This is a genomic window from Cyanobacterium stanieri LEGE 03274 (assembly GCF_015207825.1).
Lineage (GTDB): Bacteria > Cyanobacteriota > Cyanobacteriia > Cyanobacteriales > Cyanobacteriaceae > Cyanobacterium > Cyanobacterium stanieri_B.
On record NZ_JADEWC010000012.1, the window covers coordinates 1 to 91,918 of the forward strand.

Consider the following 91,918-nt stretch of genomic DNA (forward strand, 5'->3'; position numbering starts at 1 on the left):
CCGCAACCCCTTAACCATCAGTAAACAAATAAAACAAAGTTTTGAACTTCATCCCCAAGTAGAAATTGAAAACCTAGACGACATCGACAACATACCCGATGAAGAATCCCTTGAAGAAAGAACAACCATCATCATAATACCCACCCTAGAACAACTTTTCTTGCGCGACATAGAAGGTTGGGATAGTGTCATACTTTTGAGAGAATTAATCATCCATAACCCCAACTGCTTTTGGATTATCGGCTGTAACCATCTAGCATGGAATTTTTTAGACTATGTCTGTCAAATCAAAGCCTACTTTAATAGTATCCATTCCCTACCGCCCCTAGACGGAGAAATGTTAAAAAATTGGTTAAATCCCGTGATTCAAACCGTAGTTAGTAATAAATTTAAACAAAATCAACACCTAAGCCCTCTCCATAATCCCGAAGAAGATAAAGAAAACCATGACGAAAATTATTGGACATATCTTGCCGAAGAATCATCAGGTATTCCCAGCATCGCCCTTAATCTTTGGATTAACAGCTTAAGATTTGAAAAAGACAACGTTAACGAAGATGAATTGTCTGAAATTACCTTCGAGAAAATAATCGATTCAGACTCTAATTATACTCTAAAACAAATTACCCCATATCTACCCGATTTACCTTCTCTCACCATTGAAAATCGTTATCTATTACACTCAGTATTAATTCATGGACGCATTAGCCGATCGCACTTAGCCATCAGTCTAGGGGAGTCGGAAAGTCAAATAGAAGCCCAAATTCAACAACTTTTAAGACAATATATCCTAAAACGGGAAAACGGTGCTTTATCTATTAACCCCACCTATTATAAAAAACTTAAAAATGAATTGATTAATAATAATTTTTATGTGGGCGAAGAAATAGAATAAAGGTGTTAACAATTAATAATGGACAATTAACAATTAATAAACTATTACCTACCACCGAATATCAACTCCCCTTGATCATTTACAAATTAGCAATAGAGTTGTTGTGAATTAAATATCTGCGTATCTGAAACCCTTATCAAATAAATAGTAAATTGGTCAAAAAATCTATTTCGCAACAAGTTTAGTATCAATATCTTAGTTCAATTTATTGAACGAACTATCGTTAGCTGTGTAATTTATTACACGGTGAGGGGGCGAAGATACTCATCACCCCTACTCCCCATCTCCCATACTTACAAATCCCGAACGGAGGTTAACTATTAATAGTTTCCACACAACGAGCAAACATTTCCACCCCCAAACTAAGGGCAGTTTCATCAAAATCAAAACGGGGATGATGATGGGGAAAATTAAGCCCTTTTTCGGCATTAGCTGAACCTAAAAAGAAATAACAACCCGGAACTTTTTGTAAGAAAAAAGACATATCCTCCCCCCCCATGGTTTGACATTCAGGCACAACCCCCAAAGGAGTTTCCACCACATCAAGGGCAACACTTCTCACTAAATCAGTAATACGAGCATTATTAATTACAGGGGGATACAGTTGCCAGTAGTCAAGGTCATATTTTGCTCCATGGCTTTGGCAAATTCCTTTGATAATAGCTTCTATTCTGTCGCCAATATACTGTTCGTATTTGGGATTAAAATAGCGCACCGTACCACTCATTTTAACGCTATCAGCGATGACATTTAAAGCTGTCCCCCCTTGAAATGTGCCTACGGTGACAACCGCTGAATCCGTGGGTTTTATGTTACGACTGACGATGGTTTGTAAGCTATTAACTATTTGTGAGCCTACCATAATTGAGTCAATGGTTTGATCGGGCATCGCCCCGTGGCCTCCTTTACCAAAAATTTGGCACTTAAAACATTCTACCGCCGCCATCAAAGCCCCTTCTCTCACACCCACAGTGCCTAGGGGTAAATTGTTCCACAGGTGTAAACCTACGATCGCATCTACATCAGGATTCTGTAAAACCCCTTCTTCTATCATCGGTTTAGCGCCTCCTGGGCCTTCTTCTGCTGGTTGAAAGATGATTTTGACTGTACCTCTAAATTTATCCTTGTTATGGGCTAAATAATGGGCAATTCCAAGGGCGATCGCACTATGTCCATCATGACCACAGGCGTGCATAATTCCCTCATGGCGAGACTTATAAGATACTTCATTTAACTCTAGTACGGGCAAAGCATCCATATCCGCTCGAATTGCTAAAACTTTTCCGTCAAAGTCACTTTTAATGGTGGCAACAATACCTGTTTTGGCAACTCCTTTTTGATGTTCAATGCCCCATTCTTTTAGTTTATGGCTAATGAAATCAGCAGTTAAATTTTCCCTAAAACCTAATTCGGGATATTGGTGCATTCTACGGCGCCATTCTACTAATTGGGGTTGTAAATCAAAAATTTGATCACGAATTTGAGTTTTTTTAATGATAGTATCCATTAATTTAATTTTTATAACGCATCTTTATTCTTTTTTCAGTTTACTCTTATTTTTAGTTTTAATATATGATTTTATCCTTAATCTCATTGGTAAATTTTATTGTTATCTAATCTTGTGACCAGTGTTTTAACTCTAATGAAGTAAACTTATTTTTATCTTTCTAATAGTTTTTATTATAAATATTTTATAGTATTTTTATATCTTTTGTTTTATTTTTTTTGCAATCACATAATAATGATTAATCATGAAGCAAACCTGTAACTATATAATAACATATTATATATGTTTTAAAACAAGATATTTTCATAAAAATCTGACCATAAAAATTAAGTTATTATGGGTTAATAGTAGGTTTATTAAATCCATTACTTAATAAAAATAACTAACATAAATTTAATATTATTGAGTGTTATTCATCAGTTATATAGCTAATGAAAAATTAATTAAATTGGGAAAATTTTATTTTTTGATAACCTATGACTCTCCTCCTAAAATTAATGATAAACTCATGGATAAAAACTAGCCTTATTAGCAATGACAGATAACATAGATAAAATAAAAATTATGATTGATACTGCCCTAATTGATAAGCGACTCAATCGCAAAGATAGTAACTTAATCAGAAATGCGATCTATAATGATGGACAAGTAACAAAAGAAAAAATAAGATTATGGCGTGAATTACAAGCCAAAGTAACTAATGGAGAAATACTCCTAGAAAATTGACAATTGCTCTTAGACCACTGACAATAGATAATTAAACTCTCCTAATTTTTTATCTCTTTTTATCTATGAAGTCTGAATCATTACGTACTCCTTTATATTCCTTGTCGGTGGAGTCTAAAGCCAAATTTACTGATTTTGCAGGGTGGGAAATGGCTTTGCAATATGAAGGCTTAAAAAAAGAGCATCAGGCAGTTAGAGACGAAGCGGGAATGTTTGATATTTCCCACATGGGTAAATTTTATTTACGGGGAAAAAATTTACGCTCTAGTTTAGGTTATCTTGTGCCAACAGATTTATCAACTATGACAAGGGGTAAGGCTCTATATTCGGTATTATTGAACCAGCAAGGAGGCATTATTGACGATATTATTTTTTATTATCAGGGTAGCGGTGATGATGGGGTAGAATCGGGAATATTAATTGTTAATGCTTCTACTTGTGAGAAGGATTGGGCTTGGTTAAATAAACACCTCACACCTAAGGGCGTTGAGTTATTGGATAAGACTCAGGATTTAGCTTTAATTGCTATCCAAGGATGTAAGGCTGAGAGTTATCTACAGTCTTTTTTGAATGTTGATTTAAGTCATTTACAGGCTTTTGAGCATTTAACCACCAGTTTTGAGGGGCAAAAAGTTTTTGTGGCTCGGACGGGTTACACTGGGGAAGATGGTTTTGAGGTGATGACTACTGCTACTGTAGCACAGGATATGTGGCGATCGCACTTAGAACAAGGGGTAATTCCCTGCGGTTTAGGGGCAAGGGATACCCTTCGATTGGAAGCGGGGATGAGTTTGTATGGGCAAGAAATAGACGAAACCACTACCCCCCTTGAAGCTGGATTGGGATGGTTAGTCAATCTTAACCGTGAGGATGACTTTATGGGGCGTGAAATCCTCGTTAAACAAAAGCAAGAGGGCTTGACTAAAAAATTGGTGGGCTTACAAATGGAGGGAAGATATATCGCCCGTCATGGTTATCCCATCAAACATAATAATAGTACCATCGGTGAAGTTACTAGCGGTACTCTTTCTCCTACCCTCAACAGTGCGATCGCCCTTGGTTATTTACCCATACAATTAAGTAAAATAGGGCAAACTGTGGATATAGAAATCAGAGGCAAACTCTACCCCGCCAAAGTTGTCAAAAAACCTTTCTATCGCCGTAAATAAGAGTCATTACCATCATAATATGGCATTGCTTAATAATGGTGGGAAATATAATTGAATGATGATAAAAATTGAGACATCAAAATATTATCACTATTCCCTATTCCCCTCCTAAAAGAGAAATTCATATCTAAAATAAGCAACGCCCATAGTATTATTAACACTATTCCCCATTGCCCATTCCCTATTCCCCGAAATGATGTTGTTATAATTGTTTAAAGAAATATGAATAAATATTAAGCAATTTTAACAAAATTCCCCATGGTACAAATAGAAAATAAACCAGTAGAAAATAAATCCTATAGCTTAGAAGACTGGCGTAAAGGTTACGAATCTCAACCCCACGAAAAAGAATATTGGATAGAAGATATAGAAGGAGAAATCCCCCCTGACTTACGGGGTACATTATATCGTAATGGGCCTGGATTATTAGAAGTATATGGCACACCCTTAAATCATCCCTTTGATGGAGATGGCATGATTTGCTCATTTAAATTTACAGATGAGGGTTGTTATTTTCGTAATAGTTATGTAAAAACAAAAGAATATTTAGAAGAAAAAGAAGCTCAAAAAATGCTCTATCGAGGGGTATTTGGTAGCCAAAAACCAGGGGGAATTTTAGGTAATATCTTTGATATAAAAGTAAAAAATATTGCCAATACTAATGTTATCAAGCTAGGAAAAAAATTATTAGCATTATGGGAGGCCGCATTACCTTATTATTTAGATCCAGAAACCTTAGAAACAAAAAAATTAGATAATTTAGATGGTATTTTAAAAGACGGTGATGTTTTTTCAGCGCACCCTAGAATCGATCCTCATTCACCATTTAATAACGGTAAACCTTCCTTAATTAATTTTGGTATAAAGCCTGGTTTATCTAGCACCATCAATATTTACGAATTTGATTTAGAAGGAAATATCTTACAACAATATAGCCATATTACCCCCGGATTTTGCTTTATTCATGATTTTTTAATTACTCCCAACTATATTATTTTCTTCCAAAATCCTACCAGTTATAATCCTTTACCCTTTGTATTTGGGATTAAGGGCGCTGGGGAATGTTTAGATTTTAAAGAGAATGAAACCACTAAAATTATTTTAATTCCTCGCCATACACCCCATAAAGATGTCATTACCTTAGAAACAAATGCAGGGTTTATTTTTCACCATGCCAATGCTTTTGAAAAAGATGAAAAAACTTTAATTATTGACTCAGTATGCTATGCCAAATTGAGTCAAATTAACCCCGATAAAAGTTATAAAGAGGTAGATTTTGATGAACTTGCACCCGGGCAATTATTCCGTTTTAAACTAGATTTAAATACTCAAAAAGTAGAAAAGGAATTACTTAATCAACGGTGTGTAGAATTTCCTTTTATCAATCCTGAAAATGTCGGGAGAGATTATCGTTATTTGTTCATCGGTGCTACCCATAACGCCACTAAAAATGCTCCTCTACAGGCTTTGTTAAAATTTGATTTATATACTAAAGAAGAACAATTATATTCCTTTGCCCCTAAAGGTTTTGCCGGTGAGCCTATTTTTGTACCAAAAAACAATACTACAGGGGAAGATGATGCTTGGATATTAGATTTAATTTATGACTCCGAAAATCATCGCTCGGATTTGGTGATATTTGATGGTAAAGATATTTCGCAACCTGTAGCTACTTTACATCTTAAGCAACATATCCCTTATGGGTTGCATGGTAGTTGGGCTTCCACAATTGACAACTAACAATTGACAATGGACAATTATTGAGAGGTTGATGGTGGGCATTGCCCACCCTACTTTGTGAGGAATCAAATAATGCAGATAAGAAATTATAGTTTTGACTGGAATCAGCGCACCTACATCATGGGAATACTCAATGTTACTCCCGATAGTTTTAGTGATGGGGGAGAATATAATGAATTACAAAAAGCTGTAAATCAAGCCCTTACCATGGTACAAGATGGGGCGAATATAATTGATATTGGGGGGCAATCCACACGCCCTGGGGCGCTGGAGGTGACTTTGGAGGAGGAGTTAAATCGAGTTATTCCCGTTATCGAGGCTATTCGTGAAAAAACAGATATTCCTATTTCCGTTGATACCACAAGGGCTGAAGTGGCAAAAAGGGCGATCGCCTCTGGGGTTGATATAATTAATGATATATCAGGGGCAACATTCGATCCTAATATGTTAGATACTGTTGCCCGTTTACAAGTGCCGATTATTTTAATGCACATTCGGGGTAATCCTCAAACTATGCAAACCATGACGGATTATCAAGATTTAATCGCAGAAATTGAAGAATTTTTCCTTGATAGAATTGCCCAATGTCTCCAAAAAGGCATCCTTCAATCTAATATTATCATTGATCCTGGCATTGGTTTTGCTAAAAATTATCAGCAAAATATCGCAATTCTAAATAATATTAAAAAATTAAAAAATCTTGGTTTTCCAATGCTTATTGGCACTTCTCGAAAAAGTTTTATCGGTAAAATATTAAATGAAAATGACCCAGCAAAAAGGGTATGGGGGACAGCTGCTACTTGTTATCATGCCATTGCTCAAGGTGCTGATATTTTGAGGGTTCATGATGTTGCACCAATGTACGATATTACTAGGGTTGCTGATGCTATTACTCGGTCAAAACAAGGTTAGTAATAAAATTTGTAACGAAAATTCTTTTTTTTCTTGACTTTGTACTTATTTTAAGGGATTATAGAATTGTTTGTTAGATAATGGAAATATTATTGTTTATCTCTGAAAATGCATAGATTACCATTATATTATAAGCATATCATAAAAAGGGGCATGACACAATAAAAAAGTCCTTAATTTTCTCTATGCTCAATAATAGAGTTTTTAAGAACAAATATGATATTTTACGAGACTTGTTGGGCTTCGTTACCTCCACCCAAACTATGATAAATCAATTATAAATATGCTTCGTAAGCCATCAACATTAGCTTAACCAAAGATACACCGAGTAAAGCTAAACCGCTGAGGGTACTAATGGCGAATCCGGGGGCTCTTTTTTTAGCTTCCTTGGCATAACCCCAAGCATAAAGAATTCTACCCACAACCCAAGTACCACCCAATATCATACCCCACATTTCACTAACAAAGTAAGAAAAAATCCAGAGGAGGGGTAAGAAGAAGATAAGTTGTTCGAGGGTATTTTCTTGTACTCTTAAGACTCTTTCAAAGTTTTCGTCTCCGCTAGTGGCAGGGGGCATGACGTTATATTTAAATCTGGCTCTACCTACGTTTATAATGGTGACAAAATAAACTAAAAGAGCAAATACTGTAATAATGCTAGGTCCTAATAACATGGTTTTTTATGGTTGATATAACTAGATTAGTATAACGTCTATGGTGTACTTGTGTTGTCATTTAAGAAGAAAAATAATAACAATGTGCCACAAAGAATTTTTACTTTTTTGAGTTATTTCATTATTTTATTTATTTACTAATAGAAAACTTTCTTTGTCATAAATGTCTTAGATATAAATCATTAAAGCAAACAAATTATTTTTATTTCCAGTTATTTTTTGCTTGATTTAGAATATAGTTAGAAAGATCATTTATTTGTTGCTTTGAAAGGCGATCGCCATAAGCCGACATATTATTTTTGCCATTAGTGATTATAGTTGCTATGGACTCAGGGGTATCGTAACTATTTTTTTGAAGGGCTTTTAATTTTAAGTTTTTGCCCCTGCGAATGATATTACCTCCATTAAGATGACACCCTGCACAGTTAATCTCAAAAAGTTTACTAGGTTCATGAATATTTTGATTAATTTGAGTTAAGTTTATCTGGGCGATCGCCCTTGGAATATAAAATAAATTAAAGGCAATAATAGTAATTAGTGTAACTGTAAAAATAGATAATTTTCGCATAATTTACAAAGATAATAAAAACAAAATTGAAAGTGAATAAATTATTAATTAATAAATTAACAATGATCTTATCTTAATGCTAAATCATTTCGTAAGTTGAAAGCAAGATATAGCAATTTTCGTGATGGTGAGGTACAAAACTTATCGGTATCTCGGAATAGGGAATGGAAAATGCTATAAATACTGCACCTCATAGTTTAAATAAAGGCTATAAGGGGAAAATGAAAAGAAATAAAATTTGTTGACAACCCCAGATATTTCATTGATAATTCAGAATTTATGATTATGCCCAAAAAGGGATCAGCTATACTGAAAGGGAAGTTTCAAGGAATAATTTCATGACCATACAGCTAATTGAAAGGCAAAAACAATTAGAAAAACTGAAAAATGAAGAATTTGACTGCTTGATTATCGGAGGAGGTGCAACAGGCACAGGCTCTGCATTAGAGGCTAATAAGAGAGGTTTAAAAGTAGCCCTGGTTGAAAGATTTGACTTTGCGTCGGGTACGAGTAGCCGTAGTACAAAATTATTGCATGGTGGGGTAAGATATTTAGAACAGGCTTTTAAACGTTTGGACGTTGAGCAATTTAATTTGGTAAGGGATGCCCTATCAGAAAGAAAAAATGTCATTCACATTGCCCCCCACTTAGCCAAGCCTTTACCCTTGATAATTCCTTTATATCAGTTTTGGCAAATTCCCTATTTTTTCACAGGGTTGTTAATGTATGATTTACTATCAGGAAAACAAAGTTTAGGGCGCAGTCGTTTACTTAGTATTAAAGATACTTTAGAGTTATTTCCCTCCCTCAATACCGAAGGTATGATTGCCAGTGTCATGTATTATGATGGGCAGTTTGATGATGCTAGGCTTAATGTGGAAGTAGCCATGAAAGCCATTGAGCAAGGATGTGCGATCGCAAATTACCTCGAAGTCATTGAAATTATCAAGGAAAATGATAAATGTAGGGGGGCAGTGGTAAAAGATAGCCTTAGTGGTGAAACCTTCCCTATCAAAGCCGAAGTTGTAGTTAATGCCACAGGGCCTTATAGTGATAGTATAAGACATTTAGACCAAGCCGAAGCCGAAAAGATACTCAAAGTAAGCTCAGGGGTACACATTGTTGTCGATAAAGCCTACGCCCCTGGAGATGGTGCTTTATTGATTCCTAAAACCGATGATGGTAGGGTTATTTTCATTGTACCTTGGCGTCAATTTACCCTCATTGGTACAACGGACGAAGAAGCGCAAGTTAATGATAATCCTCAGCCGACGGAAGAAGAAATCGAATATTTAATGGCATACGCTAACCGCTATCTAACCGAAACCATTAATCGTCAAGATGTCTTATCGGCATGGAGTGGATTACGCCCCCTTGTTTCTCCTAACCATAGTGCTAATTCTACCGCTAAAATTTCCCGAGATCATACTATTCTTAAGTCTAAAAGTGGTTTAATCACCATTACAGGGGGAAAATGGACGACTTTCCGCAAAATGGCGGCCGATACCATCAACCAAGTTATTAAACAATTATCCTCCCCTAGTGGTTTTTCTGGTCATTCTTCTGAGTTAATTCCCGTGGCAGGGGGCGAAAACTATGATTTTGATCAATTAGATCAAAAATTAGCTTTAACCATTGAAGATGAGGCTATTAGACATCACCTAATTAATTATTATGGTTCAAGGGCGATCGCCATTAATACCATCATAGAAGAATATGGCATCGAAAGATTAGCTCCCCAATATCCCTTCATCACCGCCGAGGTTGCCTACGTTTGTCGCTATGAAATGGCACAAAAATCAGAGGATATTTTATCCCGTAGATTTAGGTTAACATTCCTAGACTCCGCCGTCAGTAAGCAAGTAACAGAAAAAGTAAATACCATCATTGAAAAGGAAAAAGCAACCATAAATCAAGAAAAAATAACCGTTAACTCTTAATAATATAATGAACGATTACACTTGATTTAACTAGAAAAAAAATAGCATAAATTCTCTTTTTTCTTATTATCCTAGGTATCATAAATATAATATTTTGAACTAGCCCTTTCCCCTCTTTTTGAGGGGCTTTTTGTAGGCAAAACATTGCTATTTTTCCAATATTAAAAATACTTTCATTCCCTGTCCATTCCCAAACTTCACCCCATCGTTTACCATTAACAAAAAGCCGTCTAAGAATGACGGGGTTTTAAACCTATTTTTGGATAAAAAGATATGCTAATTAAGAGAATATTATCCTGTTTGATTATCTTTTCTCTAAGTATAATGATCAGCAGTTGTAATGACACCATTGACAGTGTACAAGCCTTTAACACCAATAATGCACCCATTCCCAAAGTTGATAACATCGCCGAGGTAGCCCCCCCAAAATTAATTCAAGAATTAAATAAAACCTTCTTATCAAAACAACCCCAAGTAAGTATTATTAGCCCCGCTGATAATGAAATTCTTTCTACCACCACAGCCCAAGTCAAATTAGAAATAAAAGGATTAGATATATTTAAAAATGAAGAATTACAGATGGGGCCCCATTTACACTTCTTCCTAGATGATCAACCCTATCAAGCCGTATATAATACCAATGAGCCTTTAACTTTATCCGATTTAGCCCCCGGCACCCATACCATTCGGGTTTTTGCCTCCCGCCCATGGCATGAAAGTTTTAAAAATCCTGATGCCTATGCCCAAACCACCTTCCATGTTTTCACTCCCACGGAGGATAACAATCCTTCAGGAAGCCAACCCCTTCTTACTTACAGTCGCCCCCAAGGAAATTATGGGGCTGAGCCCATTATGCTCGATTTTTACCTCACCAATGCGCCATTACATCTTGTTGCCCAAGAAAACCAAGAAGACGGTATTCGGGATTGGCGTATTCGAGTAACAGTTAACGGAGAAACTTTTTTATTGGATACTTGGCAACCGATTTATTTGACTGGTTTTAATAAGGGCGAAAATTGGGTAAAATTAGAGTTTATTGATGATCGTGGAGATGTGATTAAAAACTCTTTTAATAGCACTGTGAGGGTAATTAATTATGATCCCAAAATTAAGGATACTTTGTCAAAATTAGTGACGGGTAAAATTAGTTTAAATAAGGCAAAGGCTATTACCATTCCTACTTATATAGAGTCTCCTGAAACTACGGTAGAAGAAGTTATCGAAAATGAAGTTGATGAGGTGATGATGCCTCAAGAAGAAACCATAGTTGAAGATAATATAAATCAAGAGTCTGATGTTAGTGACACTGAGAATAAGGATTTAAAAAAAGACTCTGAGACGATAACAGAGGAGGAAAATCAAGAAGCTACCACGGAAGATATTCAGGCAACAACCAAGGAGGAGGATGTTATTAATGAAATCTTAGATACTGTGTTAGAGGAGGAAAATCAGAAAAATTCCCCAGAAGATAATATGGTTAATAATGATGAAGAAAATAAGTCTTTAGAAGAAATTATTACGGAGGAGATTATCGATGTGCCACCCTCTAATGATGGGGAAAAGGATATATCAGCCGATGATAATGATGAAGTAGTAACCATTAATTGATAAAATTTATTATAGTGTATTAATAATAATCACTGCTTAATTTGTTATGGATAATTGTTAAACTATTGTATTTTTTACTTATTAATATTGTTATTTACAATAAATCAATATTTTATTAAAATAAAATTATATTATTAAAAGTATTGTTTTGTTGAAAATATATTATTAATGTAGTAATTTTTATTATAAATAGTCAATTATCCATTTTTATCTTTGATTAAAGTAATAGTTTAAATAATTATGGCAGGGCATAGTAAGTGGGCGAATATCAAAAGACAAAAAGCGAGGGTTGATGCTAAAAAAGGTAAAACTTTTACCCAACTTTCTCGGGCAATTATTGTAGCAGCCCGTAATGGTATTGCTGATATTGATGGTAATTTTCAGTTACGTACGGCGGTAGAAAAGGCTAAGGCCGCGGGGATACCTAATGATAACATTGAAAGGGCGATCGCAAAGGGCGCTGGTACTTATAGTGACGGGGAAGCCAACTTAGAAGAAATTCGTTACGAAGGTTATGGCATTGGAGGAGTTGCGGTATTGATTGAAGCCCTAACAGATAATCGCAATCGCACCGCCGCCGACATCAGGGAAGCCTTTAGTAAAAATGGCGGCAATTTGGGGGAAACGGGTTGTGTTAGTTGGATGTTTGATCATAAGGGGGTGGTAATATTAGAAGGGGAAATAGACGAAGATAAGTTGTTAGAAGTATCTTTGGAGGCGGATGCCCAAAGTTATGAAATTATTGAGGAGGAAGATTATCAGGGGGTAGAAATTTTTAGTGAGGTGACAAATTTAGAAAACCTTAACCAACATTTGCAAAATCATTTTTCGGTGAAGGAGGCAGAATTACGTTGGATTCCTAATAATTTTGTAGAAATTAATGATCCTGAACAAACTAAATATTTATTAAGATTAATGGATGCTTTAGAGTCTTTGGATGATGTTCAAAATGTCACCGCTAATTTTGAATTAATTGATGATTAATAATTATCACTTCAGTATGCAATTTGTCTTTTAAGTGATGGGGAGTGTGGGTGATGGGGAGTGTGGGTGATAATAGTTTAATTATTTATTGTCAATTGTCCATTGTTAATTGTCAATTTTTAAAACCCTTAATGGCAAACAAATATGAGGTTGCACATCAAGGGTATATATGATGATTAAAATTGATTGAGGAAACGTAAATCGCTATTGTACAAACGACGAATATCATCAATTTTGTGGAGAATCATGGCGAATCTTTCTACCCCTAAACCCGCAGCAAAACCACTATATTCTTCTGGATCATAACCTACGGCTTTTAGTACATTAGGATCAACCATACCACAACCCATGACTTCTAACCACTTACCTTGCCATTGTACATCAACTTCGGCGGAAGGTTCGGTAAAGGGGAAATAACTAGCACGGAAAACCGTGGGTAAGTCATCACCAAACATTTGTCTTAAAAATTCTTTGATAGTGCCTTTTAAATCGGTGAAAGTTAGGTTTTTGCCAATGGCTAAGACTTCGATTTGATGGAATACTGCTGAATGGGTAGCATCTACGGTGTCACGGCGATAAACTCTCCCAGGGGCGATAATACGGATGGGGGGTTCGTTATTTTCCATGTATCTAATTTGTACCGAAGAAGTATGGGTACGCAATAGGCTACCATCTCCAAAGTAGAAGGTATCTTGCATATCTCTGGCGGGATGCTCGGGGGGGGTATTAAGGGCTTCAAAGTTGTAGTAATCGCTCTCGATTTGAGGCCCTTGGGCGACTGTATAGCCTAAACCAACGAATATATCAATCACTCTGTCGATGGTGCTTTGGAGGGGATGGGATTTGCCGAGGGGTTTACTGACTCCTGGCATGGTGACATCGATAGTTTCTGAGGCGATTTGGGCTTGTATTTGTTGTTGTTGTAATTTTTCTTGTTGTTGGCTGAGGCTATTTTGAATTTTATCTTTGATTTGATTGGCAACGGCACCGACAACGGGGCGCATTTCGGGGGAAAGTTTGCCCATTCCTTTTAAGATTAGTGATAGTTCGCCTTTTTTTCCTAGGTAGGCTACTCTTAATTCTTCTAATTTTTTTAGATTATCGCTATGGGCGATCGCACTTTGGGCTTCTTTTTCAAGGGTTTGTAGTTGAATTTCGATTTCTGTTGCCATCTTTTTTTAATCATTCTCAGGTGTCGTTAATTCATTATTACTTAAAACACACCCTAGGACAATTGAATTGATAATTGTTTGACTCAATACCCGAAACCTAAATCCTATTAATCAAATTTATCATCACCCACCGTGTAATGAATCACAGTGCCAAATCTGATTAGTAGAATTTACCATAACTCACCATGTAATAAATTATACAGCTGATATTAAGTTCGGATACTTTGTTATAAATAGATTGTATTTTCGCAGTTGCCCCACCGTGTAATGAATTACACGGCTAATTGTTTATCGTTCAATGAATTGAACTAAAATTAATTACTTTAATATTTTTGGCATTGCTGATTTTGAGTATGAAGCATTATTTAATTACAGTAAATGTATAGTATTAAAACTATTATTAATATTGCCCATTCCCTATTGCCAAACTAAACTAAAAATCTTACCTTAATTCACCAACGCCATATTTTTCATACCTAATATTTTCTTTCCTTGGGTTCAAACATATTGATAACTACGGGCATATAATCGATTTTTACCCCATCAGGGTGATGATAGGCGAGGGTATGTTGCAAAAATTGTTGATCATCACGTTGGGGGAAGTCTTCCCGTGAATGGGCGCCTCGGCTTTCCTGCCGTTGCATGGCGGAGGTGAGAATCATTTCTCCTACTACCATGATATTTTTTAATTCGAGAGCTTCGATTAATTCTGTATTCCAGTAGGTTGATTTATCGTCAAGGAAAATTTGATTGTAAAGGGATTTAAGTTCTTGAATTTTATCTAATCCTTGCTGCATTATATCTTGAGAGCGAAACACCCCACAATGTTCTGTCATGGTATCCTGAAACCTTTGCCTTAATTCATTAATTCTCAAATTTCCCCGCTGATTGAGTAAACAATCGATTCTGGCTTGGGCGGTTTCTAAATATGGTATTTCGTTGATGGTAGGAAACTCTCTATTTTGCACATAAAGTGCGATCGCCCTTCCCGTTTTTCTGCCATATACCACGCATTCCAACAAGGAATTACTACCCAAACGGTTGGCGCCATGTACCGATACACAGGCACACTCCCCCGCCGCAAAAAAGCCTTCTACAAGGGTATCTTTATCCTGACGTATCCTCCCATCGGTATTCACAGGGATTCCCCCCATACAATAATGGGCAGTGGGGCGCACGGGCATGGGCTCATGCACCGCATCAATACCCACCAACCGATGGGCTTCCTCCCAACAAAAAGGTACACGACTCATAATTTTTTCCTTACCCATGTGAGTCAAATCCAGATGTATATAAGGCCCTCCTGCCCTGCCATCGCTGTGGATACCCCTCCCCGCCCGAATCTCTTTCACAATCGCCCTAGAGGTGATGTCACGGGGGGCGAGTTCCATTTGATTGGGGGCATAGTTTGCCATAAATCTTTCCCCCTCGCTGTTGCGCAAATAAGCCCCTTCTCCCCTCACCGCTTCCGAGATTAATACCCCCACAGGATATAAACCCGTAGGATGAAATTGGACAAATTCCATGTCTTCTAAGGGCAACTGGGCGATCGCACACATTCCCAAACCATCCCCCGTAGAAGCATAATCATTAGAAGTAGTATTAAAAACCCGTCCATAACCCCCCGTGGCAAACATCACTGCCTTAGCCCTAGCCACTTGCACATTACCATCATCAATGTTAAACATTACTACTCCTTTGGCTTCCTGTTGCCCCGAAGGCTTCTCCTCCAAAATCAAATCCATCACATACCATTCATCATATATCTGCACCCCGAAACGTCGTAAATTGTTCACCAATTCATGTAAAATAGCATGACCAGTTTTATCGGCTGCATAACAGGTGCGCTTGTGAGAATGCCCCCCAAAAGCCCTTTGGGCAATTTTTCCATCTTCCAAACGGGAAAATAACACCCCCAAATGTTCCAACTCAATAATTACTTCGGGGGCTTCCTTGGTTAAATATGCCACCGCATCTTGATCGGCTAGATAGTCCGAACCCTTGACCGTATCAAAGGCGTGGGCTTTCCAATCATCCTCAGGGTCAACATTTTTTAATGTTGCCGCAATGCCTCCTTGTGCCGCCACAGAATGGGAGCGAATGGGATGGGTTTTTGCCACCAAAGCCACATCTATATCTTGATTTTGCTTTTTGATTTCCAAGGCCGCCCGACAACCTGCTAAACCACCGCCAACGATAATGACATCATGCTGTAACATAACCAAACCTGAGTAAACATCACTATTTCTATGGTGTGACAGTTCTGGGAAAATGTACTATTTTGATTACAATTCTTTGTATTTTAATCTAAGGTGCGATCGCATCTGCTTGATATTAAGTTGAAATAACTTGTTACAGTAAAAGCAAAAGAGTATTTCTTATTTAAATTAACTAAAAATAATCTTCTTCTTCTAAGGATTGATGGTCATATAATTCTTCTAATTTTTGATGACTAAGACGACGGGATACCCGACGATATTTTTTTGTGTTTAATTTTGGTTCTGTATAGACTTTACCAGAATTTTTGACCATTTTTTTTAAGCTCGATTCTGTATCACGGGTTTGGGCTATTTTCTCTTCTTGGGCAAGGATTTCGTCTAAAAATTTGAGGTAATATTCATATCTTTCCCATGTTCCTTTGACGATACATTCTGGCTCTTCTTGATGTAAACAGTCGTTAAATTTACATTGCCCTTGACTTAGTTTTTGTCTGGCTTCGGGAAAGTAGTTAATCAAATTTTGGGAATCACAATCGAAGTCTGGTTGGTTAAATCCGGGGCTGTCGGCTATGTAACCTCCTTGGGGAATTTCAAATAATTCTACGTGGCGGGTGGTGTGTCTGCCTTTTTGTAGTTTTCCTGATACTTCACCGATGCGGATGTTTAATTGGGGAATGAGGAGGGAGGTTAAACTAGATTTTCCCACTCCGCTAGGCCCTGCAAAGATGGTAATTTTATTTTTTAAGGCTGTTTTAATTTCTTCGATTCCTTGATTATTTTCTACACTAAAAAAGTATGGTTCATAGCCCCATAATTTTAATTTTTGTTTCCATTCTTTTTGTTTTTCTTGGGATATTAAATCAGCTTTATTTAGTCCTAATAATAGTTTTAAATTAGTGGATTCTGCTTTGACTAAAAAACGGCTAAGTTGGACGGGATCTAAGGTTGGTTCTTCGAGGGCAAAAACTAACAATATTTGATCTGCGTTGGCCATGGGGGGGCGTTGTAATTCTGTTTTACGGGGGGTTACAGAGGCGATCGCCCCTCGTTCAAATTCTGTAGATTTTACATAGATGCGATCGCCCACAAGCACACTTTGACCAATTTTTTTAAGACGAGTGGGACGAGTACAAAGGAGCGTTTGCCCCTCATCTAGTCTTACCTGATAAAAGTTAGCCTGTACGGCCATTACAGTACCAATTTTGTGGTCAGATTTAGTCATAACACTCAAGACTTGACCAACAAAGCAAAATAATCATCCAATGGAGTAATAGACTCTATCTTATACCCCTCCATTTTAAGACTATTTGGTACTTGTTCTATGGGTTCTCCTCCATCAAGCCAAATTTCTAATAACTCACCTGAGGACATTTTTTCTAATTGTAATTTACTACGAATAAAATTTAGGGGGCAAGGTGTTCCTCTTAAATCTAATTTATTATCATTCATATTTTGCTATATTTTTAAAACTAATTTTTTGTAATAAAAACATTAATTGAACTATTATTTTTAGCTATTTAATTATTAAATAATACTTGTTCTTATTTTTGCAAATAAAGATCTTTTCAATTTTTAATACTTATCAATAAGTCATACCAAGTGTGTTTCATTATTTGTTGAATAAATGACCAATAAATCCTAGTTGAATTCATTAAAAAATAAAGTATTACTCATAAAATTAGTCACCCATTAAAGAAATTAGAAACAGATTATATTGATATTAATTATTTTAACTGACTTTAAGCAGGAGTATCTTTCCAATCATCCTCACTCCAATCAATTTCCTCAGGATTACAAGATATTTCACCGCCATCCTGACTTTCTATCCACTCATTCCAATCATCAATATTATCATCCTCAGGACTTGGGGTAACTACCTCCGCTGCCGAATTACTTTGACTATCTTCCAATAAATCTCCCCAATCAGCCTCATCCCCCTGACTATCATCGACAGAATCCATTTCCCCTAAATCCTCAAACAGTGCTTCAGAATCTTCCTCATCCGTTGAGACATAATCATTGCCAATAACTTCCCCATTAACGATGTCATTATTTTCTGAATCTTGAATTACAACATCATCAATCCAATTTTCTTCCGTGGAATCCTCCTCAAAGCCATCATCAAAATCATCATAACTAGCCTCTGACACGTCATCGGGGGATATAATTTGGGTAAATTCGTCTTCCTCTATGTCATCATCTTCAGAGGTATCAAAAGCCGATTCCATAATTAATGATTTATCTTCCTCCTCATCGTTAATAAAACTATCAAATTCAGATTCTGCAATGGATAAATTTTCATTTTCATTATCTGTAGAAAAATCGTCAAATTCATCATCAGAAATAACTTGATTATTTTCTTCATCATCTATGGAAAAATCATCTAAATTATCGCTAATATCTGTACTAGATTGTTGAGGGGAATTATCTTTACAATGAGAATTATTCTGACCTATTAATAATGGCTCAAGATTAATATTACCCTCTGCGATGATTTCAAAAGCCTTGAGGAGAGTTTCTCTATTTTTTTCCCATGTTTGATAAATTTGACTACTTTTTTCTTGGTGAAAATTAACTATATATTCGTTATTTTTAGTCAAAAGTTCTGAATCAATGTGAGTTTTTGAGCCATTAACTAAGTCAATACTTTTAGTAATAGAATAGCTATTTTCGTTAGTTTTTAAAGATGTTTTTAAAGTTATTTTTAAGCTATTACTAAGAGCTATTAATAGAGCTTTTTTATATTCTTTTTGATTTAGAGCTTCATTAATTTGTTGAGAGCTATCCATATTTTACAACTATTAAATCCTATGAGTTTTCTTGGAGTAAGGCGAACATATTTTGTAAACTTTGAATATTTTGTAATATTCTTTGATGGGCGTTATCTACCTCTTGAAAATGTATTTTTTGAACTTTTTCACCATTACCTTGATCTTCAAAAGAGTTCCCTAATTCGTTTTCAATTTCGTTTTCAAGAAGATTAATAATACTGCGAAAATGTATATCTTGAGTAGTTGTTTGTTGAGGGGATGAACTGGTAACAATTTCGATTTTGAGAGCTTCAGACATGGCGATCGCCATTGCTTGATCAATGTTACCGTCTCTAATTTGTGCTTTAATTTCTTGTATTTTACTCATATCAAAAAGAGACTCTCTTTTAAAATTTCTTCAAATAGCTTAACCCATAACTTAACCAAATTTTACCAAAAATCTGTCACCCGATAATTTAATTCAGATAACATCTGCCGTAACAAAGGTAAACTCAAACCAATCACATTACTATGACAACCAATAATTTTATCAATTAAAAAACCTCCCCTACCCTCAAGGGCAAAACTTCCAGCGCACTTTAAAGGTTCACCCGTAGCCACATAGGCGACAATGGTATCATCATCCACATCAGCAAAATAAACCTCCGTAATGCCACATTTAACCACTTTCTGATTATGATTTAGATCTAGTAAAGCGTGACCAGTGTAAAGTTTACCCACATTACCACGCATTTTACGCCAACGGTTAATGGCTTCTTTTTCATTTTCTGGTTTACCATAAATTTCACCATTGACGGCTAACACAGAATCACAACCTAAAATTAATCCATCACGGTGATTTTGAGCGACTGTAGAAGCCTTATTTTCTGCGAGGCTATTTACTAAATTATGGGGATTGAGTAAATCCACTAAAGATTCATCATAATTACTAACTTCTACCTGAGGATTAATACCAATCATCTTCAATAGTTTTAGACGGGCAGGGGAAGCGGAGGCGAGAATAAATTTAGTCATAAATTACCTTGAAACAATACATATATTAGGATTTGAGCTAAAGTTGTGACCATAGGGATAATTAAGGCAAAAAATGAAAGAAAATAGTTGTTATGCTCTTAATTAATTTGCCCACCGTGTAATGAATTACACGGCTATTAAATAACATTTATTCCTTTTCAAGTAAGATGATTGATAATTAATTCGTTGGTGTTAAAACGAACTTAATATGATCTTGATTAGACATCATCTTAGATTATTATTAATTATCCACTATCAAAGGTTTACTATGCCTAATAAGAAGCAAGGGAAAAAGAATTAGCCACAACCCTAAATAAATCAGAGACATTATCCCAACGAGATTCCTTAGTAGAAATATTAAAAGTGAATAACTTACCGTTATTTGTTACCACACTAGCCAGATTATGACGATATTGATCTTCATCTAACTTGACTCGGTATTCTAAGATGTAATAATCTTTACCATCTACCTCTCTTTTTTCAGCGGAAATTAATTCAGCATTTCTGCCAGACTCAGGATCTTGATTTACCATTTTCATAAAACGATAACCCACATCGGTGGGAGTGCCTAAATCTGATAACTCCTTGCTATCTCCTACCTTACTGATAATGACGCTGAGGTTTTCGGTGCGCTCGATAAAATCTCGATAAACCACGTCAACACCTTCAGTAGCGTTTTGAACTTCCACGGGCATCCAACCATTAGGATAGAGAAATTGATAACCATCAATGGCATCAGTATAACGTTGTAACCCAGACAAAGAAGCCGAACAAGAAACCAAGGAAAAGGTTAGAAAAATCAATAAACAAGAAACTAAGCGCTTTATCATAACTTTTATCTTAAAAATATTTTGTTTTATTTTCCCATGAAAACCCATGATTATGTATTGTAAAATCATAAAACCATGGATAGTTTGTGGCTTAATCCATAAAAATAGAGTTTTATTAAGGGTAATTGCTTCAATCTTGATAGGCTCAGTACAATTGAGATAATTATCAACCAAGGGTGAAAGATGACTAATTCAGCTGATAGACCAAAAAAACCATTACCCTTACCCCCTCTAGTACCTCCGGGGGCTAATGGGGGCAACAAAAAGATTGAAGATGAGGATGATCAAACCAGAGTTAGCTTGGGAAAAATGCCTCCCCTTTCATCCCGTCCCCCTGCTAGTAGTAATGTGCAGAAGGATATGATCAATATTGGTAACAAAAAACCTCCTTCCCTAGACGATGATTTAGATGATATGGATGATGATGGTGTTACCCAAATTAATCCCACCACAAAAGTTCCTTCTTTGGATGCCGGTAGATTAGGTAATAAACCTCCGAGTAGTCCCCCTCCTCTCAATAAAGGGGGTTTACCGGGTAGAACTTCCCCTAGTGGTGGGGCTACCACCCGTAGAATGCCTCCAGAACCCACGGGGGTGAAAAGGGGATCTCCCATTGCCCGATCGCCCTTACATCCCCCTGCTACCCCTCAAAAAGAATATGTGCCACTGACTCCCCCCGCCCAACGTTCCCCCGGGCAACCGAGTTTAGAAGAATTAATTAAAATTGCTTATGATGAAGGTTATTCCGATGTCCATCTTGGGGTTGGAGAATTGGTGCGTATGCGCGATCGGGGAGAAATTTTAACCCTAGATCAATACCCTGAAATTGACAGTAACACCTTCATGAGTTGGTTACAAGAAATTTTGCGCCCCGAAGACATCCAAAAATTTAAGAAAGAATTAGAATTTGACGGAGCAACCCAATATGAATTTGCACGGGTAAGGATCAATGTATTTGATACCCTCCGTGGCCATGCCCTCGTATTACGACTGATTCCCCTCAAAATTTTGACCATGGAACAGTTGAAATTACCCCCTATCTTTAAAGACGTTTGCGAAGCCCATAAGGGATTAATCTTAATCACAGGGCCCACGGGTTCAGGTAAATCCACCACCCTAGCGGCCATGATCGATTATATTAACGCCGAACAAAATAAGCATATCATCACCATTGAAGATCCCGTGGAATTCGTCCATAAAAGCCAAAAATCCCTCATTAAACAAAGGGAAGTGGGGGTTCATACCCTCAAGTTTGATAATGCCCTCAAGGCTTCTTTAAGGGAAGATCCTGACATTATCTTGGTGGGGGAAATGCGGGATAAGGAAACCGTAAACACTGCGCTCAAGGCCGCTCAAACAGGTCACTTGGTCATGGGTACATTACACACCAACAGCGCCGTTAAAACCCTTGAACGTATTTTCACTTTATACACCGCTGAAGAACAAACTGCTATCCGTAGTGCCTTAGCTGAATCTTTGGTAAGTATTATCGCCCAAGGTTTATGTCGTACCACTGATGGTAGAAGGGCGGCTTATCATGATATTCTCATTAACACGGAAACTGTTAAGGATTATATTTTAAGTAATAAATACGATGAAATTACTACCTTGATGGATGAAGGGGAATTTGACGGTATGATTACCATGAATAAGTCTTTATTCAATCTCTATCAAGAAGGTCGTATCACCGAAGAAACGGCGCTCGAAAAATCCCCTGTACGTAATGAAATGGCGATGATGTTAAGGGGTAGAGTTTAATTTTACTCACCTTGATTGGTTGTAAGGCAAGGGTTTTAAACCCCTTGTCATAGGTTTTATATAAAAAAAATATGATATGAAAATATTACATTTGAGTGATATTCACCTGGGAAGTAGTTTTAATCATGGAAAAATAAACAATGAAACGGGTTTAAATACTCGCTACCATGATTTTATCCATAGTTTATCCATTTGCATGGATAGGGCGATTAGTGAATCGGTAGATTTAGTCTTGTTTGGGGGAGATGCCTTCCCTGATAGTACCCCCGCCCCTTATCTTCAGTCTGCCTTTGCTTCTGAGTTTCGCCGTTTGGGGGATGCTGGTATTCCGACGGTTTTATTGGTGGGAAATCATGATCAACATGGTCATAATAATAAGGGGGTTGCGAATGCTAGTTTATCTATCTATCACAGTTTGGGTGTCCCTGATATTATTGTGGGGGAAAAGCTAGAAACCCATCATATCAAGACGAAATCGGGCATGGTTCAAGTTATCACTCTCCCTTGGTTAACCCGTTCGGTGTTGTTGACGAAAAAGGACACCGTTGGCTTATCTATGGAGCAGATTAATCGGTTGTTAATCCAGAGGGTGGAAACGGCTTTGGAGGGCGAAGTTAGGGCTTTAGATAATTCCCTACCGACTATTTTATTGGGGCATTTGATGGCGGAGAGATCTCAAATTGGGGCGGAGCGTCATTTGTCTGTGGGTAAGGGTTTTCAGATTCCTTTGTCGATGTTGATTCGTCCTGAGTTTGATTTTGTGGCTTTGGGCCATGTCCATCGTCATCAAAATTTGAATTTACGTAATAATCCTCCTGTAGTTTATCCTGGTAGCATTGAGCGGGTGGATTTTTCGGAGGAGAAGGAGGAGAAGGGTTATGTTTTAATTGATATTGATGGGGAAAGGGGGGTTAGTTGGGAATTTTGTGGGCTTCCTGCTCGTCGTTTTTGTACCATTGAGGTTGATTGTAGTCAGGGTGATGATCCTTTGACCAAAATTTTAGGGGCGATCGCCTCTAATCCCATCGAAGATGCTGTGGTACGGTTAATTTATAAGGTGCGATCGGAACAAGTAGAGGAGATTAAGAATAAGCTCTTGGTGGAGGCCCTAAGCTCTGCCCATACCTATACTATCCGAGCAGAATTGGTGAGTGTGGAAAGTCGTAGCCGTTTACCAGAATTGGGGGTAGGTAATAATTTAGATCCCTACGGGGCTTTATCTACTTATCTGGAGAATCGGGAAGATATTCAAGATATTGCTGATGATATGTTGGCAGCAGCACAAAATCTATTGGCTCAAATCCCATAGTTAGGGTCATCAAATGATTGGATGATGTTCAAAAATAAGGTTAATGGATAACTTTTAATCAATTCAACTAATACCATAAGCATTAAAATTGTTAAGGAGTAATCTATATAGAAATTTTTAGTATGAATAACCTAGTTTTTTTTGCCGTCGCTGGAGATTTTCCCATCTATTTTGTGGCGGTTTATGTGGTGGGTTTAGTGGCCGCCGTTTCCATTGGTTTAATTGCTTGGTACAATTCTAAGCGTCCTGTGGGTTGGGAGGATGCCCAAAAACCTGATTTTATTCCCGATCTCAACAGCAATTCTCGATCCTCGGAAGAAGATCAAGATTAACTCTTATTTTGGGTGATTAGGACATAGGAATATTGATAATTACGATTTAACTTTCAGGTTAAAATATTTTTCAATTGTTAACTATTCCCCATTCCCTATCTAAACCAAGACGCTTTTTGAGCAAACCCTACTTAGGTTAGTGATATATTGACAAAGGAATATATACGCACAATATTATGGATTCAACAACGATTAAAGAAAAAGTAAAGGCGATCGCCTCTAAGCGTGAAATGTTAGTTAAACTGTCGGAAAAACCAGATCTTGGTAATCTAAAACTAGATGTAACCCAAGCCCTCGATGAACTAGACGAACTCATCGAAGAATTACATCTGACTTTTCCCGAAACCGCTAAAAATTAGCAACAAAAAATAACTAAACACATTTTATGGGAAAATAGGAAGGGAACATTAAAAAACCAGTCAATGAGTAAAATCGAAATTGGTGGCATAGAACATTTTTATCAACTAACTTCCCCACCGAACCCAGATTCATCCCTTCCTACCCTCGTGTTTATCCATGGATGGCTTCTCAGTAATAAATATTGGCAACCGCTCATGGATAAATTAGGGGGAAAATACTCTTGCTTGGCCTATGATTTAAAAGGTTTTGGTCATTCCCAATCAAACCTAGATTATTATGATGGTTCTGCTTTTAGTCTCAAAAGTTATGCCCAGGATTTAAAAGAATTATTAACGGCTCTCAATATTCAAAAAGCCTGGTTAATTGGTCATTCCCTTGGTGGTAGTGTGGCGATTTGGGGCGCTGATGTGTGTGCCTCAGTGGTAGAAGGGGTTATCTGTGTCAACGCCGGGGGTGGTATCTATCTTAAAGAAGAATTTGAACAATTTCGAGGCGCTGGGGAAAAAATGGTTAAATTTCGTGCTCCATGGTTGGGTTATGTTCCCCTCTTAGATTTGGTTTTTGCTCGAATGATGGTCAAAAAACCCCTACCTAGAAAATGGGGAAAAGAAAGATTAAATGATTTTTTACAGGCCAAAGAACAAGCTGCGATCGCCTCTTTACTCGAATCCACCACCGAAGAACAAGTCCACTACCTACCGCAAATCGTGGCTCGTCTGGCTCAACCCTTACACTTTATCGCAGGAAAACAAGACAAAATCATGGAAACTAAATATGTCAAACACTTAGCCAGTTTTCATGAACTCTTTAAAAATCATCATGATAACGTTTGTGAAATTGATAATTGTGGACATTTTGCCATGTTAGAGCAAACCGATCTAGTCTATGAGCAAATTTTAACAATTGTTCAAAAATACGAACATAATTAAAATAAAGTGCTACCATAATGGCAGTCTTAATAATAATTAGATCTTAAGCCAGACTAAATAAATTTAGAATGATACAAGTAACGTTCTCTCCACTGCTAGGGCTTAAACCACTAAGCCTCATCAATGATTTTAAGTCCCAAGCTGTATTGAAACTTTGGTTATTTTTCTCTGACATAAAACATATATTTAACAGAAAGTTAATTTATTAATATGTGGGAATAAAAGCCATGGGCTTCACTCCTACATACAGGGAAATTAGTTATAATATAATGTTTAACTAATACTTTGTTTCCCCACATTTCCCCTCGGAAATTAACATTTACTTTTATCGTAAAAAACAAATTTGATCTTTAGGAATATTAAGGGAAAGTCTATGCTAGACCGCAAGATTTATCAAATGTACAAAGAAGGTTGTGATGTCTCTGTGTTCTTGCGGGATCAACAACGATGGATTGAAGATGCACAAATCATCGGTATTGAAGGAGATGTCGTAACTATTCGCTATGAAATGGATGAAGACTACGAAAATAGCTCTTGGGAGGAGTTTGTTCGTTTAGAAAGTATCGGTGCTGTGAGTCGTAAACTAGCTTGTGTACCCCGTGGCAATACGGAAATCAATGTTTCTGAAGATTGTCCCGAAGCTGAACAAATTTATCCTCGTCGTCAAGATCAAGATAAATAATTGACAATTAATGATTAACCATTGAAAATTGAGGGGGTTGATTTTTCAGCCCCTTTTATCGTTATTGGAATTTAGATTTAATGTCATTAGAGAATTTTTTAGTCTGTGAAGGGGATTTACCCTTTGATGTTTTTGAACAATATAATCAAAGCGATGTATTGGCTATCGACACCGAAACCATGGGTTTAATTCCTCAGCGCGATCGCCTTTGTTTGGTGCAATTGTGCGATCGCAAAGGTTTTGTAACCGCCATCCGCATCAAAAGAAATCAAACCGAAGCCCCCCATTTGGTAAAACTTTTAGAAGCCCCCCACATTACCAAAATATTTCACTTTGCCCGTTTTGACGTTGCCCAATTTTTATACACCTTTGGAGCAAAAACAGAACCCATATTCTGTACCAAAGTAGCCAGTAAAATGGCTCGTACTTATTCAGGTAGCCACGGCTTAAAAACCATTGTTCAAGAATTAGAAGGAGTAGAGTTAGACAAAAAAGCCCAAAGTTCGGATTGGGGTAACGTTGAAAGCCTTTCCCCTGAGCAGTTGAGCTATGCGGCCAATGATGTGCGTTATCTTATTCCCATGCGCGAAAAGTTAATCGCTATGTTACAACGGGAGGAGCGCTGGGAGTTAGCAAGAAGATGTATTGAAACGATTTCTTTGTTTGTGGAGTTAGATTTAAACTATTACAAAGATATTTTTGAGCATTAAAAAAAATCCCCTCATTAATAGGGGGAATTATCTACAGTCATCATGCCATAATTAAGTAATGCCAATTAATTGAACGATAAACTGTTGGCCTTGTAATATCAACTCCCCTTGATCACTTACAAATTAGTAATATCAGTATCTTAGTTCAATTAATTGAACGAACCATCGTTAGCCGTGTAATTTATTACACGGTGGGGTACGAAGATACAATCTATTGATAACGAATCATCCGAACTTGATACAATTTATTGCAAGACGAGTAATGATATATTGTCTAAATCGGATAATGCCTAATTTTTGACGGGGCAGGTGTTGTTATAGCACCATCGCAAGAGATTACCCACTAATAGATATTTAATGGCTTCTAATACCCAATATCCTTCATGCCAAGAAATCATTTCATGGGGCATTTCTGTGGAGGCACTAAACTGATTAATAGATAAGCCCCAAGCACTCATATGGGGAATGAAAATGTAGGTATAGGCCAAAGCAATGAGCAGTAAAAGATTAGCAAATACTAAAAAGATGGTCTGTTTTTGTTCAGGAAATTGATGATTAAAATAAAATACTAATGACACGGTTAAAATTAGGGCTGCGCAGATTACTTCGATGCGATTAAAAACACCAAAAATTACAAACCCCACACTGGCAAAACCGCCGTCATTCATCATACCACTGACTGACATACTAGGAATTAAAATGAAGTCTAAAAAGAGACTACTACAAAACCAAAATCCTAGGGTGCAGAGAATAATGGCATTCCAATTCAAATCTTTATGGGCGATCCTAGAAACTATATTCATAATAATAATACCTATTTTTCTCTATATTTCTAGGATAACTTAACCCTTAAGCTATTTATATTAAGTATTTTAACTTTTTTTCTTAAGTTTAATTAAGCGATTACCTAGTTATTTTTACTTATTAATTTTTGAGAAATAAGAGCAAATAAATTTATGGTCAATGCCATAGATAAATTTTATGATCGTCCACTTTTATTTTTCATTAATGATTGTTTCTAATTTATCACTGAGGAAAATCCAATCATTAACACTTAAATTTTCTGCCCTTACAAGGGGATTTAAATTCAACTCTATCAATACTTTTTCCAAAATATTATTATCAATAATAGATTTTAAATTATTTTTTAACATCTTTCTTCTACTAGAAAATCCTAATTTTATAATGGTTTCTAAAAATTTAGGATTATTAGCTTCTTTTTCTAATTTTCTTGGGGTTATTTTGACAACTACAGAATCAACTTTAGGGCGAGGACGAAAATCTTTTGCGGGTACTTCACAAGCAATTTCACAGTTTGCTAAATATTGGACTTTTACGGATAATGCTCCATAAATTTTATTGTTTGGTGGGGCTACGAGGCGATCGCCCACTTCTTTTTGAATGAGCAAAACAATGGATTCTAGGGGATTGGGATTAGGATTGGCAATAGTGCCTAGGAGTTTTTCAATGATTGGTCCTGTGATGTTATAGGGTATGTTAGCTACGACTTTATTATAATTTCTAAAGTCAGGAAAATTAGTTAATATAGAGGAAATATCTAAGTTTAAAAAGTCTCCTTCTAATAATAAAAAATTATCTTTTTCTCCATATTCTTTAACTAAAAGTTTGCATAAATCTCGATCAATTTCAATGGCCAATAATTTATCTACATAAGGCAACATTCTTTTGGTTAAGACCCCTGTACCTGGCCCTATTTCTAAGATGCGATCGCCCTTATTTAATTGAGCTGTACGAATTATATTATTTAAAGCGGTTTCACTTTTTAACCAATGCTGTCCAAACTGTTTTTTTGCTCTAATAGCCATATAATAAAAAATATTTTTTTTTTACGAAGAATTAGGGTACACTTAAATCTATTTTAGGTTGTTATTTATTACTTTTTTATTAATCACTACCTACTTAAAATAAATTTTTCACCTAATACATAATATCTATCAATGTCTATTCACCTTGTAATTCTTTTTACGGCGGATGATAATAGACTTTATCCGTTGAATTGAATATGGTTTTAACCCCATAGAGAAATTATAAAGCCTAAGGGGAAAAGAAGGAAAATGAAGCATCAAAATTGATCGATTAATTGTTGACTATTTAGCTGATGTATTTTTGTTATTCCATCGGGGGTGAAGACAGGTTACAATTTAAACGGAAAATTAAATTTAGTCTATCTGTTATATTTAATGAGAAGTTTAATAATTGATAATTTCGATTCTTTTACCCATAATATATATCAATTATTAGCCCAAGTTAATCAGGAATCTCCTACCGTCATTACTAATAATCAATGGTCATGGGAACAAATTCAGGCAGAAAACTTTGATAATATTATTATTTCTCCAGGTCCTGGCAATCCTTCTAAAAAAAGTGATTTTGGTGTATGTGGAGAAGTTTTAGTTAAGGCAAATATTCCTATCCTCGGAATTTGTTTAGGGCATCAAGGATTGGGTTATTTTTATGGTTCAAAAATAGTTAATGCTCCTATTCCTATGCACGGGAGAATTAGCAAAATTTATCACAATAATGATCTTCTTTTTCAGAATATTCCTTCTGGTTTTGAAGTGGTTCGTTATCATTCTTTAATGATAGATGATTTAGGAGAAGATATAGAGGCGATCGCCCATACTGATGATAATATAATTATGGCAATTAGACACAAAATCAGACCTTTTTGGGGGGTTCAATTTCATCCCGAATCCATCTGTTCTCAACATGGATTTGAGTTATTAAATAATTTTAAAAAGATAACTAAATTTAATTATAATTATTCAACAAAAAAAAAATTTAAACAGTTAGTTAATTATTATAAAAAAGTAAAAGTAAACAATAATAAATACCAAGTTTACTCTTGTTTAATAAAAGGTTGGAGAGAGCCAGAATTAATTTTTAAACAATTTTATAACAAATCTACTAACAGTTTTTGGTTAGATAGTAGTATGGTGGCTGAGGGTTTATCTCGCTTTTCTTTTATGGGAGATACTAATAATGATGATAGTTTTACCATCCAATATACCGTCGATGATAATAAGGTATATACACAAAATAATCAAGGAGAAATAACAACATTAAATAATATAGATTTTTATGGATATTTAAATGATATAATAGCAAAATATGCTTGTGAGGATGATCGTTTACCTTTTAATCTTTGTGGTGGTTTAATAGGTTATTTTGGTTATGAACTAAAACAACTATCAGGATATAATAATAAACATAAATCACCATTACCCGATTGTTATTTAATTAAAGGCGATCGCCTCTTAGCATTTGACCATAAAGAAAAAAAAATTTATTTAATATATATAGGCACAAAAGAAGCCGAAAAAAAAGCTCAAGAATGGTTTAAAAATATAGAAAACAAAATTAGTCAAATATCCGTAAAAAATCAAGCAAAATCGCAAAATAATAAAATAACAAAAGAAAAATTAAACCTTACCAGAAATCAACAACAATACCTCCATAACATAGACACTTGTTTTCAAAAAATTAAACAAGGAGAAAGCTACGAAATCTGTTTAACCAATCAAATAAACTTACCCCCCATCGAAAACCCCCTAGAATACTACTGTCAACTAAGAAAACAAAACCCAACCCCCTATAGCGCCTTCATCAAATTCCATGACATAACCATAATTTGCTCATCTCCCGAACGTTTTTTACACCTTGATAAACAAGGGTGGCTAGAATCAAAACCCATCAAAGGCACAGTTAGAAGAGGAATAAACCCCCAAGAAGACACCCAACTACTGCAACAATTAAGCCTTAGCGAAAAAGAAAAAGCCGAAAACCTAATGATTGTTGACTTATTACGTAATGATTTAGGTAAAATTTGTCAAATAGGTAGTATTCATGTACCAAAATTAATGGCGATCGAAAGTTATAGCACCGTCCATCAAATGGTATCTACCGTCAGAGGTAAACTAAAACAAGACATTACCCCCCTAGACTGTCTTAAGTATATATTCCCTGGAGGTTCAATGACAGGGGCTCCAAAAAAACGTACCCTTGAAATTATCGATGAATTAGAAACCGAAGCCAGAGGAATCTATTCAGGTAGTATTGGTTTCTTGAGCTTTAATGGTACTCTTGATCTTAATATTGTCATTCGTACGGCCATTGTTACCAAAAATAAAACCACCATCGGTGTAGGAGGTGCAATTACGGCGCTTTCTGATAAAAATCAAGAATTTGAAGAAATCATCCTCAAAGCCCAAGCCCTTTTAACCGCCCTCCAATAAAAAACTTAGATTTTGAGATACTTCGCCAAATGAGACTTTTTCGATGTGGCAATATCTTCGGGAGTGCCAATGGCCACCAATTCTCCCCCCTTGTTTCCCCCTTCCAAACCTAAATCGATAATCCAATCAGCACACCTTATCACATCCAAATTATGCTCAATGACAATGATAGAGTTGCCTTTATCTGCCAATTTTTGTAATACATTTAAGAGATGATGCACATCATAAAAAGATAATCCCGTGGTAGGTTCATCAATTAAATATACTGTTTTTCCTGTGGCACGGCGAGATAATTCCGTAGCAAGTTTTACCCGTTGGGCTTCCCCCCCCGACAAGGTGGGCGCCGATTGCCCTAGTTTGACATAGGTTAAACCCACATCCACAAGGGTTTGTAAACGATTGACAGCACGAGGGATATTTTCAAACACCTTCAAGGCTTCTTCTACCGTCATATCCAATACATCGGCGATGGAATAATCCTTATATTTCACCTGTAAAGTTTCTCGGTTATACCTTGCCCCCTTACATATATCACATTGTACATATACATCGGGTAAGAAGTTCATGGAAATGACATTTACCCCTTGCCCTCCACAGGCTTCGCACCTTCCCCCCTTGACATTAAAGGAAAATCTACCTGGTTTATAACCCCTTGCTTTGGCTTCAGTGGTTTGGGCAAACATATCTCTAATGACGTCAAATACCCCTGTATAGGTGGCAGGATTAGAACGGGGAGTGCGTCCGATGGGAGATTGATCGATTACAATGACTTTATCTACCGCTTCTATGCCTTCTAGGCTATCTAATTCTTTGGGAAAAGGTACATTGCGATTAAGGTGGTGTTTGAGGGAGGGATATAGTAATTCGTTGATGAGGGTGGATTTTCCTGAGCCTGAAACCCCTGTGATACAGACAAATTTTCCGAGGGGGATTTCTACATCAATGTTTTTGAGGTTGTTACGGTGACAGTTTTTGAGGGTTAAAAAGTTGCCGTTTCCTTCCCTTCTGGTGTCGGGGGTGACAATTTTTTTTCTGCCTGATAAATAGGCACTGGTAAGGGATGCTTTGGATTTGAGGAAGTTTTTATAATCTCCTTGATAAACGATTTCCCCTCCATGGACTCCTGCTTTTGGCCCAATGTCAACAATATAATCGGCGCTCTTGATTGTGTCTTCGTCATGTTCTACAATAATCAAAGTATTGTCGAGATCTCGTAATTTTTTGAGGGTTTCTAAGAGGCGATCGTTATCCCGTTGATGTAAACCGATGCTAGGTTCGTCTAATACATATAATACCCCTGTAAGTCCCGAACCGATTTGGGTAGCGAGGCGAATCCGTTGGGCTTCTCCCCCTGAGAGGGTCATGGCGGTACGATCTAGGGTAAGATAGTCTAAGCCGACGTCGAGTAAAAATTTTAGTCGGGCTTTGATTTCTTTGAGGGCTAATTCTCCGATTTGGGCTTGTTTGGGGGTAAGTTGAATATCATTGACTCTGGTTAAGCATTCACCGATGGAAACGCTGGTTAAGTCGTTGATGGTGTATTGTCCTAGTTTGACGGCGAGCGCCTCGGGTTTTAATCTTTTACCGTGACAGACTTCGCAGGTTTGATGTTCGATGTATTGTTCTAGTTTTTGTTTAATTACTTCGGAGTTACTTTCTTGGTAGGTTTTTTCGAGCATGGGGATTACTCCTCGATAGTAACCGTATTGGATTTGTTGAATTTCTTTGTCTCCGTAGAAAATTATCTGTTGTTGTTTTTCAGTGAGAGTATGCCATTTGTCGCTTAGTTTGAAGCCGTATTCTTCGGCAACATATTCGAGGAGGGAGACATAATAGGGGTTTTCCTTGTCTGCCCAAGGGGCGATCGCCTTTAGAACTATGGCATCGGGATCTGGTACAATCAAATGGGGTGAAAAGGTTTTGAGAGTACCCAAACCATGACAATGGCCACAAGCACCATAGGGGGAGTTGAAAGAAAATAAACGGGGGGACAATTCTTCCATCACCGCGCCATGGGTTGGACAAGCGAAATTTTCCGAGAAAATGATGGTTTCTTCCTCTTTACCCACCATCTCCACCATGGCAACACCATCGGCAATTTTTAAACAAGTACCTAAAGAATCGGCTAATCTTTCTTGAATGTTTGCCTTGACTACGAGGCGATCGACTAATACACTTATATCATGTTTTTTCTGGGGTTTTAGCTCGATATTATCCCCTAACTCCCGAATTTCCCCATTAATTTTTACCCTTACAAATCCCTGAGAGCTTAAACTAGAAAGTAATTGATGATGATTTCCTTTTTTTCCTCTGACTACTGGGGCAAGTAAATGTAGTTTAGTTTTTTCAGGTAAAGCCATCACCCTGTCACACATTTCGTCAATGGTTTGGGGGGCGATAGATTGACCACATATTGGACAATGGGGTTCCCCTGCCCTACCATAGAGTAACCTAAGATAATCATAGATTTCCGTAACCGTGCCTACCGTTGAGCGAGGATTATGGGATGTGGATTTTTGATCGATAGAAATGGCGGGGGATAACCCTTCGATGCTATCTACATCAGGTTTATCCAGTTGCCCTAAAAACTGTCTGGCATAGGCACTCAATGACTCTACATAACGCCGTTGCCCTTCTGCGAAAATAGTATCAAAAGCAAGGGAAGATTTTCCGCTACCCGATACCCCTGTAAAGACTATTAATTGATTGCGGGGTAATTCTAAATCAATATTTTTGAGGTTGTGTTGCCTAGCGCCACGAATACGAATCATTTAGTTAATAAGAAATGGGAAATGTGTAATATAGGGAACAGGCAGTAAAATAATTGTCAACTGTCAATTGTTAATTATCTATTATTTAGGGACTTAGAAAACCCAAGCCCCTAGCGGTTGATTGTTGATTTAAATCTATGATACCGTATAACGCAAAACACCAGAATAATTAATTATCTACCAAACCTTCATCAAGATATACTATCTTAACTCGAGAAAACTTTATCCCCATAAAATAACTTTAAACCCTATTTTTTTTACCCATCCCTAACTAAATGAGTTTGCCTGATATTGGATTTAGATTACTAGCTATTTTTTCTCTGATTGCCATTAACGCTTTTTTTGTTACGGGAGAATTTGCTATAGTTTCTGTGAGGCGATCGCGCATTAATCATCTAGTATTAGAAGGAGATATACCCTCCCAAACTGTCCAATCTTTACAAAAAAGTTTAGATAGACTTCTTTCTACCACCCAACTAGGTATCACCCTTTCTAGTCTTGCCCTGGGTTGGATAGGGGAAAGCACCATGGCACAAATCCTACAATCATGGATTATTGCCCTCTCTCTCCCCGCCAACATTAATCAAATTTTGATTCATTCTGTTTCCATTCCCCTTTCTTTTATTCTTCTGGTTTACCTACAAATCGTATTGGGGGAATTATGCCCAAAATCTTTCTCCCTATTGTATGCTGAAAATTTAGCTCGATTCCTCGCCCCTCCCATTCGAGTCATTGGCATTATTTTTAAACCTTTTATCGATATTCTCAACCAATCTACTAAATTTATACTCCGTTTATTTGGGGCTGAATACACTGGGCAAGGGTGGTATAAACAAGTTACCCCCGAAGAATTACAACTTATCATTCGTACGGAAAAAGAGTCATCTGGTTTAGAAGCCGAAGAAAGGGAATTATTAAGTAATGTCTTTGAGTTTGGGGATGTGGAAGCCATGGAAATCATGACACCCCGAGTAAATATTGATTATTTATCCCTTGATTCTACCTATCAAGATTTAATTGAAGAAGTGGCGAAAACAGGCCATTCCCGTTATCCTGTCATTGGTGAATCTCTCGATGACATTCGAGGTATTATTAATCTTAAAGATAGTGTTTCTTTTTTAGGCAAACATGAAGACTTAGAAAATAATCAAAATCCTCCTTTATCGGAAAATAAATTATCACAATCGATTAAGGATTTAATTCGCCCTGTTAAATTTTTATCGGAATTTACCCCCCTCAGTGAGTTACTTAATGTGATGCAACAATCACGGCTAAAAATGGTAATTATTGTGGATGAGTATGGAGGCACTGCGGGATTAGTTTCTATGCAAAATCTGATTAATGAAATTTTAGGTCATGAGGAAAAAAGTATCACTAATCAGGAGTCGGAAGTTACGGTAATTGATGAACAAAATTTCTTGGTTTGGGCTCAAATTAATCTTGAGGAGTTAAACGATTTACTCGATTTTAATTTACCTCTGACGGAGGAATATACTACCCTTGGGGGATTTTTAATTTATCAGTGGCAAAAAATTCCTTCTAGGGGGGAAAAATATGTTTTTGATAATCTTGTTTTCACCATTGCTGATATGGATGGCCCTCGCATTCATAAGATTAAGGTTACTATTCAAGATTCTACGGGGGAAATGGTTGATAATCAAGGTTAATTAACAACATCTGAACGTTATTTTATTATGGAATGAAATATAGCTGAAGTATTAAAATAACCTCAGTTCGGAATTTGTCAATATGGTAAGTAAGTACGTCCGCACATGTTGCTTTTTATCGTACCCTCGGTATAACAAAAATTGAGATAAAATATGTTAAATAAAATTTCTAAAATTATTACTCTATTAATCATAATATGTAGTTTATTTTTTATAGATATTAACCCAGTTTTTGCCCAAGAAAGACTATTTTTAGATTTATCTTTAGAATATTTAGACACCTATGAATTAAAAATTCAAGATTATGAAAATACAAAAGTTGGTGGATTTTCTGGTATTACTTATAATCAACAGAAAGATTATTTTTATGTGATTTCAGATGATCGCTCTCGTCTTGCTCCTGCTCGTTTTTATACGGTAAAAATTAACATAGAAAATGATAAAATAGATGATGTTATCCTTGAAAATGTTACTTTTTTAAAAGATAATAACGGGGAATTATATGCTAATGATACCATAGACCCTGAGGCGATCGCCCTTAGCCCCAGAAATAGTATTTTCATCTCTAGCGAAGGCATTAGTCATCTAAGAGTTGCCCCTTTTATTAATGAATATGACTTAGATGGAAATTTACTTTCTGAAGTACCGATTCCCAAAAGATATATTTACAATAAGGAAGAAAAAAAAGGCATCCAAGATAACTACGGCTTTGAATCTTTAACCATTAAAGCTAATGCTACCATGGCTCAAGATCCTTTTAGACTATTTACAGGCAGTGAATTAGCACTCACCCAAGATTTTAATGATAAAATTCCCGAAACCTTATTACGTAGTCGAATGATGCACTATGTAGTTAATCCTTTTGGGCAACCTGTGTTAATTTCTGAAAATTTATACCCTGTTAATCAAGCAGATTTTGGGGTAATTTATAATGGTTTAAATGAATTATACGCCCTCCCAGAAGAAGGTTATTTATTATCTTTAGAAAGAACTTTTGGTTTAAGGGGTTTTGGAGCAAAAATATTTCAAATAGTGATGGCAAATGCTACAGATATTTATGCAGAAAAAAGTTTGGCAGGAAATATTGATAATATTAATTTGATTAAGAAAAAATTGCTCTTAAACTTGAAAGATTTAAATATAGATTTTGATAACTTAGAGGGCTTAACTTTTGGGCCTAGATTGCCTGATGGTAGTCAAAGTTTAATTTTAGTTAGCGACAACAACTTTAAATACTCCACCGAAAAAACTCAATTTTTATTATTTAAAATTGTAAAAAATACTCAAGGTAACAATTAATTTAACCTGAGTTCGGAATTTGTTAATATTGTTGGGTTTCAGGTGACAGATATTAAGGAGATAGGGGGATGAGGGGTGTAGGAGATAAGGAGTAGAGGAGTATGGGTGATAATAGTTTATACTAAACCCGTAAATCAAAATATACCTTAGTTCAATTTATTGAACGATAAACCGTTAGCCTTGTAATTTTGCAAGACGAGGGATGATATATTTTCTAAATGAGATTTGGTATTAGGTACTAGGTAATAGTTTATTAATTGTCAATTATCCATTATCAATTCTCAATTATTTATTAAATCCATGAGTGCAGAAATTATTTGTATTGGTACAGAAATTTTACTGGGAGATATTCTTAACAGTAATGCTCAATATTTAGCCCAAGAATTAGCAAAACTGGGTATTCCCCATTATTATCAAACCGTAGTGGGTGATAATTTAAACCGTATTCATCATGTTATTAAAACAGCCCTAGAAAGGTCATCGATTTTAATTTTTACAGGGGGTTTAGGCCCTACCCCAGATGATTTGACAACCGAGGCGATCGCCTCTTATTTTCAGACTAAAATGATCGAAGATGGGGAAATTATCGAAGATATAAAAATAAAATTTGCCCACAGGGGCAGAGAAATGACACCCAACAATCGTAAACAAGCCCTTATTCCCCAAGGGGCGTTAGTGTTACCCAACAAAACAGGCACAGCACCAGGAATGATGTGGGAAAAAGAAGATAAAATTATTTTAACCTTCCCGGGTGTACCCTCAGAAATGAAACAGATGTGGCAAGATACCGCCGTGCCTTTTCTCAAAACCAAAGGTTGGGGGCAGGAAATTATCTATAGTCAAATGATGCGTTTTCGGGGCATTGGAGAATCTTCCCTAGCCCAAAAAGTCAACCACTTGTTTGATTTAACTAACCCCACCGTTGCCCCCTACGCTTCCCATGGGGAGGTAAAATTAAGGGTATCCACCAAAGCAAAAAACCCTGAGGAAGCAAGAAAAATAATTCAACCTATCACCGAGGAAATCAAAGCCATTGCAGGGCAAGATTATTTTGGCAGTGATAGCGATACCTTAGCTTCTGTGGTGGGTAATATCTTAAAACAAAAAGGAGAAACCATTTCCGTTGCCGAGTCTTGCACAGGGGGCGGTTTAGGGGCTATGTTAACCGACATTGAGGGCAGTTCGGAATATTTCATGGGGGGGATCATTGCCTACAGTAACGAGGTAAAAATGAAGCTCCTAGGGGTGTCTGAGGACGATTTAAATAAGGAAGGGGCAGTAAGTGCCATGGTGGCAGAGCAAATGGCGATCGGAGTTCGGGAAAAGTTAGGCACGGATTGGGGTATTGGTATTACAGGCATTGCAGGGCCTGGGGGTGGCACGGAGTCTAAGCCCGTGGGTTTGGTTTATATCGGTATTGCTTCGGCTAAAGGAGAAGTATTTAGTTATGGTGATACTTATGGTAGTAATCGGGGCAGATATTTAGTACGTTATTTATCGGCTTGTAATGCCCTTGATAAGTTAAGGAGAATGCTTTAATGGGCTATACCCACAGAGTCAAGATACATATCAATGGCGGTGGTGGTATCTCCATCAAAGGCAACAGTACCGTTTTTTAGCCATATGGTGCGATCGCATCTTATTTTGAGATTAAACAGAAATTATTGAAGATACAATAAAAAAAAGGTTGAAAGGAGTGGTTAATATGTTTCTCCAAGAAAAAGTCAGTGATGATTTGAAACCAGAAGAAAAGTTAATAAGTTTAGAAGAGTTTCTTAACTGGTATCCTGATGGTTTTTATGGTCGATTTGAGTTACGTAATGGAGTTATTGTTAAAATGCAACCCACCGGCACCCATGAGCAAGTAGCTGGTTTTATAGCCTCAAAATTATCCGTCTATATCGAACGTTTTAGTTTGCCCTTGTTTATTCCCCGACAAGGATTAATTAAAGCCATAGATACCGATAAATCTGCTTATATTCCAGACGTGATGGTATTAGACAACGATTGTGTCAAAAATGATGAACCCATGTGGAAAAAACGCTCGACCATTACTCAGGGAAAAACTGTTAAATTAGCCATAGAAGTTGTTAGCACCAATTGGCAAGATGATTATTTAACGAAGTTAGGGGAGTATGAAAAATTAGGAATTGAGGAATATTGGATTATTGATTATTTGGGTTTGGGGGGAAGGCGTTACATTGGCAATCCAAAGCAACCAACTATTTCTATTTGTCACTTGGTAGAAGATGAATACACTATGGAGTCATTTAAAAATCAAGATGTTATCAAATCTCAGTTGTTTCCTGAACTTAATTTAACCGCTGAAAAATTTTCGAGGTAGGGCAATAATATCTTTTATGGTTTTAAGACATTAAGTATTACAAATTAGGTGTTAGGTAACATTAATGGGCTATACCCACAGAGTCAAGATACATATCAATGGCGGTGGTGGTGTCTCCATCAAAGGCAACAGTACCGTTTTTTAACCATATGGTGCGATCGCACAGATCCTTTACAGACTCCAAACTGTGGGATACAAATAAAATGGTACTACTTTTTTCCCACAGAGATTCAATTCTTTGATGGGATTTTTGAGAAAATCTAGCATCTCCCACCGATAACACCTCATCCAAAATTAATATATCAGGTTGCACATCCGTTGCGATCGCAAAACCCAACCTCGCCATCATCCCCGATGACAAACCCTTAACAGGAATATGAGCATAATCCATTAATTCTGCAAAATCAAGAATTTCAGGGGTTCGAACCTTCATTTCCTGACGAGAATAACCCAACAACACCCCATAAAGAATAATATTATCCTGCACCGTCATATCAGGATTAAAACCCGCCCCTAACTCAATCAAAGGAGCAATATTCCCCCTAACCCTCACCGTGCCTTGGGTGGGCGGTAAAATTCCACAAATAACCTTCAATAAAGTTGACTTTCCCGCACCATTAGAGCCAATAATGCCTATTTTCTGCCCCGACTTGATAGTTAAATCAATATTGTTTAAAACCCTTTTCTTGCTTGGTTTCGTATATTTACCCTGTAAAAAAGAAAAAATAGTCTTCTTTAAATCATAATTAAATTCCTCTTGGGTTCTTCTCCACAACTCTACATTATCTAATCTAATAATTTCCATTGATGAGCAAAAATAAAAACATCTAATTTTTGTTTAAAGTAAATCAATAAAAGCTGATTTACACCGTTGAAAAAAGAACCAACCAAAAGCAAGAATAATTATACCACCCAAAAAACTTCTCGCAAAAGATTCCATAGTAGGAATAGTTGATTGTAAACTAATTTCCCTCAAACTTTCAATGATCGGCACTAAAGGATTAAGGTGTAAAAAAGGTTGTATATTTTCCGGTACAATTTCCGCAGGATAAAACACAGGGCTAGTAATCCAGAGAATAAAAGTAGCAATTTCGTAAAAATAGCCCAAATCCCGAAAAAATACATATAGGGCAGCCATGAACAACCCAACCCCCGTACATACCAAAACTAAAGCAAGAAATGGTATTAACAACAAAGGTATATAAAAAATATTCTGGGAATTAACCAAAGTTACAATGGCAAGGAGAGGAAAAGAGCCAACTAAAAATTGAAATACATTAACCCCAATCATCGTCAGGGGAAATACAGGCAAAGGTAAACGAATCTTGTTAAGTAAACTTCCATTGGCTACAATACTTCCTAAGGCTTGGCTAGTAGAACCACTAAAAAAATTAGTAATTAATAACCCTGTAAAAGCAGCCAAGGTATAGTTAATAATCGAATCTCCATAATAGGAAGCAAAGGTAGCCCCGAAAATAGCTGTATATAATCCCGTCATGGTTAAAGGGTTTAATAATGACCAATATACCCCTAAAAAAGAACCTCTGTAGCGGGTATGGAGATTTTGAGGTATCAAAACAGCTAACAATTCTTGGTATCGTTTGGCCGTTGACCAAAAAGATGTTTTTTGTAATACTAGCCAATGCTTTTTGAGAGCTACAACCATGAAGTAATTTAGTACAAAAGGATTAACGGTGAAAATGTCTGAAAATCATTGTATCTTACATTAGGTTAATCTGAGTTCGGGATAAAATTTATAGTCTTCAAATTCAAAATATATTTTTATGGATGAAATAATAATTTCTGGGAAAGATTTATTTTCTTGGTATCAAGAAACAGTTTTCAATGCTAAAAAATACAATATATCCATAGAAGAATTACATTATCTTTTAGCTGAACTCACCGAATTAGATGCCTTGAGTATTAAATTAAAAAATTATCAATATAGGCAACAAATTTTCAGCCAGAAAAGTTTATCAGATTTAGCAAAAATATGGCAATTAAGAACCGAAAAAAGATACCCCATTCAATATCTAGTCGGTAAATGTTATTGGCGAGATTTAGAATTAAAAGTAACCCCCGATGTCTTAATTCCTCGCCCTGAAACTGAATTAATTATTGATATTGCTTTAGAGATTACCAAAGAATATCCTCAACTAAAAACAGGACATTGGGCTGATTTAGGTACAGGAAGCGGTGCGATCGCCCTTAGCCTAGCCAAAACCTTTCCCCAAGCCACAATCCACGCCATCGATCAAAGCTCCAACGCCCTCTCAATCGCCACAGAAAACGCCCACAACCTCGGTCTAAAAGAAAAAATCACTTTTCACCACGGAAGTTGGTTTGAACCCATCTCCCATCTTAAATACACCCTTTCTGGCATACTTTCTAACCCCCCTTACATCCCCTCCCATATAGTCCCAACCCTACAACCAGAAGTTGCCAACCATGAACCAACCAGCGCCCTAGATGGAGGAAAAGACGGCCTAGAAGACATTAAAATAATTATCAATCAAGCCCCAGAATATTTACAAAAAAACGGACTACTAATCATCGAAATAATGGCAGGACAAGCCCCCCAAGTATGTAAAATATTAGAATCAAACCATCAATATCACTCCATAAAAACCCATGCCGACTTAGCCAAAATTCCCAGGTTTATCATCGCCCAAAAACATTGAATTTCATCAAAGTGTTAAATTTCCCAACTTAACTTGAATTCAGGATATAGTTTATGGTCTTAGGTATCAACTATCAGATATTAGGTGAAAGAATTTACCTAGAAATGTATTTATACAGACTCACTGAATCAAAATATACTTTAGTTCAATTTATTGAACAAAGTACCATTAGCCTTGTAATTCATTACAAGGTGGGGCAACTGACATATTAACAAATATATAATATCCCCATGAACTCAACAGATCACCTCAAATCTTGATTAAGAATAGGTTAAAGAAAATAATCGGAAAAACATTAAACAATGGTAAAATGAAACAGAGAATAACTATCACCCGAGCCGAGTAAGTAGGAAGAGAAAAGTTAAACATGAACTCTAACCATCAACTAGAATACCGTCCAGATAAACCAGAAGAAGCCTGTGGTGTATTTGGTATTTATGCCCCCGAAGAAAACGTCGCCAAATTAACCTATTTTGGACTTTATGCCCTACAACACCGAGGACAAGAATCCGCAGGAATCGCCACCTTTGACGGGGAAAACTGCTATTGTTACAAAGACATGGGCTTAGTCTCCCAAGTATTTAACGAATCCATTCTCTCCAACCTTGCCGGACAAATAGCCGTAGGCCATACCCGTTATTCCACCACAGGATCAAGTTTACAAGCCAACGCTCAACCAGCAGTAATTGACACAAGGCTGGGTAAATTAGCCCTTGCCCATAACGGTAACCTCGTTAACGCCGTTGATTTGCGCACCGAATTAATTAAAAGAGATTGTCAGTTTATCACCACCACCGATTCAGAAATGATCGCTATCATGATTGGTAGTGAAGTAGATAAAGGCAAAGACTGGTTAGACGCTTCCATTAGTGCCTTTTCTTGGTGTAAAGGAGCTTATAGCCTTGTCATCGGTACACCCCAAGGGATTATCGGTGCAAGGGATGCTAACGGTATTCGTCCCCTAGTCATTGGTGCATTACAAGAAGAAAATACCACCCGTTACGTTTTAGCATCGGAAACCTGTGCGCTCGACATCATTGGAGCAGAATATGTTAGAGATGTTGAACCAGGAGAATTAGTTTGGATTACCGATGAGGGTTTATCCTCCTATCATTGGGCAACCCCTGAACACAAATTATGTGTCTTTGAAATGATTTATTTTGCCCGTCCCGATAGTATCATGGGTAATGAAAGTTTATATGCCTATCGTCTCAGATTAGGGGAACAACTGGCCAAAGAATCCCTCGTAGATGTAGATTTAGTCATGGGTGTACCCGATTCAGGAATCCCCGCTGCGATCGGCTATTCTCGTCAAAGTGGCATTACCTACCAGGAAGGATTAATAAAAAATCGTTACGTAGGCAGAACATTTATTCAACCAACCCAACATATGAGGGAACATGGTATCAGAATGAAACTTAATCCCCTCAAGGATGTCTTGGAAGATAAAAGAATTTTGATTATTGATGATTCCATCGTTAGGGGTACAACTAGCCGTAAAATTGTCAGGGCTTTGAGGGATGCAGGGGCAAAAGAAGTACATATGAAAATTTCTTCTCCTCCCGTTACCCATCCTTGTTTTTATGGTATCGATACCGATAGTCAAGATCACCTCATCGCGGCTAAAATGTCGGTGAAAGAAATTGAAAAACAAATTGAAGTCGATTCCCTAACTTATCTTTCTGAAGAGGGTATGTTGAAGGTAACAAAGGAAAATCCTTTACATTTTTGTACTGCTTGTTTTAATGGTAATTATCCCATTACTATTCCTGATGAAATTAAACGTTCTAAATTAGTTTTAGAAAAAGCCTAGTACCATTTATTAATGATAGATAATTGATAATACCAAAGGCCATATATCAAGTCCCTTTGATTACTTATAAATTAGCAATATCAATATCTTAGTTCAATAAATTGAACGAACTATCGTTAGCCGTGTAATTCATTACACGGTAGGGCTGCTCGAAGTTGATAGAATATACCCACAGCAAAAAACATTAAGGATGTTATATCATCGTGAAAATTTATCAATCCTTATCACAAAACCATCTCAACCTCTTTGAAACTTGCCCTCCATTATTTCAAAAAAAATATTTAGAACAAATTAGTTTTCTCCCCAGTGTTATCCAAGAAGAAAGAAGCGAATGGGGAAAAAAGTTTCATCTTTTAATGCAACAATATAATCTTGGCTTACCCCTAGATAATTTTGATTATGATGACGTTACCTTTCAACAATCTTTACAAGCATTAATTGCCGAGACTCAGAATATTTGGACATCTTCTGAGGTGTTATCACGGGAAGCAGAATATAAATTGCAATTAAAGTTTAATAATTATATTTTTACCGTTATTTATGACCTCTTAATTTTATACAAAGACCGAGGGATTATTTATGATTGGAAAACATTTTTACAACCTGAAAATGAAAAGAAGCTAATTAATAATTGGCAAACAAAATTATATCTATACGTATTAACAGAGAAGATGAATTATAAACCTTCTCAATTAAGTATAACTTATTGGTTTGTTAAGTTACCCCATAAAACTCAGAGTCTGACGATTAAATATAATGAAGTGATGCACAAAAAAAATCGTCAAGAGATAGAAAATATAGTTAATCAAATAGATAAGTCTTTGAGTCATTATCTTAAGAATAATGTTGATTTTGACCATGTTGCAAATTGTCAAAAAAAATGTCCTTATTATCAATCATTAATAGAAAATAATTTAATTAATAATTCAACTGACAAACTTGATCATTTACCCGATGACTTAGAGGAAATAAAAGAAATAAATCCTTTCTAATTTTACATAGCTATACGAAAGGTGAAGTCATGGAAAAAGTTGATTATGGACAATAATTAGGTTTTACTATCTTGATGTTGTATCTATTTATAATCTCAATTCGGTAATAATTATGAGTATCCTTTAGTATCACGCTTGACGGTGAAAAGTTTACGCCAGTTTTCAAATTGCTCAATAACACCAAGAAATGGTGAAAAATATTCTTCTCACTATTGCCCATTGCCGATTCCCTATTCCCTGCCTTAACTAAAAAATGTTATCCCGAACTCATGTTATTTATAACTATATTTTTGCCAAAATATGATTATTTGTGTGTATTTTTTGACAAATTTACTCCTTTAAAAATCTTATTTGTCAGATGATTCATCACAGCGCACCTTAATTATTAAGAATAATGAATAGAATTTTAAAATATTCTTTAAAGTACGACAAAATTAGAACTAATCCTATACCATTAAGATAAATACACCTGTCAAAGATTATAAAAAGATCGAAGCAAAATATCAAACTATTGTCCCTTTTATTCCCCTCGACAATTAGGAGGAATGATTTAAAATAAACCTGAAATAACATTTCCATAGGTGAAAGCCTTAGCAACTTGTTATTTAAAAATAAATAAATCAAAAATAGGGTTTTTTTACTATTCCAAATTTTCAGCCATAATTAAGAAAATTAACACCTTTTGATCTTGACTTTGACACCAATATTAAGAACAACATAAACCAAAAGAAACAAATATGGGTAAACCAACAGGATTTTTAGAATTTGCCAGAGAATTACCAGTCGATAAACCCCCCCTCGAAAGAATTAAAAATTGGGATGAATTTCATTTACATCTACCCGAAGAAAACTTAAAAAATCAGGGCGCAAGATGTATGGATTGCGGAACGCCCTTTTGTCATACAGGGGAATTAATTAGTGGCATGGCCAGCGGTTGCCCTGTGAATAACTTAATTCCCGAATGGAATGATTTAATCTATCGTGGGTTATGGGAAGAAGCATTAGAAAGACTTCATAAAACCAATAATTTCCCAGAATTTACGGGAAGGGTATGCCCTGCACCCTGTGAGGGCTCTTGTGTTTTAGGTATCAATAACCCCCCTGTCACCATCAAAAACATTGAATGTAGTATCATTGACCATGGTTGGGAGCAAGGTTGGGTAACTGCTAATCCCCCTGAAAAAAGGACGGGCAAAAAAGTTGCGGTGGTTGGCTCTGGCCCTGCGGGATTGAGTGCGGCGGCTCAGTTAAATAAGGCAGGCCATTGGGTGACGGTATATGAGAAGGGCGATCGCCCCGGGGGCCTTTTGATGTATGGTATTCCTAACATGAAACTAGATAAAGAAAAGGTAGTCATGCGCCGCATTAAAGTCTTAGAAGAAGAAGGCATTAAATTTATTTGTAATACCGAAATCGGTAAAGATATAAGCGCCGAAGCATTAGTTAAAGAAAACGACGCTGTTATCCTGTGCATTGGGGCAGGAAAACCAAGGGATTTACCCATAGAAGGTCGCAATCTCAACGGAATTCACTTCGCCATGGACTTCCTCACCGCCAACACCAAAGCACTGTTAGACGCCAATCCAGAAGGGTTAATTTCGGCCCAAGGAAAAGACGTGGTTATCATCGGTGGTGGTGATACGGGTACAGATTGCGTTGGTACATCTGTTCGCCATGGTTGTACCGCAGTAACTCAACTAGAGATTATGCCCAAACCCCCAGAAATGAGGGCAAAAAATAATCCTTGGCCTGAGTATCCAAAAATTTATCGTCTCGATTATGGGCAAGAAGAAGCCGCCGCCAAGTTTGGAGATGACCCCCGTTTTTACACCACCACCGCCACCAAATTTGAAGGAGATGACCATGGTAACGTTAAGGCAGTTCATACCGTGCAGGTGGAGTGGCAACGCAACCAAGATGGTCGTTTTATTCCTAACCCCATAGAAGGAACAGAAAAAGTTATCCCTGCACAGTTAGTGTTACTCGCCATGGGTTTCTTAGGGCCTGAACAATTTTTATTGGATCAAATGGGCTTAGAGAAGGATCACCGTAGTAATATTAAAGCCGATTATGATGATTATACTACGAGCATTGCCAATGTTTTCGCCGCTGGGGATTGTCGTCGGGGTCAAAGTCTTGTGGTTTGGGCTTTTAACGAAGGTCGTGGGGTGGCTCAAAAGTGCGATCGCTTCTTAATGGGTTACAGCGATTTACCAAATTAAATTATAATATCAAGTCCGCTTAATCACTTACAAATTAGCAATATCAATATTTGGCGTTGGTGAATTAAGGTATGATTTTTGATTGAGGGAGGAAACGGGGAACAGGCAATAGTGATACTATTTTAATGTCTTAATTTCTAGTGTTATTCAATTATATTTCACACCATGATTAAGCAATGCCCAATATTTTAGTTCAATAAATTGAACGAACTACCATTAGCCGTGTAATTCATTACACGGTGTGGCAAGTGCGAAGATACAATCTATTTATAACGAATTACCCAATTAAATATAGGGTGGGCATTGCCCACCATTCCAAAAGTCAGATAGCCTCTAATTCATTCCCACTAACTTAGCACTCAAATCCCATAACTTAAGCGCCTTACTTTTATCACTCGCCTCATCAGAAACCTCCTGAGCAAAAGATTCACGTCCTTCTTTTTGACGATTACCCCAACTCCAATAAACTCCCGATACACCAAAATCTTCTTCTCCTACTACCATGGCAAGTCTTTCCCCTGCCAACTCCTCAGAAACATAACCCCCCGTCACGTTTTTTTGGAAAACAGGGAATATCTTCTTAAACAAAGAATAATGATTACGGAATAAAGCAGTTTCAGCCACACAACCAGGATAAAAAGAATTAAAAATAATTCCCGTAGAATCATGATAACGACGGTGTAATTCTTTCATAGTGAGAATATTACACAACTTACTATCCTTATACGCCTTGCCAGACTTAAATTTTTTACCATTGATCATGGAAATAGGTGCTTTAAATCCTTCTTCCATTCCTTTCAAATCCCCTAAATCTGGGGGTGCAGGAATAGGAATTTTACCCCCCAACTCCTTCGGATTAGCGGTAACAGTGCCCAAAATTACTAACCGTGGATGAGGATTACCAGACTTTTTAAGATCTTCTAGCATTAGGTTACAAAGAAGAAAATGGCCTAAATGATTGGTTGCCACACTGATTTCGTAACCATCCTCACTATACATAGGCTCTTTTAGTAAAGGATAATACACCGCCGCATTACACACCAAAGCATCAAGACTTCTGCCCGTAGCCCGAAAATCCTCCACAAACTTACGCACACTATTGAGAGATGCCAAATCAAGGTGAATAATTTGATAACTATCCTCAGGGATACCCACTTCCTTCGCTACTTTCTGGGTTTTTTCAAGGTTACGACAAGCCATGATAACGTGCCATTTACCCGTTTTTGCGAGGGCTTTTGCACCCTGTAAACCTACCCCGGATGATGCCCCAGTGATGATAACCGTTGATTTTTGAGCTTCTACCATATTTATTCGCTTTATTTTATCGCCGATAAGTTTATAAATTTTTAATCGTTAATTATTTTAATGATCCCACAGAACTATATTTTCTTTCTCTAAGTTTCTTTAAGCTAGGAGTGATGTTTTTTAATATTTCTTCATCTGTACTAACGGCTTTAGCCCTCATTTAAGGGATTATGGCTCTAGTCGAGGCTCAAATTCAAATTTACCGTTTTCACAAGTTAAGGTTTGGATGAAAAAATCTTCCACTTGATTATCTTCCCCTGCTATTAATACCCTTGCCTGATGTCCTTTTTGCAGAATATAATCCCTATGGCACTGCTCATAAGCATAAATAATTAAAATATCTCCTTTCTCACATAACAAGGCCGCTCCCCCATTGGGGCATATTTCCCGACTCCCCCTAGTACCCGGAATGGCATAGGTTGTCCACCGTTGAGCATTATTCAAGTTCGCAATTTCCACTTCTTCTAGGGGTAAGATACCCACCATTTCCATTAATTCTGGATCGATGGTAATACTACCCACATAATTAACATTTGCCTCCGTCACCCTCACTCGATGCAACTTGCCGTGCATTAACTTGATAGTTTTCATAAAAAATAGTGTAGATTTGATGTTGCCAACCAAAAATTATCCATAACTATGCTACATTGTCTCGACTATCTTCCCAAATGCAATATCATTTTTTTCCATGGTTAAGGATTCTTTCTAGGTTTTAGTTACAATAACTGAAGAATATTTTTTAAGATAAACTTTACCAAAATTTTATATACTTACGTATATTGATGATTGTGAAGATGATAAAAATTTATATTTTTTGATACTAGAAAAACTAAGCTAATAATTGACTTAAAAATATTATATATTAATGGCTTTTTTTTCACAGCTATAAAAAATGTAACCTCAGTTACAAGTTTTCCTGCTTTTTCGTTTTATCTAAGATATGGATTGTATGCTGATTTTAACGAGAGCCTAAGATAAAGAGACGCTCTAATAATTACTTTAAGGCGGTTTTAGGACTTTTAAAATTGAGGATGAATAATAATAGCTGTATTTAGTAGAATATAACCTACACTACATATGTAGTAAGCCCTAAGCATTATTTCAATAGTCTTAAGTTTTTATATCAATAATTATTCATTCTGTATGGCTATTAAAATTCATTTTTGTGACTCGATAGATCCGATGGTCTTGATTAAAATATGATGTGAATTATACTATTTTTAAGTTTATCAAAGTTTCATATAAAATGTGTTGACAAAACCTTGCTACTTAGCTACGATAAATGGGTAAATGATAAGATTTATAATCTCAGAAAGTATATTATGAAAAAATCTACTCTATCAACCCTTTTAGTCGGTGGTTTGATTGCTCCCACTGCCATGATTGGGTTAACGGCTAGGGGCGCTGATGCCGCAGCCTTCTTCCAAATTGATGATTTTAATACAGCTAGAGGTGGAGCACAGATTGGAACAAATCAAGGCGACTTTTCAACCATTGGAACTAACGGCGGAACACAAGTTTTTGAAGTAACTGCTGGAAATGGTACTCCCATTATTAATAACCTCGGAAATTACAGAAAACTATCTTTAACTTCAGTTTCTGGTTTTGATAACGGCATATCTAGCTTTACAGTAGGTCCTGCTAGTCCCACTAGTTTATCTTGGAGTAATCCAGCCAACGTACAAACTTCAGCAAGTGTTTTGTGGGATGCTAACGGTGCAGGATTAAACTTTAACGCGGCTCCCTTTGCAGGTATTGGTATAGATATTCTTAGTGTTGATTTGAATACTAGTGTGCAGTTTGTTTTAAGTGATGGTACAAACACTACATCTCTAGCTTTATCTGGTTTAAATGCTGGAAATGCTTTTTTTGCATTTGATAACTTTACCAATTCATCTAGCTTCAATTTTGGTAACATTACCAGTATCACGATGAATCTAACAGGACCAGCAGACGTGGATGCAAGTTTTGATGCCTTGGGCTTTGTCGCCGTGCCTGAACCCGGTACCGTTGGTGGCTTGTTAGTGCTTGGTTTACTAGGGGCAGCAGGTGCTAAAAAGAGTTCCCGCAAAGCTGAACAAAACTAGATACGATCAATTATTAAGCAGTGATTATAGAACCTAAAAACGTTGTCTGATTAGTCGGATGACGTTTTTATTTTGATGGGGGGTAAAGTCCCTTTACAGAAAGATAAAATTGTGGATAAATAAAGGATACAATCAATTATTACCATGCTAAGCTAAAAAACTTTAGCATCATCATTTGTAAGTTTAATGACTACTGAAACATATATTAATCATCCTACTTTTGGACTACTTTATCGATTGTGCCTCATTGAGAAACAGGAGGAATTGTTTACTACCCTTTATGCTCAAAGGCTTTTTTTTCGTGTGAAGGTTGAACAACGGGAGACTTTTTTTGAGCCCCTGACGCGCTCTGAAGCGAGGTTATTAATGGAGAGTAAGTTAAGGGGTTTGAGGAGTAATGGAGATTGGAATGCTTATAAACAGTTAAATGAGATTTACCAGCGCACCTTCCAATAAGCATCAGTTGCTAGGAGAGGAATTGTAAATAATAATGATTTACCCACCATTTAATGGAATCAAATTAAATAACCACCGTGTAATGAATTACACGGCTAACAGGTTATCGTTCGATAAATCGAACTAAGATTTGTTTTTCTTAACATCTATTTTCAGTGCTCCTTAATTATTTATGCCTGTTTTATATTGACTGATAAAGGAATCTCCTCAACCTTCGGTAATTTTTCCAAATTGAGGCGCGAAGAAGCAGTTACCCCCGATAAACGTTTCAATAATTGGGGACGAGGATCATGGAGAAGATAGATAATTTCGTCTCCTAACTTCCATTCCTCATTAGCTTGGATAATATCTAGCTTACCATTACGACGCACCAACAGGGGCAACAATTCCCCCGAGGTAATCAGGGCTTGAATATGTACTTGCTGAAAATCGATCGCCTCTCCTTTGCCCCTAATTACCGTTTTACCGAGCCTAAATAAACCATCCTGTAAATATTGATTCCAGATTTTAACGGGTAACTCATTGATAAAAGGTTGATTAATTTTTTGCTTATTTGCCTTGACATTATTATCATTTTGCTTAGGAAATACCGCCAACACCTTGGGGGGGGCAAACTCTTCGATCGCCCTTTGTGCAATCATTAAATTAACATCCCCATTATTAGTAAGCGCCACCAAAGTTCCCACGGAAGTAATACCAGCCTTTTCCATCACCTCAGGATCTAAACCGCTACTCTCAAACACAGGCAAACTCTCCTGTTTAGCCTTCTCACAAGCATCCTTATCCGTATCAATTAAAACCACCGATTCCCCTTGATTTTGATAAATACGCCCAATTAAACGGCCCAGAGGATTACACCCCACAATCACTGCCCCCCCAGCATAGGAAGATTTGATTTTAAGTAAATTCGCCACCGCCCCTGCGCTCAAACCTTGGGCAAAAACCGTCATCATGATCGTTAAAAAAACTAACCCCTTAATAGAATCTCCCCCGTTAATACCATTTTGGGTTAACAAAATAGAGAACAAAGAAGCCACAGAAGCCGAGACAATTCCGCGGGGGGCAATCCATGCTAAAAAAATCTTTTGACGCCAATTAAGATCACTATTCCAAGTACAAATTAAAATACTCAGGGGGCGAACCAAAAACATTAACACTAACACCGTTAAGACACTTCCCCACCCCAGGGCAAAAATACTATCAATGGATAAATCCGCCGCCAAGAGGATAAACAAAACCGATACACACAATACCGTTAACTGTCCTTTAAAACGCAGTAGTAACCTTTCTTCGGGAATACCAGACGCCCTCACCACAATTCCCGCCGTCACCGTTGCCATTAATCCTGACTCACTGATGATCATCTGGGATAGTCCAAATGTACCCCATACCCCAGCCAAAACTACTAAATTTTTTAATTCTTCAGGGACAAAATTGGCGTTTTTTTGAAACGAGCCTAATAACCAACCACTGACACCCCCAATGATAGCCCCGATACCGAGGCGAAATAATAACCCCGTGATAATTTCGAGGGAATAGGCAGAGCTATTGAGAATGGTATCTAATACCACCACCGCTAAAATGGCGCCCACGGGATCGATTAAAACCCCTTCCCCTTCTAATAAGGTGGCTACGCGCTTATCTACGGCTACTTGTTTTAATAATGGGCCAACCACCGTAGGGCCTGTGACAACCACCAAGGATGCGTACAAGAAGGCGATTTCCCAGGGAAATTCTGCTAACCAGTGGGCGGCCATGCCACCACCGATAAAGGTTATTAATGTACCGATGGTGACGAGATTTCGTAAACTCCCGGAGACTTTATCTAGTTGTTTTAATTCTAGGTTTAAGCCTCCTTCAAATAAAATGATGGCTACGGCAAGGGCGACTAATACTTCTAATCCTACTCCTAAAAGTTCAGGTTCTAGTATTCCTAAACCATCTCTACCGAGTAACACTCCAAAGATGAGTAGGAAGACGATACTGGGTATTTTGAAGAATTCTCCCAATACTTGAGAACTGATCCCCGCAAATACGGTTATGATGATTAGTAGGGTTAGAGTGAAAGAGTCTTCCATGATGTCAGAGGTTTAAATAATACGCCTTTGATTTTGCTAGTAATTTCTAGTCAAGTTACGATAATGTCTTATCCATGGTAGCTTAATTTCAACAATGATTGTCTTTGCCCTTGCTTTGCTCTTAACCCATCATGATTAATTGACGCCTAAGGAGCGATCGCACCTCATCCAAGGTACAATTAACCTGAGAAAGAATGTCTTTAACGGTTAAATTTCGTTGAGGATTACCAGAGGCTAACTTCATCACCTCAAATTCTTGGTCGTTGAGGGTAATGGGTTGATAGTTATAATCTAGTAAACTCTTACTTTCCCAACCTAACATACAGGGATTTAATTCAGGTTTAGCGGTTAATAATAATTGATCATCTTGCCATGTTTCTCGATTAAGAGGGGGTTTAGCAAGGAAAAATTCATAGTGGGTAACATTGGAAGGGTCTAATAATTCTATCAAACGGTAACGCTCTTGGATCGTTAATTGTTTTACCCTTTCTCGTAAATCCTCGCTTTTAATTAACCTTTCTATTTGCCAAAAGTCACAGTTGGAAAAGTCCACAAACTCTAAGCCCGAAGTGTTAATAAACTCGAATAAACTATCGATATTATAATCAAATTCATTGGGGTGAACATACATATCGGCAAAACATTCATCCCGTTGATTTTCCAATGCCCAACGTTCCTTTTCCCGTTGTAATATACGGCTAGATTCTGGTAATCCTGCAAATAACTCCCTACCTACCGCCACACCATCTCGATAATCCCCTATTTTATCTCCTTGGATAAGGGCGATCGCCCTTTGCATCAACAAAATCTCCCATCTACCCAACTCCCCATAAACGAAGATATGAAATAATCCATCATCAGCCAACTTATCCGCCAAGGCTTGAATACCCACCACAGGATTAGGTAAATGATGTAATACCCCCACCGAATTAATAAAATCAAAAGAGCCTTCCAACTCCCTTGCCCTCTCCAAATTAAACTGACGAAATTCAATATTTCCTTGAAAATCCTTTAAAACTCCCGACTTTTCCAACCTTTTTTGAGCCGTAGCCAAAGCATTTTCACTAATATCCACCGCCAAAATATCCGCCGTCGGATTATGTAAAACTAAATATTCGGTACTCGAACCCGTACCACAACCAGCATCTAAAATTCTAACCTGTGGTTTATGGGGTTTTTTTCCCTTACAAAAATTGTACGCCGATTGATAATGCCATCGCCAATTATATCCAGGGGGTGGCTCATCCAAGAGAGGATCGGGGGGAAAAGGATAGGTATTATATAATTTTTGCACTGCGTTTCTAACTTCAGACATAACCTGTTGCTCATTAAAATAAATAAACCATTAACAATTTACCATTGAGTTATGCCCAACTTGATTAATACTATCCCTCCCCCGAAAGATATTTACTCTATGGTACAAATTTTATGTAGATTTGTTACGAAAAATCCTTTTTTCATTGATATTTGCCTTGGAATAGCCTATTATGAGAGTGTGTTTTTAATAATAGAAATATGACCGTTAGCTTTTAAAAAAGTTTAGCCTCCCATTATATAACAAGCATAACATGAAACAGACCGAAAACGAAAAAAAGCCAAAAAATCAGTGATTTTTGTAACAAACATTAACAATTAAAGCACCTCATCTAACTTAACCCCAATAGTAGAAACCCCCACAAATACCGAACCAGTGGTTTTTTCCCGTAAACGAGCTTGAGCTTTTTCATATACAGAAGAAGATAATTCAATTTGTCCGGCTTCCCGAATAAATACCGCATTATCCTCAGAGAGATAAAAATCAACAAAAGCCTTAACTTCAGGACGTTCTAAAGATGTTGTTTTCACATAAATAAATAATGGACGCGCAAGGGGTTGATAAATTCCAGCCTCCACATTCGCCACACTAGGTTCAATGCAACCATCACCACCATCATCAGCATTTTCATTATCCAGCGCCACGGGTTTAAGCTCATCCAAATTTTCATCAAGATAAGACAAACCAAAATAACCTAACCCACCAACATCATTACTAACACCTTGAACAATGACATTATCATCCTCCGTAGCAGTAATATCCCCTCTACTCAAACCCTCCTCACCGTTAATGGCTTCGGTAAAATAATCAAAAGTACCTGAATCAGTACCGGGGGCATATAAATTAAGCGGTACATTGGGGAAACCCTCCCTAACTTGACTCCAATTATTAACTACCCCTTGAGATTCTGGACTCCAGATAGTGCGCAATTCATTAGCAGTAAGACAAGCAGCCCAATCATTTTCCTTATTAACCACCATGGAAAGGGCATCAAATGCCACGGGTAATTCGATAAACTCCACTCCATTTTGATTACATTGCTCAATTTCCTCTGGTTTAATCGCCCGTGAAGCGTTGGAAATATCCGTTTCCCCTGCACAAAACTTGCTCAAGCCTCCTCCGCTGCCAGAAATACCAATGGCAATGCGCACGTTAGGATTATCAGTTTCAAATTCTTCACTGACTATCTCGGTAATAGGATAAACGGTGGATGAACCATCGATAACAATATCACCAGTTAAACCGTTACTACTACTTACCGAAGAATTATTGGCGCATCCTGCCAATGCCGTAACCAACATAGAAGACATTAGTAAACTATTTCTTAATACTTTCTCTCTGGTAGTAATATTCATAATATTTATTGTATTTATAAACACTTATTCAAATAATAATTACTCTTTAAATAAAGCATAAAAAACAAAATTATAAATTAACAACAGGTTAAGAAATTAAATCTATTATGTCCGTAAAATTACGTAATAGTCTTGTCTAAGAAGGTTTAAGTTAAGAGAAGATTAAGACAAAAAAAGTTGAAAATAAGAGGTTTATTTTTTACAATAAATATGACGTAAATAAATGAGCAGTTCTGCTAAATGATATGCCCCCTAAATTAGATATTCTGGAGAGGAAAAATATTCTAGCTGAGTTACCCCTTGATAACTATCGGGTTGAAGTTGATGTTTTAACTAGCTTAGTGGAAAGTCATCTTTTAGCCAATCCTACTCTTTCTGGGTTTTTTGTCATAGAAGATAGGGAAATTTTAGGGGTTGTACCTAGACAAAAATTTTTTGAGATTATGAGTAGGGAATATGCTAGGGATATATACGCAAAACGACCTATTAAATTATTTTTGAATAACTATGATTATCAATCTCTAAAAATAGATATTTTTACGGGTATAAATGAAGCGGTGCAAAAGGCTTTGAGTCGTCCTCCAAAACAAATTTATAGTCCTATTGTAGTGATAGAAAATGGAAAAGAAGTGGGGATGTTGGAGTTAAGTTCATTAATTTTGGCTCAGGCTCAGATGTTTTCTAATATTAATGAAAAATTAACAAGTCAAGAAAAAGATTTGAGAAAATATGCTAGAAAAATAGAGAAAGAAAAAGAGAAGGTTAAGGAATATTCTCAGCAATTAGAAGAACAACAGGCTAATTTGAAAACTAGCAATAGTTTATTGAAAACTCAAACTCAAAGGCTAGAGCAACAGAAGGAGGAGTTGTCGAAACAAAGTAAAGAAATAAGTTTATTAAATCAAAGTTTTAATGAGCTAGGGGCTTTACTTTCTAAGAAGGGAAAAACTACTTTTAGTTCTTTGGAAAATAGTATTAAATCTATTATTGAATTTACTACAGAAGTAGGTCAAGTTTGTGATAGTTTTAGGGAAAAATTTAAGGGAATTGATCGGAGTACGTTTTTAATTGAAAGAATTAGTAAAAAGGTAGATAATTTGTCTCAACAAGTATCAATTATTTCAGCTAATTTACCTGCGGATAATAGTCGTTCTAGTTCTTTTAATGTTATTGCTAGTGAGATTGCTAGTTTAGGAAGTCAGATTAATGAGGCAAATACAACTATTAATAGTATGGCACAGCAGTTAAAGCCAGAAATTAAGTTTTTGGTTAAAATTTCGGAGAAAAATAAAACCGTAGTTAAGAAATTAGAACGGGATTCTATGGGAACACAATCAGCGTTAAGTGCTTTAGAAAATTTAATTGAAAAGGGGACAGATGATCAAGGAAATTAATTATAAAAAAAAGTTTAATATTGATAATTTTCCCAGTGTTTTGGTAGAATTTTTGATAACGGTTTTGGGCTTTATTCCTATTCTTATTACCGTTGGCATTGTGGGAATTTTTCTTTATGAAACTTGGGCTTTTTTTCAGGTGGTTTCGGTGGGAGAATTTTTGGGTAGTAGGGAATGGACTCCTAATTTTTCTGACCCTCAATTTGGTATTATTGTTTTGTTATCGGGAACTTTTTTGGTTACGATAATTGCTTTGTTAGTGGCGATTCCTGTGGGAATTTTGGGGGCGATTTATTTATCGGAGTTTGCCCCGAAAAATGTGAGAAGGTTTTTGAAAATAGCTATGGAGTCTTTGGGGGGAATTCCTGGGGTTGTTTATGGTTATTTTGCTTTGCTTTTTTTGACTCCTTTATTGAGAAATAGTTTGTTTCCGAATATGGGGGGTTTCAATGCTTTGAGTGCGGGAATTTGTGTGGGAATTTTGATTATTCCGATTATTTCTTCTTTGACGGAGGATGCTTTGAGTGGGATTTCTGATGATTTACGAAATTCGGCTTATGCTCTTGGTTTTACTCGTTTTGAGATGATTTACAAGGTGTTGTTACCTTTGACTTATCCTGCGATTCTTTCTTCTTTTACTTTGGCTACTTCTGTAGCATTAGGAGAAACAATGGTAGTGGCGATCGCCTCTGGGCAACGACCAAATTTAACTTTAAATCCGTTACAACCCATTGAAACAATTACATCATTTATCATCAAAGTGAGTTTAGGTTCAGTACAATTTGATTCTATTTTATTTAAGACTATTTTCACTTTAGGTTTTATTTTATTTTTAGTAACTTTTACTCTGAATACCATTAGTTATTGGTTACAAAATAAATCGGAAAAACAACTGTTTTCTTTTAGTACCAGTGTTAATAAATTAGCAAAAAAAGAATTAATTAATGTTAATCAAGAAACCAATGTAATTCCTGCTTTTTATTCCTCAGGGGGCAATAGTTATCAACCTTTGTTGAGGGAATCTTTGAGCGCCCCTGGCTTGAAAGCCCCTATTAATAATGTTCGTCTATGGTGCGATCGCACTTTTACCATTTTGGCATTTTTAGGAGCGATTTTTGGGGTAGTATTTATTGCTATTTTATTATGGAATTTATCTCAAACAGGGTTAGAAAAAATTAATTGGGCTTTTTTAACCAGCTTTGCTTCCCGTAGGGCAGAAGAATCAGGAATACTATCGGCATTAGTGGGAAGTTTGTGGCTGTTTATATTAACCCTTGTGATGGTAATTCCCTTGGGGGTAGGTAGTGCCATTTACCTTGAAGAATATCGCAAAAATAAACGCATTGATAACATTCTCGAAATCAGCATCGCCAATCTTGCTTCCATCCCTTCCATTCTTTACGGCTTGTTAGGTTTACAAATTTTTGTGCGCTGGATGCGCCCGATTACGGGGGGGCCTAGTATTTTATCAGGGGCATTGGTATTGACGGTGATGAGTTTACCTACCCTTATCATTGCTAGTCGTAGTGCCATTAAAAGTAGTAGTAAAAGATTAAAAAATGGTGGCTATGCCCTGGGAATGTCGAAACAGCAGGTATTAAGAAAACTAATTCTCCCCTCTGCTTTACCTGGAATTTTAACGGGAGTATTGCTTTCCCAAACGAGGGCATTGGCGGAAACTGCTGCTTTGATTGGGGTTGGGGTAGCCGCATCCGTGCGTTTTCTCCCACCTTTGTCATGGCAAGGGTTGCAAAGTAGTTATACCACTTTACCCGTGCAGATTTTTAACTGGTTACAAAATCCTAGTGCGCAAGTACAACAGTTAGCCGCCGCTGCCACCATAGTTTTAGTAGTTATTTTAATTATTTTAAACTTATTTTCTGTACTTATTAGGGAATATTTTAATAATCTTCAACGTAATTAATTATCAAAAAAAAGAGGATATTTTATGAAAACATTAAATAGTATTATTACCGTTCAAAATTTATCAGTCTATTATGAAAATACACCCTTATTACTAGGGGTTAATTTGGAAATTCCTGAAAATAAAGTAACAGGAGTAATTGGACGTTCTGGCTCTGGGAAAAGTATGTTATTAAGGTGTTTTAACCGTCTTAATGACTTAATGGAAGGCATCAGGGTAGAGGGTAAAGTTTATTTTGATGGTGAAAATATTTACACTTCTGGCATTCAGCCTATTCAGTTAAGGCGACGCATTGGCATGGTATTTCAACGGCCAACCCCTTTTCCTACTTCTATTTATGAAAATATTGCCATGGGTTTGAAGGTAAATGGTTTTCGTCAAAACTTGGATGATATTATTGAGGATTCCCTTAAGCGAGTGGGTTTATGGCAGGAGGTAAAAAATAATCTTCGTAAAAATGCCATGTTATTGTCTGGGGGGCAAAAGCAACGATTATGTATCGCAAGGGCGATCGCCCTTCAACCAGAAGTGATATTATTAGATGAACCATGTTCAGCCTTAGACCCTATTTCTACCCTTGAAATAGAAAACTTAATTTATGAGTTGAAAGATGATTATACCATTATCATGAGCGCCCATGACCTTAAACAAATAGCCAGGGTATGTGATGAGGTGATTTATCTTGATGTGCGAGATAATCAAGTAGGACAAAGGGTGGGATTTGTGCTAGAACAAAATTCAGTGGAAAAAATCTTCCTTAGCCCCGAACAATCGGAAACCCGTAATTATACCCGTGGGGTTATGCTTGAATCGGATTTTTAAGGGATAAATATGGGGAATAGATTATATGTTTATAATTTCCCCATCCTTTTATTTATCAACACTAATCCACGTTTTTATTAAAGCCTAATTAATTATTATTGAGGGCTTTTTGGGCTTCTTCCCTATCATCAAAATGCACTTTTTCTGTACCTAAAATTTGATAATCTTCATGGCCTTTTCCTGCAATTAATACCCCATCACCTGCTTGGGCAGTTTGGATGGCGGTTTGGATGGCTAAGGAGCGATCGCCCTGTACAATGGGGTTAATATGGTTAGGAATACCCGTCAAAATATCTTCAAGGATTTGATTAGGGTTTTCGGTGCGAGGATTATCGGAAGTTACTACCACCACATCTGCTAAATCCGCCGCTATCTTACCCATTATAGGACGTTTGGTGCGATCGCGATCGCCCCCACAACCAAACACACATATCATTTTACCCGTAATAAAAGGGCGAGAAGCCTTGAGTAAATTTTCTAAACTATCAGGAGTGTGGGCATAATCCACGATTACCGTAATATCCTGATTCGGTTTTACCTGCACCCTTTCCATGCGCCCCGGCACTCCTGTAAAATGGGGTAAACCTTGGGTAATGGTATCCAAATCAATACCCAACTGTAACACAGCACCCACCCCAGCCAAAAGGTTAGAAAGATTAAATTGCCCCACTAGAGGAGAAGAAAACTTAGTTTTCCCTTTGGGAGTGTGTAAAATTCCTTCTACTCCCGTGGCTTGATAAACTAAATCAGTGGTGTATAAATCGGCTTCAGGGTTAGTGACACTATAACTCCAAACATCTTTACTAGATTGGATCAATCTTTGTCCATAGGGGTCATCATAATTAATAATAGCCTTACCATGGAGATATTCATTATTAAATAGAAGGGCTTTGGCTTGAAAATAATCCTCCATATCTTTGTGATAATCGAGGTGATCTTGGGTTAAATTAGTAAATACAGCCACATCAAAATGACAGCCTTTAATGCGTTTTTGGGCGAGGGCATGGGAACTTACTTCCATTACGGCGTATTGGTTTCCAGCGTTTACAGCTTCCGTTAATTGTGCCTGTAAATCCACGGCAAAAGGAGTGGTATGACTAGCGGTTTTTTGATAATTTTGCCAACGGGCATACAATGTGCCAAAGAGGGCGGTTTTTTTCTGGGCTTGATGGAGGAAAAATTCGATTAAGTGAGTGGTGGTTGTTTTGCCGTTAGTACCTGTAACCCCTATCATACCTAACTTTTGGCTAGGATAATCATAAAATTTACTCGCAATTTGCGCACATACATCATTCATATCATCAGCAACGATGACGCAATCAGAGTCGGCGGGGGGCATTTTATCATAGGCTTCTTGACTAATTATAGAGGCGATCGCCCCTTCATTCAAAGCACTTTGCCAAAACTCACCCCCATCAACCCTCGTGCCAGGCATCCCAATAAATACATCCCCCGCTGAAACCAACTGAGAATTTGTCACAATCCCTTTCACATCAGTATCAAGGGCGGGATGTTCAGGAATTGAGTTAATCTGTTTTATATTGGACAACAATTGACGTAATTTCATCAAACTTCACCCCTCACTTAACAATAAAAGATTTTTACTATGTTATAGCAATATTTTGGGGAATAGGTAATTGATAATTAATAGTTGATAATGAATAAAAATTAATCAATGGTGCGACAGGCAACACATTGGGTTAAACGTTGTCTTAAAGATTGATAAGGAATCTTCTCGATAATTTCCCCCGCAAAAGCATCTAACAAGAGATGACGGGCATCATCTTCATTTAAACCACGACTACGAAGATAAAAAATTTCATCGGCTTCTAGTTGGCTAACCGTCGCACCATGGGCGCATTTAACGTTATCGGCGGTAATCTGTAATTCGGGTTTGGTATTAATTCGTGCCTTGGGAGAAAGTAACAAATTGCGGTTAAGTTGCGCTGCATTAGTTTCTTGAGCAAGTTTTGGCACATCTACCCTACCATTAAAAATACCATGGCCAGAGTCATCTAAAATATACTTATGGAGTTGGTTTACCGTGCCATAGGGGTGGTTTAAACTCACATGGCTATGGGTATCAGCTATCTGTTTTCCTTGCACCATGGTTAAGCCGTGAAGGTTAGTATAGGTTTGTTCGCCTTTTTGAAGTATGTCTAGGTTATGACGGTATAGTTTTCCACCCAAACTTATTTCATTTATAGTATAACTACTGTTACGGTACTGGGCGATCGCACTTTGGGCAATATGAAAACCATCCCCCGATTCCCGTTGAATGCGACAATGACTCAAAGACGCATTTTCCTGTAAATGAATTTCGGTGACAACATTTGTAAAATAAGGCTTACCACCCACCGCATCAGAACAACCAACGCTAGTTGCTCCATAATATTCTATAATCTGACAACGGGAATTAACCTCCCCAATCATCAAAATGCGGGGTTGTATAAAAATTGGTAAATCTTCCTTCGCCACAATATGGAGTAAATGAATAGGAATATCAACCTCCACATTTTTATCTACCCACACCACAAAAGCATCATTAATTCCTGCGGTATTGAGAGCGGAAAAAACTTCATTGTCAGAGTGATTTTGTCCTAAAAAATGACTAACTTTTTCCTTTTTACTCCCATCCAAGTTTGTCAAATTACCCACATAAACTCCATCAGGTAATGCAGAAATATCCGACAAGTTTTCATCATAAAAACCATTAACAAAAACTAGCCTAGAATTAGGGGCTTCTTGTAACTTAAAACCATCTAAAATAAAGTCAGATAAATTTTGTTTAGTAGGGGCATGGAAATCAATTTTTTGTAAATCACTTAAATCAGTAAAACGCCATGCTTCATCCTTGTTATTAGGAATATTTAACTTAACAACTTCCCTTGCAAACTTTTGTTTTAATTCTTCCATAGAAGTATTTAAATGATCACCAAAATTATTGGTCATACTTTCTGCTACTTGTAATAAATTACCTAAATAGGCATCACTATTGATTTGAAAGTTATTAGCATTGATAGTAGCTACAGAATTAGACATAAAAATAAAATATAAAATTTACAACAAAAAATAATAAACCTAACACGAAAACCACAAAAAATTATACCTCTACTAACTCTTCATCTTCCAAGAAATTGTATCCCCTTTCTTCTAACTCAAGAGCTAAATCTTTATTGCCACTCATGACGATTTTTCCTTGGGACATAACATGGATAAAATCAGGGGTAATATAATCTAATAATCTTTGATAATGGGTAATTAATAAGAAAGCATTATCAGGTTTTTTCAACTGATTTACCCCCTCAGAAACAATGCGTAAAGCATCAATATCTAACCCTGAATCAATCTCATCCAAAATACCCAAATTAGGCTCTAATAAAGCCATCTGCAAAATCTCATTGCGCTTTTTCTCTCCCCCAGAAAAACCCTCATTTAAGCTACGACTGAGGAAAGCAGAATCCATTTTGACAACGCCCAATTTTTCCTCGATTAAATCTTCAAAATCAAAAGCGTCGATTTCTTCTAAACCTAAATATTTACAACGGGCATTATAAGCCACTCTCAAAAAGTCTAAATTACTTACCCCAGGAATTTCTAAAGGATATTGAAACGCCAAGAAAATTCCAGCTAACGCCCTCTCATCAGGCTCTTTTTCTAATAAATTTTCTCCTTTATAGATTACCTCTCCCCCTGTGACTTCATATTCGGGATGCCCTGTTAAAACTTTGGAAAGGGTACTTTTTCCAGAACCATTACGCCCCATGATAGCATGGACTTCTCCTGCTTTGATTTCTAGGTTAACCCCTTTGAGGATAGGAGTGCCATCAACAGAAGCGGTAAGGTTACGGACAGATAATATAGTTTCAGTCATAATGAGTTATTTAATAATGGTGAGCGTTCTTAATTTTTATATATTTTCTTCTGTGGATCTATTTTAAGGTACTTTAGCAACATTTTTGTTGTTTTATTCTTTTTCCCCATGAAAAATTCACAAAACCCCATGAGTCGAATCTGTGATTAAATAGGTAGGCGTATAAATAACTTTTATGAAGGAGAATTTTAAATGGATTTATCTCGTATTCCCGCACAACCCAAGGCTGGTTTAATCAATGTTTTAATTGAAATTCCTGGGGGAAGTAAAAATAAGTATGAGTTTGATAAGGATATGAATGCTTTTATTTTAGATAGAGTATTATTTTCTTCGGTGAAATATCCTTATGACTATGGTTTTGTACCTAATACTTTGGCGGATGACGGTGATCCTTTAGATGGTATGGTAATAATGGATGAACCTACCTTCCCTGGTTGTGTGATTGCGGCGCGCCCTGTGGCTATGTTGGAAATGGTTGATGGGGGAGATAGAGATGAGAAAATTCTTTGTGTTCCTGCCGAAGATCCTCGCTATGATCATGTTAAGTCTTTAAAGGATATTGCGCCCCATCGTCTCGAAGAAATTGCTGAGTTTTTCCGCTCTTATAAAAATTTAGAGAAAAAAGAAACCAAAATTTTAGGGTGGAAAGATGTGGATCAAGTTGCTCCTTTAGTGGAACAATGTGTAAAGGCTTATAAATAAAGTTATAGCTGATGGGGGTTGAACAATGTTCAACCCTTCAAAGGGTTTAGCAGACAAACTGAATGTCTTTTTTTCCTTCGATAACTTTGCCGATATGGTAGGAGGAAATATTTTCGCCTTCAAAAAATGCGATAGTTTCTTTTACTTTGTGGGGTGGCACAATCACTACAAAACCGACTCCCATGTTAAAGGTATCGAGCATATCTTGTTGGTTGACGTTGCCTGTTTTGGCTAACCATTGAAAGATGGGGGGAATTTGCCAATTGTTGAGGTTGACTTCGATGGAGAGGTTGTCGGGAAGACAACGGGGTAAGTTTTCGGGGATACCTCCCCCTGTGATATGTGCCATGGCTTTGATGCCGAGGTGATTTTCAAGGGCTTTAAGGATTGGTTTTACATAGATGCGGGTGGGGGTAAGGCAGGTTTCCCCTAGGGTTAATCCTCCTAATTCTTTTGGTTTGTCTTCCCAGTTTAATTGGTTTACTTCGATGATTTTGCGCACTAGGGAGAAGCCGTTACTATGAATACCGCTACTGCTAAGGGCGATCGCCTGATCTCCTATTTGAACATTTTTGCCGTCTAAAATAGAGGATTTTTCGACAATACCGACACAGAAACCAGCCAAATCATATTCCCCTACCTGATAAAAACCTGGCATCTCGGCGGTTTCTCCACCAAGCAAAGCGCAACCACTTTCTTTACATCCTTGGGCAATGCCTACAACTACTTCTTGGAGTTGCTGGGGGTTTAGTTTACCTGTGGCTAAATAGTCAAGGAAAAATAATGGCTCAGCACCTGATGTGAGAATATCATTAACGCACATGGCTACTAAATCTATACCTACTGTGTCATGGCGATTTAGTTGGTGGGCAATTTTTAATTTTGTGCCTACTCCATCAGTGCCAGAAATCAAAACAGGTTGTCTGTAGCCAGAAGGAATTTCAAAACAACCACCAAAACCACCTAAGCCGCCTAAAACCCCCGGACGATAAGTGCTTTCTACCGCTGAACCAATTTTGTTAACAAATTCTCTCCCTGCTTCTATATCTACTCCAGCCTGTTTATAATCCATATTTTCTGTCTCTTTAAATAAAAATAAATTATAAGAATAATCATGATAGCTAATATGATCATTTATTCTTATCTGGTTTTTTGATCATATTATTATCCGTTTACTAGGGGAAATCATACCATTATTCATCGAGTTTTTTATGGTTTTTGTGGAATAGTTTTTTTGAATTAATGAAGGAATTATTTAATATTTTTCACTGAATTTAAGCCTAATCTTCAAAAAAATGGATTGATCATTAGCATAGTGAGTTATCTTGAAGGTTTATTTTTTCATAATGTTCAGTTTCAAGATTAAAGCAAACATAAACGAATGCTTTTTTTTGCTCTATTGATTAGTTTTGTTTAACTTAAGGGCTATTTTTCAAAATAAATAAACTTACTAATATAGTTGTTTATTGTGATGGTTTCAATGCTCATAAGAAATCGTTGCTTTATCTTTTTTTTTGATAAGTATTTCTTACCCCCTAAGCAAAAATGACGTGTTAACTTAGGTAGAGTCAAAATTTATTAAAGAATGTAAACATTCCATCATCTAGGAGTAGGAAACAAGATAAACCCCTTACGGGGGTTGCGATCTAATTCAATCAAGAAAAAAACTATGCTTACAAACACTTGGAACAACGCTGTTAGATCAGCCATCACAATTATTTTAGGAGTATCTGGTTTAGCGATCGCTCCTAACGTAAGAGCTAATACGGCGAATTTCTCTGAGCAAAATACAGCAGGTACTTCTCAGGTCAATAACCCTGTTGCTGTACAACTAAACGACACTATACAAGAATTTTTAACCAGCAAACTTTACTCCCATCAGTGGCAATCTCAACAAGCCGTAACTCTACATTTCCAAAATATTCCCTTACTAACCTTTGTGGGTAATGATCAAGGGGAAATCAATGCCAGGGCCAGAGAATTTGCTTCTCGTCTCGATCAACTCCATCAACAACAGGCCGATGCTAATAAAATTGCGGTGCGCTGGGATAGTCAAAGGGCAGAACATTTGATCCAATACGATCAAGAAGATCTCATTGCCCTCAACGATGGAACTATTTTGCCTGATTCCACAACCAATGCTCAAAATGACGCTTTACAGGCTACTAATAGATTACGTAGATTATTAGGCAATGCCGAGCCTATCACTTCTATCATTGATCAACCTGAACAAGTTATTGCTAGTGGTGCTGGAGTGAAGGGTTCTACAGGTAGAGTCATTAGAGGTATTGCTTCTTGGTATGGTCCTGGTTTCCATGGTCGTAGAACGGCTAATGGGGAAAGATTTAACCAAAATGCCTTAACCGCCGCCCATCGTAGCTTACCTTTTGGTACTCGTGTGAAGGTTACTAATGTAAGTAATGGTCGCTCTGTGGTGGTGAGAATTAATGACCGTGGCCCTTTTACTGGTGGACGGGTAATTGATTTGGCGGCGGGAGCTGCTCAGGCCATCGGTTTGAAAAGTCGGGGAGTAGGCCCTGTGACGATTCAGGTATTAGGTCGTTAGTTATCCTTTCTTAAAATCCCCTTAGGGGGATTTTTTGTTTAAGATTATTTTAAGATTCTACGAGGGTGGACAGCGCAATGATCATAGTAGTTTAATCTCGAAATTTCTAGCACCATGGAATTATATTTCATACAATGATTAAGCAAGGCTGCCTTTCTTTTAACTACTTTAATATTCAAAATGAGTGACAATCAAGAAAATGTAGAATCTTTAAGTCGCATTCAAATTTTAGTTTTCATGGGGATAACTGCGGTTATTTTTCTACTCATTGCCCAGATTTGGCATCGGGCAGGGTCGATCGCCCTTATCCCTATACAATTTAATTTATCAGCTATCATCACGGGAGCATTATTAGCTACAGGAATATTATTAGCTAGTGTGGTGTTAAGCAAATGTTGGACTCCCTACCGCATCAGTGCTGAAAAATATATGAATCTCATTATTTCTCCTTTACTCTTACCTGATTTGATTTGGGTGGGTTTATTACCCGGGTTAAGTGAAGAATTATTATTTAGGGGGGTAATGATTCCGGCTTTTGGTTATGGTTATGGTGCGATCGTTATTTCCAGCATTCTTTTTGGAGTCCTACACCTGAGCGATGCCCAAAACTGGCATTATGTATTATGGGCAACCATCATCGGCTCTATTCTCGGATACAGCGCCTATGCCACTGATAACCTCTTAGTACCCATTACCGCTCATATCTTAATCAACTTTAGCTCTAGTTTGCTCTGGAAATTAAACCATAACAGAAAGTTACAATAGTTAGTATTAATGAATAACTATTAAATAGAGAATGCAACTACACCAATCCACCTGGCAAGAAGTAGAAATATATTTATCCCAATCTAAAGGCATTATCATCCCCATTGGTTCTACCGAACAACACGGCCCCACAGGATTAATAGGCACTGACGCCATTTGTGCAGAAAAAGTAGCCCATGGAGTAGGTGAAGAAACATCCGCCATGGTAGCGCCCACCATTAACGTAGGCATGGCATTACATCATACCGCCTTCCCCGGCACCATTAGCCTACGCCCTAGTACCCTCATTTTATACGTCAAAGACTACTTAACATCCCTTGCGAGGGCAGGGTTCAAGCATTTCTTTTTTATTAATGGTCATGGGGGTAATATCGCCACCCTCAAAGCCACTTTTTCCGAGTGTTATGATCATTTTGCTACCCTCAATATTCCAGATCATGACAAAATAAAATGTACCGTGGCTAACTGGTTTATGGTTAGGGATGTCTATATGTTAGCAAAAGAATTATACGGCGATCAAGAAGGTTCTCACGCTACCCCCTCAGAAGTGGCTTTAACTCAGTTTGTGTATCCCGAGATGATCAAGACAGCACCCTTAGATAAAGACGTAGCCAAAGGGCATCCCATTTATGGAGCGACTAACTTCCGCAGGTGCTACCCTGATGGTAGAATGGGATCAAATCCTAGTTTAGCGACACCAGAACATGGTCAAAGATTTTATGAGTTAGCGGTTAAAAATTTAGCTCAAAGTTATCTCGAATTTATTAGTTAAACGGGTTAAGGAACGTTAGTTTTTGTAGATTTAAGTATAAATGAAATCATATTTGGCGGCGGCAGTTTGCATGACAAGCACTCCTGATGTGGAGGCGAATCTTAATCAGGCGGAGGAATTAATCGAGTTAGCAGTTAATCAGGGAGCGAAGTTGATTGGTTTGCCCGAAAATTTCTCTTTTCTGGGTAGAGATGAAGAAAAAATTGCTCAAGTGGATACCATTGCCACCAAAAGCGAAAAGTTTTTGATTCGTATGGCTCAACGTTTTCAAGTTACTATTTTAGGCGGCGGTTTTCCTACTCCCCTACAGGGCGATCGCACCAAGGCTTATAATACAGCGATGTTAGTGGATGCCAATGGAATGGAATTAGGGCGCTATCATAAAGTACACCTATTTGATGTGAATGTACCGGATGGTAATAACTATCAAGAATCAAAAACCGTGATGGCAGGGGAAAATTTACCCCCCGTGTGCGATACGGAAGAATTAGGCAAAATAGGTCTTTCTATCTGTTATGATGTCCGTTTTCCCGAAGTATTCCGCCACCTTTCCCGTCAAAGGGCAGAAATAATGTTCATTCCCGCTGCCTTTACCGCCTATACTGGAAAAGATCATTGGCAAGTTTTATTACAAGCAAGAGCTATCGAAAATACTTGCTATGTCATCGCCCCCGCCCAAACAGGCAACCATTATGCCCGTCGCTGTAGCCATGGTCATGCGGTAATAGTAGATCCTTGGGGTGGTATCATTGCCAGTACAGGTTCTCAAATTGGCGTTGCTATCGGTGAAATTAATCCCCAACGTTTACAACAAGTTCGTTTACAAATGCCCAGTTTACAACATCGGGTTTTTAGTTAGTTTTTATGTACCCCTAAGGGCGATCGCACCCCAATCAACCATTACACCGTGAGACTTTCGCCCTCAAAAATAAAAAAAATAATAAAACAACAAAAATGTTGTTTAAATGTCTTAAAATAGACTTTAGCAACAAAAATGTTGTTAAACTATATAAGTAGTAAGTCTATAAAAACTAATTAACATGAGTGCCACCGTAAAAACCTTAGTCAATCAACCCTATAAATACGGATTTATCACCGACATCGAATCCGACAGCATTCCCAAAGGATTAAGCGAAGACGTAGTCAGATTAATTTCTGCCAAAAAAAACGAACCAGAATTCATGTTGGAATTTCGCCTTAAAGCCTATCGTCAATGGTTGAAAATGACTGAACCGCAGTGGGCTCATGTGGGCTACCCAAAAATTGACTACCAAAATATTATTTACTACTCCGCCCCCAAACAAGGCAAAGAAAAACTTAAAAGCCTCGATGACGTTGATCCTACCCTCCTCGAAACCTTTGAAAAACTGGGCATTCCCCTCTCCGAACAAAAAAGACTCAGTAACGTTGCCGTAGATGCCATCTTTGATAGCGTATCCATCGGTACAACCTTCAAAGAAAAACTAGCCGAAGATGGCGTTATCTTCTGTTCCATTTCCGAAGCCCTACAAGAATATCCCGAATTAGTACAAAAATATCTCGGTAGTGTAGTTCCCGTCGGCGACAACTTCTTCTCCGCCCTAAACTCCGCAGTATTTAGCGATGGTTCTTTTGTATTTATCCCCAAAGGGGTAAAATGTCCCATGGAACTATCCACCTACTTCCGCATCAACAACGGAGATACAGGACAATTCGAGCGCACCTTAATTGTAGCCGAAGAAGGAGCATCCGTAAGTTACCTAGAGGGGTGTACCGCCCCCATGTACGACAGTAACCAACTCCATGCCGCCGTAGTGGAATTAGTAGCCCTAGACAACGCCGACATCAAATACTCCACCGTCCAAAATTGGTTCGCAGGGGACGAAAAAGGTAAAGGGGGTATTTATAACTTTGTTACCAAACGGGGACTATGTAAAGGAGTTAATTCCAAAATTTCTTGGACTCAAGTAGAAACAGGCTCAGCCATTACTTGGAAATATCCCAGTTGTGTATTAGTCGGCGATAACTCCGTCGGGGAATTTTATTCCATCGCCCTTACCAATAATATGCAACAAGCCGACACCGGCACAAAAATGGTACATATCGGTAAAAATACCCGTAGCACCATCATATCTAAAGGTATTTCCGCAGGAAATTCCAAAAACAGTTACCGTGGTTTAGTCAAAATGGGCAACAAAGCCACAGGCGCTAGAAACTACTCCCAATGTGATTCTATGCTTATTGGAGACAACGCCGAAGCCAATACCTTCCCTTATATTCAGGTAGATAACAACACCGCTAAACTAGAGCATGAAGCCTCCACTTCCAAAATAGGAGAAGATCAACTATTCTACTTTGCCCAAAGGGGAATTTCTGAAGAAGACGCCATCTCCATGTTAGTCAGTGGTTTCTGTAAAGACGTCTTGAACGAATTACCCATGGAATTTGCCGCCGAAGCCGATAAATTACTAAGCCTTAAACTAGAAGGCACAGTGGGTTAATTTTTCCATAAACAATGATGGTGGGTGGGCATAGCCCACCCTAAAAAATAATTAATAATTGAGAATGAATAATTGATAATAAAACTGTTATTGTTGGCATTGCGGATTTTGAGTATGAAACATTATTGAATTACAGTAAATATATAGTATTAAAACTATTATTACTATTGCCTATTGCCAAACTAAACTAAAAATCATACCTTAATTCACAAACGCCTTATTTTTTATTCAACCCTTACCCTTTGAGTAATCATGGTTGTGCCATCGTCACGGATAAAAATGGCTGAGTACCAATGATCGCCCTCACTAATGGTTACCCGTTTAAAAATCCCCCCTGCCGAAAGAGCATCTAATTCTATGGGTTGTGGATTGGTAAATAGGGAGGCATTGACTCTCTCTTCTTTTATTCCCCCTAATATTAAACCATTACCGATAGGATCTTCAACGATCGCATCTAAATCAAATACTTGTCCTGCCCTTGCACTTTCAGGCAATCTAAAAGTAATGTCGGGAGGGTTTGCCCCCGTGGTAATACGGGTTTTTTCTGTTAAAATTTCTTGGCCCACAAGTTGTTGGTTTTCAATGGTTTGACGGGCAGTAATTTCGGACAATAAATTAACAGTTTCCCCATTTTCTTGTTTACTACCCTCAATAATGGTAGTGGTATTAATAATTAGTTGTCCCTGATTTTCTTCTGTGGAATTAATGTTAGTGGTATATGTCAAGTTAGTATAACTATTCCAGAGACTTTCAAGGGTAGATAAAAAAGTTTGATTATCCAAACCATCTTCGCTACTAAACTGAGGGGAGATATATTGATTTAAAGTTTCTAAATCCTTGTTACTACTAGCGCGATCAATTCTACTAATTAATTCTATGACTTCACTATTAATATTATTATTTTGTGCTGTTGCTAGATTTTGTTTTTGCAAGGAAAAATAAAATGCCACTATAAATAATAGGGAAAAGTTTAATATTTTGTTTATTTTTTGGTTTTTTTTAATCATTTCTTGATAAGTTTCTACTTTGTATCTTGAGTCTAGTTTCTTGTTTCCGCTATGCTAATTATAGCAATGAAAATAATTGATTATTAGCCTACAATCCATAAATACTCTATTCTTCTTAGGATTATTTATGATTACTCATCATTAATTGTATTTTAAAATACCATCTAATACTGTGAGTATTTTTACTCAGAAAAACTAGTAAATATTACATTTAATAAAGAAAGTTGTTTTTCCCAAAAAAGTTTTGATAATTTAAATAAAGAGTGAACAAACACAGACGATTAAAAATGATCAAACATTTTTCAGAAGAATGGATAAAAGAATGGTGTTACGAAAATGGTTGGACTGACTTATTTTTAAATCGCCGAGATTATTGGGCTTTTCCCCCTAATGGAGTTATGCCTTTACCGATTCCTAGGGAGATTTTATTGGATATTAAAGCCGAAAAAGGGTTTTCCCATGAAGAAAAAATTTGGGTATCTGCTACTTTAATAGTTAGTTTTTTGGCCGTTATCTTGAGCTATATGTTAAATTCTCCCATGCCCTTAGTTTTTGCTTTTGCTTTTTGTGCCATGGTGGTAGGAAACTTTGATATTGATTAGACTAATTTTTAGTATGTAACCGCATATTTAAGTGGATGATGATAAATTTTACTAACGGTATTTGGTATTATAACTTTACTTTCTCATCAAATCTAACTGAATATGAGTAGCCAAACCATTAATCTAAACTCCGAATTGTATGATTATTTGTTATCCGTATCGGTGAGAGAAAATCCCGTTTTAACTCAATTACGAGAGGAGATGAAAAACCATCCTGTCGGTAAAATGCAAATTTCCCCCGAGCAAGGGCAATTTATGGCTTTATTATTGAAGTTAATGGGAGCAAAAAGGGTATTAGAAATAGGAGTGTTTACGGGCTATAGTTCAACGGTAATGGCTTTATCTTTGCCCGAGGATGGTAAGTTAATTGGTTGTGATACCAGTAAGGCTGATACTGATATTGCTAGAAAATATTGGCGTAGGGCTGGGGTAGAAGATAAGATAGAGCTTTTTTTAGCCCCTGCTTTAGATACCCTTAATAGTTTAATGGAACAAGGGCAAGGGGAAACCTTTGATTTTTGCTTTATTGATGCTGATAAAAGTAATTATCTTAATTATTATGAAAAGTGTTTATGGTTGGTGCGTCGGGGGGGATTAATTGCCATTGATAATGTGCTGTGGTACGGCAAAGTAGCCGATGGAAGTATCAATGATAACAGAACTAACAAAATTCGGGAATTTAATCATTTTTTAAAAGAAGATAGTCGTATTGACCTTAGTTTAATTCCCATGGGCGATGGTTTAACATTGGCTCGTAAAAAATAATTTGCCGTTGTTAATATAAATAAAAATAAAAAGTCGCACCCTGATTAACTTGGGCATCATACCAAATATCTCCATGGTGTCGTTGAATAATTCGTTTAACGGTAGATAAACCAATCCCTGTGCCTTTAAATTCCCTATCGGTATGTAGGCGATGAAAAGGAGTAAAAAGTTTTTCTGCTTCACGGGGGTTAAATCCTACCCCATTATCTTTTATGAAGTATATATCTTTTCCTTCTTGTTGATATGTTCCAAATTCGATGCGAGGTTTTAGGGTTTTAGCGGTGTATTTATAAGCATTTTCTAATAAATTTTCCAAAACAATTCTGATTAGATTTAAGTCTCCTCGACCGTAAACATTGGGAGAAATGATAAAATCAACGGTACGATTTTTATTTTCTGCGGTTAATTTATCACTAATTTCGGTAACGATTTCACTGATGTTAAAAGTGGAGTATTCTATATCAATATTTTGCACTTGAGATAAGCGCAACAAGTCTCTAATCACCTCCGCCATTCTTTTTCCTTCGTCATGGATATATTGAAAATATTCTTTGACATTGGGTTCAAATTGATGGGAAAATTCTTGGGCGATTAGTTGGCTAAAACCGTTGATAATGTGAATTTTATTTTTTAAGTCGTGGGAGACTCGGTGGCTGAATGCTTCTAAGTCTTGATTTAATAGTATTAATTCTTGATTTTTAGATTCAATTTCCCTTTGCATATTCAGTAAACGCAGTTGATTTTCTACTCGAATGACTACTTCTTCTATTTGAAAAGGTTTGGTTATATAGTCAACACCACCAACATTAAAGGCGTGTACTTTATCAAAGGTATCGTTGAGCGCACTCAGGAATATAATAGGAATATGTTTAGTTTTTTCTTGGGATTTGAGAATTTTGCATACTTGATAGCCGTCTAATTCAGGCATTTTGATGTCTAATAGAATTAAGTCGGGCGCTTCGACATCAACTACCTGTAGGGCTTGTTTTCCACTCAATACCCGCCTTACATCGTAATCATGTTCGGTTAGCATGGTGAATAATAATTGTAGGTTTTCGGGTACGTCATCAACGATGAGGATGTCACCTTTTGGAGTATTTAGATTATTCATGGAGATTCTCTGGGATTAGGTGAGCAATTTGTTCAAAGAATAGGTTATTAACCATATGATTAAGGTGATGGCTAAGGGCGCTGAATTCTGAGGGAATTTCTTCGATGAGTTTTTTGAGTTTTAATTCTCTAGCGCTAAGGGCGGCTATACGGAGTTGATTTATCCATGGGCGGGGCATTTTTTGTAGTTGTATGCGTATTTGTTGGTTATCGATAGCGGGGATAAGGGTTTTTTTGGGTGAAGAGTCGGGATTTTCTTGATAGATGTATTTTATATTTAAATATTTTGCCATCATCTCAAAGATGATTTTTTCTTGGAATGGTTTACTAACAAAATCGTTGCATCCTACTTGTAAAATTGCCTCTCTTTCTTCATCAAAAGCAGTGGCAGTGAGGGCAATAATAGGTACTGGTTTTTGAAGATTTTCTTTCATGGATTCTAGGTTACGAATATGACGACTGGCTTGATAGCCGTCCATTATGGGCATTCTCATATCCATCCAAATTAAGTGGGGTTGCCATGTTTGCCAAAGGGCGATCGCCTCTTTACCATTACAAGCAGTTTGCACATTAAAACCCATAGACTGCAACATTTTTTCCATCAACAAACGATTATCCTGTACATCCTCCACCACCAAAATACGATAACAAGGTTGTGATTTTTGTAAACCAATAATCTGCCGACGACTACTTTGACATTTCTGCTCAATTTTTCGAGGAAGACTCATGGCAATACGACAAGTGAAAATTGAACCTTCCCCTAAACGACTTCTCACCGTTATATCACCATCCATTAAACGGGCAAATTGACGACTAATAGACAACCCCAACCCCGTACCTTCCCGAGAATGAACACTATTATCAGTTTGCTTAAAAGGTTCAAAAATACTCTCCAAATTCTCACTTTCAATACCTACCCCCGTATCCTTCACCTCAATTAATAATTCAATCTCCTTTGTCAACACATTATCTGATAATAAAGATAAAACCAAATCCACATGACCTTCATCGGTAAACTTAATGGCATTACCCACCAAATTAACAATAATCTGACGTAACTTACTCTCATCCCCCGATAAATATTGAGGTAAATCAGCATCCTGATAAACTTGAAAAGATAACCCCTTAGAATTTGACTTGATGGTTAACAACTCCTGCACCGACTTAATCAAATCATAAAGATTAAAACAAGTTTGATGTAAAGTAATTTGCCCCGCCTCAATGCGAGACATTTCCAAAACATCATTAATCAAACACAACAAATGTTCCCCACTACGATTAATAATACCTAAATACTCCTGCTGAGTAGCCGAAAGAGAAGAATCACGATTCATCATTTGAGTAAAACCCAAAATTGCATTAAGGGGAGTGCGTAACTCATGGCTCATTTTAGCCAGAAACTGACTTTTTGCTAGATTAGCGGCATTTGCTTGTTTGGTAGTTTCCTCCAAAACCTTTTGAGAATATTGAGAAAATTCTAGCGCTGTCAATAATAAAACCTTGCGCAACTCTTGGGCTGCCTCAATTTCTAAGGATTCCCAAGGAAAAGATTTATTTTTAATAGTTTCTTTCCACAGCGCAAAAGAACGACGGGGAGTAAACTGGGGAATGTGATCAATATTTTCAATACTCACGTCATAAGGATTACCGGCCCAAGGCACTTGATAGGATTGTTCTGGCCTAAACCAGATTAAATGGTATGTATGATTGGTTAAAAACAAAGATATGCTCAAAATTCCACATCCTGTATCTTGAAAATCTTTGCCCTGAGGATAAATACTGGAAAAAGAATCTGTGAAAAATATCTCCTGTTGATTTTTATTTAAAAAATCCCTGATTAAACCATTTACCTGTGAATATTTTGGCGTACTTCCCATCAAATGAATATTATTATCTAAACACACCGCTAACCCTTGAGACTTGGTAAGATTAATTAAACTATTCTTATTTCTTGTAAAAACTTCTTTCATTAAATTGGGACTTCTTAACAATCCCTTTCTAAGTCGATTTTGTACCCCTTGAATTTGCAAACGATAACTTTTAAACTGTTGTTCTTGTTTACAGAATAGGTGCGCTGATAAAAATTGTCCTAAAAATTCCCCTGCCTTTCTAGTTTCATAATTAATATACTTCGGCGAATAGTGATGACAAGCAATTAAACCCCATAATCTATTCTGATTTAACAAAGATATGGACATAGAAGCCCTTACCCCCATATTTTTTAAATACTGAATATGACAAGGAAAAACACTTCTTAAAGTAGAGCGACTTAAATCTAATCCTTGAGGTTTAGAAAGATTTTCAGACGACACAATTTCCACTGTAGGGGCAGAAACATCAGATATTATTCTCAACCAATTACGTGCATAAAATTCTCTCGCTGGGGTAGGAATATCATAGGAAGGATAATGTAAACCTAAATAACTTTCGACCCCTTCTTTTTTATCCTCCGCAATCACCACCCCACTACCGTCAATGTTAAAACGATAAATTAAAACCCGATTAAAGTCGGTTATTTTTCTGATTTCTTGGGTAATTACCTGATAGGTTTCTTCTAAGCTATAACTAGAAGTAGTGTTGATAATAGCATTATTTAAAAGACAATATAAATTTGGCGAATTATTTTCCCCTGAAAGGTGTAAGGGTTCTAGTTCTAAGATAACATTGTCTTTAACCTTATGAATAGTCCCTTGAAATTTGATTTTATCTTTAAATTTTTTGGTGGTAATAATTTCTACAAAATCATGGTTATTATTTTCTAAAGCTACTAATATTTTATTTATTTGTGATGAATCAATTAAATAATTTAATGGTTTTCCTAATAAGTTTTTTGGTGATATTTTTAATAAATTATCAATATTATTGCTAACTTGCACAATCTTGAGGGTGGCAAAATCAATAACTATCAAGATGCCGTGACCCTGAATAGAGCCTGGATACCTTATATCATATTGTTCATGGTATTTTTTTTCGGCGGTTGTTAAATCAATCATGATAGTTTTTTTGATTTAAAAAATATACATTAATTGTGGTAATTATTGCCTTATGAGATGATATATCATCTTTTTTTACTATGATTTAAATAAGTTAATTTTACCTTTTTTTACTATCAAATAGTTAGGGTTATTTAACAATTATTCATTAATATTTATAAAACTTAAATATCCCAGTCTTCTTCATTAAATTCATCGAAATCTTCTTCTTCTTGATAAGGGGGAGTAATTACCCGATAGGTAGCTTCATAAATATCTTCTGATACGGTACGAGAAGGTTGACGGGGAGGAATTTTAGCGGTTTTGGGTACAATTTCGGTTCTTTCTCTGGGTTGGTAGGAATAGGGAGCAGCCTGACGAGTTTTTTGATTAGTTTGTGTTGCGGTTTCGCTATTCTCGAGAGGGGAGGAAGTGTCTATGGGGGTTTCTTTTTTCTCTTCTATGGAAGGTTGATTTTTTTCTTGGTTTATTTCTTCTAGTTCTGGAGTATTATTATGGTTGTTTTCAATGGTTTCAATATTATTAGGAGATGGTTTATTTTCTATGTCTAATTCATCAGGGTAAATGGGATCGTCTTGGTATTTTGGTTGGTAGTTTGGATGATATTTTTCTTCTATTGTTCTTGAGTATTCCTGTGGCTCTGGTGGTGAGGGTTGATTGGGATAATTCGATTTATAGTTATTTGATTTAGGTATTTTGGGAGAGGATAAATTAACTAAAAATTTGATTATCAATGTAGAGATTATTCCCCCTAAAAAGCCACTAAAAATAACTATGGATAAAGGAATATTAATAGCTGTATTACCAAGAATAATAATGGGAATTGCTTGGGAATTTTGTACGAGGAGTAAGATTAATAATAAAAAAAATGTGATTAATGTTAAACTTTTAAAGTTCATGGTCAGTTTAGTTTGACTGAAATATTTTACCTTTATTTTTTGGGGACATTTTACCTAGGGTAATGAAGACAATTTTTGTGCTGATAAGGATGTTGATAGTTAATTATTAAGGTGGGCGTTGCCCACCGTAGTTTTTTTTAGGAATTTAAATAATTGGAATGAGTTACTTTTCTAGGGGGAAATAAACGAGGGGAAACCAACTGCGATGGAGGATTTCTTGGGCAAAACTTTTTACTGTCCAATTTAAGAGAATGTTATCACGGTCATCGGCAACTGCGATCGCACTTACATCATAATTAAGACAAACATCAAGAATTTCAGTAATGGGATCACCTTTTTTAACCATGGATTGAACTTCTAAACCCAAATCTTTTAATTCCTGTTCAATTTTTACTAAATCTTTTTGGGCTTCTTCCATTCTATTTTCTAATAGTAAAGGAGAGCGAGAAACTTCTTCTACCACCGTTAATAATAAAATTTGATGTTGAGTTTTGATCGACTCTTTTTGACAATATTCTTTTACCTTATCAATCAAATAACGGGAAGATTTACCACCCTTATAAGGCACTAACCAAAAACGATTAAGATGCTTACATCTGAGGGCTAATTCTTCATCTCGATAAACAGAAATTAATTGAGGGCGAAGAATCATTAAAGGAACTTTTAATTTTTTAGTTAATCTAGTGGCCGTTGAACCAAATAACCCTTCTTGAATGGCAGTTTTTACCGTAGTACCAAGAATAACAAAATCAATATTATTTTTTTCCACCGTCTCAATGATATTGGGAGCGGGATCACCTGATAATACTTCCAAATTGACTTGAATGGAATCAGGAACATTTTCTAATTGAGAAGATAGAAATTTTTTAACCTCCTCAATTCTTTCATGATCTACCCGTGGAATTTCTCCTTCTGTCCAAAGGGGAACACTATGCAAAAAAGTAATTTCTTTTAAGCCACTGTGTTCAAAACTACTTATAAAACGGGCAAATTTTTGCAAACCATCCTTTAAGTCTGTACAAATTAGGCAACGCTGAAGCATATATTTTTCTTTAGTTTTATTTTATTTTATTTATTTTAGGGTAACATTTAATCATATTAATTATTGATTAAAACTTCAATTATTCTGATCAATATTATTTATTTATGTTATTTAAATTTTTTCTCCACTGAGAATAAATATAGGGGCGATCGCCGCAAATACCTGACTAATACCCCTTGTTTCTAGGCGATTAATAGATGATTGTACCACCTCTATATTACGGGCTTGTAATTCGGCTAGGCCCTCAGAAATTTGATAAAGATTTTCCAAGTTAGAGGCGATCGCCACTACCCTTCCCCCAGACTCTAAATTACCCCAAACCTCCCCCAAAACATTTTTAACCGACTTTCCCCCACCAATAAAAACCCGATCAGGCTTAGACTTAATCTGACTCAAACACTCAGGCGCAAAACCCTCCATTACCCTCACATTATTCACCCCAAATTTTTGACAATTTTTTTCAATCAATGAGACAATTTCAGGATCGCGCTCTACCGCAATAATTTCGCTCTCAGGACACAACAAACCCATCTCCACCGACACTGTACCCGTACCCGCCCCAATATCCCAGATAATCGATTTATCTTCCAAACGCAACGCCGATAGAATTAATAACCTTACCTCTCTTTTGGTCAAAGGAATCCCAGGTAAACGCTCAAAAAGCTCATCAGGAATACCACTCGTCCTATATTTCCACACCATAATCAAACATTACTCATAAAACCTTCAAAACAATTATAAATAAAAAACCTTTCCCATTTTTCCCATAGAGGGCAAAGCGGAAAAGTTAAAAAATACAATTCAAATTTAGTAATTATGCAAGGGAATAGGGCATTTCGACTTCCCTCGATAACCATGACGAACTGACGCTTATTAACTATCGGGAATGGTGATAATATTTTTGGGTCTAAATTTCTAACCTCGAATTATATTTCATAGAATAATTAAGCAGTGCCTACATTTTTAACCTACCACCTAATAACTCACACCCTTGATTAATCAATTACATCCCCTAGCTAAATACCTCTAAATAATCCCTACGCCCTTATCTCCATCCTCACTATTAATATCCTTTAACTCCTCAATTCTTTCTTGTTTTTGTGCCTCTTGTTTGTCCCTCAAATCTCCGCGCTCCTCTACATACATTTCAGGCTCAACGGCATAATTGTTAACCAATCCTTCACGGCTGACAGTATAACCTGCGGTGGGATCTGTAGCATTTTCCGATTCAGGAATATTTTTAAAATCTGTTCCTTCCCTTTCCATACGGGCGGCGGTTTCTGCAGAAATGATGTTACGATCATAGTTAGCAGACTTTTCCTTTTTCTCCTCAGGAGAATCGTTAGCGGGTTGACCACTACCCGAACCAATACCTTCCATAACAGGGTTAGACTTAGACCAAGTAAAAGCTGCCACGCTGATAACAGCGATAAAACCAACAATTAATACCGACAAAGCCGTTACTGGAAAATGGCTAGTTTCTGCGGTCACTTGTAATAAAAGTTCCATAAGAATTCCTCATGTGTCTTCGCTTTTGAGCTTACCATCTTCGGTATCATAGGCTACAGTAGTGTATCCCGAATACGACTATACGGAGATTTACACTGTTAGGAATCTTTCTTAAGTTTATTTTTCTCATCGTCCACGGGGCTTACCCTCGCTCGATATAATAGTTTATCCTTTTGACGATAGCCCACATAACGAATTTCTACCTTTTCCACCTTATTTGATGTTTCAGTCATTAACTCATGTTCTTGAGGATTATAATCAACAATAGCACCCACAGGGGCGATCGCCCTTATATCCCAACCAGACAAAAGATTATATAAAGGTTTAAGCAAAGGAATTAAACGCATAGCGGGTAAATCTGGTTTTTTATCCACCACCTTAACCATGGTAGGAAGTTGTAACAACAAAGATTCTAAAGTTTCAATAACCTGCCGTTGCACTTTCTCCATAACTTCCCCTTGCCCCTCAGGAATATCAGAGATTTGCCCCTCTATCCTCTGTAAAAAGTCTCCCAAAGATAAATCCAACGCCCTTGCCAAAGCCTTAATATGCTTAAGGGGAATTTGATCCATTAACCCACAGTCAATGCGATGTAAAATTAACTCAGCAATTCCCGTGCGACGACTAAAATCTAAATAACTATCAAAACCTGCCTCCCCAATCAAAGCCGATAAAGGAGTTACTTTATCCATTCTTTGTGCAATCTTCATCAAAAATATCTCAAATATCTTGGTAGAATATTAGTAAAGAATCCGCTAAAAATAAAAATTTTATTTTTATCATCATAGCCTGTTTAATAACTTAAACTAAAAACACGTAAATATTTTTACTCATCCTTTATTTCAATCACAATGTCGGATACTAATGAGTCTTTTAAAGTCGCCATTCCCCAATTTGTCGGCACCCGACAAGCACACCTATTCAAAAGCCTAAAAATTCCCCAATTTACAGGGAAACTAATTTTTACCGCCAAAAATGGTACTCAATGGATATTTTCCATGTATCTAGGTAGAATTGCTTACGCTACAGGGGGAATTCATCCTTGCCGTAGATGGCGTCGCAATGTTCTTAAATATGCCCCAGAAGCTCTACAGATATTGGAATCCTTTGATGTCAACATTTTTAATAATAAACAGTTTATAAGTGATTGGGAATATAATTTATTCTCCCTCCTTGTCCAAGAAAAAATCTTAAATACTGCTACTACCAATAAAATTATTCGTGGTATTATCCAAGAAATTTTGTTTGATTTAACTAGGGCTATGGAGGTTAACTTTGATATTGTTGAAAATAAAAATCCCCCTTCGCCCCTCGTTTTTATCGATACAGAACCTATTATCGTCGAAGTATGGCAAGATTGGCAAAAATGGCTAGGGGCAAAATTGGCAGATAGATCCCCTAATAAAGCTCCTATCATTCGTCAACATGGGGAGTTAAATCGCAGAACATCTCCCCAAACCTATCAGATTATGAAAAAACTGTTTAATGGGAGAAATACCATCAGGGATTTACACGTTCAGTTAAATCAAGATATTGTTTCCATGACAAAGATGATGAATCCTTATTTTCAGTTAGGCTTGATTGAGTTGACTCTCACTGAGGATATTCCTTTTCCTTGGCTCGTGAAGTTTAAGCCTTCTTCTATGCAAGAGCAAAACAAGGTTTTGTGTATCACAGAACAAGAACAAGTGGTTAAGGATATTCAAAATACAGTCATAGACCTTGATTATAAGTTAAATTCCTTTAGTAGGGGGGACTTGGCGATCGCCTTTGCCCAACAAAATTGCCCCCAACTGATTTTTATTGACCAAGAAATTTCCTCTGTAAATGCCTATGATTTAATTAGTAAATTTAAAAAAACTGCCACCTTACAACAAATACCGATTATATTAATTACTGATGATTTAACTAAAATAAAACCTCAAGATTATGAGTCCGTGGGCTTTTGTGATGTGTTAATTAAGCCATTACACCAACCCCATTTACTGAGAAGCCTCAATAAAAATATTAACTCCAATGGTTAGAATAACATCTTAAATAAATAATTAATGCTAAAATAAAATAAGCAATAAAAAATAGTATTTAGTAAACAAAATTATATATTAAATAAATTAGAGATAGTCAAATTATGGATGGTTTTTGGGAAAATGTATTGCGTTACCCTCGCTATATGGTGAGTTTAATTCTAGGAATATTTATTTTTTTGTGGGAACAAATTAAACCTTTATTCAAAAATCCCGTCACGGGAATTGCGATTTTTGGAGTTTTAATAGGTATTTTTTCTTTCCTCTATTTTACCCTAGAAGCCATGTTGGGGCTAAGTGCTACCTAAGAAAGAAAGTTATTATTAGAAAATATTTAAAGAATAAGAAAAATGGCTAATAGTCGTCGTATCGAAAAAGTTTCATCCCTCATCAAACGGGAAGTAAGTCAGATGCTCATTAATGGCATCAAAGATGATAGAGTGGGGGCAGGGATGGTAAGTATTACCCATGTAGAGGTGTCAGGAGACTTACAACACGCCAAAATTTTTGTCAGTATCTATGGCACTCCCGAAGCAAAAAGAGAAACCATGGAAGGTTTGAAGGCTTGTACCCCTTTTGTGCGTCGTAGTTTAGGGCAAAAAATTAGTTTACGTCATACCCCTGAAATTCGCTTTAGGGAAGATGCTTCCTTAGAAAAAGGAGATCAACTGATTCAACTGATTAACCGTATTACTCCCCCTGAAGAAGAAGGGATAGACGCTCAAGAGGAGTAGGGGTAATGGGTATGGGGAAAGCCTCTATACCCTAGAGTAGATCATCATCTACATCTGCATCATCTTCGTAATCATCATCGTCGTCATCATCCTCAATTAATTCAGAGATTTCTTCATCTTCAGATACTGGTAGGATGTTGGTTTTTTCTTCTTTTTCCTCCCGGTACATAATTTTATTATTGCTTTCCAACCACTCCAAAATTGAACCTTCCTGTTTTAAGGGAATTACAGGCGCTGGTTCGTAGCGCTTTTCTTTACGCAGTGCAGGATTTTTCATAAACTAATAATATTACGAGCCATATAAATTTCGTCGAGAATATATATTTTACCAGATTATCCATGAATGCAAAAATTAATTTGTTAGGGGCGATCGCCCGTTATAACGGCAAAAAAAAAAGTTCTGATAGCGACAAAGTGGAGATATTAAGTGCCATTGAAGAATTAGAAGATACAAATCCTAATCCTCGCCCCATGGAAAAAAAAGAACTTCTCAACGGAGATTGGCAACTACTCTACACCTCCAGCAAAAGTCTTTTAGGTTTGAATAACCTTCCCCTAGTAGAAGTCGAAAATATTTATCAATCCATTCATATTTCCACCAAAAAAATTTATAACATAGTGGAAATTAAAGGCTTACCCCTCCTTGACAGTGTGATGGTAGTCATTGCCAGTTTAAAAGTAGAATCAGAAAAAAAAGTAAATGTAAAATTCGAGCGCACCATCGTTACCCTCAAAAATTGGTTAAAATACCTCTCCCCCGAGGATATTATTCGCCAAGTGACTAACAAAAAACAAATGTTTCCCCTCGACATCAAAATTAACCAAGCCCTCGAAAATTTTACCAACACCGACGGTTGGTTAGAAACCACCTATCTTGATGATGATTTACGCATCAGTCGAGGTAATCAAGGGAACATATTCGTTCTTTCCAAAATCTAATCAATGGTATTATCCTTTTCACCCCCTTAAAATAGTTTAAAGTGCGATCGCCATGAACAAAATCACCATGACCCCAAAAAAATATTTTCCCCTACTCATCACCACCACCATCATTAGTACCCTACTAACCACCCTCGCCCCCAACCCAGAAAAAACCTATCCCCAAGCCCAAGCCCAAAACAACGGCAGACAACCCATCACCGTAAGATCAGACATACAAGAAGCCAACTCAGAAACAGGAGTTATCACCGCCCGAGGAAACGTCTATATCGAATTTCCCTCCCGTGACATTCAAGCCACCGCAGCCCAAGCCCAATTTTTTAGTCAAGAAAGAAGATTAGTCCTTAACGGTAACGTTCAAGTAATTCAAGACGGTAACAGCATGAGAGCCGAAACCATGACTTATCTTATTGACGAAGGCAGATTCATCGCCACCCCCCAAAATCAAAGACAAGTAGAATCAGTTTATCTCATCGAACAGGATAGCCCCTAAAATAAACCAATAAACTGGTTTTTGTCCAAAAAATCCAATGCAATTAACACTTAAAAACATTCATAAATCCTACGGCAAAAGAAACATCGTCAACCGAGTAAACCTCAAAGTAAAACAAGGAGAAATCGTTGGACTACTAGGCCCTAATGGAGCAGGTAAAACCACCACCTTTTATATCACCACAGGCTTAATCATGCCCAACCAAGGGCAAGTAAACCTAGACGAGCAAGACATCACCCCCCTAAAACTAAGCCAAAGAGCAAAACTAGGCATCGGTTATCTTACCCAACAAGCCAGTATATTTCGCAACCTCACCGTCAAAGAAAACATTGAATTAGTTCTTGAGCAAAGTAACCTTTCTTTTCGTAATCAACAAATTCGACTAAAACAACTGATCGAAGATTTTCGCCTCGAAAAAGTAGTTCACACCAAAGGTTCTCAAGTGTCAGGGGGAGAAAGAAGACGCACCGAACTTGCCCGAGCCTTAGCCGTAGGCAGGGATGGCCCTAAATTTTTATTATTAGACGAACCCTTCGCAGGGGTAGATCCCATTGCCGTCTCAGAAATTCAAACCATTATTGAAGATCTTAAAAATAAAGGTATGGGTATTTTGATTACAGATCATAACGTGAGAGAAACTTTAGCTATTACGGGGCGATCGTATATCATGCGAGAAGGACAAATCCTCGCCTCCGGCACCGCAGAAGAACTTTATAAAAACTCCCTTGTGCGACAATATTACCTAGGAGATAACTTTAGAATTTAACTCTCATGGAAGATAAATCAACCAACACCCCCATAAAATTCCATGTCTCCCTAATGGATAAATATATCCTAGGAGAACTAATTACACCATTTCTATTCGGTATCGGTTTATTCACCGCCCTAGGCATATCCATCGGCACATTATTTGAACTAATTCGCCGAGTCACCGAATCAGGATTATTTGTGGGAGTCGCCATCCAAATTTTTCTGTTACGCATACCAGAATTTATCGTTTTGGCATTTCCCATGTCTCTCCTTCTTGCCACCCTCATCGCCTACAGTCGCCTTTCTGGAGATAGCGAAATTATCGCCCTTAGAAGTGTTGGAGTAAGCCTTTTTCGCCTAGTAATTCCCGCTTTAGTTTTAAGTCTTTCTATCACAGGAATTACATTTTTTATCAACGATGTAGTCACCCCCTCTAGCAACAGACAAGCTACCATCACCCTACAAACCGCCCTCAATCAAGTTCAACCACAATTAAGCCAAAGAAATATTTTATATCCCGAATATGCCGACATCGTCAAAAGCGATGGTTCCGTTAATTATGGTTTAGCAAGATTGTTTTATGCCGAAGAATTTAACGGTAATCAAATGAAATACCTTACCATTCTTGACTTTTCAAGGGATGGCATCAATCAAGTGTTAACCGCAGAAACAGCACAATGGAATATTCGTGATAATATTTGGGACTTTTTTAACGGTACAATCTACATTGTTGCCACCGATGGTAGTTCCAGAAACGTTGTTCGTTTTGAACATCAACAACTAACCCTCCCCCGAGCGCCCCTAGACTTTGCCAATCGTCCCCTAAGTTACCAAGAAATGAGCATAAGTCAAGCCCAAGAATACTTAGAAACTGCTAAATTAGAAGGAAATCGCAACGAAGCCCGAACATTAGCCGTAAAAATTCAAAGTAAAATCGCCTTACCCTTTGTGTGTGTGGTATTTGCCATCATGGGTTCAGCCCTTGGTATCCGTCCCCAAAATACAGGCAAAGCAAAAAGTTTTGGAATTTGTATCGCCATCATCCTCGCTTATTATATTCTTTCGTTTATGGGTGAATCCCTTGCCATCTCAGGTATTCTCAACCCATTTATGGGAGCATGGCTAGGCAATATCATCGGTTTTACCCTAGGCAGTTGGCTTCTTTATATCAACATCAAATAACCTTCTTTCCAAAAAGATGATGATATAATAAAAATGCCGACAATCATTTGGGTACATTCATTATGGCATCTTCATCTCGTAAAAACTCCCCCGACTATCTCAAATCAAGAATGGGTACTTTTTTAAATCCCCTATTTTTGAGCGCCATAGTAGGATTAGGGGTAATTGGTATCATTGCGTGGCAGTTAATTGTAATTAATAACCAATTTAGACAAAGTAGTCTCGAAAACTCTCCCCCCTCCCGCACGGGAGCAACCCTTGAATTAGGAGATAATGCCAGTAATACCCAAACCCCCACGAACTCAGAAAACCCCTCCCCTAGCGCCACAAATAACGGTTCACCTTCTCAAAATCCCGTAGGTGATCCCAATTCAGTAGAATTAGACATTGCCGAAGTGGATTTATTGAGCAGTCAAGAAACCGTACAAACTGACGGCCTCGATACCCCAGAACAAAGCCGTTTATATAATCAAGTGTTATCCCTACCCCGAGTGTCTCCCGAAATTAGACCATCTGGAGGTAATGGAAACACTGGGTTTGCACCCAATCAAGGCTTATTAAGTCCTGAGTTTAACCAACAAAGACAATCACAAATTCCCGTTGCCCCTAGCCCTCTCAATCAAGCGGTTAATAATGTGATGAGTAACTATAATCCCAATAGTAATATTTATAGATCCCAAGCTCCCCAAAATAATATTCCCAGTGCAGGGGGAAATCAGACTTATTATTCTCCTTCTCTGCAAAATAATTATAATGTGAGTAATAATGTTGTTGGTAATCCCAGTTCATTTATTCCTACTCCCCAAGGAACTTACATTAATCCCAATCAAACCAGTACCAGTATTCAAAATAATAGACCTTCTCGAACCAGTCAATCTCCTTTTTAAATTTCGGTAAACCCTTCCACCCAATAAGTTAATCCTAAGGGATAATAAATTTAGTAGAAATTTTACCTTATAAATATAAAGTGCTATCATCTATCATTTCTGATTTTAAAATTATCTTTGAGCGAGATCCCGCCGCCCGTAACTGGTTAGAGGTATTATTATGTTATCCTGGCTTACAGGCAGTGGTTTTACATCGTCTTTCCCATGGTTTATATCGTCTAGGAATTCCTTTTATTCCTCGTTTTTTGTCCCATTTGGGTCGCTTTTTTACAGGTATTGAAATTCACCCCGGCGCACAGTTAGGGAAAGGGGTGTTTATTGACCATGGCATGGGCGTTGTCATTGGAGAGACTGCCATTCTAGGGGATTATTGTTTAATTTATCAGGGGGTTACCCTTGGTGGTACGGGAAAGGATACGGGCAAACGTCATCCTACCCTCGGGGAAAATGTGGTAGTTGGTGCGGGGGCAAAGGTTTTAGGTAATTTATTGATTGGTAATAATGTGCGTATTGGGGCGGGTTCAGTGGTTTTACGGGATGTGCCTTCTGAATGTACGGTGGTAGGTATTCCGGGGAGAATTGTTTATCGTTCTGGGGTTAAGGTAAATCCCCTCGAACATGGTAATTTACCTGATTCTGAGGCGACGGTTATCAGAGGTTTGATTGATAGAATTGAATCTTTAGAACAAGAAATTATGCAGTTGAAAGAAAAGGAAAAGGTAGTTATTGAGCGTTAGTGTTTAATTATTTGATAGTGTAAAAAAAGTTCTTGCTCTATTTTTTTTATTTCTTTGAGTTTCATCCCTAGGGGAGATTCTAGGGGTATTCCTCCGACGGGGGTGGGGGCTTGATTTCCTCCTAAAATAACTGGACAGAGGGTAATCCAAAGGTCATTAATCAGGTTTTCGGCAAGGATAGAAGCGATTATTTCTCCCCCTCCAAGGATGGCTATATGATTTATTTTAATTGCCTTTAAATGGTTAAATATTTGTTGCCAATTTATTTTTTCTTGGTTATGTTCACTAATTAAATAATCATCAAAAAGTATTTGTTTTTGATTTTTATTAATATTATTTAGCCAGTTTTCTTTCCCTTTTTGTGTTGTTAATAAAACCCGTTTAACTGGCTGGTCAAAAAAGCGATAATTTTGGTCTAGTTTGCCCGATGATGAACAGACGATGTTGATGGGTTGGGGGGTTTGTTGTCGGTTTTTTCTTTGGGCGAGGAGATGGGGTTGTTTAATGGTAAGGGTTGTGCCGTAGGCTCTGAGGGTATTAGCACCGAATAGGATGGCATCACAGAGGGATATTTGTTCTTCTAGGTGTTTGAGGTCTTGGGGGCTACTAAATCGGGCTGGTGTGCCACTGTGGGGGCTTATTTTTCCGTCGGCGCTCATGGCGAGGATGGCGGTGGTGTGAGGAAAATTAGACATTGATTTGTTTAAGATATTCGAGACGGGGTTTTACTTCTTCAAATTCAGGGGCGATCGCCCTTACTTGTTGATAACATTCTTGAGCTTCGGAATAACGTTCGAGAATTTCTAAAACCAAGCCTTTATGATACCATGCCATAAAATGGTTAGGTTGAATACCGATCGCCCGTTCCCAACTCATCAACGCTTCCGGATATTGTTGGAGATTATAAAGAGCATTACCCCGACTATACCAAGATTCCACATCATTAACATTTATATCGAGGGCGTGATCAAAAGATTCAATGGCCTCTGCATATTTTGCCCCATGGGCCAAAGCACATCCACGATTGTGCCACACCTGTTCTAAATTTGGCTCTATTTCAATGATTTTGTCCCAAGAGGCGATCGCCCCTTGCAAGTCACCCTTTTGCGCCTTTTCCAAACCCACACCAAACCAATGCTCCACCCATTCTACATCCACCAATTCTTCTTCCTGCGCCTCAGGGGTAATAGACTCCATCTCCAAAAGAATTTCCTTGCTAGAATTACTCGCCTTAACTAACTTTTCAATAATCGCCCCAGGTTCGTGATTTTTCAAACCAAGTTTACGAGCCGTTTTACGGGCAAAATTTTCGTCATGTTGTAACAATTTAAGTAAATCTGCCAAACTACTAGCCTCAGGAGAATCATCCTCACTATCATTGCCCTGAATCGGTTCTAATTGAATACCATCCTTCCGAGCCAAAATTTCATTGGCAAACTCATGGGCTAAATCTCCCACTGGACGATAAAATGGTAGAGAAGAAGTCTTTTCCCCTAAAATAACCATCCTCGAAGCGATAGTATAGTGGGGAGCAAAAGAGCTTACTAAACTTTCACCGTATTTTTGTAACCAAGTCAACCAATTATCAACAGTTATCTTCGGTTCTAAATTTTGAAAAAATTTCTCGATGCGGTTTTCTGTCCACCCTTTAGCAACTCCTTCCAATAATTGATTAAACAAATATTCTAAGGTTTTATCATCAGTGGATGGTTTTTGTTGGGCGGAATCCTCTCCCCCCTCTTGCTCGTAATCCTGTGCTGATTCTTCCTTTTTAGCACCCCAGTTCCATATTTTTTTGATCATTACCTTTGAAAACAAGAACCCATATTCTATTGATATTTAATGATAACTAATAATAATTGACAATGGATGAAGCAATGGACAATGGACGAACCAATTGACAATGGACAATGGACAATGGACAATTAAGATAGAAAGTTTTACTTAATCGCTACTATCTATTACCCTGCATAAACCATAACTGCTGTGACTTACGAGCCTTTACACCATAAATATCGTCCCCAAACTTTTGCACAATTAGCAGGACAAGATGCGATCGCCCAAACCCTTAGTAATGCCTTAACCTCGGGAAAAATAGCCCCTGCCTATCTATTTTGTGGGCCTAGGGGTACAGGTAAAACCTCCAGCGCCCGTATTTTAGCCAAATCATTAAACTGTATGGCGACGGATAAACCTACCCCTACCCCTTGCGGAAAATGTGAAGCCTGTATAAGTATTACCAATGGTTCAGCGTTAGATGTCATTGAAATTGATGCGGCGAGTAATACAGGGGTAGATAACATTAGAGAAATTATTGAGCGGGTACAGTTTGCCCCTGTGCAGTGTCGTTATAAAGTATATGTGATTGACGAATGCCATATGCTCAGTACGGCTGCATTTAATGCCTTGTTAAAAACCTTGGAAGAGCCACCCGATAGGGTAATTTTCATTCTAGCCACCACAGATCCCCAAAGGGTTCTACCCACTATTATCAGCCGTTGTCAACGGTTTGATTATCGTCGTATCCCCCTTGATGCTATGGTCAAACACTTGGGCTATATCGCCACGGAGGAGGGCATAGACATCGATTCTGGAGCGCTGAGTTTAGTTGCCCAACTTTCCAATGGGGGGATGAGGGATGCGGAGAGTTTATTGGATCAATTGAGTTTGTTATCAGGTACTATTACCACCCAGAAGGTATGGGATTTGGTGGGTTCGGTATCTGAGCAGGATTTATTGGAATTGTTAGGGGCGATCGCCACGGATAACCCTGAAACAGTAATCGTACAGTGTCGTAAGCTCTTGGATAGGGGTAGAGAACCCTTGATTTTGCTACAAAACTTAGCTAACTTCTATCTTAGTTTATTAATGGCAAAAACAGCCCCGGGGCGATCGGACTTAGTCACCCTCACCCAAGAAACATGGCAACAACTGTGCGAAACAGCCCACCATTGGGATATTTCCACCATCCTCCAAGGACAAAAAAAACTTAAAGACAGCGAAATTCAAGTTAAAAACACCACCCAACCTCGTCTCTGGTTAGAAATTACCCTGCTTAATCTTCTTCCTTCTGCTAATCAAGCAGTAGTTACCCATACCGTCAAAAACAAAACCCCCATCGCATCTCCTCCTCCTGTTGCTCAAAAAACCTTTACCCCTCCCCCTAAACAAGAATCTCAACCTACTACCCCTAACACCTTCAATCATCCAACCTCCCCTCCCCCAGAAAAAGAAACTACCGCAACCCCTGAATTTAACTCCTTATCCTTAGACGAATTAAAAGAAAAAGTCGCTTCCACCATCTCCGCCGTGATGACAAAAAGTTTTTTGGTGCAACAATGCCATATTCTCGAATATCAAAACAATACTATTACTATCGGTGTCATCACAGAATTTTTCCTCAAACTCAGTAAACAACATCAACCCATCATGGAAAAAGCCTTTAGTCAGGTTTTGGGTAAATCCATTAACTTGGTGTTTCAAGTGGAAGGAAAAG

The 91,918-nt window shown here is 37.2% G+C and carries 83 protein-coding genes; 47 read left to right on the top strand and 36 right to left on the bottom strand.

The features are described from left to right. The coding region (locus IQ215_RS06890) for a MarR family transcriptional regulator (protein WP_193800582.1) at nucleotides 1–895 on the top strand (895 nt) is incomplete at its 5' end. A gap of 313 nt (nucleotides 896–1,208) precedes the next feature. Here IQ215_RS06890 and IQ215_RS06895 read toward each other — a convergent pair. After that, complete coding sequence (locus IQ215_RS06895) at nucleotides 1,209–2,402, bottom strand: M20 metallopeptidase family protein (RefSeq protein WP_193800583.1); 1,194 nt, start codon at nucleotides 2,400–2,402, stop codon at nucleotides 1,209–1,211. Between the two features lie 534 nt (nucleotides 2,403–2,936). Here IQ215_RS06895 and IQ215_RS06900 point away from each other — a divergent pair. From IQ215_RS06900 to folP, 4 genes are all read left to right on the top strand, one after another. After that, nucleotides 2,937–3,128 (top strand): hypothetical protein, encoded by a 192-nt coding sequence (locus IQ215_RS06900; protein ID WP_193800584.1) that lies wholly within the window; start codon nucleotides 2,937–2,939, stop codon nucleotides 3,126–3,128. A 65-nt stretch (nucleotides 3,129–3,193) separates the two neighbouring features. Continuing rightward, complete coding sequence (gcvT, locus tag IQ215_RS06905) at nucleotides 3,194–4,297, top strand: glycine cleavage system aminomethyltransferase GcvT (protein ID WP_193800585.1); 1,104 nt, start codon at nucleotides 3,194–3,196, stop codon at nucleotides 4,295–4,297. Nucleotides 4,298–4,555: 258 nt separating this feature from the next. Then, nucleotides 4,556–6,037, top strand: a complete 1,482-nt coding sequence (locus tag IQ215_RS06910; RefSeq protein ID WP_193800586.1) for a carotenoid oxygenase family protein — start codon at nucleotides 4,556–4,558, stop codon at nucleotides 6,035–6,037. A 72-nt stretch (nucleotides 6,038–6,109) separates the two neighbouring features. Further along, nucleotides 6,110–6,949 (top strand): dihydropteroate synthase, encoded by an 840-nt coding sequence (gene folP, locus IQ215_RS06915; protein WP_193800587.1) that lies wholly within the window; start codon nucleotides 6,110–6,112, stop codon nucleotides 6,947–6,949. A gap of 275 nt (nucleotides 6,950–7,224) precedes the next feature. Here the strand turns inward: folP and IQ215_RS06920 are convergent, their stop codons facing one another. Together IQ215_RS06920 and IQ215_RS06925 are read right to left on the bottom strand one after the other, a co-directional pair. Beyond that, nucleotides 7,225–7,623, bottom strand: a complete 399-nt coding sequence (locus IQ215_RS06920) for an MAPEG family protein (RefSeq protein WP_193800588.1) — start codon at nucleotides 7,621–7,623, stop codon at nucleotides 7,225–7,227. A 202-nt stretch (nucleotides 7,624–7,825) separates the two neighbouring features. Continuing rightward, nucleotides 7,826–8,191 (bottom strand): c-type cytochrome, encoded by a 366-nt coding sequence (locus tag IQ215_RS06925; RefSeq protein WP_193800589.1) that lies wholly within the window; start codon nucleotides 8,189–8,191, stop codon nucleotides 7,826–7,828. A 338-nt stretch (nucleotides 8,192–8,529) separates the two neighbouring features. On the opposite strand from IQ215_RS06925, the gene IQ215_RS06930 reads away from it, so the two are divergent. The 3 genes from IQ215_RS06930 to IQ215_RS06940 all read left to right on the top strand — a co-directional run bounded on the left by IQ215_RS06930 (nucleotide 8,530) and on the right by IQ215_RS06940 (nucleotide 12,723). Next, nucleotides 8,530–10,131 carry a glycerol-3-phosphate dehydrogenase/oxidase gene (locus IQ215_RS06930; RefSeq protein WP_193800590.1) on the top strand — a complete coding sequence of 534 codons (1,602 nt, stop codon included), beginning with the start codon at nucleotides 8,530–8,532 and terminating at the stop codon, nucleotides 10,129–10,131. 324 nt (nucleotides 10,132–10,455) lie between these two features. After that, on the top strand, nucleotides 10,456–11,739 hold the full coding sequence (locus tag IQ215_RS06935) for a hypothetical protein (RefSeq protein ID WP_241735275.1): 1,284 nt from the start codon (nucleotides 10,456–10,458) through the stop codon (nucleotides 11,737–11,739). A gap of 240 nt (nucleotides 11,740–11,979) precedes the next feature. Beyond that, a complete protein-coding gene (locus IQ215_RS06940; protein ID WP_193800592.1) occupies nucleotides 11,980–12,723 on the top strand; it encodes a YebC/PmpR family DNA-binding transcriptional regulator in 744 nt (247 codons plus the stop codon). 176 nt (nucleotides 12,724–12,899) lie between these two features. Here the strand turns inward: IQ215_RS06940 and pheS are convergent, their stop codons facing one another. The 8 genes from pheS to psbP all read right to left on the bottom strand — a co-directional run bounded on the left by pheS (nucleotide 12,900) and on the right by psbP (nucleotide 20,729). After that, nucleotides 12,900–13,895: a phenylalanine--tRNA ligase subunit alpha gene (gene pheS / locus IQ215_RS06945; RefSeq protein WP_206688534.1), complete on the bottom strand. Its 996-nt coding sequence runs from the start codon at nucleotides 13,893–13,895 to the stop codon at nucleotides 12,900–12,902. Between the two features lie 476 nt (nucleotides 13,896–14,371). Next, nucleotides 14,372–16,114, bottom strand: a complete 1,743-nt coding sequence (locus IQ215_RS06950; protein WP_193800593.1) for a succinate dehydrogenase/fumarate reductase flavoprotein subunit — start codon at nucleotides 16,112–16,114, stop codon at nucleotides 14,372–14,374. 172 nt (nucleotides 16,115–16,286) lie between these two features. Next, a complete protein-coding gene (rsgA, locus tag IQ215_RS06955; RefSeq protein ID WP_193800594.1) occupies nucleotides 16,287–17,336 on the bottom strand; it encodes a small ribosomal subunit biogenesis GTPase RsgA in 1,050 nt (349 codons plus the stop codon). A gap of 5 nt (nucleotides 17,337–17,341) precedes the next feature. Next, nucleotides 17,342–17,563 (bottom strand): sulfurtransferase TusA family protein, encoded by a 222-nt coding sequence (locus IQ215_RS06960; protein WP_193800595.1) that lies wholly within the window; start codon nucleotides 17,561–17,563, stop codon nucleotides 17,342–17,344. A gap of 290 nt (nucleotides 17,564–17,853) precedes the next feature. Then, a complete protein-coding gene (locus IQ215_RS06965; protein ID WP_193800596.1) occupies nucleotides 17,854–18,903 on the bottom strand; it encodes a hypothetical protein in 1,050 nt (349 codons plus the stop codon). A gap of 19 nt (nucleotides 18,904–18,922) precedes the next feature. Continuing rightward, nucleotides 18,923–19,252 carry a hypothetical protein gene (locus IQ215_RS06970; protein ID WP_193800597.1) on the bottom strand — a complete coding sequence of 110 codons (330 nt, stop codon included), beginning with the start codon at nucleotides 19,250–19,252 and terminating at the stop codon, nucleotides 18,923–18,925. A gap of 62 nt (nucleotides 19,253–19,314) precedes the next feature. Continuing rightward, a complete protein-coding gene (locus IQ215_RS06975) occupies nucleotides 19,315–19,899 on the bottom strand; it encodes a Maf family protein (RefSeq protein ID WP_193800598.1) in 585 nt (194 codons plus the stop codon). Between the two features lie 272 nt (nucleotides 19,900–20,171). Then, nucleotides 20,172–20,729 carry a photosystem II reaction center PsbP gene (psbP, locus tag IQ215_RS06980; RefSeq protein ID WP_193800599.1) on the bottom strand — a complete coding sequence of 186 codons (558 nt, stop codon included), beginning with the start codon at nucleotides 20,727–20,729 and terminating at the stop codon, nucleotides 20,172–20,174. A gap of 183 nt (nucleotides 20,730–20,912) precedes the next feature. Here psbP and IQ215_RS06985 point away from each other — a divergent pair, with 183 nt between their 5' ends. From IQ215_RS06985 to IQ215_RS07015, 7 genes are all read left to right on the top strand, one after another. Continuing rightward, on the top strand, nucleotides 20,913–22,487 hold the full coding sequence (locus tag IQ215_RS06985; RefSeq protein WP_193800600.1) for a type IV pilus twitching motility protein PilT: 1,575 nt from the start codon (nucleotides 20,913–20,915) through the stop codon (nucleotides 22,485–22,487). 76 nt (nucleotides 22,488–22,563) lie between these two features. Continuing rightward, nucleotides 22,564–23,796 (top strand): exonuclease subunit SbcD, encoded by a 1,233-nt coding sequence (gene sbcD, locus IQ215_RS06990; protein WP_193800601.1) that lies wholly within the window; start codon nucleotides 22,564–22,566, stop codon nucleotides 23,794–23,796. Nucleotides 23,797–23,918: 122 nt separating this feature from the next. Continuing rightward, entirely contained in the window at nucleotides 23,919–24,128 is a 210-nt protein-coding gene (gene psb35, locus IQ215_RS06995; RefSeq protein WP_193800602.1) for a photosystem II assembly protein Psb35, read from the top strand. Nucleotides 24,129–24,304: 176 nt separating this feature from the next. Further along, nucleotides 24,305–24,487 carry a hypothetical protein gene (locus tag IQ215_RS07000; protein ID WP_193800603.1) on the top strand — a complete coding sequence of 61 codons (183 nt, stop codon included), beginning with the start codon at nucleotides 24,305–24,307 and terminating at the stop codon, nucleotides 24,485–24,487. Between the two features lie 63 nt (nucleotides 24,488–24,550). Further along, the gene (locus IQ215_RS07005; RefSeq protein WP_193800604.1) at nucleotides 24,551–25,417 is read left to right on the top strand and encodes an alpha/beta fold hydrolase; all 867 of its coding nucleotides are present in this window, start codon (nucleotides 24,551–24,553) and stop codon (nucleotides 25,415–25,417) included. Nucleotides 25,418–25,790: 373 nt separating this feature from the next. Next, entirely contained in the window at nucleotides 25,791–26,099 is a 309-nt protein-coding gene (locus tag IQ215_RS07010) for a DUF6679 family protein (protein WP_069792102.1), read from the top strand. An 80-nt stretch (nucleotides 26,100–26,179) separates the two neighbouring features. Further along, a complete protein-coding gene (locus IQ215_RS07015; protein WP_193800605.1) occupies nucleotides 26,180–26,809 on the top strand; it encodes a ribonuclease D in 630 nt (209 codons plus the stop codon). Nucleotides 26,810–27,099: 290 nt separating this feature from the next. On the opposite strand, the gene IQ215_RS07020 is transcribed toward IQ215_RS07015, so the two are convergent. Beyond that, nucleotides 27,100–27,612 (bottom strand): hypothetical protein, encoded by a 513-nt coding sequence (locus IQ215_RS07020; RefSeq protein ID WP_193800606.1) that lies wholly within the window; start codon nucleotides 27,610–27,612, stop codon nucleotides 27,100–27,102. Nucleotides 27,613–27,804: 192 nt separating this feature from the next. Continuing rightward, entirely contained in the window at nucleotides 27,805–28,635 is an 831-nt protein-coding gene (gene rsmA, locus IQ215_RS07025) for a 16S rRNA (adenine(1518)-N(6)/adenine(1519)-N(6))-dimethyltransferase RsmA (RefSeq protein ID WP_193800607.1), read from the bottom strand. Between the two features lie 375 nt (nucleotides 28,636–29,010). Between rsmA and pabB the strand changes: the two genes are divergently transcribed. Then, nucleotides 29,011–31,065 (top strand): aminodeoxychorismate synthase, encoded by a 2,055-nt coding sequence (pabB, locus tag IQ215_RS07030; protein ID WP_193800608.1) that lies wholly within the window; start codon nucleotides 29,011–29,013, stop codon nucleotides 31,063–31,065. 5 nt (nucleotides 31,066–31,070) lie between these two features. Here the strand turns inward: pabB and uvrA are convergent, their stop codons facing one another. Next, the gene (uvrA, locus tag IQ215_RS07035; protein ID WP_193800609.1) at nucleotides 31,071–33,836 is read right to left on the bottom strand and encodes an excinuclease ABC subunit UvrA; all 2,766 of its coding nucleotides are present in this window, start codon (nucleotides 33,834–33,836) and stop codon (nucleotides 31,071–31,073) included. Nucleotides 33,837–34,111: 275 nt separating this feature from the next. Between uvrA and IQ215_RS07040 the strand changes: the two genes are divergently transcribed. From IQ215_RS07040 to IQ215_RS07055, 4 genes are all read left to right on the top strand, one after another. Next, complete coding sequence (locus IQ215_RS07040; RefSeq protein ID WP_193800610.1) at nucleotides 34,112–35,503, top strand: hemolysin family protein; 1,392 nt, start codon at nucleotides 34,112–34,114, stop codon at nucleotides 35,501–35,503. A 153-nt stretch (nucleotides 35,504–35,656) separates the two neighbouring features. Further along, the gene (locus IQ215_RS07045; RefSeq protein WP_193800611.1) at nucleotides 35,657–36,802 is read left to right on the top strand and encodes an esterase-like activity of phytase family protein; all 1,146 of its coding nucleotides are present in this window, start codon (nucleotides 35,657–35,659) and stop codon (nucleotides 36,800–36,802) included. A gap of 300 nt (nucleotides 36,803–37,102) precedes the next feature. After that, nucleotides 37,103–38,341, top strand: coding sequence for a competence/damage-inducible protein A (locus IQ215_RS07050; protein WP_193800612.1), 1,239 nt, complete (start codon nucleotides 37,103–37,105; stop codon nucleotides 38,339–38,341). 166 nt (nucleotides 38,342–38,507) lie between these two features. Continuing rightward, the gene (locus tag IQ215_RS07055) at nucleotides 38,508–39,146 is read left to right on the top strand and encodes a Uma2 family endonuclease (protein ID WP_193800660.1); all 639 of its coding nucleotides are present in this window, start codon (nucleotides 38,508–38,510) and stop codon (nucleotides 39,144–39,146) included. A gap of 61 nt (nucleotides 39,147–39,207) precedes the next feature. Here the strand turns inward: IQ215_RS07055 and IQ215_RS07060 are convergent, their stop codons facing one another. Together IQ215_RS07060 and IQ215_RS07065 are read right to left on the bottom strand one after the other, a co-directional pair. Further along, complete coding sequence (locus tag IQ215_RS07060) at nucleotides 39,208–39,951, bottom strand: ABC transporter ATP-binding protein (protein ID WP_193800613.1); 744 nt, start codon at nucleotides 39,949–39,951, stop codon at nucleotides 39,208–39,210. Nucleotides 39,952–39,984: 33 nt separating this feature from the next. Then, entirely contained in the window at nucleotides 39,985–40,812 is an 828-nt protein-coding gene (locus IQ215_RS07065) for an ABC transporter permease (RefSeq protein WP_193800614.1), read from the bottom strand. A gap of 118 nt (nucleotides 40,813–40,930) precedes the next feature. Between IQ215_RS07065 and prmC the strand changes: the two genes are divergently transcribed. The 4 genes from prmC (at nucleotide 40,931) to IQ215_RS07085 (ending at nucleotide 46,854) form a co-directional block, all read left to right on the top strand. Beyond that, the gene (prmC, locus tag IQ215_RS07070; RefSeq protein ID WP_193800615.1) at nucleotides 40,931–41,827 is read left to right on the top strand and encodes a peptide chain release factor N(5)-glutamine methyltransferase; all 897 of its coding nucleotides are present in this window, start codon (nucleotides 40,931–40,933) and stop codon (nucleotides 41,825–41,827) included. 367 nt (nucleotides 41,828–42,194) lie between these two features. Then, a complete protein-coding gene (purF, locus tag IQ215_RS07075) occupies nucleotides 42,195–43,640 on the top strand; it encodes an amidophosphoribosyltransferase (protein ID WP_193800616.1) in 1,446 nt (481 codons plus the stop codon). A gap of 203 nt (nucleotides 43,641–43,843) precedes the next feature. Next, on the top strand, nucleotides 43,844–44,632 hold the full coding sequence (locus IQ215_RS07080) for a PD-(D/E)XK nuclease family protein (RefSeq protein ID WP_193800617.1): 789 nt from the start codon (nucleotides 43,844–43,846) through the stop codon (nucleotides 44,630–44,632). A 737-nt stretch (nucleotides 44,633–45,369) separates the two neighbouring features. Next, nucleotides 45,370–46,854, top strand: a complete 1,485-nt coding sequence (locus IQ215_RS07085) for a glutamate synthase subunit beta (protein ID WP_193800618.1) — start codon at nucleotides 45,370–45,372, stop codon at nucleotides 46,852–46,854. A 333-nt stretch (nucleotides 46,855–47,187) separates the two neighbouring features. On the opposite strand, the gene IQ215_RS07090 is transcribed toward IQ215_RS07085, so the two are convergent. Together IQ215_RS07090 and panD are read right to left on the bottom strand one after the other, a co-directional pair. Beyond that, the gene (locus tag IQ215_RS07090) at nucleotides 47,188–48,159 is read right to left on the bottom strand and encodes a protochlorophyllide reductase (protein ID WP_193800619.1); all 972 of its coding nucleotides are present in this window, start codon (nucleotides 48,157–48,159) and stop codon (nucleotides 47,188–47,190) included. A gap of 168 nt (nucleotides 48,160–48,327) precedes the next feature. Beyond that, the gene (gene panD, locus IQ215_RS07095) at nucleotides 48,328–48,750 is read right to left on the bottom strand and encodes an aspartate 1-decarboxylase (RefSeq protein ID WP_193800620.1); all 423 of its coding nucleotides are present in this window, start codon (nucleotides 48,748–48,750) and stop codon (nucleotides 48,328–48,330) included. A 731-nt stretch (nucleotides 48,751–49,481) separates the two neighbouring features. Here panD and IQ215_RS07100 point away from each other — a divergent pair. Both IQ215_RS07100 and pipX read left to right on the top strand, forming a co-directional pair. Next, nucleotides 49,482–50,246, top strand: a complete 765-nt coding sequence (locus tag IQ215_RS07100) for a PEP-CTERM sorting domain-containing protein (RefSeq protein WP_193800621.1) — start codon at nucleotides 49,482–49,484, stop codon at nucleotides 50,244–50,246. A 186-nt stretch (nucleotides 50,247–50,432) separates the two neighbouring features. After that, a complete protein-coding gene (pipX, locus tag IQ215_RS07105) occupies nucleotides 50,433–50,702 on the top strand; it encodes a transcriptional coactivator PipX (protein WP_069791573.1) in 270 nt (89 codons plus the stop codon). A gap of 170 nt (nucleotides 50,703–50,872) precedes the next feature. On the opposite strand, the gene IQ215_RS07110 is transcribed toward pipX, so the two are convergent. From IQ215_RS07110 to IQ215_RS07120, 3 genes are all read right to left on the bottom strand, one after another. Next, nucleotides 50,873–52,780: a cation:proton antiporter gene (locus IQ215_RS07110; RefSeq protein ID WP_193800622.1), complete on the bottom strand. Its 1,908-nt coding sequence runs from the start codon at nucleotides 52,778–52,780 to the stop codon at nucleotides 50,873–50,875. A 121-nt stretch (nucleotides 52,781–52,901) separates the two neighbouring features. Beyond that, a complete protein-coding gene (locus IQ215_RS07115) occupies nucleotides 52,902–54,095 on the bottom strand; it encodes a class I SAM-dependent methyltransferase (protein WP_193800623.1) in 1,194 nt (397 codons plus the stop codon). A 317-nt stretch (nucleotides 54,096–54,412) separates the two neighbouring features. Then, nucleotides 54,413–55,450 (bottom strand): PstS family phosphate ABC transporter substrate-binding protein, encoded by a 1,038-nt coding sequence (locus IQ215_RS07120; RefSeq protein ID WP_193800624.1) that lies wholly within the window; start codon nucleotides 55,448–55,450, stop codon nucleotides 54,413–54,415. Between the two features lie 245 nt (nucleotides 55,451–55,695). Between IQ215_RS07120 and IQ215_RS07125 the strand changes: the two genes are divergently transcribed. Genes IQ215_RS07125 through IQ215_RS07135 form a run of 3 tightly spaced genes read left to right on the top strand, consistent with a single transcriptional unit; the run spans nucleotide 55,696 to nucleotide 59,590 of the window. Beyond that, a complete protein-coding gene (locus IQ215_RS07125) occupies nucleotides 55,696–56,844 on the top strand; it encodes a hypothetical protein (RefSeq protein WP_193800625.1) in 1,149 nt (382 codons plus the stop codon). Further along, a complete protein-coding gene (pstC, locus tag IQ215_RS07130; protein ID WP_193800626.1) occupies nucleotides 56,828–58,768 on the top strand; it encodes a phosphate ABC transporter permease subunit PstC in 1,941 nt (646 codons plus the stop codon). The genes IQ215_RS07125 and pstC overlap by 17 nt, the downstream gene beginning before the upstream one ends. A gap of 24 nt (nucleotides 58,769–58,792) precedes the next feature. Next, the gene (locus IQ215_RS07135; RefSeq protein WP_193800627.1) at nucleotides 58,793–59,590 is read left to right on the top strand and encodes a phosphate ABC transporter ATP-binding protein; all 798 of its coding nucleotides are present in this window, start codon (nucleotides 58,793–58,795) and stop codon (nucleotides 59,588–59,590) included. 88 nt (nucleotides 59,591–59,678) lie between these two features. On the opposite strand, the gene IQ215_RS07140 is transcribed toward IQ215_RS07135, so the two are convergent. The 3 genes from IQ215_RS07140 to sufC all read right to left on the bottom strand — a co-directional run bounded on the left by IQ215_RS07140 (nucleotide 59,679) and on the right by sufC (nucleotide 63,464). Further along, on the bottom strand, nucleotides 59,679–61,157 hold the full coding sequence (locus IQ215_RS07140; protein ID WP_193800628.1) for a UDP-N-acetylmuramoyl-L-alanyl-D-glutamate--2,6-diaminopimelate ligase: 1,479 nt from the start codon (nucleotides 61,155–61,157) through the stop codon (nucleotides 59,679–59,681). A gap of 101 nt (nucleotides 61,158–61,258) precedes the next feature. Further along, entirely contained in the window at nucleotides 61,259–62,632 is a 1,374-nt protein-coding gene (gene sufD / locus IQ215_RS07145; RefSeq protein WP_193800629.1) for a Fe-S cluster assembly protein SufD, read from the bottom strand. 61 nt (nucleotides 62,633–62,693) lie between these two features. Next, nucleotides 62,694–63,464 carry a Fe-S cluster assembly ATPase SufC gene (gene sufC / locus IQ215_RS07150; protein WP_193800630.1) on the bottom strand — a complete coding sequence of 257 codons (771 nt, stop codon included), beginning with the start codon at nucleotides 63,462–63,464 and terminating at the stop codon, nucleotides 62,694–62,696. 192 nt (nucleotides 63,465–63,656) lie between these two features. Here sufC and IQ215_RS07155 point away from each other — a divergent pair, with 192 nt between their 5' ends. Then, complete coding sequence (locus IQ215_RS07155) at nucleotides 63,657–64,166, top strand: inorganic diphosphatase (RefSeq protein WP_193800631.1); 510 nt, start codon at nucleotides 63,657–63,659, stop codon at nucleotides 64,164–64,166. A 46-nt stretch (nucleotides 64,167–64,212) separates the two neighbouring features. On the opposite strand, the gene purM is transcribed toward IQ215_RS07155, so the two are convergent. After that, nucleotides 64,213–65,238 carry a phosphoribosylformylglycinamidine cyclo-ligase gene (purM, locus tag IQ215_RS07160; protein WP_193800632.1) on the bottom strand — a complete coding sequence of 342 codons (1,026 nt, stop codon included), beginning with the start codon at nucleotides 65,236–65,238 and terminating at the stop codon, nucleotides 64,213–64,215. Between the two features lie 597 nt (nucleotides 65,239–65,835). Here purM and IQ215_RS07165 point away from each other — a divergent pair. The 5 genes from IQ215_RS07165 (at nucleotide 65,836) to sufB (ending at nucleotide 70,749) form a co-directional block, all read left to right on the top strand. Next, nucleotides 65,836–66,732 carry a septal ring lytic transglycosylase RlpA family protein gene (locus IQ215_RS07165; RefSeq protein ID WP_193800633.1) on the top strand — a complete coding sequence of 299 codons (897 nt, stop codon included), beginning with the start codon at nucleotides 65,836–65,838 and terminating at the stop codon, nucleotides 66,730–66,732. A 180-nt stretch (nucleotides 66,733–66,912) separates the two neighbouring features. Next, the gene (locus tag IQ215_RS07170; RefSeq protein ID WP_193800634.1) at nucleotides 66,913–67,497 is read left to right on the top strand and encodes a CPBP family intramembrane glutamic endopeptidase; all 585 of its coding nucleotides are present in this window, start codon (nucleotides 66,913–66,915) and stop codon (nucleotides 67,495–67,497) included. Between the two features lie 31 nt (nucleotides 67,498–67,528). Further along, entirely contained in the window at nucleotides 67,529–68,269 is a 741-nt protein-coding gene (locus IQ215_RS07175; protein WP_193800635.1) for a creatininase family protein, read from the top strand. A 40-nt stretch (nucleotides 68,270–68,309) separates the two neighbouring features. Continuing rightward, nucleotides 68,310–69,128, top strand: coding sequence for a carbon-nitrogen hydrolase family protein (locus tag IQ215_RS07180; RefSeq protein ID WP_193800636.1), 819 nt, complete (start codon nucleotides 68,310–68,312; stop codon nucleotides 69,126–69,128). A 181-nt stretch (nucleotides 69,129–69,309) separates the two neighbouring features. Beyond that, nucleotides 69,310–70,749: a Fe-S cluster assembly protein SufB gene (gene sufB, locus IQ215_RS07185; protein WP_193800637.1), complete on the top strand. Its 1,440-nt coding sequence runs from the start codon at nucleotides 69,310–69,312 to the stop codon at nucleotides 70,747–70,749. A gap of 224 nt (nucleotides 70,750–70,973) precedes the next feature. On the opposite strand, the gene IQ215_RS07190 is transcribed toward sufB, so the two are convergent. Beyond that, nucleotides 70,974–71,756, bottom strand: coding sequence for a nuclear transport factor 2 family protein (locus IQ215_RS07190; protein ID WP_193800638.1), 783 nt, complete (start codon nucleotides 71,754–71,756; stop codon nucleotides 70,974–70,976). A gap of 287 nt (nucleotides 71,757–72,043) precedes the next feature. Between IQ215_RS07190 and IQ215_RS07195 the strand changes: the two genes are divergently transcribed. After that, nucleotides 72,044–72,358 carry a hypothetical protein gene (locus IQ215_RS07195; RefSeq protein ID WP_206688535.1) on the top strand — a complete coding sequence of 105 codons (315 nt, stop codon included), beginning with the start codon at nucleotides 72,044–72,046 and terminating at the stop codon, nucleotides 72,356–72,358. Nucleotides 72,359–72,460: 102 nt separating this feature from the next. Then, nucleotides 72,461–73,123 (top strand): class I SAM-dependent methyltransferase, encoded by a 663-nt coding sequence (locus IQ215_RS07200; RefSeq protein WP_193800639.1) that lies wholly within the window; start codon nucleotides 72,461–72,463, stop codon nucleotides 73,121–73,123. A gap of 10 nt (nucleotides 73,124–73,133) precedes the next feature. Here the strand turns inward: IQ215_RS07200 and IQ215_RS07205 are convergent, their stop codons facing one another. The 7 genes from IQ215_RS07205 to IQ215_RS07235 form a co-directional block, all read right to left on the bottom strand. Next, nucleotides 73,134–74,234: a response regulator gene (locus IQ215_RS07205; protein ID WP_193800640.1), complete on the bottom strand. Its 1,101-nt coding sequence runs from the start codon at nucleotides 74,232–74,234 to the stop codon at nucleotides 73,134–73,136. Next, complete coding sequence (locus IQ215_RS07210) at nucleotides 74,227–77,226, bottom strand: ATP-binding protein (RefSeq protein ID WP_193800641.1); 3,000 nt, start codon at nucleotides 77,224–77,226, stop codon at nucleotides 74,227–74,229. Before IQ215_RS07210 ends, IQ215_RS07205 begins: the two co-directional genes overlap by 8 nt. A 164-nt stretch (nucleotides 77,227–77,390) precedes the next feature. Further along, on the bottom strand, nucleotides 77,391–78,125 hold the full coding sequence (locus IQ215_RS07215; protein ID WP_193800642.1) for a hypothetical protein: 735 nt from the start codon (nucleotides 78,123–78,125) through the stop codon (nucleotides 77,391–77,393). A gap of 163 nt (nucleotides 78,126–78,288) precedes the next feature. Beyond that, nucleotides 78,289–79,167 (bottom strand): universal stress protein, encoded by an 879-nt coding sequence (locus IQ215_RS07220; RefSeq protein ID WP_193800643.1) that lies wholly within the window; start codon nucleotides 79,165–79,167, stop codon nucleotides 78,289–78,291. Between the two features lie 111 nt (nucleotides 79,168–79,278). Further along, a complete protein-coding gene (gene cbiT, locus IQ215_RS07225; RefSeq protein WP_193800644.1) occupies nucleotides 79,279–79,869 on the bottom strand; it encodes a precorrin-6Y C5,15-methyltransferase subunit CbiT in 591 nt (196 codons plus the stop codon). A gap of 324 nt (nucleotides 79,870–80,193) precedes the next feature. Further along, nucleotides 80,194–80,676, bottom strand: a complete 483-nt coding sequence (locus tag IQ215_RS14325; protein ID WP_206688536.1) for a hypothetical protein — start codon at nucleotides 80,674–80,676, stop codon at nucleotides 80,194–80,196. 98 nt (nucleotides 80,677–80,774) lie between these two features. After that, nucleotides 80,775–81,386, bottom strand: coding sequence for a helix-turn-helix domain-containing protein (locus IQ215_RS07235; RefSeq protein ID WP_193800645.1), 612 nt, complete (start codon nucleotides 81,384–81,386; stop codon nucleotides 80,775–80,777). A 141-nt stretch (nucleotides 81,387–81,527) separates the two neighbouring features. Here IQ215_RS07235 and IQ215_RS07240 point away from each other — a divergent pair, with 141 nt between their 5' ends. The 3 genes from IQ215_RS07240 to rbfA all read left to right on the top strand — a co-directional run bounded on the left by IQ215_RS07240 (nucleotide 81,528) and on the right by rbfA (nucleotide 83,434). Then, nucleotides 81,528–82,700, top strand: coding sequence for a response regulator (locus IQ215_RS07240; protein WP_193800646.1), 1,173 nt, complete (start codon nucleotides 81,528–81,530; stop codon nucleotides 82,698–82,700). 104 nt (nucleotides 82,701–82,804) lie between these two features. Next, nucleotides 82,805–83,008: a DUF751 family protein gene (locus IQ215_RS07245; RefSeq protein WP_193800647.1), complete on the top strand. Its 204-nt coding sequence runs from the start codon at nucleotides 82,805–82,807 to the stop codon at nucleotides 83,006–83,008. A 42-nt stretch (nucleotides 83,009–83,050) separates the two neighbouring features. Next, the gene (gene rbfA, locus IQ215_RS07250; protein ID WP_193800648.1) at nucleotides 83,051–83,434 is read left to right on the top strand and encodes a 30S ribosome-binding factor RbfA; all 384 of its coding nucleotides are present in this window, start codon (nucleotides 83,051–83,053) and stop codon (nucleotides 83,432–83,434) included. A 31-nt stretch (nucleotides 83,435–83,465) separates the two neighbouring features. On the opposite strand, the gene IQ215_RS07255 is transcribed toward rbfA, so the two are convergent. Further along, nucleotides 83,466–83,711 carry a DUF3134 domain-containing protein gene (locus IQ215_RS07255; RefSeq protein WP_193800649.1) on the bottom strand — a complete coding sequence of 82 codons (246 nt, stop codon included), beginning with the start codon at nucleotides 83,709–83,711 and terminating at the stop codon, nucleotides 83,466–83,468. A 62-nt stretch (nucleotides 83,712–83,773) separates the two neighbouring features. Between IQ215_RS07255 and IQ215_RS07260 the strand changes: the two genes are divergently transcribed. The 6 genes from IQ215_RS07260 (at nucleotide 83,774) to cysE (ending at nucleotide 88,422) form a co-directional block, all read left to right on the top strand. Next, entirely contained in the window at nucleotides 83,774–84,373 is a 600-nt protein-coding gene (locus IQ215_RS07260) for a PAP/fibrillin family protein (protein ID WP_193800650.1), read from the top strand. 67 nt (nucleotides 84,374–84,440) lie between these two features. After that, nucleotides 84,441–84,866: an LptA/OstA family protein gene (locus tag IQ215_RS07265; RefSeq protein WP_193800651.1), complete on the top strand. Its 426-nt coding sequence runs from the start codon at nucleotides 84,441–84,443 to the stop codon at nucleotides 84,864–84,866. Between the two features lie 37 nt (nucleotides 84,867–84,903). Beyond that, nucleotides 84,904–85,632, top strand: a complete 729-nt coding sequence (gene lptB, locus IQ215_RS07270) for an LPS export ABC transporter ATP-binding protein (protein ID WP_193800652.1) — start codon at nucleotides 84,904–84,906, stop codon at nucleotides 85,630–85,632. Between the two features lie 5 nt (nucleotides 85,633–85,637). Then, complete coding sequence (locus IQ215_RS07275) at nucleotides 85,638–86,798, top strand: LptF/LptG family permease (protein ID WP_193800653.1); 1,161 nt, start codon at nucleotides 85,638–85,640, stop codon at nucleotides 86,796–86,798. A gap of 62 nt (nucleotides 86,799–86,860) precedes the next feature. Continuing rightward, nucleotides 86,861–87,685, top strand: a complete 825-nt coding sequence (locus tag IQ215_RS07280; RefSeq protein ID WP_193800654.1) for a hypothetical protein — start codon at nucleotides 86,861–86,863, stop codon at nucleotides 87,683–87,685. A gap of 80 nt (nucleotides 87,686–87,765) precedes the next feature. Continuing rightward, nucleotides 87,766–88,422 carry a serine O-acetyltransferase gene (gene cysE, locus IQ215_RS07285; protein ID WP_193800655.1) on the top strand — a complete coding sequence of 219 codons (657 nt, stop codon included), beginning with the start codon at nucleotides 87,766–87,768 and terminating at the stop codon, nucleotides 88,420–88,422. On the opposite strand, the gene IQ215_RS07290 is transcribed toward cysE, so the two are convergent. Together IQ215_RS07290 and IQ215_RS07295 are read right to left on the bottom strand one after the other, a co-directional pair. Then, the gene (locus IQ215_RS07290) at nucleotides 88,419–89,117 is read right to left on the bottom strand and encodes a RibD family protein (protein ID WP_193800656.1); all 699 of its coding nucleotides are present in this window, start codon (nucleotides 89,115–89,117) and stop codon (nucleotides 88,419–88,421) included. The two genes, cysE and IQ215_RS07290, sit on opposite strands and share 4 nt — an antisense overlap. Then, on the bottom strand, nucleotides 89,110–90,225 hold the full coding sequence (locus IQ215_RS07295; RefSeq protein WP_193800657.1) for a tetratricopeptide repeat protein: 1,116 nt from the start codon (nucleotides 90,223–90,225) through the stop codon (nucleotides 89,110–89,112). Before IQ215_RS07295 ends, IQ215_RS07290 begins: the two co-directional genes overlap by 8 nt. A gap of 183 nt (nucleotides 90,226–90,408) precedes the next feature. On the opposite strand from IQ215_RS07295, the gene IQ215_RS07300 reads away from it, so the two are divergent. Continuing rightward, a partial coding sequence (locus IQ215_RS07300) for a DNA polymerase III subunit gamma/tau (protein ID WP_193800658.1) occupies nucleotides 90,409–91,918 on the top strand: 1,510 nt, incomplete at its 3' end.

Bases quoted from the DNA above. Each gene is read 5' to 3' on its own strand.
- pstC (WP_193800626.1), top strand. From the start codon at position 56,828: ATGATCAAGGAAATTAATTATAAAAAAAAGTTTAATATTGATAATTTT.
- rbfA (WP_193800648.1), top strand. From the start codon at position 83,051: ATGGCTAATAGTCGTCGTATCGAAAAAGTTTCATCCCTCATCAAACGG.
- IQ215_RS07115 (WP_193800623.1), bottom strand. From the start codon at position 54,095: ATGTCTGAAGTTAGAAACGCAGTGCAAAAATTATATAATACCTATCCT.
- IQ215_RS06930 (WP_193800590.1), top strand. From the start codon at position 8,530: ATGACCATACAGCTAATTGAAAGGCAAAAACAATTAGAAAAACTGAAA.
- pheS (WP_206688534.1), bottom strand. From the start codon at position 13,895: ATGGCAACAGAAATCGAAATTCAACTACAAACCCTTGAAAAAGAAGCC.
- IQ215_RS07190 (WP_193800638.1), bottom strand. From the start codon at position 71,756: ATGATTAAAAAAAACCAAAAAATAAACAAAATATTAAACTTTTCCCTA.
- IQ215_RS06950 (WP_193800593.1), bottom strand. From the start codon at position 16,114: ATGTTACAGCATGATGTCATTATCGTTGGCGGTGGTTTAGCAGGTTGT.
- gcvT (WP_193800585.1), top strand. From the start codon at position 3,194: ATGAAGTCTGAATCATTACGTACTCCTTTATATTCCTTGTCGGTGGAG.
- IQ215_RS07215 (WP_193800642.1), bottom strand. From the start codon at position 78,125: ATGAACTTTAAAAGTTTAACATTAATCACATTTTTTTTATTATTAATC.
- IQ215_RS07120 (WP_193800624.1), bottom strand. From the start codon at position 55,450: ATGAATATTACTACCAGAGAGAAAGTATTAAGAAATAGTTTACTAATG.
- IQ215_RS07295 (WP_193800657.1), bottom strand. From the start codon at position 90,225: ATGATCAAAAAAATATGGAACTGGGGTGCTAAAAAGGAAGAATCAGCA.
- IQ215_RS06925 (WP_193800589.1), bottom strand. From the start codon at position 8,191: ATGCGAAAATTATCTATTTTTACAGTTACACTAATTACTATTATTGCC.
- sufD (WP_193800629.1), bottom strand. From the start codon at position 62,632: ATGTCTAATTCTGTAGCTACTATCAATGCTAATAACTTTCAAATCAAT.
- sbcD (WP_193800601.1), top strand. From the start codon at position 22,564: ATGAAAATATTACATTTGAGTGATATTCACCTGGGAAGTAGTTTTAAT.
- IQ215_RS06910 (WP_193800586.1), top strand. From the start codon at position 4,556: ATGGTACAAATAGAAAATAAACCAGTAGAAAATAAATCCTATAGCTTA.
- IQ215_RS07180 (WP_193800636.1), top strand. From the start codon at position 68,310: ATGAAATCATATTTGGCGGCGGCAGTTTGCATGACAAGCACTCCTGAT.
- IQ215_RS07040 (WP_193800610.1), top strand. From the start codon at position 34,112: ATGAGTTTGCCTGATATTGGATTTAGATTACTAGCTATTTTTTCTCTG.
- IQ215_RS07165 (WP_193800633.1), top strand. From the start codon at position 65,836: ATGCTTACAAACACTTGGAACAACGCTGTTAGATCAGCCATCACAATT.
- prmC (WP_193800615.1), top strand. From the start codon at position 40,931: ATGGATGAAATAATAATTTCTGGGAAAGATTTATTTTCTTGGTATCAA.
- IQ215_RS07100 (WP_193800621.1), top strand. From the start codon at position 49,482: ATGAAAAAATCTACTCTATCAACCCTTTTAGTCGGTGGTTTGATTGCT.
- IQ215_RS07260 (WP_193800650.1), top strand. From the start codon at position 83,774: ATGAATGCAAAAATTAATTTGTTAGGGGCGATCGCCCGTTATAACGGC.
- IQ215_RS07015 (WP_193800605.1), top strand. From the start codon at position 26,180: ATGTCATTAGAGAATTTTTTAGTCTGTGAAGGGGATTTACCCTTTGAT.
- IQ215_RS07090 (WP_193800619.1), bottom strand. From the start codon at position 48,159: ATGGTAGAAGCTCAAAAATCAACGGTTATCATCACTGGGGCATCATCC.
- lptB (WP_193800652.1), top strand. From the start codon at position 84,904: ATGCAATTAACACTTAAAAACATTCATAAATCCTACGGCAAAAGAAAC.
- psbP (WP_193800599.1), bottom strand. From the start codon at position 20,729: ATGATAAAGCGCTTAGTTTCTTGTTTATTGATTTTTCTAACCTTTTCC.
- IQ215_RS07170 (WP_193800634.1), top strand. From the start codon at position 66,913: ATGAGTGACAATCAAGAAAATGTAGAATCTTTAAGTCGCATTCAAATT.
- IQ215_RS07085 (WP_193800618.1), top strand. From the start codon at position 45,370: ATGGGTAAACCAACAGGATTTTTAGAATTTGCCAGAGAATTACCAGTC.
- IQ215_RS07280 (WP_193800654.1), top strand. From the start codon at position 86,861: ATGGCATCTTCATCTCGTAAAAACTCCCCCGACTATCTCAAATCAAGA.
- IQ215_RS07045 (WP_193800611.1), top strand. From the start codon at position 35,657: ATGTTAAATAAAATTTCTAAAATTATTACTCTATTAATCATAATATGT.
- panD (WP_193800620.1), bottom strand. From the start codon at position 48,750: ATGAAAACTATCAAGTTAATGCACGGCAAGTTGCATCGAGTGAGGGTG.
- IQ215_RS07110 (WP_193800622.1), bottom strand. From the start codon at position 52,780: ATGGAAGACTCTTTCACTCTAACCCTACTAATCATCATAACCGTATTT.
- IQ215_RS07195 (WP_206688535.1), top strand. From the start codon at position 72,044: ATGATCAAACATTTTTCAGAAGAATGGATAAAAGAATGGTGTTACGAA.
- IQ215_RS07055 (WP_193800660.1), top strand. From the start codon at position 38,508: ATGTTTCTCCAAGAAAAAGTCAGTGATGATTTGAAACCAGAAGAAAAG.
- IQ215_RS06920 (WP_193800588.1), bottom strand. From the start codon at position 7,623: ATGTTATTAGGACCTAGCATTATTACAGTATTTGCTCTTTTAGTTTAT.
- IQ215_RS07135 (WP_193800627.1), top strand. From the start codon at position 58,793: ATGAAAACATTAAATAGTATTATTACCGTTCAAAATTTATCAGTCTAT.
- IQ215_RS06985 (WP_193800600.1), top strand. From the start codon at position 20,913: ATGACTAATTCAGCTGATAGACCAAAAAAACCATTACCCTTACCCCCT.
- IQ215_RS07240 (WP_193800646.1), top strand. From the start codon at position 81,528: ATGTCGGATACTAATGAGTCTTTTAAAGTCGCCATTCCCCAATTTGTC.
- IQ215_RS07000 (WP_193800603.1), top strand. From the start codon at position 24,305: ATGGATTCAACAACGATTAAAGAAAAAGTAAAGGCGATCGCCTCTAAG.
- IQ215_RS07265 (WP_193800651.1), top strand. From the start codon at position 84,441: ATGACCCCAAAAAAATATTTTCCCCTACTCATCACCACCACCATCATT.
- IQ215_RS06895 (WP_193800583.1), bottom strand. From the start codon at position 2,402: ATGGATACTATCATTAAAAAAACTCAAATTCGTGATCAAATTTTTGAT.
- IQ215_RS06940 (WP_193800592.1), top strand. From the start codon at position 11,980: ATGGCAGGGCATAGTAAGTGGGCGAATATCAAAAGACAAAAAGCGAGG.
- cbiT (WP_193800644.1), bottom strand. From the start codon at position 79,869: ATGGTGTGGAAATATAGGACGAGTGGTATTCCTGATGAGCTTTTTGAG.
- IQ215_RS06960 (WP_193800595.1), bottom strand. From the start codon at position 17,563: ATGAATGATAATAAATTAGATTTAAGAGGAACACCTTGCCCCCTAAAT.
- IQ215_RS07220 (WP_193800643.1), bottom strand. From the start codon at position 79,167: ATGCTTCAGCGTTGCCTAATTTGTACAGACTTAAAGGATGGTTTGCAA.
- IQ215_RS07275 (WP_193800653.1), top strand. From the start codon at position 85,638: ATGGAAGATAAATCAACCAACACCCCCATAAAATTCCATGTCTCCCTA.
- uvrA (WP_193800609.1), bottom strand. From the start codon at position 33,836: ATGATTCGTATTCGTGGCGCTAGGCAACACAACCTCAAAAATATTGAT.
- IQ215_RS07290 (WP_193800656.1), bottom strand. From the start codon at position 89,117: ATGTCTAATTTTCCTCACACCACCGCCATCCTCGCCATGAGCGCCGAC.
- IQ215_RS07245 (WP_193800647.1), top strand. From the start codon at position 82,805: ATGGATGGTTTTTGGGAAAATGTATTGCGTTACCCTCGCTATATGGTG.
- IQ215_RS06970 (WP_193800597.1), bottom strand. From the start codon at position 19,252: ATGAGTAAAATACAAGAAATTAAAGCACAAATTAGAGACGGTAACATT.
- IQ215_RS07235 (WP_193800645.1), bottom strand. From the start codon at position 81,386: ATGAAGATTGCACAAAGAATGGATAAAGTAACTCCTTTATCGGCTTTG.
- IQ215_RS06900 (WP_193800584.1), top strand. From the start codon at position 2,937: ATGACAGATAACATAGATAAAATAAAAATTATGATTGATACTGCCCTA.
- sufB (WP_193800637.1), top strand. From the start codon at position 69,310: ATGAGTGCCACCGTAAAAACCTTAGTCAATCAACCCTATAAATACGGA.
- psb35 (WP_193800602.1), top strand. From the start codon at position 23,919: ATGAATAACCTAGTTTTTTTTGCCGTCGCTGGAGATTTTCCCATCTAT.
- IQ215_RS06975 (WP_193800598.1), bottom strand. From the start codon at position 19,899: ATGACTAAATTTATTCTCGCCTCCGCTTCCCCTGCCCGTCTAAAACTA.
- IQ215_RS07205 (WP_193800640.1), bottom strand. From the start codon at position 74,234: ATGAATAATCTAAATACTCCAAAAGGTGACATCCTCATCGTTGATGAC.
- rsmA (WP_193800607.1), bottom strand. From the start codon at position 28,635: ATGGCTATTAGAGCAAAAAAACAGTTTGGACAGCATTGGTTAAAAAGT.
- IQ215_RS07255 (WP_193800649.1), bottom strand. From the start codon at position 83,711: ATGAAAAATCCTGCACTGCGTAAAGAAAAGCGCTACGAACCAGCGCCT.
- IQ215_RS07155 (WP_193800631.1), top strand. From the start codon at position 63,657: ATGGATTTATCTCGTATTCCCGCACAACCCAAGGCTGGTTTAATCAAT.
- IQ215_RS07200 (WP_193800639.1), top strand. From the start codon at position 72,461: ATGAGTAGCCAAACCATTAATCTAAACTCCGAATTGTATGATTATTTG.
- IQ215_RS07005 (WP_193800604.1), top strand. From the start codon at position 24,551: ATGAGTAAAATCGAAATTGGTGGCATAGAACATTTTTATCAACTAACT.
- IQ215_RS07060 (WP_193800613.1), bottom strand. From the start codon at position 39,951: ATGGAAATTATTAGATTAGATAATGTAGAGTTGTGGAGAAGAACCCAA.
- IQ215_RS07140 (WP_193800628.1), bottom strand. From the start codon at position 61,157: ATGAAATTACGTCAATTGTTGTCCAATATAAAACAGATTAACTCAATT.
- folP (WP_193800587.1), top strand. From the start codon at position 6,110: ATGCAGATAAGAAATTATAGTTTTGACTGGAATCAGCGCACCTACATC.
- IQ215_RS07175 (WP_193800635.1), top strand. From the start codon at position 67,529: ATGCAACTACACCAATCCACCTGGCAAGAAGTAGAAATATATTTATCC.
- IQ215_RS06935 (WP_241735275.1), top strand. From the start codon at position 10,456: ATGATCAGCAGTTGTAATGACACCATTGACAGTGTACAAGCCTTTAAC.
- IQ215_RS06965 (WP_193800596.1), bottom strand. From the start codon at position 18,903: ATGGATAGCTCTCAACAAATTAATGAAGCTCTAAATCAAAAAGAATAT.
- IQ215_RS07050 (WP_193800612.1), top strand. From the start codon at position 37,103: ATGAGTGCAGAAATTATTTGTATTGGTACAGAAATTTTACTGGGAGAT.
- IQ215_RS07210 (WP_193800641.1), bottom strand. From the start codon at position 77,226: ATGATTGATTTAACAACCGCCGAAAAAAAATACCATGAACAATATGAT.
- IQ215_RS14325 (WP_206688536.1), bottom strand. From the start codon at position 80,676: ATGGAACTTTTATTACAAGTGACCGCAGAAACTAGCCATTTTCCAGTA.
- IQ215_RS07020 (WP_193800606.1), bottom strand. From the start codon at position 27,612: ATGAATATAGTTTCTAGGATCGCCCATAAAGATTTGAATTGGAATGCC.
- pabB (WP_193800608.1), top strand. From the start codon at position 29,011: ATGAGAAGTTTAATAATTGATAATTTCGATTCTTTTACCCATAATATA.
- IQ215_RS07010 (WP_069792102.1), top strand. From the start codon at position 25,791: ATGCTAGACCGCAAGATTTATCAAATGTACAAAGAAGGTTGTGATGTC.
- pipX (WP_069791573.1), top strand. From the start codon at position 50,433: ATGACTACTGAAACATATATTAATCATCCTACTTTTGGACTACTTTAT.
- IQ215_RS07065 (WP_193800614.1), bottom strand. From the start codon at position 40,812: ATGGTTGTAGCTCTCAAAAAGCATTGGCTAGTATTACAAAAAACATCT.
- sufC (WP_193800630.1), bottom strand. From the start codon at position 63,464: ATGACTGAAACTATATTATCTGTCCGTAACCTTACCGCTTCTGTTGAT.
- IQ215_RS07125 (WP_193800625.1), top strand. From the start codon at position 55,696: ATGCCCCCTAAATTAGATATTCTGGAGAGGAAAAATATTCTAGCTGAG.
- purF (WP_193800616.1), top strand. From the start codon at position 42,195: ATGAACTCTAACCATCAACTAGAATACCGTCCAGATAAACCAGAAGAA.
- rsgA (WP_193800594.1), bottom strand. From the start codon at position 17,336: ATGACTAAATCTGACCACAAAATTGGTACTGTAATGGCCGTACAGGCT.
- purM (WP_193800632.1), bottom strand. From the start codon at position 65,238: ATGGATTATAAACAGGCTGGAGTAGATATAGAAGCAGGGAGAGAATTT.